The sequence below is a fragment of the Kosakonia sp. S42 genome (genome assembly GCF_016624785.1).
Lineage (GTDB): Bacteria > Pseudomonadota > Gammaproteobacteria > Enterobacterales > Enterobacteriaceae > Kosakonia > Kosakonia cowanii.
Window position 1 is genome coordinate 1 of record NZ_JACVTW010000015.1, and the last position, 92,948, is coordinate 92,948.

General features: G+C 57.1%; 87 protein-coding genes, 2 other RNA genes and 3 pseudogenes. 52 read left to right on the plus strand and 40 right to left on the minus strand.

Features of this window, described 5'->3' with window-relative positions; genetic code table 11:
* Positions 1-147: 147 nt before the first annotated feature.
* The gene (locus IAE50_RS16390) at positions 148-2,541 is read right to left on the minus strand and encodes a phosphoketolase (protein ID WP_200580722.1); all 2,394 of its coding nucleotides are present in this window, start codon (positions 2,539-2,541) and stop codon (positions 148-150) included.
* 106 nt (positions 2,542-2,647) lie between these two features.
* On the opposite strand from IAE50_RS16390, the gene IAE50_RS16395 reads away from it, so the two are divergent.
* Positions 2,648-4,471: a glycoside hydrolase family 15 protein gene (locus tag IAE50_RS16395; protein WP_200135260.1), complete on the plus strand. Its 1,824-nt coding sequence runs from the start codon at positions 2,648-2,650 to the stop codon at positions 4,469-4,471.
* 9 nt (positions 4,472-4,480) lie between these two features.
* Here IAE50_RS16395 and IAE50_RS16400 read toward each other — a convergent pair whose 3' ends face one another.
* Entirely contained in the window at positions 4,481-5,215 is a 735-nt protein-coding gene (locus IAE50_RS16400) for a MerR family transcriptional regulator (protein ID WP_094419713.1), read from the minus strand.
* A 91-nt stretch (positions 5,216-5,306) separates the two neighbouring features.
* Positions 5,307-6,527, minus strand: a complete 1,221-nt coding sequence (locus IAE50_RS16405; protein WP_200580723.1) for a diguanylate phosphodiesterase — start codon at positions 6,525-6,527, stop codon at positions 5,307-5,309.
* Positions 6,528-6,825: 298 nt separating this feature from the next.
* Here IAE50_RS16405 and ycgZ point away from each other — a divergent pair, with 298 nt between their 5' ends.
* The 4 genes from ycgZ to IAE50_RS16425 all read left to right on the plus strand — a co-directional run bounded on the left by ycgZ (position 6,826) and on the right by IAE50_RS16425 (position 8,276).
* Positions 6,826-7,065: a regulatory protein YcgZ gene (gene ycgZ / locus IAE50_RS16410; RefSeq protein WP_023478790.1), complete on the plus strand. Its 240-nt coding sequence runs from the start codon at positions 6,826-6,828 to the stop codon at positions 7,063-7,065.
* Between the two features lie 204 nt (positions 7,066-7,269).
* Positions 7,270-7,533, plus strand: coding sequence for a hypothetical protein (locus tag IAE50_RS16415; protein ID WP_232045435.1), 264 nt, complete (start codon positions 7,270-7,272; stop codon positions 7,531-7,533).
* Positions 7,534-7,570: 37 nt separating this feature from the next.
* Complete coding sequence (locus tag IAE50_RS16420) at positions 7,571-7,846, plus strand: biofilm development regulator YmgB/AriR family protein (protein ID WP_023478767.1); 276 nt, start codon at positions 7,571-7,573, stop codon at positions 7,844-7,846.
* 121 nt (positions 7,847-7,967) lie between these two features.
* Positions 7,968-8,276 carry a monooxygenase gene (locus tag IAE50_RS16425; protein WP_200580724.1) on the plus strand — a complete coding sequence of 103 codons (309 nt, stop codon included), beginning with the start codon at positions 7,968-7,970 and terminating at the stop codon, positions 8,274-8,276.
* Between the two features lie 58 nt (positions 8,277-8,334).
* On the opposite strand, the gene IAE50_RS16430 is transcribed toward IAE50_RS16425, so the two are convergent.
* Positions 8,335-8,856 (minus strand): SMI1/KNR4 family protein, encoded by a 522-nt coding sequence (locus IAE50_RS16430; protein ID WP_200135263.1) that lies wholly within the window; start codon positions 8,854-8,856, stop codon positions 8,335-8,337.
* A gap of 57 nt (positions 8,857-8,913) precedes the next feature.
* Positions 8,914-9,393, minus strand: coding sequence for a hypothetical protein (locus IAE50_RS16435; protein WP_200580725.1), 480 nt, complete (start codon positions 9,391-9,393; stop codon positions 8,914-8,916).
* 257 nt (positions 9,394-9,650) lie between these two features.
* On the opposite strand from IAE50_RS16435, the gene IAE50_RS16440 reads away from it, so the two are divergent.
* The 3 genes from IAE50_RS16440 (at position 9,651) to IAE50_RS16450 (ending at position 14,532) form a co-directional block, all read left to right on the plus strand.
* Complete coding sequence (locus IAE50_RS16440; protein ID WP_200135265.1) at positions 9,651-10,265, plus strand: TetR/AcrR family transcriptional regulator; 615 nt, start codon at positions 9,651-9,653, stop codon at positions 10,263-10,265.
* Between the two features lie 74 nt (positions 10,266-10,339).
* Positions 10,340-11,449: an efflux RND transporter periplasmic adaptor subunit gene (locus IAE50_RS16445; RefSeq protein WP_200580726.1), complete on the plus strand. Its 1,110-nt coding sequence runs from the start codon at positions 10,340-10,342 to the stop codon at positions 11,447-11,449.
* Complete coding sequence (locus IAE50_RS16450; RefSeq protein ID WP_200580727.1) at positions 11,446-14,532, plus strand: efflux RND transporter permease subunit; 3,087 nt, start codon at positions 11,446-11,448, stop codon at positions 14,530-14,532. The genes IAE50_RS16445 and IAE50_RS16450 overlap by 4 nt, the downstream gene beginning before the upstream one ends.
* On the opposite strand, the gene IAE50_RS16455 is transcribed toward IAE50_RS16450, so the two are convergent.
* Positions 14,529-15,536 (minus strand): LacI family DNA-binding transcriptional regulator, encoded by a 1,008-nt coding sequence (locus IAE50_RS16455; protein ID WP_200580728.1) that lies wholly within the window; start codon positions 15,534-15,536, stop codon positions 14,529-14,531. The genes IAE50_RS16450 and IAE50_RS16455 overlap by 4 nt on opposite strands.
* Positions 15,537-15,760: 224 nt before the next feature.
* Here IAE50_RS16455 and IAE50_RS16460 point away from each other — a divergent pair, with 224 nt between their 5' ends.
* The 3 genes from IAE50_RS16460 (at position 15,761) to IAE50_RS16470 (ending at position 19,163) form a co-directional block, all read left to right on the plus strand.
* Positions 15,761-17,002, plus strand: coding sequence for an MFS transporter (locus tag IAE50_RS16460; protein ID WP_200580729.1), 1,242 nt, complete (start codon positions 15,761-15,763; stop codon positions 17,000-17,002).
* 18 nt (positions 17,003-17,020) lie between these two features.
* Positions 17,021-18,454 carry a glycoside hydrolase family 32 protein gene (locus IAE50_RS16465; protein ID WP_200580730.1) on the plus strand — a complete coding sequence of 478 codons (1,434 nt, stop codon included), beginning with the start codon at positions 17,021-17,023 and terminating at the stop codon, positions 18,452-18,454.
* A gap of 211 nt (positions 18,455-18,665) precedes the next feature.
* Positions 18,666-19,163, plus strand: coding sequence for a hypothetical protein (locus IAE50_RS16470; protein ID WP_200580731.1), 498 nt, complete (start codon positions 18,666-18,668; stop codon positions 19,161-19,163).
* Between the two features lie 219 nt (positions 19,164-19,382).
* Here IAE50_RS16470 and IAE50_RS16475 read toward each other — a convergent pair whose 3' ends face one another.
* From IAE50_RS16475 to IAE50_RS16485, 3 genes are all read right to left on the minus strand, one after another.
* Positions 19,383-20,006 (minus strand): glutathione S-transferase family protein, encoded by a 624-nt coding sequence (locus IAE50_RS16475; RefSeq protein ID WP_200580732.1) that lies wholly within the window; start codon positions 20,004-20,006, stop codon positions 19,383-19,385.
* Positions 20,007-20,072: 66 nt separating this feature from the next.
* The gene (locus IAE50_RS16480) at positions 20,073-20,990 is read right to left on the minus strand and encodes a LysR substrate-binding domain-containing protein (RefSeq protein ID WP_200580733.1); all 918 of its coding nucleotides are present in this window, start codon (positions 20,988-20,990) and stop codon (positions 20,073-20,075) included.
* Between the two features lie 91 nt (positions 20,991-21,081).
* The gene (locus IAE50_RS16485) at positions 21,082-21,594 is read right to left on the minus strand and encodes a MarR family winged helix-turn-helix transcriptional regulator (protein ID WP_094419727.1); all 513 of its coding nucleotides are present in this window, start codon (positions 21,592-21,594) and stop codon (positions 21,082-21,084) included.
* Between the two features lie 130 nt (positions 21,595-21,724).
* Here IAE50_RS16485 and IAE50_RS16490 point away from each other — a divergent pair, with 130 nt between their 5' ends.
* The 4 genes from IAE50_RS16490 to IAE50_RS16505 all read left to right on the plus strand — a co-directional run bounded on the left by IAE50_RS16490 (position 21,725) and on the right by IAE50_RS16505 (position 26,997).
* Positions 21,725-22,906, plus strand: coding sequence for an MFS transporter (locus IAE50_RS16490; RefSeq protein ID WP_200580734.1), 1,182 nt, complete (start codon positions 21,725-21,727; stop codon positions 22,904-22,906).
* Positions 22,907-22,943: 37 nt separating this feature from the next.
* Positions 22,944-23,381, plus strand: coding sequence for a VOC family protein (locus tag IAE50_RS16495; RefSeq protein ID WP_200580735.1), 438 nt, complete (start codon positions 22,944-22,946; stop codon positions 23,379-23,381).
* A gap of 322 nt (positions 23,382-23,703) precedes the next feature.
* Positions 23,704-25,779, plus strand: coding sequence for a hypothetical protein (locus tag IAE50_RS16500; protein WP_200580736.1), 2,076 nt, complete (start codon positions 23,704-23,706; stop codon positions 25,777-25,779).
* A gap of 180 nt (positions 25,780-25,959) precedes the next feature.
* Positions 25,960-26,997, plus strand: a complete 1,038-nt coding sequence (locus IAE50_RS16505) for a lytic transglycosylase domain-containing protein (protein WP_200580737.1) — start codon at positions 25,960-25,962, stop codon at positions 26,995-26,997.
* Positions 26,998-27,053: 56 nt separating this feature from the next.
* Here IAE50_RS16505 and IAE50_RS16510 read toward each other — a convergent pair whose 3' ends face one another.
* Together IAE50_RS16510 and IAE50_RS16515 are read right to left on the minus strand one after the other, a co-directional pair.
* Positions 27,054-28,109: a hypothetical protein gene (locus IAE50_RS16510; RefSeq protein ID WP_094419732.1), complete on the minus strand. Its 1,056-nt coding sequence runs from the start codon at positions 28,107-28,109 to the stop codon at positions 27,054-27,056.
* A 15-nt stretch (positions 28,110-28,124) separates the two neighbouring features.
* The gene (locus tag IAE50_RS16515; RefSeq protein ID WP_200580738.1) at positions 28,125-28,820 is read right to left on the minus strand and encodes a hypothetical protein; all 696 of its coding nucleotides are present in this window, start codon (positions 28,818-28,820) and stop codon (positions 28,125-28,127) included.
* A gap of 463 nt (positions 28,821-29,283) precedes the next feature.
* Here IAE50_RS16515 and IAE50_RS16520 point away from each other — a divergent pair, with 463 nt between their 5' ends.
* The 11 genes from IAE50_RS16520 to IAE50_RS16570 all read left to right on the plus strand — a co-directional run bounded on the left by IAE50_RS16520 (position 29,284) and on the right by IAE50_RS16570 (position 41,509).
* Positions 29,284-30,276, plus strand: a complete 993-nt coding sequence (locus IAE50_RS16520) for a sigma 54-interacting transcriptional regulator (RefSeq protein ID WP_042711762.1) — start codon at positions 29,284-29,286, stop codon at positions 30,274-30,276.
* A gap of 141 nt (positions 30,277-30,417) precedes the next feature.
* A complete protein-coding gene (locus IAE50_RS16525) occupies positions 30,418-30,657 on the plus strand; it encodes a hypothetical protein (RefSeq protein ID WP_094419734.1) in 240 nt (79 codons plus the stop codon).
* Positions 30,658-30,720: 63 nt separating this feature from the next.
* On the plus strand, positions 30,721-31,089 hold the full coding sequence (locus tag IAE50_RS16530; protein WP_200580739.1) for an EscI/YscI/HrpB family type III secretion system inner rod protein: 369 nt from the start codon (positions 30,721-30,723) through the stop codon (positions 31,087-31,089).
* 5 nt (positions 31,090-31,094) lie between these two features.
* Entirely contained in the window at positions 31,095-31,859 is a 765-nt protein-coding gene (sctJ, locus tag IAE50_RS16535; RefSeq protein ID WP_200580740.1) for a type III secretion system inner membrane ring lipoprotein SctJ, read from the plus strand.
* 5 nt (positions 31,860-31,864) lie between these two features.
* A complete protein-coding gene (locus IAE50_RS16540) occupies positions 31,865-32,446 on the plus strand; it encodes a serine kinase (protein ID WP_200580768.1) in 582 nt (193 codons plus the stop codon).
* Positions 32,433-33,029, plus strand: coding sequence for a type III secretion system stator protein SctL (gene sctL / locus IAE50_RS16545; RefSeq protein ID WP_200580741.1), 597 nt, complete (start codon positions 32,433-32,435; stop codon positions 33,027-33,029). The genes IAE50_RS16540 and sctL overlap by 14 nt, the downstream gene beginning before the upstream one ends.
* Positions 33,030-33,104: 75 nt before the next feature.
* Positions 33,105-33,332 (plus strand): HrpF protein, encoded by a 228-nt coding sequence (locus IAE50_RS16550; protein ID WP_042711770.1) that lies wholly within the window; start codon positions 33,105-33,107, stop codon positions 33,330-33,332.
* A gap of 24 nt (positions 33,333-33,356) precedes the next feature.
* On the plus strand, positions 33,357-35,405 hold the full coding sequence (gene sctC / locus IAE50_RS16555) for a type III secretion system outer membrane ring subunit SctC (RefSeq protein WP_200580742.1): 2,049 nt from the start codon (positions 33,357-33,359) through the stop codon (positions 35,403-35,405).
* A gap of 17 nt (positions 35,406-35,422) precedes the next feature.
* Positions 35,423-35,608, plus strand: coding sequence for an HrpT family type III secretion system protein (gene hrpT, locus IAE50_RS16560; RefSeq protein WP_200580743.1), 186 nt, complete (start codon positions 35,423-35,425; stop codon positions 35,606-35,608).
* 62 nt (positions 35,609-35,670) lie between these two features.
* Positions 35,671-41,064, plus strand: coding sequence for an AvrE-family type 3 secretion system effector (locus IAE50_RS16565; RefSeq protein WP_200580744.1), 5,394 nt, complete (start codon positions 35,671-35,673; stop codon positions 41,062-41,064).
* 31 nt (positions 41,065-41,095) lie between these two features.
* Positions 41,096-41,509: a type III secretion system chaperone gene (locus IAE50_RS16570; RefSeq protein ID WP_200580745.1), complete on the plus strand. Its 414-nt coding sequence runs from the start codon at positions 41,096-41,098 to the stop codon at positions 41,507-41,509.
* Between the two features lie 18 nt (positions 41,510-41,527).
* Here IAE50_RS16570 and sctU read toward each other — a convergent pair whose 3' ends face one another.
* The 11 genes from sctU to sctW are packed head-to-tail and all read right to left on the minus strand — an operon-like array spanning position 41,528 to position 51,873.
* Complete coding sequence (gene sctU / locus IAE50_RS16575) at positions 41,528-42,613, minus strand: type III secretion system export apparatus subunit SctU (protein WP_200580746.1); 1,086 nt, start codon at positions 42,611-42,613, stop codon at positions 41,528-41,530.
* Entirely contained in the window at positions 42,610-43,425 is an 816-nt protein-coding gene (sctT, locus tag IAE50_RS16580; RefSeq protein ID WP_200580747.1) for a type III secretion system export apparatus subunit SctT, read from the minus strand. The genes sctU and sctT overlap by 4 nt, the downstream gene beginning before the upstream one ends.
* A complete protein-coding gene (gene sctS, locus IAE50_RS16585; protein ID WP_200580748.1) occupies positions 43,425-43,685 on the minus strand; it encodes a type III secretion system export apparatus subunit SctS in 261 nt (86 codons plus the stop codon). The genes sctT and sctS overlap by 1 nt, the downstream gene beginning before the upstream one ends.
* Before the next feature lie 7 nt (positions 43,686-43,692).
* Positions 43,693-44,346 (minus strand): type III secretion system export apparatus subunit SctR, encoded by a 654-nt coding sequence (gene sctR, locus IAE50_RS16590; protein WP_023478788.1) that lies wholly within the window; start codon positions 44,344-44,346, stop codon positions 43,693-43,695.
* A 5-nt stretch (positions 44,347-44,351) separates the two neighbouring features.
* Complete coding sequence (locus IAE50_RS16595) at positions 44,352-45,395, minus strand: FliM/FliN family flagellar motor switch protein (RefSeq protein ID WP_200580749.1); 1,044 nt, start codon at positions 45,393-45,395, stop codon at positions 44,352-44,354.
* Complete coding sequence (locus IAE50_RS16600; RefSeq protein ID WP_200580750.1) at positions 45,392-45,931, minus strand: type III secretion system HrpP C-terminal domain-containing protein; 540 nt, start codon at positions 45,929-45,931, stop codon at positions 45,392-45,394. Before IAE50_RS16600 ends, IAE50_RS16595 begins: the two co-directional genes overlap by 4 nt.
* The gene (locus tag IAE50_RS16605) at positions 45,928-46,392 is read right to left on the minus strand and encodes a type III secretion protein (RefSeq protein WP_200580751.1); all 465 of its coding nucleotides are present in this window, start codon (positions 46,390-46,392) and stop codon (positions 45,928-45,930) included. Before IAE50_RS16605 ends, IAE50_RS16600 begins: the two co-directional genes overlap by 4 nt.
* A complete protein-coding gene (sctN, locus tag IAE50_RS16610; protein ID WP_200580752.1) occupies positions 46,370-47,728 on the minus strand; it encodes a type III secretion system ATPase SctN in 1,359 nt (452 codons plus the stop codon). The genes IAE50_RS16605 and sctN overlap by 23 nt, the downstream gene beginning before the upstream one ends.
* Positions 47,728-48,594, minus strand: coding sequence for an FHA domain-containing protein (locus IAE50_RS16615; protein WP_200580753.1), 867 nt, complete (start codon positions 48,592-48,594; stop codon positions 47,728-47,730). The genes sctN and IAE50_RS16615 overlap by 1 nt, the downstream gene beginning before the upstream one ends.
* 2 nt (positions 48,595-48,596) lie before the next feature.
* Positions 48,597-50,720: a type III secretion system export apparatus subunit SctV gene (sctV, locus tag IAE50_RS16620; RefSeq protein ID WP_200135293.1), complete on the minus strand. Its 2,124-nt coding sequence runs from the start codon at positions 50,718-50,720 to the stop codon at positions 48,597-48,599.
* A 10-nt stretch (positions 50,721-50,730) separates the two neighbouring features.
* The gene (gene sctW, locus IAE50_RS16625; protein WP_200580754.1) at positions 50,731-51,873 is read right to left on the minus strand and encodes a type III secretion system gatekeeper subunit SctW; all 1,143 of its coding nucleotides are present in this window, start codon (positions 51,871-51,873) and stop codon (positions 50,731-50,733) included.
* 278 nt (positions 51,874-52,151) lie between these two features.
* Here sctW and IAE50_RS16630 point away from each other — a divergent pair, with 278 nt between their 5' ends.
* The 3 genes from IAE50_RS16630 to IAE50_RS16640 all read left to right on the plus strand — a co-directional run bounded on the left by IAE50_RS16630 (position 52,152) and on the right by IAE50_RS16640 (position 54,937).
* Positions 52,152-52,697, plus strand: coding sequence for an RNA polymerase sigma factor (locus IAE50_RS16630; RefSeq protein ID WP_042713537.1), 546 nt, complete (start codon positions 52,152-52,154; stop codon positions 52,695-52,697).
* A 123-nt stretch (positions 52,698-52,820) separates the two neighbouring features.
* Complete coding sequence (locus IAE50_RS16635; RefSeq protein ID WP_232045438.1) at positions 52,821-54,299, plus strand: PAS domain S-box protein; 1,479 nt, start codon at positions 52,821-52,823, stop codon at positions 54,297-54,299.
* Positions 54,296-54,937, plus strand: a complete 642-nt coding sequence (locus IAE50_RS16640; RefSeq protein WP_076769950.1) for a response regulator transcription factor — start codon at positions 54,296-54,298, stop codon at positions 54,935-54,937. Before IAE50_RS16635 ends, IAE50_RS16640 begins: the two co-directional genes overlap by 4 nt.
* Positions 54,938-55,117: 180 nt before the next feature.
* Here the strand turns inward: IAE50_RS16640 and IAE50_RS16645 are convergent, their stop codons facing one another.
* Complete coding sequence (locus IAE50_RS16645; RefSeq protein WP_232045439.1) at positions 55,118-56,326, minus strand: hypothetical protein; 1,209 nt, start codon at positions 56,324-56,326, stop codon at positions 55,118-55,120.
* A gap of 158 nt (positions 56,327-56,484) precedes the next feature.
* On the opposite strand from IAE50_RS16645, the pseudogene IAE50_RS26640 reads away from it, so the two are divergent.
* The 7 genes and pseudogenes from IAE50_RS26640 to IAE50_RS16680 form a co-directional block, all read left to right on the plus strand.
* Positions 56,485-56,765 (plus strand): annotated as a pseudogene (locus IAE50_RS26640) (RHS repeat-associated core domain-containing protein); the annotation flags it as partial.
* A complete protein-coding gene (locus IAE50_RS26045; protein ID WP_309228092.1) occupies positions 56,745-57,017 on the plus strand; it encodes an HNH/ENDO VII family nuclease in 273 nt (90 codons plus the stop codon). The pseudogene IAE50_RS26640 and the gene IAE50_RS26045, both read left to right, overlap by 21 nt.
* 133 nt (positions 57,018-57,150) lie before the next feature.
* Positions 57,151-57,621, plus strand: a complete 471-nt coding sequence (locus IAE50_RS16660) for an SMI1/KNR4 family protein (protein ID WP_200580755.1) — start codon at positions 57,151-57,153, stop codon at positions 57,619-57,621.
* Between the two features lie 133 nt (positions 57,622-57,754).
* Positions 57,755-58,228, plus strand: a complete 474-nt coding sequence (locus IAE50_RS16665) for a hypothetical protein (RefSeq protein WP_200580756.1) — start codon at positions 57,755-57,757, stop codon at positions 58,226-58,228.
* Between the two features lie 16 nt (positions 58,229-58,244).
* Positions 58,245-58,519, plus strand: a pseudogene (locus tag IAE50_RS16670) (Rhs-family protein); the annotation flags it as partial.
* 83 nt (positions 58,520-58,602) lie between these two features.
* On the plus strand, positions 58,603-58,878 hold the full coding sequence (locus tag IAE50_RS16675; RefSeq protein ID WP_200580757.1) for a hypothetical protein: 276 nt from the start codon (positions 58,603-58,605) through the stop codon (positions 58,876-58,878).
* A gap of 82 nt (positions 58,879-58,960) precedes the next feature.
* The gene (locus tag IAE50_RS16680) at positions 58,961-59,503 is read left to right on the plus strand and encodes a HEAT repeat domain-containing protein (protein ID WP_200580758.1); all 543 of its coding nucleotides are present in this window, start codon (positions 58,961-58,963) and stop codon (positions 59,501-59,503) included.
* A gap of 11 nt (positions 59,504-59,514) precedes the next feature.
* On the opposite strand, the pseudogene IAE50_RS26745 reads toward IAE50_RS16680, so the two are convergent.
* The 4 genes and pseudogenes from IAE50_RS26745 to pth form a co-directional block, all read right to left on the minus strand.
* A pseudogene (locus IAE50_RS26745) lies at positions 59,515-59,661 on the minus strand (hypothetical protein); the annotation flags it as partial.
* Between the two features lie 141 nt (positions 59,662-59,802).
* Entirely contained in the window at positions 59,803-60,267 is a 465-nt protein-coding gene (locus IAE50_RS16690) for a tyrosine-type recombinase/integrase (RefSeq protein WP_200580759.1), read from the minus strand.
* A 74-nt stretch (positions 60,268-60,341) separates the two neighbouring features.
* Positions 60,342-61,433, minus strand: coding sequence for a redox-regulated ATPase YchF (gene ychF / locus IAE50_RS16695; RefSeq protein WP_042711685.1), 1,092 nt, complete (start codon positions 61,431-61,433; stop codon positions 60,342-60,344).
* A gap of 125 nt (positions 61,434-61,558) precedes the next feature.
* Positions 61,559-62,143, minus strand: a complete 585-nt coding sequence (gene pth / locus IAE50_RS16700) for an aminoacyl-tRNA hydrolase (RefSeq protein WP_023478596.1) — start codon at positions 62,141-62,143, stop codon at positions 61,559-61,561.
* 271 nt (positions 62,144-62,414) lie between these two features.
* Here pth and ychH point away from each other — a divergent pair, with 271 nt between their 5' ends.
* Together ychH and IAE50_RS16710 are read left to right on the plus strand one after the other, a co-directional pair.
* A complete protein-coding gene (gene ychH / locus IAE50_RS16705; protein ID WP_042711688.1) occupies positions 62,415-62,690 on the plus strand; it encodes a stress-induced protein YchH in 276 nt (91 codons plus the stop codon).
* Positions 62,691-62,805: 115 nt separating this feature from the next.
* The gene (locus IAE50_RS16710) at positions 62,806-63,861 is read left to right on the plus strand and encodes a MerR family transcriptional regulator (protein ID WP_200580760.1); all 1,056 of its coding nucleotides are present in this window, start codon (positions 62,806-62,808) and stop codon (positions 63,859-63,861) included.
* Here the strand turns inward: IAE50_RS16710 and dauA are convergent.
* The 4 genes from dauA to lolB form a co-directional block, all read right to left on the minus strand.
* Positions 63,847-65,499 (minus strand): C4-dicarboxylic acid transporter DauA, encoded by a 1,653-nt coding sequence (gene dauA, locus IAE50_RS16715; RefSeq protein ID WP_200580769.1) that lies wholly within the window; start codon positions 65,497-65,499, stop codon positions 63,847-63,849. The two genes, IAE50_RS16710 and dauA, sit on opposite strands and share 15 nt — an antisense overlap.
* Before the next feature lie 132 nt (positions 65,500-65,631).
* On the minus strand, positions 65,632-66,579 hold the full coding sequence (prs, locus tag IAE50_RS16720; protein ID WP_007371855.1) for a ribose-phosphate diphosphokinase: 948 nt from the start codon (positions 66,577-66,579) through the stop codon (positions 65,632-65,634).
* A 123-nt stretch (positions 66,580-66,702) separates the two neighbouring features.
* Complete coding sequence (gene ispE, locus IAE50_RS16725; protein ID WP_200580761.1) at positions 66,703-67,569, minus strand: 4-(cytidine 5'-diphospho)-2-C-methyl-D-erythritol kinase; 867 nt, start codon at positions 67,567-67,569, stop codon at positions 66,703-66,705.
* Positions 67,566-68,189, minus strand: coding sequence for a lipoprotein insertase outer membrane protein LolB (gene lolB / locus IAE50_RS16730; RefSeq protein WP_023478783.1), 624 nt, complete (start codon positions 68,187-68,189; stop codon positions 67,566-67,568). The genes ispE and lolB overlap by 4 nt, the downstream gene beginning before the upstream one ends.
* Positions 68,190-68,389: 200 nt before the next feature.
* Between lolB and hemA the strand changes: the two genes are divergently transcribed.
* From hemA to kdsA, 6 genes are read left to right on the plus strand one after another with little or no spacing between them, the layout of a single operon-like run.
* Positions 68,390-69,646, plus strand: a complete 1,257-nt coding sequence (gene hemA, locus IAE50_RS16735; protein ID WP_200580762.1) for a glutamyl-tRNA reductase — start codon at positions 68,390-68,392, stop codon at positions 69,644-69,646.
* A gap of 43 nt (positions 69,647-69,689) precedes the next feature.
* Positions 69,690-70,772: a peptide chain release factor 1 gene (gene prfA, locus IAE50_RS16740; RefSeq protein WP_076769944.1), complete on the plus strand. Its 1,083-nt coding sequence runs from the start codon at positions 69,690-69,692 to the stop codon at positions 70,770-70,772.
* Positions 70,772-71,602: a peptide chain release factor N(5)-glutamine methyltransferase gene (prmC, locus tag IAE50_RS16745; RefSeq protein ID WP_200580763.1), complete on the plus strand. Its 831-nt coding sequence runs from the start codon at positions 70,772-70,774 to the stop codon at positions 71,600-71,602. The genes prfA and prmC overlap by 1 nt, the downstream gene beginning before the upstream one ends.
* Before the next feature lie 15 nt (positions 71,603-71,617).
* Positions 71,618-72,010, plus strand: a complete 393-nt coding sequence (gene sirB2 / locus IAE50_RS16750) for an invasion regulator SirB2 (RefSeq protein WP_023478628.1) — start codon at positions 71,618-71,620, stop codon at positions 72,008-72,010.
* A gap of 3 nt (positions 72,011-72,013) precedes the next feature.
* A complete protein-coding gene (sirB1, locus tag IAE50_RS16755) occupies positions 72,014-72,823 on the plus strand; it encodes an invasion regulator SirB1 (RefSeq protein WP_023478892.1) in 810 nt (269 codons plus the stop codon).
* A 26-nt stretch (positions 72,824-72,849) separates the two neighbouring features.
* Complete coding sequence (gene kdsA, locus IAE50_RS16760) at positions 72,850-73,704, plus strand: 3-deoxy-8-phosphooctulonate synthase (RefSeq protein ID WP_076769943.1); 855 nt, start codon at positions 72,850-72,852, stop codon at positions 73,702-73,704.
* A gap of 43 nt (positions 73,705-73,747) precedes the next feature.
* Here kdsA and chaA read toward each other — a convergent pair whose 3' ends face one another.
* Entirely contained in the window at positions 73,748-74,842 is a 1,095-nt protein-coding gene (chaA, locus tag IAE50_RS16765) for a sodium-potassium/proton antiporter ChaA (protein WP_054803465.1), read from the minus strand.
* A gap of 275 nt (positions 74,843-75,117) precedes the next feature.
* On the opposite strand from chaA, the gene chaB reads away from it, so the two are divergent.
* Positions 75,118-75,348 (plus strand): putative cation transport regulator ChaB, encoded by a 231-nt coding sequence (chaB, locus tag IAE50_RS16770; protein ID WP_023478915.1) that lies wholly within the window; start codon positions 75,118-75,120, stop codon positions 75,346-75,348.
* Between the two features lie 171 nt (positions 75,349-75,519).
* Positions 75,520-76,218 (plus strand): gamma-glutamylcyclotransferase, encoded by a 699-nt coding sequence (locus IAE50_RS16775; RefSeq protein WP_200135304.1) that lies wholly within the window; start codon positions 75,520-75,522, stop codon positions 76,216-76,218.
* A gap of 9 nt (positions 76,219-76,227) precedes the next feature.
* Here the strand turns inward: IAE50_RS16775 and IAE50_RS16780 are convergent, their stop codons facing one another.
* From IAE50_RS16780 to IAE50_RS16795, 4 genes are all read right to left on the minus strand, one after another.
* A complete protein-coding gene (locus IAE50_RS16780; protein WP_023478761.1) occupies positions 76,228-76,473 on the minus strand; it encodes a DUF1883 domain-containing protein in 246 nt (81 codons plus the stop codon).
* Positions 76,474-76,672: 199 nt separating this feature from the next.
* Positions 76,673-78,457, minus strand: a complete 1,785-nt coding sequence (locus IAE50_RS16785) for a methyl-accepting chemotaxis protein (RefSeq protein ID WP_200580764.1) — start codon at positions 78,455-78,457, stop codon at positions 76,673-76,675.
* Positions 78,458-78,565: 108 nt separating this feature from the next.
* Positions 78,566-78,919 (minus strand): DsrE/DsrF/TusD sulfur relay family protein, encoded by a 354-nt coding sequence (locus IAE50_RS16790; RefSeq protein WP_128482854.1) that lies wholly within the window; start codon positions 78,917-78,919, stop codon positions 78,566-78,568.
* Between the two features lie 71 nt (positions 78,920-78,990).
* Positions 78,991-79,506, minus strand: a complete 516-nt coding sequence (locus tag IAE50_RS16795; protein WP_232045494.1) for a YbhB/YbcL family Raf kinase inhibitor-like protein — start codon at positions 79,504-79,506, stop codon at positions 78,991-78,993.
* 195 nt (positions 79,507-79,701) lie between these two features.
* Here IAE50_RS16795 and IAE50_RS16800 point away from each other — a divergent pair, with 195 nt between their 5' ends.
* Entirely contained in the window at positions 79,702-81,114 is a 1,413-nt protein-coding gene (locus IAE50_RS16800) for a YchO/YchP family invasin (RefSeq protein ID WP_200580770.1), read from the plus strand.
* Here the strand turns inward: IAE50_RS16800 and narL are convergent, their stop codons facing one another.
* Both narL and narX read right to left on the minus strand, forming a co-directional pair.
* Positions 81,115-81,765, minus strand: a complete 651-nt coding sequence (gene narL / locus IAE50_RS16805) for a two-component system response regulator NarL (protein ID WP_200135307.1) — start codon at positions 81,763-81,765, stop codon at positions 81,115-81,117.
* A complete protein-coding gene (narX, locus tag IAE50_RS16810; RefSeq protein ID WP_200135308.1) occupies positions 81,758-83,560 on the minus strand; it encodes a nitrate/nitrite two-component system sensor histidine kinase NarX in 1,803 nt (600 codons plus the stop codon). Before narX ends, narL begins: the two co-directional genes overlap by 8 nt.
* Positions 83,561-83,868: 308 nt before the next feature.
* On the opposite strand from narX, the gene IAE50_RS16815 reads away from it, so the two are divergent.
* The 5 genes from IAE50_RS16815 (at position 83,869) to narI (ending at position 92,314) form a co-directional block, all read left to right on the plus strand.
* Entirely contained in the window at positions 83,869-85,260 is a 1,392-nt protein-coding gene (locus IAE50_RS16815) for a NarK family nitrate/nitrite MFS transporter (protein WP_200580766.1), read from the plus strand.
* 394 nt (positions 85,261-85,654) lie between these two features.
* On the plus strand, positions 85,655-89,398 hold the full coding sequence (locus tag IAE50_RS16820; RefSeq protein WP_200580767.1) for a nitrate reductase subunit alpha: 3,744 nt from the start codon (positions 85,655-85,657) through the stop codon (positions 89,396-89,398).
* Positions 89,395-90,930: a nitrate reductase subunit beta gene (narH, locus tag IAE50_RS16825; protein ID WP_054803460.1), complete on the plus strand. Its 1,536-nt coding sequence runs from the start codon at positions 89,395-89,397 to the stop codon at positions 90,928-90,930. Before IAE50_RS16820 ends, narH begins: the two co-directional genes overlap by 4 nt.
* Entirely contained in the window at positions 90,927-91,637 is a 711-nt protein-coding gene (gene narJ, locus IAE50_RS16830) for a nitrate reductase molybdenum cofactor assembly chaperone (protein WP_200135311.1), read from the plus strand. Before narH ends, narJ begins: the two co-directional genes overlap by 4 nt.
* A complete protein-coding gene (gene narI, locus IAE50_RS16835) occupies positions 91,637-92,314 on the plus strand; it encodes a respiratory nitrate reductase subunit gamma (protein WP_094419766.1) in 678 nt (225 codons plus the stop codon). Before narJ ends, narI begins: the two co-directional genes overlap by 1 nt.
* Positions 92,315-92,552: 238 nt before the next feature.
* Here narI and IAE50_RS16840 read toward each other — a convergent pair.
* Positions 92,553-92,683: non-coding RNA, RtT sRNA (locus IAE50_RS16840), on the minus strand.
* Between the two features lie 42 nt (positions 92,684-92,725).
* A non-coding RNA gene (locus IAE50_RS16845) (RtT sRNA) lies at positions 92,726-92,856 on the minus strand.
* Between the last annotated feature and the right edge of the window lie 92 nt (positions 92,857-92,948).

A 92,948-nucleotide genomic window follows, 5' to 3' on the forward strand; every position in this document is an offset into this window, starting at 1 on the left:
GCGGCCGCTTCCCTTGTCCCGTTCACCGCATAAGGGGTTAATGAAACTCCCGAACGCCTGGTGAACGGAACAATGCCACCAAAGCCATATGCAACACCATCGCCGGATGGCGCGTAAACGCTTATCCGGCAAGGGCGGTTGCAGAGGTTACTCGGGGGCACCGCCGTCGCCCTGCGCGGAGGGCCATTTCCAGCCGCGGACTTCGGGTAAATCTTCCCCGTGTTCGCGCACGTAGCGGTGATGCTCGGCGATCTTCTCCGCCAGCTCATCCAGCACGGCGTCCGCTTTGCCTTGCAGGGAGGGGGTGCGCACAATCGCCTCTTGCGCCAGGTGGAAGCGGTCCAGCTCATTCATCACTGTCATATCGAACGGGGTGGTGGTGGTGCCTTCCTCCATAAACCCGCGCACGTGGAAATTGCCATGGTTATTGCGTGGGTAGGTGAGGCGATGGATCAGGCTCGGGTAGCCGTGGAAAGCAAAAATCACCGGTTTATCCGCCGTGAAGATGGCGTCAAACGCTTCATCGCTCAGGCCGTGCGGGTGCTGTTCTGCCGTTTGCAGCGCCATCAAATCGACAACGTTCACCACCTGAATGCGCAGATCCGGGAAGGAGTCGCGCAGCAGATCGACCGCCGCCAGCGTCTCCATCGTTGGCACATCACCGGCGCAGGCCATTACCACATCCGGGTCTTCACCTTCATCAACGGTGCCCGCCCAGTGCCAGATCCCCATACCCGCCGCACAGTGTTTCTGCGCCGCTTCAAGATTCAGCCACTGCGGCGCAGGCTGCTTACCGGCGACAATCACGTTAATGCGATCCCAGGTCTTCAGGCAGTGATCCGCCACGCAGAGCAGGGTGTTGGCATCGGGCGGCAGATAGACGCGCACAATATCGGCTTTCTTATTCACCACGTGGTCAATAAAACCGGGGTCCTGGTGGCTGTAACCGTTGTGATCCTGACGCCAGACGTGAGAAGAAAGCAGGTAGTTAAGGGATGAGATCGGCTCACGCCACGGCAATTTGCGCGTCACCTTCAGCCACTTGGCGTGCTGGTTAAACATCGAATCGACAATATGGATAAAGGCTTCATAGCAGTTAAATAGGCCGTGACGCCCGGTGAGCAGATAGCCTTCAAGCCAGCCCTGGCACTGATGTTCGCTGAGGATCTCCATCACCCGTCCATCGGCGGCAAGCTGCTCATCGTAGGGTTTGACCGGCTCCTGCCAGGTGCGGCTGGTGACATCAAACACTTTGCTTAAGCGGTTCGAGGCGGTCTCATCCGGGCCAAACAGACGGAAGTTATCGCGGTTGCGCTGGAAGATGCCAGCGAGATAAGCCCCGAGCGCGGCGGTCGATTCCGCCTGCGTCTCGCCGGGCGAGGTGACATCAACGGCGTAATCGGCAATCGCTGGCGTGTTCAGCTCGCGGCGCAGACGGCCGCCGTTGGCCCACGGGGTAGCGCCCATACGTTTGTCACCCTCCGGTGCCAGCGCGGCCAGCTCCGGGCGCAGCCGCCCCTGCTCATCAAACAGATCCTCAGGCTGATAGCTGCGCATCCACTCTTCGAGGATCTGCCGGTGGCCGTCATCTTCCCGGCAGGAGGAGACCGGCACCTGGTGCGCGCGCCAGAAGTCCTCCACTTTTTTACCATCCACCGTTTGCGGCCCGGTCCACCCTTTCGGGCTGCGCATAATAATCATCGGCCAGCGCGGTAAATCTTTAGCGGCTTCACCGCTCCGTGCCTGCTGCTGATAGTGGCGAATACGCTCCAGCGCCTGCTCAAGGGTCTGCGCCATCTGGCGATGCATCTTCTCTGGCTCATGACCGCTGACAATCAGCGGCTCGTAGCCGTAGCCGCGAAACAGATGCAGCAGATCCTCATCGCTGCTGCGTCCGAGAATGGTCGGGTTAGCGATTTTATAACCGTTGAGATGGAGGATCGGCAGCACCGCGCCATCGCGTGCGGCGTTGAGGAATTTAATACCGAACCAGCTCGACGCCAGCGGCCCGGTCTCCGCTTCGCCGTCGCCAATCACGCAGGCGGCAATCAGCGACGGGTTATCAAATACTGCGCCAAAGGCGTGGGAGAGAGAGTAACCCAGCTCGCCGCCTTCGTTAATCGACCCCGGCGTTTCCGGGGCGGCGTGGCTTGGAATGCCGCCCGGAAAGGAGAACTGGCGAAAGAGGGTTTTCATCCCCTGCGCGTCCTGGCTCACCTGCGGGTAGATCTCGCTGTAGCTCCCCTCAAGCCAGGTGTTCGCCACCATGCCCGGCCCGCCGTGCCCGGGGCCGCAGATGTAGATCATATCGAGATCGTGCTGGCGGATCGCCCGGTTGAGATGGGCATAGATAAAGTTCAGCCCCGGTGTGGTGCCCCAGTGGCCGAGCAGGCGCGGTTTGATATGTTCAGGCTTGAGCGGCTCGCGCAGCAGCGGGTTATCCATCAGGTAGATCTGCCCGACAGAGAGGTAGTTGGCCGCGCGCCAGTAGCGGTCGATTAGCTGTAGTTGATCATCGGGAAGTGAGGCGTATTGCGTCATGCGTTTCTCCGCGTCAGTGAAGTGAGTTCCTGTTAAGCCTGGCACAGATGCGGGAACCCTTTGCGTCACCTACGCTTAAAGCGTAACCGCACGCATAAGGATCCGAATGAAAACCGACACTCAGACTACCGCCGTGATTGATAAGCACGGCATTATCGGCAACCTGCGGACCTGCGCGCTGGTGACCGTTGAAGGGGCGATTGATTTTCTCTGCTGGCCCAATCTCGACAGCCCCTCCGTTTTTAGCTCGCTGCTTGATGCTAAACGGGGCGGCTACTTCTCCGTTGCGCCGTTGGGCGAGGGCTGGCGCGCCATTCAGCACTATTTGCCGGATACCAACGTGCTGCAAACCCGCTGGCTCTCGAATGAGACGATGGTGGAGCTGACGGACTTTATCGCCATCAACGAGGATGACGAAGCCAACCCGCTGATCGTGCGGCAAATCACCCTTGTGTATGGCGAGGCGACGATCAAGTTGCACTGCTCGCCGCGCTTCAATTACGCCAGCGACGTGCCGGAGGTGAAGGAGGATAAACGGGTTTATCACTTTAAGGGCAAGAAAGGCGCGGCGCTGACGCTGGCCTCATCCGAAACGTTGCAGGTGAAAAAAGGGCTCGTCGAAGGGGAGTTCAACCTGCGCGAGGGCGAAACGGCGACCTTTGTGCTCGGCGATAACAACCTGAAGCATGCGACGCTAAAACAGGTGGCGGCCCTGCGCCAGCGCACGCTCGCCTACTGGCAAAACTGGGTGGCGCAGAGCAAATACAGCGGCCGCTGGCGCGAAGCGGTAACCCGCTCTTCGCTGGTGCTGAAGCTGCTCACCTCTCAGCGCTACGGCTCGATTGCCGCGGCGGCGACCTTTGGCCTGCCGGAGCTGCCCGGCGGTGAGCGTAACTGGGATTACCGCGCCACCTGGCTGCGCGACGCCTCTTTCAGCTGCTATGCCTTGATCCGCTTAGGTTATGTCGAGGAGGCAAAGGCCTTCGGCGCATGGATTGGCAGCTGTATGGAGAACAGTAAGTTCGACCCGAAAAAGTTGCAGGTGATGTACCGGCTCGACAGTGGAACCGATCTCACCGAAGAGGAGCTACCGCACCTGGCTGGCTACCTCAACTCCCGGCCGGTGCGCAAAGGCAACGAAGCCTATAAACAGCTGCAACTCGATATCTACGGCGAACTGATGGACGCCGTCTATCTGACGACCAAATATGGTGACAACATCTCCCACCGCGCGTGGGGGCATGTTATGCGGTTGGTGGATTATGTCTGCGAAATCTGGGATTCACCCGATGCCGGTATCTGGGAGATGCGCGGCGAGCCGGAGAACTTTCTCTACTCGCGCCTGATGTGTTGGGTGGCGCTCGACCGCGCCCTGCGCCTGGGCGCCAAGCGGTCGCTCTCAATGCCGTTTGCCCGCTGGGAGGCGACGCGGCAGAAGATCCGCGACGATATCTGGAATAATTTCTGGAATGAGAAGCTCGGCCACTTCACCTCAACGCGCAACGGCAGCGATGTCGATGGCTCAATGCTGCTGATGCCGCTGTTTCGCTTTATCGGTGCCAAAGATCCGGACTGGCTGGCAACGCTCGACGCTATCCGCACAAAGTTAATGCGCGATGGCATGGTGCGGCGTTATTTGCAGGAGGAGACCCCGGCGGATTCATTGCAGGGGGAGGAGGGCTATTTTGCGCCATGCTCCTTCTGGTACGTCGAGTGCCTGGCGCGGGCAGATTTTGTCGATGAGGCGCGCATTGAGTTTGAGAAACTGCTGCACTACGCCAACCACCTTGGGCTGTACGCCGAGGAGTTTGATGAGCGCGGCTTCCCGCTCGGCAACTTCCCGCAGGCGTTGACGCATCTGGCGCTGATCAGCGCCGCGTTCTATTTGGATAAAAAGATGTCCGGGAATCAGCAAACCTGGCAGCCGTAAGGCTGCGGTTTACTGCGGGCCGTGAAAGGTGAGGGCGAAGCCCTGCTCCTGCCAGTGGGTAAACTGCTGCGACTGGCGCTGGGTCAGCGCTTTGCCCGTCCAGACCACCAACTGCTTTCCCGGGAAAAACTCCGGGTGCGGGGAGTCAAGTGGGTCGGCAAGCACATCCAGCGCCCAGCCCTGTTGCGACAGCCGCCAGGCTTCGAGCCACAGGCGCGTACGATCGTCATTGTTCCAGGCAATAAACAGCGCCTCTCTGCTTCCCTGCGGGCGACTAAGCGCCAGCTGGGTGACGGCAAAGTCGATCAGCACGCCGTCAAGCAGGCTTAAGATCACCCGCGCGGTATTCTGATCCCGCGCCAGCAGCAGGCGCACCGGCATAATCACCTCATCGATAAATTGATCGACGCTGTATTTACGCCCCATATCCAGCACCATGGCGCGTAGCCTGGCCGGGTTGACCTGGCGCAGGGTTGCCAGCAGATCCTCCTGCACCTTCGCCCAGCCTTGCTCATCGGCGGCGGGCGACTCATCCAGTAAGGCTTTTACTTTACTGACCGAGACGCCGCTTTCGATAAAGCGCTTGATCGCCTCAATGCGCAGAATGTCCGCCTCATCAAACTGACGATGGCCGCCCTCGCTGCGCTGGGGCTTTAGCAAACCGTAACGACGTTGCCATGCGCGAAGTGTGACGGGGTTAATTCCGCACCGTTCAGCCACTTCGCCAATACTGTAAAACGCCATGACTTCCTCGTAACCCCGATATACACCCGCAAAGCCTAGTTAAGCCTTGCAGGCTGTACAAGCACTTTGTACAGCTTTACTTAAGGAGCGATTAAGCATCGTCCTGTTTTTCTGGCCAGCAGACCGCTGGAATACCGTTGATATCCGGGCGCGCGAAGAGGTAGCCCTGGAACTGGGAGATACCCGCCGACTCCAGCCACATCCACTCTTCAGCTTTCTCGACACCGACGGCGGAGATCTGAATTTCAAGGGATGTACAACATTTGATGATCGCCTGCACAATCGCCTGGCGTGAGCCGCTCTTATGCACATCCTGAATCAGATCGCGGTTGATTTTGATGCGGTCCGGCTGGAACTGCGCCAGCAGCAGCAGGCCCGCAAAACCGGCGCCAAAGTGGTCAATCGCCACGCGGATCCCGGCACCTTTCAGCAACTTCACCGCTTTGGTGAACTCTTCCAGGCGCGAGATAATTTCGCTCTCGGTGAACTCAACGATAATCTGCTCCGGCACCAGGCCGTTAGACTCAATCTCGCGCAGGATAAACTCGACCGCGCCGGGCACTTCAACCAGCGTCATCGGCAGCAGGTTAACCGAAAGAGTCTGCGCGCCAATATCCAGCGCGGTGGCCATCGCGAACGCCACTTTCTTACTCTCAAGATCGGCTTTATAGAGCGCATCCCCCGTCAGGCCGTCAAAGTAGGCCTGCGGTGCATCGCCAGAAGGGGTACGCAGCAGGGCTTCAATCGCTACCACTTTGCGGGCGAAGGGATCGATCAGCGGCTGAAAGGCAAAGCGGCAGTCGGTGCTGGTGGCGGCAACGGACGCGGGCAGGGTGACGGCGCTACCGTCGGGCACGAACTCCCACTCGTCACCGACCGGGATCTCAAAGTAGTTCTCTTTCTCGCCCTCTTCGACAAAGGTCTGGAAGAACTGCAGCGCGCGGTCGTCATAAATAAGCTGGTATTTCGAGGTGCCTTTATCCAGCACCGTTTGCAGCACCTCTTCACGGTCGTAGGCGCGCAGATCAAACAGCTCCATCCCGGCTTTACCAAAGCGTCGTGACGGCGCGTAGTCGCGCAGCAGCTCCACAACGTTAAAGTGGCGCTCATCATTGCAGATGGCGTCGTAAATCGGATCCAGCGTCTCTTCCGGCCCTTCAAGCAGCTGGAAGAAGTGGGTGCCATTAAACAGCAGAATGCCGGTGACGTTGGCCTGGCTGTTTTTTTGATTGGCTGCTTCAACCATCCCTTCAAGCATCGAAAACGATACGTTGTCGCGAAAATGGCTGCGGTAAATAAGGGTGGTGAGCATAAGCGTTCCGAAAGGGATGAATGAGCGCTCACACTACCAGATGCAATCTGCCTCGTCTTCTTTGATTTAGCAGAGAATTATGCTTTTTATGCCGCTTGTACACGCGGCTTTTCAGCTTGTACAAGCTTGGTCAACGGCGTAAAAATTTTGCTGGTTATAATCACCTGATAAATATAAAGATTGTGAAATATTCATTAGATGGCTAACAAACTTGTACAATTACTATGTACAAAACGCCGTTTTTTGTATAACTTTAACGTTACTTTAACAAGTTAATGGATTATTTGAGGAGTGACATATGCAGCAGAACGGTTATTTTCCGAACACAGCTAATGCCATTACCCGCTATTTCAACAAGGCATCACTCCCGACTCAGCAGCAGACGCTGGGACAGATCGCTGTTGAAATCCTGAGTGAAGGACGCAACCTGAACCGCAAGGCAATTTGTACTAAATTGCTGAGCCGTCTGGAGCAGGCTTCTGGTCCGGAAGAGGAGAGCCACTATCACACGCTGATTGGCCTGCTTTTCGATCGCTAACAGAGTTTGACCAACGGCAATACTTTTGGCTTTTGAGTCAATTCTCGCGGGGTGATGAAGCGCTTCATGCGCGTGCAGAAAAGTTAATCGTCCCCAAGGGAGAATTGGCTTCATGCCGCAATTGCAGTTCGGCAAGTAGCGGCAACCCGAGATGCAGTTATGAATAGTAGTGAAATAGAGCAACTTACAGATGAACTTATCGGAGTGGCAGTATTGTCACTTCTGAAAGATAACTCACCCATCAGCACACGTGCGCTGATTAACCGGCTGCGGTCGATGGAGACCAGCGAGCAGGACGTTCAGCGGCGGCAGATGCTGGGGCGGATTATTGCTGAAATCAGCAACAATAATTTTGCCTCATTGAAGCGCGACAAAGGAAGCGATCGCGATGAGTGGGATGAGCAGAGCAGGGATAACGTTTTCCAGCTGTTTGGCGACAACACCGCCGGCAGTTCGAAAAAACATTAACAGACACGGTTATTATCACTAAAAAATGGGGTAAACGATGAGCCAGGTTTTGCTGGATTCACACGAATATGAAAATTTGCCTGATCTCTCGCTTGCTGAGTATTTTCGCAGCGGCGGCGAGACGCTCGCAGAGGAGTCTGTGGTACTGGGCGCGGCGATTCGTGGTGTTATGGCAGCCGGTGAACGTATTACCCACAAGGCCTTGATCCTGGAGTTGATCAAGATGATCGAGACCACAGAGGATGTGGTGAAAAGCGATATTGTACGCCACACCCTGGAAATCGTTGTACACCATACAACGGACGATATTTAACCGTACTGGCATCACCTGCTCTGACACAAAATCCACGCTCCGGCGTGGATTTTTTTTTGCTATTTCACTATCGATGAAATAGTGTCGACAGGCTTATTAACATGCCATCACGGAGGATAGTATGGCCAAAAAATTAGTGCAGATTCACTTCGATTTTAACGGCCCATTTGGCGATGAGATGTCGCAGCAGCTGGTGGAACTTGCCGAATCAATCAATCAGGAGCCGGGCTTTTTATGGAAAGTGTGGACCGAGAATGCGCTCGCTCAGGAAGCGGGAGGGATCTATCTCTTCGACAGCGAAGCGAATGCGCAGCGCTATATGGATAAACATATGGAGCGGTTAAAACAGTTTGGCGCCACCAACATCACCGTCAAACTGTTTGACGTTAATGAACCCCTGACACGGCTGAATCACGGCCAACTGGGGTAACGCTTTTCGCGCGCAGGCAGGCTTGTTGCCCGCGCGCTGTTTTAGCCTCTGCCAGCATTCAAAGGTCATCGAGGCAGATTTCGCCCTGTGTGCAGGTATGCTGGAGGATCATCTGGTAGAAGATGGTGAAATCAGGTGCCACTTTGTAGAGGTTGCCGCACTCTTGCTGTTCAGCAATATCAAATTGCTGGATATCATCTTCACAATGCAGATGCGTTCTGTCCCAGTAGTAAACGCCTTCACGACCCGCTCCATTCATCAACACGAAGTAGTTACCGCCTGGATCGTCGCCAATCAACAACGCGTCCGACAGATAGTCGAGCTCCTCCAGAAACTCATCATTGTTATACTTCAGGTCGTAGTACTTATTGCGCGTATCTATGCCAAACAGCGCTGAAAACGCCACTTCTCCTCGATCAACGCCGTGATAAGGCAGATTGCAGTAGTCGGGACTCTTTACTACCAGTCCGTTTTTCTGTTGCAGAAAATCCAGATAATCTTCGGGCGCGCTAAAGTTGAAGGTCGTCAGCAGTGGCAAGATGGCATTTTTTGCTGCCGGTTTTCCATATGAGAGAGGCATTGTTGCTCCTGGTATAGGTTTGCAATGTTTTATATGAGAGTAGATTCAGACTGCCGGTTAGCGACTGCCATCCATACGTGCTGGTGGTGGATCGGCGGAGACAAGAATGTAGTGTTTACGCGCAACCGGCCGCCAGATGCCGCGCGGATCGCCGACAAAGGGAAACCTGAAAAAGGGCCGCTCGGCGATTTCAACCCGCCATGTGGTATCGCCAATAAAGCTGAATTCAACCGCCTGCGCAAACAGTGTTAAATCTTCAAAGCTACCGGTGGTATACGCCCCGCCGAGCGTCAGGATCTCCTTCACGCCCTGCTGACGATCGATTAAGACAATCAGCAGCGCCTCTTCAAACGGGGCATCATCGGTAAGAAGCAGTAACAGCCGGGATTCATCTACCCCGATAGCCGCTTCAATCCACTGCGCAGGCACTGTAAAGCCGGTTGCGCGACCATCAATCACCACCTCATGGGCGGCAGGCCTCGAGGTGGTTGCCGGGTGAATCAGATGCAGAGTGACGTTATGCAGCGGTTTAAACATAGTGGCCCTGAATGTGATTTATCCTGTTATATGCCAGTAAGATGCAAAGCCTGCGTCGGGCGCGGTTTCTTATGCGCAACCGTAACGATTATAATCGAGCATCAAATTGTGAGCTCAGGCTGGTGGCAGCACGCTGCCGGGCGAGAGTACTCCACTCTAACGGAAAAGAGATCGCCGTTGTGCCGAAAGAAATCGTGACTTAATTGTGTTTTGGTCACATTTTGTTGGTCAGGGTGAAATAAGGTGAGCGGAAAAAAATGCCAAAAGAGATGAACATCAATGCAGTACGCGGCCCGTCGGATCACTCGGTTCGCGATCAGGTTGTTGAGGCAGCCACCGAGCACTTCGGCCACTTTGGTTACGAAAAAACCACCGTTTCCGATCTCGCGAAAGCGATTGGTTTTTCCAAAGCCTATATCTATAAATTTTTCGATTCCAAGCAGGCGATAGGCGAAGTGATATGCGCGAACCGCCTGGCGATGATGATGGATATCGTCAACGCCGCTATTGCGGATGCGCCGAGCGCGTCGGAACAACTTCGCCGGCTGTTCAACGCCGTGGTGCAAGCAGGCAGCGATCTCTTCTTTCACGATCGCAAACTGTATGACATTGCTGCCGTTGCCGCGCGTGACAAATGGCCCTCCGCGCAGGCGCACGAGCAGCGTCTGCGCCAGCTCATTGAGCAGATCGTCAAAGCGGGACGCGAGGCAGGAGAGTTTGAGCGTAAAACACCTCTTGATGAAGCCGCGGATGCCATCTACCTGGTGATGCGTCCCTATATCAGCCCCGTTCAGTTGCAGTACAACCTGGAGACGGCACCGGCTGCCGCTGTTTTCCTCTCTTCGCTGATCCTGAGAAGCCTTGCGCCTTGAGTTGTGACTATTGACAAAATTGGTCACTAGTTTAAAAATGCGGTTCCACTCCTCTTCATTGTTTAAGGGAACCCATGCTCAGGCCCAATCCTGCCACCTTAGCTATTTGCCTCTTGCCGCTGGCGATTGTCGCCTGCGGTGACAATGGCAACAGCGACGATCCCCGAACCCAGCCGCCGCTGGTGAGAACTGCCCCTGTCATGAGTGCGGTCGATAACGCCCGCGCGTTTACGGGTACCGTCGTGGCGAGAATTCAAAGCGACCTTGGTTTTCGTGTGCCGGGCAAAGTTCTTGAGCGCCTTGTCGATACCGGCCAGACGGTCACGCGCGGCCAGCCGTTAATGCGTCTCGACCCCGCCGACTTAAGCCTGCAGGCGGTCAGCGCTGCCCAGGCGGTAAGTGCAGCTCAGGCCAGGGTCAGACAGGCGGCGAGTGATGAAGCGCGCTACCGCAGCCTGGTTACCACGGGCGCGGTGTCGGCCTCTGCCTACGATCAGGTCAAAGCGGCCGCAGAGACGGCGCGGGCCGATCTGAAAGCGGCGCAGGCGCAGGCCAGCGTGGCGCAAAATGCGATGCATTATGCCGTGCTGCTGGCGGATGGCGATGGGGTGGTGATGGCGACGCTGGCGGAGCCGGGCCAGGTGGTCAGCGCCGGGCAGGCGGTGGTCAGGCTGGCCCGTTCCGGGCAGCGTGAAGCGATTGTCCAGCTCCCGGAAACCCTACGCCCGTCGCTCGGCAGCCGGGCGCAGGCCACGCTGTATGGGCGTGCTGGTCAGGCTGTCCCGGCGACGTTGCGACTGCTGTCGGATGCGGCGGATCCGCTGACGCGCACCTTCGAGGCAAGGTATGTGCTGCAGGGCGCGCTGGCAAGCGCACCGCTTGGAGCCACCGTCACGCTCAACATTACCGAAGGTTTGTCAGCCAAGCCGTTACTGCAGGTGCCGCTGGCTGCCGTTTATGACGCGGGAAAAGGGCCGGGTGTCTGGGAAGTGTCAGGCAAACCCGCCCGGGTGAGCTGGCAGCCGGTAGAGGTGGTGAATATCACCGATGATGCCGCACGGGTGATGGGAAATTTGCAACCCGGCGAGCCTGTGGTCGCGCTGGGTGCGCATTTGCTGCATGAGGGTGAGGCGGTGCGACAGGCGAAGCAGAGCGACAGCGAAATCGCAGGGAGTCGCCCATGAGCGGCGGCAGTTTTAATCTCTCCGCGATTGCCGTGCGCGAGCGCGCTATTACGCTGTTTCTGATTATCCTCATTACTATCGCCGGGAGTGTCTCCTTCTTAAAACTGGGGCGGGCCGAGGATCCGCCGTTTACCGTCAAGCAGATGACCATTATCTCTGCCTGGCCCGGTGCGACAGCGCAGGAGATGCAGGATCAGGTAGCGGAACCGCTGGAAAAACGGCTGCAGGAGTTGCAATGGTATGACCGGACTGAGACCTATACGCGTCCCGGTCTTGCTTTCACCATGCTCTCCCTTCAGGACAGTACGCCACCTTCCCTGGTTCAGGAGGAGTTCTACCAGGCGCGTAAAAAAGTGGGCGATGAAGCTAAAAACCTGCCTGCCGGGGTAATCGGCCCGCTGGTCAATGATGAGTTCTCGGATGTCACGTTTGCGCTGTTTGCGCTGAAGGCCAAAGGCGAGCCGCAGCGCCTGCTGGTGCGGGATGCCGAGTCGCTGCGCCAGCGGTTGCTCCACGTTCCCGGCATTAAAAAGGTCAATATCATCGGCGAGCAGGCGGAACGCATCTTTATCTCCTTCTCTCACGACCGGCTGGCGACGCTCGGCATCTCCGCGCAGGATATTTTCGCCGCGCTCAACGACCAGAATGTGCTGACGCCGGCTGGCTCCATCGATACCCGCGGGCCGCAGGTCTTTATTCGCCTCGACGGCGCGTTTGATACGCTGGAGAAAATCCGGCAAACGCCGCTGGTGGCGCAGGGACGAACGCTGAAGCTTGCCGATGTCGCCACGGTTGAACGCGGTTATGAGGATCCGGCAACCTTTCTGGTGCGCAATCAGGGGGAACCCGCGCTGCTGCTGGGTGTGGTCATGCGCGAGGGCTGGAACGGCCTGGCGCTGGGCGAGGCGCTTGATAAAGAAGCCGCCAGCATTAATGCCGGGATGCCGCTTGGAATGTCATTGACCAAAGTAACCGATCAGTCAGTGAACATCAGTTCCGCCGTGGATGAGTTCATGATCAAGTTCTTTGTGGCGCTGCTGGTGGTGATGGTGGTCTGCTTCCTTAGCATGGGCTGGCGCGTGGGCGTCGTGGTGGCCGCCGCGGTGCCGCTGACGCTGGCCGTTGTCTTTGTGATCATGGAAGCGACGGGCAAGAACTTCGATCGCATTACGCTCGGCTCGCTGATTCTGGCCCTCGGTTTGCTGGTAGATGACGCCATTATCGCCATCGAGATGATGGTGGTGAAAATGGAGGAGGGCTACGACCGCATCAAGGCTTCCGCCTATGCCTGGAGCCATACCGCCGCGCCCATGCTGGCGGGCACGCTGGTAACGGCTATCGGCTTTATGCCCAACGGTTTCGCCCACTCCACCGCCGGGGAATATACCAGCAATATGTTCTGGATCGTCGGCATTGCGTTGATTGCCTCGTGGGTAGTGGCGGTGGTCTTTACGCCCTACCTGGGCGTCAAAATGTTGCCCGCGATAAAACCGATTGAAGGGGGGCATGCGGCGATCTACAACACCCGTCGCTATAACCAGTTCCGTGGGCTGCTGGCACGTGTGATTGCTGCGAAATGGCTGGTGGCAGGCTCGGTGGTTGTACTGTTTACCGTTGCCATTCTGGGGATGGGGCTGGTGAAGAAACAGTTTTTCCCCACCTCCGATCGCCCGGAAGTGCTGGTGGAAGTGCAGATGCCTTACGCCACTTCCATTGCGCAAACCAGCGCCACAACGGCGAAAATCGAGGCGTGGCTCAGGCAGCAGAAAGAGGCGGAAATTGTCACTTCCTATATTGGCCAGGGCTCACCGCGCTTTTATCTGGCGATGGCGCCGGAGCTGCCCGATCCTTCGTTTGCCAAAATTGTGGTTCGCACCGGCAGCCAACAGGCGCGCGAAGCGCTTAAGTTTCGGCTTCGTCACGCCGTGGCGGATGGTCTGGCGCCGGAGGCGCGCGTTCGAGTCACCCAACTAGTGTTTGGACCCTATTCACCCTATCCGGTGGCCTTTCGCGTGATGGGACCGGATCCCCAGGTATTACGTGACATTGCCGATAAAGTGAAAACGGTGATGCAGGCCAGCCCGATGATGAGAACGGTTAATACGGACTGGGGCGCACGGGTGCCGACGCTACACTTCACGCTTGATCAGGATCGCCTGCAAGCGGTGGGGCTGACCTCCAGCGCCGCGGCCCGCCAGCTTCAGTTTCTGCTTACCGGCGTGCCGATTACTTCGGTGCGGGAGAATATCCGTGCCGTGGAGGTCATTGGCCGTGCGGCCGGGGATATTCGGCTTGATCCGGGTAAGATCGCCGGTTTCACGCTGGTCGGCTCGGCCGGTCAGCGCATTCCGCTGTCGCAGGTCGGGGAGGCTGAGGTGCGCATGGAAGAGCCGCTGCTGCGCCGCCGCGATCGGGTGCCGACCATTACCGTGCGGGGTGATATTGCTGAATCCCTGCAGCCGCCGGATGTCTCCACCGCCATGATGCAGCAACTGCAGCCAGTGATTGCCGCGCTGCCGGACGGGTATCAGATTGAACAGGCGGGCTCGATTGAGGAGTCCGGCAAAGCCACCAAAGCGATGGCACCGCTCTTTCCGATTATGATCGCCATGACGCTGCTGATCATCATTTTGCAGGTACGTTCACTCTCTGCGATGGTGATGGTGTTTATGACCGCGCCGCTGGGGCTGGTCGGCGTGGTACCGACGCTGCTGCTCTTCCATCAACCCTTTGGTATCAATGCGCTGGTGGGGCTGATTGCCTTGTCCGGGATTTTGATGCGTAACACGCTGATTCTGATTGGGCAAATTCACCACAACGAGCGGGAGGGGCTGGCACCGTTCGACGCGGTGATTGAAGCGACGGTACAGCGTGCAAGGCCGGTGCTGCTCACGGCGCTGGCGGCGATCCTCGCCTTTATCCCGCTGACGCATTCGGTCTTCTGGGGAACTCTGGCCTACACGCTGATCGGTGGAACACTCGGGGGCACCATTATCACGCTGGTGTTCCTGCCAGCGATGTATGCCATCTGGTATCGCATTAACCGCCCCGATTCGCATGAAGAGAAGAGGGCAGTGGGTTAACGCCGTTCCAGCATGGAATCACGCAGCAAAAACGGGCTGGCAACCCGCGTGGTCTGCTTATGTTCACTACCGTTAATAATATGCAGGGCGCTCAGGCGCCCGATCTCATAATGCGGGAGCTGCACCGTTGCAAGGGAGGGCAGGAACAGCTCGCCGATGCCCACCATATTGTCGTAGCCAACCACTGCCACATCCTGCGGAATGCGCAGCCCCTGCGCGAGTAACGTTTGATACACCATGAACGCAATGCGGTCGTTGCCGCATATCACCGAATCGAACTGCGGCTTTTGCGCGTGGATATGCGCCAGCACCTGCGCCGGAATGTCACGGTAATGCTCGTCACCCTGCGCCATATAGAGATGAGTCAGGCCGTCCGGGTTAACCCCGGCTTCACGGCAGGCACGCTCCAGCCCTTTACGCCGACGCGCGGTGGCAAGCAGCGGTTCGGGCAGATGCAGACAAAGGGGCTGGCGATAACCCGCCTCCAGCAGGGCTTTTACCGCGCTGTACTGGCCCTGCTCATCGTCGGGAATATAGCTGGCGACCGGATGGTGCAGGCTTTCGCAGTTGGCGAGCACGCAGGGCAGGGTAAGCAGCTTGGCGGGCAGCGGCACCTGGCGCAGCCCCATGGTGGTGTAGATAATGCCGTCCGGCCGGTGGGAGAGCAGCAGATCAACAATCGCATCCGGGTTGTCGTCGGTGAACATATTCATTACGAAGCTGTTCCAGCCGTGTGCGCGTGCGGTCTCTTCAATCGATAAGGTAATTTCCACCGAGAAGGGCGTGGTGACGGTATCCAGCGCCAGCACGCCGATAGTTTTCGGCGAGGCGTGTGCACCGCGGATCTTTTTCGCTGAGAGATCCGGGACATAATTGGTCTGCTCAATCGCCGCCTGCACCCGCGCCAGCGTCTCCGGCTTGAGGCGTTGCGGGCTGTTGAGCGCGCGCGAGACCGTCATCAGCGAAACATTCGCCAGCTTTGCTACATCCTTCAGAGACGCCATATCTGTTACTCCATGCGGGCTTACTCGCGCAATCACTGCGGCCAGAGAGGGCGCTATCGTAACGTATTTATGGTGCCGTCACAGGCGCGGAGTTTGATCTCCCTCTCACTCCTGCTATGTTAACGTTAACTCTTGTGATTAACATCATGAATCTCAGCAGAACTGCAGGAGTGATACTGGATGTTAACGTTATCATCGTTGCATAACTCCAACATGAGACTGTCATGATGAAAACCCATCACGCTCACAGCTACCCACTGCTCAGTGCCTTACTGTTCTTCTTTTTCGTCACCTGGTCCGCTTCCGGCTCGCTGCTCTCCATCTGGCTTCATCAGGAGGTGGGGCTGAAAGCGGGGGATACCGGGATCATCTATGCCGTGCTCTCCGTCTCCGCGCTGTTTGCGCAGATCTGTTATGGCTTTATTCAGGACAAGCTGGGCCTGCGCAAAAACCTGCTCTGGTATCTGACCGCCATGCTGGCGCTCTCCGGCCCGGCCTTCTTACTGTTTGGCTATCTGTTACAGATCAACATCCTGCTCGGCAGCGTGTTTGGCGGCATCTATATCGGCTTAACCTTTAACGGCGGCATCGGGGTGCTGGAGTCCTATACCGAGCGCGTCGCTCGCCAGAGCCAGTTTGAGTTTGGTAAAGCACGGATGTGGGGATCTCTCGGCTGGGCGGTAGCGACCTTTTTTGCCGGTCTGCTGTTTAATATCAACCCGAAACTCAACTTCGCGGTGGCAAGCGTATCCGGGCTGGTCTTCTTTGTGCTGCTGGCGCGCTTAAAAGTCTCCTCTGCGCCTCACGCGATGCAGGAGGCGGTGAGCGGCGGGAAGGTAACACTCGCCGATGCGCTCGGTTTACTGACGCTGCCGCGTTTCTGGGCACTGGTGCTGTTTGTGATTGGCACCTGTATTTATGGCGTCTACGACCAGCAGTTCCCGGTCTATTTCTCGTCGCAGTTCCCGACGTTGCAGGAAGGCAACGCCATGTATGGCTACCTCAATTCGTTCCAGGTGTTTCTTGAAGCGGCGGGCATGTTCTGCGCGCCGTGGCTGGTGAACAGGATTGGCGCAAAGAACGGCCTGATTTTCGCGGGCATGGTGATGGCAATGCGCATGGTCGCCTCCGGGCTGGTGGAGGGGCCGCTGCTTATCTCCATCACCAAACTGCTGCACGCCGTCGAGTTGCCGATCCTGCTGGTGGCGATCTTTAAGTACAACAGCCTGCACTTCGATAAACGCCTCTCCTCAACCCTCTACCTGGTGGGCTTCGCCTGTACCAGCTCGGTGATCGCCTCGGTGCTGTCGCCGCTGGCGGGCTACAGCTATGAGAAATATGGCTTTGCCCAGTCCTATCTGATCATGGGGCTGCTGGTCTTCGCCACCACCTTTATCTCTATCTTCCTGTTGCGTTCCGGTAAGTCATCTTCTGACCCGCTGATGCCGCAACCCTCCGCCATTTAACCGAAAAGAGTAGCGACTATGACATATTCACTCGCCGGCGCTGAACAGGCGCTGCTGGCTAAACGAGACACCCTGAACCTGCGCTGGTATCCGCGCTACCACCTCGCGGCGCGCGCAGGCTGGATGAACGACCCGAACGGGCTGGTGTGGTTCGATGGCTGGTACCACGCCTTTTATCAGCATCACCCCTATTCAACACAGTGGGGGCCGATGCACTGGGGGCATGCGCGCAGTAAAGATCTGCTGCACTGGGAGCATCTGCCGGTGGCGCTGGCGCCTGAAGGCCCGGCTGATAAAGATGGCTGCTTTTCCGGCTCGGCGGTGGTCGATGGCGACACGCTGGCGCTGATCTACACCGGGCATAAATTTCACGGCGATGCCACGGATGAGGCCAATCTCTATCAGGTGCAGTGCCTGGCCACCAGCCGCGACGGCATCCATTTTGAACGTCATGGAATGGTGCTGGATACGCCGCCCGGGCTGCACCACTTTCGCGATCCAAAAGTGTGGCGGGAAGGGGACGAGTGGTACATGGTCGTCGGCGCACGCGACGGCGAAACGGGCCATGTTCGTCTTTACCGCTCCGGCGATCTGCGCGAGTGGCAGGACGCTGGCGTGCTGGATGAGGCGGAAAAAGCGCTCGGCTTTATGTGGGAGTGCCCGGACTTCTTCACCCTCGGCGACAAACGGGTACTGATGTTCTCGCCGCAAGGCATCGCGGCGCAGGGCTACAACAACCGTAATCTCTTCCAGAGCGGCTATATTCTCGGCCAGTGGCAACCGGGCCAGCCTTTTGTGCGCGAAAGCGAGTTTATCGAGCTGGATCACGGCCATGACTTCTATGCGCCGCAAAGCCTGCTGACGCCTGATGGGCGGCGGATTGTTATTGGCTGGCTGGATATGTGGGAATCGCCGCTGCCAGAGCAGAAGGATGGCTGGGCCGGAATGCTGTCGCTGCCGCGCGAAGTGAGCCTGAGCGCCGATAACCGCGTGCAGATGCGCCCGGCAAGAGAGGTGGAAACCCTGCGCGGCGCGTGGATGCCGTGGCCGGTTACGCTGCTTGAGGATCAGCAAATCACGCTGCCGGAGAACGGCGAGGCGCTGGAGGTGCTCCTGCGCTGGGAGTGCGCTGACAGCAGCGCGGAGCAGTATGGCGTCAGCCTCGGTGAGGGGCTGCGCATTTATGTTGATGCGCAAATGCAGCGCCTGGTGCTGGCGCGCCACTATCCGCAGTATGGGCTGTGCGGTATGCGCAGCGTGCCGGTTGATATCAACGCATCGCTGGAACTGCGCCTCTTCTTCGACAGCTCGTCAGTTGAGGTGTTTGTTAATGACGGTGAGGCGTGTCTTAGCAGCCGCATCTATCCTGATGCTGATAAGCGCGCGCTCGCGCTGTTTGCGTGGAGCGGTTCGGCACGCGTGACAGAAGCCGGGGCCTGGACGCTGGCGTAACAGACGTTAAAGAGTCCACGGCCGCGTGGGCTCTTTAAGCACGGGCAGTATCGCGTCGTTGTCGCTTTTAAGTGTGAGTAAAACTCACACTAACCGTCACTATTTATCGTTTTATAAACAGACCCGCAGTGAAATACCCTCATCTCAGCCCCGTTATCTCCCGGGCACACACTTTTAATGACACGCAAAAATGAGAATGAAGGGGGCGCAGGTGACGTTGGATCTTTTATTGCAGTTGGTAGATCTTTTATCAGAGCGGAAAAATAACGCTGCTGGCCGGGCGCAGCGTAAACCGCTAAACGGCGCGCATTTACACGATCTTATTAGCATGCTTTCAGCGGAGAATAGCCGCGCTGAAACGGTATCGGCATTAATACTGCGCCTGCATATTCTTGCCGCAGCCCACAGCGACCCCACCAAAGCCGAGGCGTTGCTGATGGCGAATCTGGATAATGAGGAGAACAACTTTCCGCTGCTCGATTTATCCCGCTGGCCGCAGGTGCGTTACGCTGTTTCAGGGGAGTTGCAGACCCCGGAGTCTGAAGCCTATTTTCACTCCGTGACCTCTGCCGTGACGGTGTTACGCACGGCGATAATTGAGGCCGAGCGCGCAAAGGGTGTGCCCGCGTTTTATATCCTCGATAACGTGCTCAACCTTAATAGCGCGCTGCCGGAGAGATATAAAAAGATGGCTAATATCCTTTACTGATAAACCACCCATAGCGTCCCGGCTGCCGCACTATTTCTGCCGCGTGTTATTTGCTCACTTATTTACTACCCGCCGGGCATACCGTGGTTACAGGTTATTCCGGCAGGTAGGCATAATTTTCGGGTGACATAAGGTAGAGGAAGAAATTAATTACCCAAAAGTCGTGGGGCGCTTATCTTCGTCTCGACACGGTTTATGAAGAGACGTAGATCGGCGGAGTTAAACCATACCGTTATTGCCATGGCGCAAAAAGGCCGGGCGACGGTTCAGCCTTGCGAACCATGCATCGATCGCTGGTACCTCCGGATGGGGCAGCGGCGTCATCTTCCAGCGGTTTACCGAGAGGCCGAGCACGATATCCGCCAGGCTAAAGCTTTCGCCCGCCGCCCATGCGCCGGTGCGTTCAAGCTGCTGTTCAACGATTTCAATGCAGCGATTCCACTCGATAATCCCCCGGGCAATGGCATTTTCATCGTTATAGGCGGGGTTTTTGCGGGCAAGGGCAGGGAAGGCGTAGCGCCAGGCGTTGTTGAACTCCGTCGCCTGCCAGTCCATCCACTGCTCAACGCGGGCGGCGGCCTGCGCTTCACCGGGCAGCAGATCGTCTCGTCCGGCTTTGCGCGCCAGGTAGCGACAAATCGAATTCGACTCCCATAATACGAACCCTTCATCAATCACCACCGGCACCAGCGCGTTGGGGTTCATGGCTCTGAACGCCGCCGTCTCCGTTGAGGCAAAGCCGCTTCCGTACTCTTCCAGCAGATAGTCGATACCGGCCTCTTCGCATGTCCAGAGCACCTTACGCACATTGATGGATGACTTTTTACCAAGGATCTTCAACATACCTATTTTTTCCTTCAGGAGAGGTTAACGGGGACTATCATCACGCTGTTAATGGTGTCATTGAGGTCACTCTTTCTCGCTATCGAGATAGGCGATCTCCAGTGGCGGCAACAGAGGCGTGTGCGCACTTAACCAGTGCAGAAGGCGCTCAACACTCTGGTATCTGCATGAGTTTTTCGGCCAGACAAGGTAGTAGCCATCTCCTGTAGCAACCGCTTCCTTAAAAGGAAGGGCGAGAAGCCCGCTGTTAAGTGCTTCAGCAGTAAGGCTAAGGTCGGATACCGCGACGCCATGGCCGTTGATGGCGGCGATGCACCCCTGTTCAAGGGTGTCGAAGACTTTGCCGAAACTCATATCCAGCCCCGGGGAAAAGCCGGTTCTTTTTAACCACCGTCGCCAGTCTCGTCTGTCCGGTGAGGGATGGATAAGATCGCCCGGTTCAAGCTTCTGCCGCACGGATTCGACCATCGAGGGGTGACAGACCGGAATGAGCCACTCCTGAAAAAGCAGCCTGCTCTCAGTGGAGTCGCCAAAGTAGCCATTGCCAAGCAGAATGGCGCAGTCGTACGGCTCGCGCATAAAATCAACGTTGTCGATGTCCATCCAGACGCTGGCGATATCAACTTTGAATTTCCCATGGTTCTCATGAAAGCTCTTCAGCACGTCAAGCAGCCAGCGGATGGTAAGCGTGCTGGGGGCTTTAAGGCGCAGAAGATGGCTGGCACTTTTGAAGGCGCGGCAGGCCCATTCAATGCTGTTAAAACTTTCATTAAGTTGCCCGGCCAGAACGCGACCGGCTTCACTTACCTCCACCCGCGGGCCCTGCCTGATGAAAAGCTCACATTCGAACCAGAGCTCAAGAGTGCGGACATGCCGGCTGACAGCACCCGGCGTGATATTCAATAGCGCCGCTGCTTTACTGAATGAGTTAAATCGTGCCGCAGCTTCGAACGCGCGCAGGGCATACAGCGGAGGTAAGGACATAATTTCCCTTAATAAAAGGTGCGATCACCCGGCTAGCAGCCTGAATCGATAATGCTAAAAAGCACCGTATAAATCAAAAACGTACTGTCGGTTATGGCGTATCTGTCGCTATCTCTTCTGCAGGGAAGGTGAGCAGCACTTGCCTGAGCAGGGAACCAAGCTGTTCACGTTGAGCGAGGGAAAGATTCTCCAGCAGCCTGTTTTGCGTTGCGGTATGCACCACCAGCGCCTGCTCGATAAGGCGTCGCCCATGCGGCGTCAGGCTGACCCGTGTGCTGCGCTTATCATCAGGATCGCTGATGCGCGCTATAAGCCCCTGTTGTTCGAGATGATTGAGGCGGTTAGTCATTGCGCCGGAGGTGATCAGCAGCGATTTATAGAGCTGTGTTGGCGAAAGTGAGTAGGGCTCACCTGCACGGCGCAGGGTGGCGAGCACATCAAACTCACCCTCGCGAAAGCCGAACGGTGCCATCGCCTGTGCCCGTACTTTTGCCAGATGTTTAAGCAGCCGCAGCATGCGACCAAAAACTTCCATCGATGAGGCATCCAGCTCAGGCATGGCCTTGCCCCACTGACCGACGACAAAATCCACATGGTCCTGCATATATCCCCCCGTGACAGGCAAATTTATCGTGTTGTGCACTGCCTCTTACACCGGTCGCTATTTTATCTTAACGTTAAGATAAATGCTCGCGACGTTTTGTCCGGGTTGCTAACTTCTTAAAGGAACCCTTGTGAAACAGATTACCCCTTCGCCGTTTATCTTCGCGATTATCGCGTTTATTGTCGGGCTGAATCTGCGCCCGATCCTGGCTTCCACAGGACCGCTTTTTAGCGTATTGCAGCGCGAAGCAGGGCTATCGGCCACGCAGTTCAGCCTGCTTACCACTCTGCCGGTTGTGATGATGGGGCTGGCTGCCTTATGTGGTCCCTGGCTTTTAGCCAGACCCGGGGCAGTGCGCGGGATCATGGCAGCCCTGTTCATCCTGCTGCTGGCCTGTTTGCTGCGCGGAGTGAGCACCTCAATGAGCGGCCTGATGGGCACCGCGTTAGTCGGCGGAGCGAGTATCGGCATGATTCAGGCATTGATGCCCGCGCTGATTAAAAAGGCGTATGCGCAGTCGGCCAGTACGGTGATGTCGCTGTTCAGCACCGGGATTATGGCGGGTGCCGCGATGGCTGCCGCCAGCGCTGAGCCGCTGTTTTCATGGCTTGAACTCAAGCCTACGCTTGCCATGCCGGGGGTAGTCGCACTTGTTGCCCTGTTGCTCTGGATGACGGTCGCCAGGCATCTTCACGGCGAAAAAGCGGTGTATGAAAAGGTGGCGCTCAACCCCTCACGCAGCACACTGTTGTTACTCTTTTTTGGTATCGGAACGGGTGCCTACACGCTGGTATTAGCCTGGCTGCCGCCGCTCTATATTCAGGCAGGGTGGAGCGCGCGCAGCAGTGGATATATGCTGGCCTGGCTGACATTAACCGAAGTGGTCGCCGGTTTTGCGGTTTCAGCGTTGATTCATAAATTCCCCGATCGCCGGGTGCCGCTGATTGCGGTGCTGTTGCTGCTGCTGGCGGGGCTGATGTCTCTTATCTTTGCTCCCGGCTCGATGCCGGTTATCTCGACACTGCTGCTTGGCGTGGGTATCGGCGCGCTGTTCCCGCTCTCGCTGATTGTTACCTTCGATCACGCCCGTACGCCCGCTGAGGCGGGGACGTTACTGTCGCGAGTGCAGGGTGGAGGTTATATGATTGCCGCACTGATGCCTTTGCTTGCCGGTATCGTTCGTGACAGCACTGTTTCACTGACGAGCGCGTGGCTGGTGATGAGCGCGGGCGTCGTGGTAATGATTTTCATCGCCATCAACTTTAAGCCGGTCGTGGCGAAGCCGCAGGGGGCACTCGATGCAGAGTGCTGAGGCTGTTTTAACATCAAAACCATCTGAAGGAGTCAGTATGTTGCACGCTATGTCCGATCTGGACGTGCTGTTTGTCGCAGGGTTTGGCCCCATCTCACAACATCCAGCGGTAAGCGCTGGCTTTTATCAACAGGCGCTCGGGCTGCCGCTCAAGCCTATGGCGGGCAATAGCGACTATTTATCCTCAGAAGAGGGGGCGCTAAAAGGGGTGATGCACTTTGCCGTCTGGCCGCTTTCACAGGCGGCACTATCTTGTTTTGGCGCAGACCAGTGGCCAGCCGACCTGCCGATACCGCAGGGGTGGATTGAGTATGAGGTCAGGGATCTTGAGTCAGCGACCCGCAAAATGCGCGATATGGGTTACCGCCTGTTAGTGGAAAATCACACCGAAGCATGGGGGCAAACCGTGACCCGCCTGCTTAGCCCTGAAGGGCTGCTTACCGGGCTGACAGTCACCCCCTGGCTTCGTGATTAACACGATGTGAGCAGATTCAGAAGAACAGGCCAGCAACTGCGGGCCTGTTTTAGTGCATATGGCACACTTTTCTCCTTAACCATTATTAGCGGGTAATTTTAATGCTCATCGACAAGAGGCCGCAAAGCCCGTTGCTGATGGCAGAGTGCATCTGGCTGTTTTTTATTAACTGCGTCACAAAACATTAAGAAATCTCCGCAAAGTTGAAACCGGGCCCGCTCGCGCACCACTCAACCCTATCGTTGCGGGGTGAGCTGCTCATTTCGCAAGTCATCAACTGACCGGTTGCTGATAACCGGCACAACCTGGCGGAGTGAGAATAATGGAGATAAACAGAAGTCACGGGCGCACACCTACACCTGGGCATGAGGATATTGCCCTGCGTTCACGTACTGCCGCGTCGACCAGCGCCGCTGCGGTCGTAGATCCTACACAAGCAGCCCGGCTACAGGAGATCGCGCGTATTGAGCGCACCCTGGAAACTGAATCTGTCGGTGGAGCAGAGGTCCGCGAACACATGCATGGTGTTGCGGTAAGGCTGGCTGAGATGGGAGAGACTGCAGATGATGTTGCAACAGTTATTCAAAACGCTCGCAAGAATGATAAAGGAACATCCGCATTAGCCGAGGCCGCCATGGGGTTAGCCTATGGGCTTTCTGGCATGCCCGGCGACCTGGCGGGCAAGGCGCTGGCGCAAAAACTGAATCTGGAACCCGGTACGCCGGGACACGATTTTGTTACTGGCCTGACCGGGGGGCTCACGGCGGTCGCTTTTAAGGCCGTCGTCTCCAAACTTGTCGATAACAGCCTCAAAGACGGGAAATGGATGCAGGCTGATAAAGAGGCACTCGAGCCATTTATGCAGGAGGTGATGAAAAGGCACGGATCCACAGGGCATAAAGTGAAAAATGCGGCACTGGGAGGGTCAGGGTATAACATGCGCAACCCGGTGACCGCAGCGATTTCAGCCGGTACGCAGAAACTCGCGGAAAACGCGCCGAGCACGAAACCGGTGGAGATACTCAAAGGGATTGGTAAACCAGGGTATCTCATCAATCAGGGGGCGGGTCTGCTCTTAACAACCGGGGCCGGAGCGGCGAGCGGCGTGGTGCAGAATCAGTTCGACCATTTGCACGGTGCGGAGTATCTGTTTGGCCGCCATGACTGGCAGGAGCGTTACATGGCATTAGCCAGCGGGCGTAAGCATAGCGCTGAAGGTGGCCGGTTTGATGCCCTGAAGAATAACCTCACCACGCCAAAAAATTGGGGTAAAGCCGTGCTCAATCTTGTCGCGCTCTCTCAGCTCGTGGAAGGCTTTGCGTTGGGAGGTGGGCTGGGGCTGGCAAATATGTCAAAAAGCGCAGCGAGTAAGGCTATGGCGTCGTCTATGTCTAAAGGACTGGGCAGTGTTAACGATGTCATGAAAAATTCGACTAACCGCGCCATTCGCGAACTCGCAGGCCAGGGCGCTTACCTTCCGGTGGCGGCGGTGGCCTATTTTTCACAAGGGGCGGCGGCAATCGCCTATGACGCGATGAAAAAAGCGACGAAAAACGCACTTGGGCTAGGTGACGGAAGCAGCACAAGTTCATCATCATCTACCAACACGGATACAACCGACGGCAGCGCCCATTTAACTTCAGGGGAAAGAACTCCGGAAGGCACCTCAGCGTCAGTCTCTGGCACCGAGGCAAGAGCTTCTACAGCATCGCCAGCGCCAGAGGCTGGCACCGAGGCAAGGGCTTCTACAGAATCGCCAGCGACAGAAGCTGGCACCGAGGCAAGAGCCTCTACAGCATCGCCAGCGTCAGAGCCTGGCACTGAGGCAAGGGCTTCTACAGCATCGCCAGCGCCAGAGGCTGGCACTGAGGCAAGAGCCTCTACAGAATCGCCAGCACCAGAGGTTAGCACCGGGGCAAGAGCTTCTACAGAAACGCCAGCGGCAATTGCTGGTACCCGGACGAAAACGCCGTCAGAAGCAAGCAAGCCGGACAGCGCCAGCGTGCATTCCAAAGCCTCTGGCGCGCTGCCTAAGACCCCGTCTGAGTATTTACATGCGTTGCTTGAGGAGATGGATCCCCAGGAATTGTTGCGCGCCTTCCCGGAGCGGGAGGACATCCTGACCCCACGTCCTGAGAGAATAACCCCGGCTATGTTTGCAGCCATTATTGAACACCTTGAGGCTGAAGCAGAGAAGATGAGCGAGCGTATCGCCGAGATGATCCCGCTGCCGGACTCCTTACCGACATCATCTGCGTCATCAGTGGCATCCGGGCCATCAGCGTCATCAGAAGCCGCAGCGCCAGCGGGATCGCCAGAGCCTGAAGCAGCGAAATCGCCAGAAGCCGCAGGGCCAGCAGGATCGCCAGAGCCTGAAGAGCCGAAAAAAGCTTCCTGATACCCCCCCTCTTAAAAGCCGCAGCGATGCGGCTTTTTTTTCGCCTTAATTTTCGCTGTAGCACGCTCTGCCCGGAACCCGCGCCGCGCGCTGTCCACTCAATCATACCCCGGTAAAACCGGTAGGGATGCGTCAGCGTGACTGGCGCTAATGATTACGCTTAGTTGAGAGGACAGAAGGATGAATATCTCGTCAGGTTCGATTTTTGGGCCGATACAGCCGCAAATGCCTGATTTCAGCGCGCTCGATGAAAAAAACGTAGCCTCGTTCAGCCCGACAGATTTTGCTGGCGGCAGCCAGGCAATTAATTTTGGCAATGATGCCATGAGCGGCACGGATTTCAGCAGCCTCACCGCCACGCCCGGCAGTGAGAGCAGTATGGATCCGATGCAGATGCAGGGGCTAATGCAGCAGTTGGGCCCGCAAATACAAGCACTACTGCAACTGCTGATGATGCTGCAGCAGCTCTTTTCCGGTCAGCAGCAAAATAACAGCGCAGGTGCTGGAGCGGGTAGCGGCGGCGGGGCAGGGATGCCGGGCGGCTCAGCAGAAGAGGGGGCTGCGCCCGCCGCACCGGGGAACGCCGCTGTGCAGCAGCCTGTTAATCAGCCTGCCGCCGCCTCTGCGCAACAGCCGGGCAGTGCGGCACAACCGGGTTCCCCCTCCAGTGCTGCACTGAACACGCCTGCCCAGCAGACACCGGCATCCGGCGGCGTTCCGCTGATAAAAGGCGAGTCGGGGCTGCATTTACCTGCGCCGCTACTCGATCATGAGAAGGCGATAATGCATGCCGCCAGAGAGACCGACCAACCGCCTGAAGTGCTGGCGGGGCAAATCTGGCAGGAGTCACGCGGGAAAATCGATGCGACCACCGTTAACGGCGGCAATGGGCTTTCCGACAGCGGCCTGATGCAGGTCAATTCGAACACCTTCGCCGATCTGCAAAGCAGATACCCGCATCTGCTGGGAGCGGATGCCAGCCCCTCCAACCCTAAAGATAGCATTATGGCCGGCGCGCTCTATTTGAAAGAGCAGCGGCAGGCGTTTGGCGGCGATCTCGGTGCCGGGCTGCGGGCCTATAACTCAGGGCCGGGGAATGTGAATGTCAACGATCTGACGGATATCTCGAAAACCGGTACCGGCGATGCAACCTATGTCGGGAAAGTGCTCAATTTTGCCGACATTATCTCCAGCGGCAAAGGTACGTTACCTGCATAGCAGGCAAAAAAAGTCCCTGTACCGGGTACAGGGACTCACAACAGTAAGGTAATAAATCAGGCAAACGGCGGCGGTTCGTTCTTCCCTTTTCCTCCGGCATTCTCCACCGCAATCTGCACGGTGTCGGTAGCGGCCGTAATGCCCCAGCCAATCGGCCCACGCGCCACGCTCATTCCACCCTCAGCCAGACCTTTCAGGCCACCGGTGAAGACTTCGCCCAGATTACGGGCCTCGCCAATGTTGTTAAAGAAAGGCGCAGCAACAGATTTGAGAATCGGGATATTCGACAATATCTTGCCGAACTCGCCCATCCCCCACTGGAAGTTGTCTTTATTGGTCCCATCCTTTCTTACGTGCGTATCATTGGTTTGCGGCAGCTGTTTATTCTCCGGCAGCATTTTCAGCCCCTGTTCGGCGATATCCTTCAGTACACCCGCCTCGGTACCGTGGCGGGCGTCGCCATCCTTGGTGATGCCCTCTATTTTATCGTTAGCAGAGATCTCCGTTCGCTCGCTGCCATCGCGCGCATTGAGGCCTTTTATGCTGTTTAACACGCAGGCCATGTTATACGCCGCATCAGCACGACTCTTCGGATCTTTATTGGCATCCGTCCAGTCACCAAAGCGCTCTTTTAGCTGCTCGCGCTTGATATCTTTCTGATTGCCGAGGTTTTTCAGCACCGGGTTTTCATCAATGATCTGCTCAGCGCTGCGGTTATCACCCGGCGGACGGCCCTTCAGGTTATCTTCCGTTGGCCTGACGCTGAGGTCCTTCTCACTGGTCCGCACGCCATCGCCCGTTGCCTGCGGCGTCTCTTCACCTGTGGTTTCGCTGGCAAATAACGCCGCGGGCATCGTTTCCTCATTAGCGGCGGGATCAACAAGCGCACCCAGTCCAACCTGCTTTAACAGCTGATCGAACTGTTGGGTCGGATCGCCCAGTCCTGCCAGCGGCGTTCCGCTAGTGCCGGAGTAGCAGATCGGCAGATCGTTACCCAGACCCGGCAAAGAAGATCCGGGCAGGGGAGTGGTTAATGGCAGGTTACCCGGCAGTTGCCCGCCGGGTGAAAAAGCGGGGGTGATCCCCCCCGCGCCAGGTACTTGCATAACCATATAAGCCCCCCTGAATTAGAGCTGCGTATTTTTCTGGGAAGATTGCCCCTGACCGCCGCTCAACAGACCCTGCAACAGTGACGTCAGCCCCAACAGCGACAGCAGGTTTTGCATCATCCCACCCTGTTGACCGCCACCGTCAGCCGCTCCCTGAGCAGGAGCCTGCGGTGCATTCCCGCTCTGTTCGCCGCTGTCTGCCCCCTTGCCTTTGTCGAGACCCATCATCTGCTGCAGCAGTTGCTGGAGCATCTGCATCAGCTGCTCAAGCGGGTTACCGCTCTTATTCGCACCCTGGGACGGTGCCGGGGTCGTTGGCTGTTCCGGCTGCTGCGCCTTATTACCGCCGCCCAACAGCTGCTGCAGGCCTAACAGCATCATAAGCTGCTGCATTAAGCCGCCGCCCGGCAGTGAGTTGCTGCCGCTCGCCGGCGCGTTTGCACCGTTTGACTGGCCGTTGCTTTGGCTTCCGCCAAGGCCGCCAAGCCCGGTTAATGAAGCGAGCGTGCTCAGGCCGCCAAAGGCGTTACTGGCAAAAGAGAGCGGGCCCATTTTCGAATTATTGAGGAAAGATAACGGCGAGGACTTGCCTGGCTGATCGGGCAGGTCTGGTTTGCCTGACGGCGTGCCCCCCGGTTTGCCTGGCATATTCGCCGGCGGGAAATCGGCTCGGTTTGCGTTTGTTGCTCCACCACCAAATCCTGGAATCTTCATAAATGTGTTCCTCAGAGTTAATAAGTCAGCGATCGGTTGGGCAGCAGCCGCAGCGGTAACATTTTGCAAACCTAATTCATGCCGTTTGCACAATTTTACCTTTCGGGCTGATGCTGCCTCGCACTGTGAGTGGCGATTGTTCCAGGGTAGTTCCGCTTAAAAATCTCTGTTTGTGATGCGCATTCCGAGTTTTAAAACTTATCGCCGCAGCCGTTTTGTACTCAATCAATTGTTTTCAAATCTCTTTTTTTAAAGCAGGTAAGGAAATCCTTACCTGCTGAGCGGCTATCCCTACGAAATAATAATCCTGGACTGATAGCGGGGATTTCCTGATTGAGTGAGAGTGAGGCCGCTGTAAATTTGTAATTCTTTACATCAGGCTCAACTTCCAAAAAATCCACAAGCGCTGAATTACCCGCGCGTCCCGTGCAAGGCGCGCTTACGTGAAGCTAATGGAGAATGTATGGTTCGTCTTACCAGGACAGAGTTAATCCAGGGGACTGCAGATGAGGGGAGTGAGGATAACGTTTTACGCCAGGTTGACTCCCGCCCACGCGCGGCGGCGGGTTATCCGGAACCTGTGACCGATATCCATACCCATCTGTATAAGATTTTAAATACGATTGCACCGTTAAAAATTGATGTCCTCATCGAGGGGGAAACGGGTACCGGGAAAGATGCACTGGCCCGGCGGTTGTACCAGCTTTCCGGCTGTCGCGGCCCGATGGTGCCGGTTAACTGTGCGGCCATCCCGGAGACACTGGCCGAAAGCGAGCTGTTCGGGGTGATGGCCGGGGCGTTTACCGGCGCGAGCACCTCCCGCGCGGGCTATATTGAGAGCGCCAATCATGGCGTGCTGTTTCTGGATGAAATAGACAGTATGCCGCTCACGGTGCAGGCCAAGCTGCTGCGGGTACTGGAAAACCGGGCGGTGGAGCGACTCGGCAGCACCAAAAGTATTGAACTCGATCTGCGCGTGGTCGCCGCCTCGCAAATTCCACTCTCGCAGCTGGTGGCGCAGGGGCGTTTTCGCCGCGATCTCTTCTTTCGCCTCGACACGATTAAACTTGCCACGCCAACCGTGCGGTCGCGGCCGGAGCTGATCCTGCCGATGTTTCGCCGCTTCACCCAGGAAGCGGCGATGCGCCTGAATCAGCCGCTGCCGCCGGGGTCGCCCGTGCTGGATGAAACCCTGCTGCTGCATAGCTGGCCGGGGAATATCCGCGAGCTGAAAGCGGCGGCGGAACGCTTTGTGCTGGGCTTACCGCCGCTGTGCTGTGAGATAAAACAGGAGGGGCGCGGGCTACTGAAAGAGCGGCTGCGGCGCATTGAGCGCAGCCTGATCCACGACTGCCTGAAACGGCACGGTAATCGTATTGATGACGTTATTCTTGAGTTAGGTATTCCCAGGCGCACCCTCTATCACCGCCTGAAGCTGTTAAAACTTACCGCCTGACATGTCGCCCGCCCCTCTCGCGGTGGGCCAGAAGGCCTCTTCTGCATAAATTTTTTCTTTGCGATGGAACCAGGTGGCTTCGTTTATCACTTAATGAACGCAACACCCAAATACAACCCATCATTAACGCGAGGAATTACTATGTCAGGTGCTAGCTTACTTGCCAACGGGATCACCAACGCCGCCTCTGCTTACACTCAGGTTGCCGGTGCCTATAGTGGTGCGAAATATATGGTCCGTTCGCAGCAGGCGATGGACAAAATGCAGGAAAACCAGGCCGATAAAATGGATCGCGATGTAGAGTTCCAGCGCATTAACGGCATCGCCGAAAGTAATGCGCAGGCCGCATCCGCCGCAGCCCAGGTCAAAATTCAGTACTAATCGACTCCGGCAGGGAGACGTTATCCACGACTCCCTGCTCACTCACCTACAGGAGTTTTGCTGATGAAAGTCTCTCAATCTCCCTCGCTTACCTCCGAACCGGTACCGTCAGTCGACATCTACGATGAAGCACCGTCGGTGGAAGATATTCAGTGGTTTAATGCAAAGCTTAATGGCGCCGCGCCTGAAAGCAGCAAGGCGGCCTCTTCGGAGCCGGGCGTGGTCGGCAATGTTCTGCAATCCCTTAGCGGCAACCAGCGTGCGCAAAAAGATGCCTTTCACGATCTCAGGGTCGCGTCGCGATCCTCCAGTGCGGAAGATTTCTCCCGCGCTAATGCGCAGCTGTCCAATTACTACATTGAGAGCCTGATGAACGCCAAAGTGATCGCCAAAACCGTTCAGTCAGTCGACAAACTCAGCAACCTGCAGTGAAGCTTATGAATGGCCCTGTCATTAAATGCCTCTGCGCCCTGTGGCTGGCGCTGCTGCTTACCGGCTGCGGTGACCAGACCCAGTTGCACAGCGGGCTTTCGGAAAACGACGCCAACGATGTGGTGGCAGAACTGAGCCGCTTTAAGATCGAAGCGGAAAAACAGGTCTCCAAAGAGGGCGTGAGCGTCAGCGTCGCGCGCGGTGATATCGAGCGGGCGGTGAATATCCTCAATGCCGCCGGGCTACCGCATCAGGCGCGGACCAACCTCGGCGCGGTGTTTCAGAAAAGCGGCGTTATCTCCAGCCCGCTGGAGGAGCGCGCCCGCTATATCTATGCCCTGTCGCAGGAGGTAGAAGCGACACTGTCACAAATTGATGGCGTAGTGGTGGCGCGGGTGCATGTGGTGCTGCCGGAGCGTATAGCCCCCGGCGAGCCGGTACAGCCCGCTTCCGCCTCGGTCTTTATCAAGTATCACGAAAACCTGGATCCGGACAGTATCGAGCCGCGCATTCGCCGGCTGGTGGCAACCAGTATTCCGGGGCTCGGCGGGCGTGATGACCGCGACCTGGCGATTGTCTTTGTCCCGGCGAAAGCCTGGCAAGACAGAGTTGTAATGGTGCAACTGGGGCCGTTTCAGCTGACCCCCGAGCGTTACGGCATGGTCAAAATAGTGGCAACCTGCTTTGGGGTGCTGCTGCTATTACTGGTGGCGAACGCCTTTATTCGTCAGGCACTGAATCGTAAGCGCCAGGCGGCAGAGGCGAAGTGACGGATATGCAGAGCGCTGCGCCCGACGAGCAACTCGCCCTGCGCTGGCTGCGCTGGTGGCACGCTGACTTTTGGTTGCAGGCGGATGAAAGCTGGCGTACCCAGCCGCTGGCCCGCCTATCTGCACCTTTGCAGAGACACTATCTGCGCCAGCATGCCGCGTGCTGGCAGCGCACGCTGGGGGTGCCCGGCGAACTGGTGGAACCCGAGCCGATGGTGCTGGCGATCGGCGACTTAAGCTGCGAGCAGCGCGCGCAACTGCTGGTGTTAGTGGCAGAAATTTGCGCCGGGGGCATGCCGCTACCCGCTGAGTTAAAGATCTGGTTAAGGCGTGTGGCGAAAGGGATGCGCACCGAGTGCTGGCTGCCCGCCGGGCTGTTCACCGCCGGCGGCAGCGCCGACAGCCTCTGCCTGCTGCAAGCGTTATTCCCGGCCATCTGGCCGCGCCTGCGGCTGCTCTTTCCTGCAAGCGATGCGCCTCTCAAACCGGCGCTCTCACTGCCTCTCCATCGTCTGCGTCCTTTATGGGAAGCGGCGCTCTGGCAGGTGCAACAACATTCGGAAGCGACGCGCGATGTGGAAACTTAAAAGCCTGCACCTGCCGGACGGTAGCGCGCCAGCAGGTAATTTGCTACGCCGCGAGGAGATTGCGCTCGGGCTTGAAGCGGCCGCCATTATTGCGTTGGCTCATAAAGAGGCGCAGACGATCCGCGAGCAGGCATGCGCCGAGGCGCAAGCTGAAAGGGAGGCCTGCCAGCGCGAATGGGAAGCCGCGTTCTGGCAGCAGGCGCAGACACTGCTTACTGACTGGCAGCAACAGCGCGCAGCCGAAGAGGCGCATCTGGTGGTGCTTGCCGGGAAGATTGTCAACGAGGCGCTGCAACACCTGCTTGATGAGGTGGACGATGAGCGCCGTTTTCACGCGCTGCTCAAACAGCTGTTGCGTCACCATCCGCGCCAGCAGCAGGCGACGCTCTATTGCGCAAGCCTACAGGAGCAGGAGATCCACAGCTGGCTCGCCGCGCAGCCGCAACTTAGCTGGACACTGTGCGCCGACCCGATGCTTGCGCCAGACCATTTGCGGCTGATCACCGACGCGGGCGAACTGATGGTGGACTGGCAAACGCTGCGCCAGCAGCTCGCGCCCGCACGTGCAGAAGAGGAGGCATAAAAAAAGCAAAATATGTGGAACTGCTTCGCTTGCCGCACCACTTAAAAGTGGTGCCTAACAAGAGGAGTGAACAACATGAGTTCAAACGATCTGTTCCAGCGTCAGTTATCTACCAACTCCGCCCGCAAACATCATGAAGCCTATCAGTTTGCCCGCGACATCTCGGGCGAATCCTTCAGTCTTGCGGATATGTATGCCTTCCAGAACCGGCTGCAGGATATGTCCAACGCCAGCTGGGCAAGCTCGCAATATACCCAGTTTAAGTTTGGTATCCGTAAAGCGATTATCGACGCTATTAACTAAGCCCCTGTCAGCAAGGAGTCAGGCGTGTTTACGTTTTCTTTTCCGGGCCGCCTGCTGGCGGCCATTACCCTGCTGGTGCTGAGTATGGGCATCACTAACGCCCGTATGCCCGATGAGTGGAAAAACGGTGCGTATGCCTATTCGGCAGATAACACCCCGCTCAGCATTATTCTTGAAGATTTTGCCACCAGCTTTGGTGTCGAGATCAATCTTGGCACGCTGGGCGACAGCAATGTCACCGGTAAACTGCGCGCAGAGAGCCCGGAAGCGTTTCTTAATCGCCTGGCGCTTGAGTATCGCTTTCAGTGGTTTGTCTACAACAACACGCTCTACGTCAGCCCGCAGGCTGCGCAAACCTCCCAACGTATTGAGATTTCGCCGGAAGCGGCGCCGGATCTGAAAGAGGCGCTGCGCGGCGTCGGCCTGCTGGAGCCACGCTTCGGCTGGGGCGAACTGCCGGATGAGGGCGTGGTGCTGGTGACCGGGCCGCCGGAGTATGTACGCCAGATAACTGAATTTGCCCGCAAATCGGAGAGCAAACCGCAAGCCGAGGAGAGTAAAGATATGATGGCTTTCCCGCTGCGCTATGCGGCCGTGGCGGATCGCACCATTCGCTATCGCGATCAGGAGCTGCTGGTGCCGGGGGTAGCCACCATTCTGAATGAACTGCTGGGCCAGGCCAGCAGCGCCTCTGCCGGGGGCAGCTCATCAGGCCAGGGGGATGATGAGCAGGTATCCCGTGAACAGTCGCAAACGATTTTAAATGAGCTGATTAATCGCAATATGCCGGTCTCCGGGCGTAAAAAAGCGCCGGTCAGCAAGCTGGCGGGGAAAGTGTCGGCGGATGTGCGTAACAACCTGCTGCTGGTGCGGGACGATCCGAAAACCCGTAGCTCCTACCAGGCGTTAATTAACTCCATTGATGTTCCGCAAAAGCTGATTGAGATCGATGCGGTGATTGTCGATATCGACCGCAGCGCGCTGAAGCGCTTCTCCAGCAGCCTGGGCGGTCAGTTCGGCAGTGTCGCCAGCGGCGCTAATATGCTCTCCGGTGCCAGCACGCTGTTTGTCACCGATTTCCAGCGCTTCTTTGCCAGTATCGAAGCGATGGAGGGGGAAGGGACGGCAACGATTATCGCCAACCCAACCATCCTGACGCTGGAGAATCAGCCTGCGGTGATTGATTTCAGCGATACCGCTTTTATTCGCGCCATTGGCGAGCGGGTGGCAGATATTCAGTCTGTTACCGCCGGGACCAGCCTGCGGGTAACGCCACGCGCCATCAGCACCTCACAAAAATCGGCTATCCAGCTCATTGTTGATGTGGAAGATGGCAAGCTCAATAAAGATGACGATGGCGACGCACAAGGCACCCATAACGCCGCGGTCAGTACCCAGGCGCTGGTGGAAGCGCGGCGCTCACTGGTTCTGGGCGGTTTTCACTCCAAAGAGACGGGCGATCGCGAGCGACGCATCCCGATCCTTGGCAGCATTCCGCTGATTGGCAAGCTCTTTACCTCCACGCGCTACGAAACCTCCCAGCGTGAGCGGCTGTTTATTATTACGCCGCATTTGATTGGCGACCAGGTCGATCCCTCGCGCTATATCGCTGCCGAGTCGCGCGAGCAGCTTAATAATGCGATGGATGAGGTGACCAACCGCCATAAATACACCGACATTCGCGGGATGGTGGAAGGTGCGATGCGCGACCTGGCCCTGAACCGGGTGCCGACGGGGATGACCAGCGGCGGCACCGGCCAGACACTCTCCGCGTTGTGCCGTATTCCGGGCGCGTTCCAGAGCGATTTCCGCCGCCATCAGTGGTACGGCAACAGCAGCGTACAGATAACCGTTGGGGTGATCACCAATAACACCCGTCAGACGCAGCGGTTTGATGAGAGCGTCTGCCGCAGCGATCGCACGCTGGCGGTGGCAGTCTGGCCGCGCGCTGAACTGCCGCCGGGAGGATCGGCGGAGGTGTTTGTTGCCTTTGACAGCAATGCCCCGGCACGCCCGTCGCGCGCTTCGCTGCTCTCGGCATCAGGCGGCGCACCGGCACAAAACTTCAACTGAGCTGATAAGGAAAAAGCATGTTACTGCGAATGATGTTGCTTGCCGCCGCCGCGCTAATGCTGAGCGCCTGTGCGCGGCCGCAGGCCGGGTGTAACGACGTAAGCTGCCGCCCGTCGTCCGATCTGCATAAGCTCACCATCTGGTGGCAACCGCAACTGCGTAATGGCCTGAACGACTACACGCAGATAGCGGTGGATAACTAACCCCGTTTCGGCAGTCTCAGACCCCGGGCGATCGCCGGGGCCGTATTTGAGCGAGGATCATCATGGCTATTCACCTCCCTTTTCTGGGAAGCCTGCGTGCGGCGCAATCTGTGTCGCACGCCAGCACAGGTAACGCGATTCCGTTACGTCAGTTTTCCCGCCGCCCGCAGCAGACCGCAGGCGGCTCGCTGGATCAGGAGGTGGCCAGCCAGGCCGCGCCAACCCTGCGCCAGCAGGCAGCCGAAGCCCGCCAGCGTATGGGAAGCCTGCGCCAGAGCCTCAGCCGCCTGCGGGAAACGCGCCACCCTCAACCCATACCCGGCGCGTCGAACAGCACCCGCCCGCCGGAGGTTAACAACAGCGCACCGGTGGCCGCGAGCAGGCGCCACAGTGAAGCCGCACCCGACGAACCGCCGTTACGCCCGATGCGCGAGCCGGAACCCTGGCCGTCCCGCCGCCGCCATCTGCTTTCCCCCATTGAAGAGGAGCGCTACGCCGCGCTGCAAGAGAGCCAGCGCAACACCCAGCAACAGCGGGCATACCGCGCGGGGGAAGAAAATGCAGCCACGCGGCGAGGTGGCCTGCAACCGCAGTTTGCCCGGCTTGCGCTTGCGGATAACGGCAGCTTAAGCGTTATTGAGAGCGCGTCGGAGCCGCTCACCGCGCTGCTCAACGAAACCCTCGCTCACCCCCGGCATCGCTGGCTGGCGCATCAGGCCAGCGACGATAATTGCCAGCATCTCCTGCTGGACCCTGGTGGCAGGCTCTTTACGCTGCAAGGTTCACCGGTGGCGTTTATCGGCCTGACCAGCAGCCGTCCGCTGCCCGGCTGGCAGCATCTGAAACCGCAGCAGCGTCTTGCGGCGCTACCGGATGAGGCGACCCAGGCGCTGATGACCGGCATCTTTCGCCACCAGCGCAAAATCACCGGCGGTGATGAAGCAGGCGGTAGCCCGGCAGGTGAGGCTGTTTCAGAGCAACTGCGCGAGCACAACGGGCGGCTCTACCGGCTAAACGAAGCCGCCATGCGCTGGGAACAGGTCGATAAAGATGAAGAGAAAAGCTACAGCAAGTTAAGCAAGCAGCCCGACGGCATGATGTATGCCATTTACGATAAGAAGACCCTGCATAATCTCTCCAGCGGCGAGAAATCGGCAAAAACTGGCAAAATCACCGCCTATTGTGTCAGCGCGCAGGGTTCTGCACTGCTGCTCCTCAGCGATGAGAAAACTGCCGAACAGTCGGTGATGTTGCTCAACACCCTCAGCGCGAAAAAAGAGCAGCAGCAGAAAATCACCCTCAAAACTCTGAACGCGGAAGGCGATAAGCAGACTTTTCACGCCACCGGCGCCGCGCTGCATAACGATCATCTCTATGCGCTGGACAGCGAAGGGGGGCTGTGGAGCGCTGCATTACCACAGGCGCAGGAGGACAGCGAGATTGTTATGCAGCCTGATATGAAGCAGGCGGCGCTGTCGGAGCAACTGGGCGCAGGGGTGATGTTCAGCAGCCTGCTCTCCCATCAGGATGGAGAGCTGATGGCGGTGGTGAAAAGCGGTGCTGACCAGAAACATCTCTGTGCGCGCAATGCGCAAGGGCAGTTTGCGGCGCGCTGGAATCTCAGCGAGAGCCTGGTGCTGGATCATCATGAAGGTCTGTTTCAGCCGCGCCCCTTAGCTCATGAGAGCATCGACCTTGGCCGCGCCGGGCAACTGCTGGTGCATGAAGGCAAACTCTATGCCTGGGATAAAAACGCCGGGCGCTGGGAGGCGAGCCAGGAGAAGGCGGATAGCATCAAGCGGGCGCAGGATGGCAGCGGCTGGGTGATCCGTGACGGGCTGCCTTCGCGCGTTAAGATAAGCCAGAAGAGCGACAAAATTGACGGGGCGCATCATCGTTTCGCCCTGCGGCAGTTAAAAGCCAGCCTGAGCGTGGAACTGCCGCTGCCGGGGTTTGATGAGAGTAATAAAGCGCGCGCCATTGCGCCGCTGGATGGCGAGCACTGTGCGGCGATAAGCGAAACCAACACCCTGCAATATCACCGCACCCAGGCCGGAACCCGGCAGGCGCATAAGATGATGCAAACCCTGACCAAAGCGGGGATCGCCAACTGGCTGCCGCACACCCGGGCGACGCTGCCTGCTAACGGCGAGGGCAACACCCTTACGGATATCACCACCGATCAGAAGCGTAACCTCTATGTTCTCGACTCACAGGGCAGACTGTGGACGATGCCGGAAGCGGAGTGGCGCGCATCCCCCGGGAGCCGCCCGGATGCGCGCTGGCAGTCGGTGACGCTGCCCCCCGACCTGGGGCCAGTAGAGCGACTGCATAACAGTTCCAGCGGCGCGCTGATGGTGGCGGACAGAGGCGGGCGCAGCGCGATTTTGCAACTGGCCGGTATGCCGCAGGAAAGGAGGGATGAACAGCAAGAGGGCGCAAATCAGCCGCCAATCGCGCTGGAGGCGAGCTGGCGGGTAGAGGGGGAGTTTGACCCGACGGCACTGCCCGTCAGCACGCCCCGGCAGGAGCCGCTAAAAGCGATGGAGCGGCTGGATGAAGCCTCGAAAAGTGTCAACCTTCGCGGCATGACGCTCAAGTATGAAACCAGCATCGCCGGAATGACCGGACGTGACGGTAACCATGTCAACAGCCGCCTGCGCGACCGGCTTGGCGCGCACTTGATCAATACCCGGTTAACCACGCCAAGACCCCTGAAAACCGCCTGGTACGCCACGCGCCATAACTGGCAGGGGCGTGACGGGCTGCGTCCGCTCTATGCGCAACAGGCGCAGCTCTATCAGCGGCTTAAAACCTTACAGGCAGCGCCTGGCGCGACGCCGCAGGAGAGTTTAGCGGCGCGGCTCGCCGCGCTCGATACCCGCCATTTTGATCGGCAGTTTATCGGCCACCTGCAAAACCTTATCGACACGGTTGCCGACAGCGTGCAGCACCACGGCACGCTGCTCGGGCAGCATATGGGCGCGTTACGCGGGGACGGGCGTGAAAAAGAGGAGTTCAGCCCCTCGCGGATCAAGGCGGCCACCCAGGCGCTCAACCCCTACAGTGATGATGAGAACCTGCTGAAACAGCTGGATGCGGTCTACCGACGCTATCCGCTGCGCGAGGGCAGCAGCACACCGGTAAGCCACTTGCAGGCAAGCGGCGTGGTGGCCCGGCACCAGAAAGCGCAGCCGCCGCTGGGGCGCATGCGCGATCCCCATGATGAGATGGGGCTGGTGAAATCCCGCCTGATCCTTGATGGATTAATGATGTCCGCGCTGCACGAGGTGGTGGATCAGATGGCTGACTGTAACGCTAACCCGCAGGCCAGCCTGGCGCAGGTTGCGGCGATTAAAGAGCGGGTGCGTTTTTTGCGTGACGAGGAGTATGGCGAAAACCTGGTGCAGAAGGCCACCAGTCAGGGTTTTTTAAATAATAGCCAGCTGGAGGCCTGCTACGACGCCATCAAATCCTTTATTAATGCGCTGAGTAAGCCGCACCATGGCCTGAATATGACCACCCGCACGGTGCTGAAAACCCCCGACCAGCAGCAGATGGCAGCGCAACTTCTCAACACGCTCAAAGCGCTGGAGCCGGGGGAGAACTTCGCTTTTGGTCGTAACTATGGCGGTATGGTGACCCTGTCGGTGATCCCCGGCGGGGAGGTGATCGGTATTCCGGGCGTGCGCGGCAACCTCGATCGCGCCTACAGCGCCAGCTTCTCCCGGAATGATGGGGGGATTAACGTCACCTTTAGCCGTAACGGCGGCGGCACCGGTACGGTGTTTGGTGCCGTAGGCTGGAACCCGTTAAGCCAGCTTACCGACAGCAGCAAAAAGGAGCCTGGCGGCAACCGCAGTATCGCCCCTTCGGTGCGGCTGGGGGGGCTGGTGGCCATCGCCATGCAGCGCCAGTTACAAAACAGCGTCAGCTTTACCCTGAGCGAAGCGGAGTTGCAGCCTTTTATCGCGCAGCTTACCGGCGGAGAACTTAATCCCGGCGAGCTGCTGGAGAGGGGCGTCAGCCATAAAGTGAAGCAGGGCACTACCCTTAACTTTACTGTTGATGCCACGGCAATGGCGATGGCTGGCGGCGGTCTGCGCTTTCCCGTCGCTGGCGGTGACGGCAAGAAAAACAGCGCCACGGCGCGCGCCGGGGGTATGGCGCAACTGGGGGCGAATATCCTCAATGCGCAACGTGAGCGCTCTACCACTCACAGCGCGACGGGCAGCACGCTCGGCCGCAGCGATAACCGCCTGCGGATGTTTAACACCGCCAGCGCCGGGGTCGGCCTGAATGGCGGGGTGGGCATCACCGCCAGGCCGGCGTCGAACCTGCGCATCCCGCTGTTTGGCGTCAACAGCACCACCATTCAGGCCAGCATTGATAACCGCACCAAACACAGTATGAGTATCGATATCGCCCGGGCTGAGCCCGTTCACCCGCGCCAGCTGGAGAAGCTGATAGAGCAGGCAGGCAGCAACTTTGACAATCCGCAAACCAATAAGCTGTTGCAGGAGATAAAGGATGCCGACAAACCGCCAGAAAAAGCGAAAAGCGAGCTTTCGGCCGGGCTAAACGCGCTGCAAAAAGCGAGCCTGAGCGCGCGCAAGGCGCACGCAGGCACCTTACGTCCGCTTTCGAAAAGCGAACGCAACACGCTTGAGGCGTTGGATAAAGCGAACGGTGCGGCAAAGGCAAAAGAGAATAGCGCTCCGTTCAGCACCTTTTTGCAGGATGAACCGCAGGCAACGGCCAATAAGCTCGATAAACTGCTGACGCATCTGCTGGCGCTGACGCCTGCCAACAATGGTCAGTACGGTGTGATTAACAGCGCCCGGGCGCTGGATCTACAACGCCAGGCGCATGGGCTGCACTGCCATCAGCTCAACAGCGCCGAGTATCAGAGCACTTATAACAATCTGCGCAAAGTCGACAGCAATAACCTGATGCATGTGGTGCACAGCCTGTTTGCCAGCGAACTGCCGGAGAGCGCCGCCGAGGCGATTAGCCGTTTTATGGAGGAGAAGCCGCTGCTTAAAGAGGCGATCCGCGAGCTGCAAAAAAACCGCAACACCCAGGCGGTAGTGACCCTTGAGCTACACGATGATCGGCGCTATGCGCTTCAGCAAATGTGGCTGCGCCATGAAACCCAGCCGGAGGAGGTCGCAGCGCTGCTGCGCGATCGGCACAGCCTGCGGGTCAAATCGATTGCTTTTAGCGAAACCGACAGCAAACAAGAGGGCATCTCCGTCCCGCTGTTTGTCGCCGGAAGCAGTAGCGCCGCCAGCGTCAGCGTCACTCGTAATCTCGGAAAAATTAACTTTAACTATGGTGCAAACCAACTGTCACCTCTCGCCTTTACCCTTGAGGGCGAAATCGCCCACGCCAGCCAGGCGCTGGTGGATGCGTTGACGAATGCCGAAATTCAGGAGAAGCGTGGGCGGCTGTAACCCGCGTTAAATCTCACTTTTACAGGAGTTTATGATGACGCAGCAACGACAGCTACAAGGGCTTCTAAATGATTTTGGTCGCCGCCAGGGCCTCTCTCTGACGCTGGTCAACGGCGTGTGCGCATTGCAGGATGAGCAGGGCCAGGAGGCGGTAGTGCTGGAGCTGCCGCCGGGAAGCGATACGCTACTGCTCCATTGCCAGCTCTTTGCCGCCACCCAGCTTGCAGAGCAACTCACCACCTGGCGGCTGTTAATGAAGCTCAACTTCGAGATGCATGCGATGCGCGGCTGCTGGCTGGCGCTGGATGAAGAGGAGCAGGTGCGGCTCTGCTACCAGCAGCCGCTGGCCGCTTTAACCCCGGCTACCTTTAGCGCGTTAATGCTCGCCTTTATGCAGCAAGCCCGGGAGGCGCGGGCGTTACTGCCGGAGATTGTGGCTGCCTGATAAGCTCAGATCCGCGCACTACTCTTCGCGGATCTCTATCACCTCATCCAGGTAGTGATCTTCCAGCTCGCGCAGCAGACGATAGACGTGGGCCACGGCATTTAACGTTTCGCGTGGGATATAGGCACCTTCGCGGGTGGTGCGCCAGAGGGTTCGGGTGAGCCAGATAAAGCGGATCACCGGTCTCTTTTTACGCTGCGCCTCTTCAATCAACGCCCGCGCCTCTTCATCACACGCCTTAAATAGCAGACGCGGCAGCGGCGTTTCATCCGGGCGGTAGTAGAGGCCGACGGCGAAATGGGTCGGGTTAACCAGCAGTACATCCGCCTCTTCGACGTTGATCTCGCGCGCAGGAACCGGCTCTTCATTCAGGATCTCCTGCGCCACCTGGCGGCGGTGGCCTTTCATATGCGGATCGCCTTCGCTCTGCTTGAACTCGTTTTTCAGATCTTCATGGCTCATACGCTGCTGTTTCAGGAAGAAGTAGCGCTGAATACCAAAATCGAACAGGCTTATCACCAGCATGACCATCAGCACCCGGCGCGACACCTTCATAAACAGCGCCATAACGCCTTGCCAGAAACCATTGAGATCGCCAAGCGCCAGTTGAGCAAGGCCGCCGAGGTCCGGCAGGATCGCTTGCCATACCACCAGGCCTATCACCACTGCTTTAACGATGCTGGTCAGAAGCTGGGTAAACTGACGGGCGGAAAACATATTCTTCAGGTGATTAACCGGGTTAAGCGCATCCAGTTTCGGTGCCAGCGCTTCGCTGGAGAAGAGCGGGCCGAACTGCACCCAGCCGCCCACTACGCGCAGTAGCATGGCAATGGCGCAGGCGAGGCCGACTAGCACCAGCATTACGGTGACGCTGTCACTTATTACCTCTTCCAGCGCGTGATCAAACGGGTCGCGCAGGCGGGATAATGGCAGCAGCATCATCGCCTGCAACCGCTGCATACCGGAGTCGACCATCGCAAAAATGGTCTCAAGGATGCCGATAGAGATAAGCAGCTTGGGGATATCCTGGCTCTGGCTGACCTGGCCTTTTTTGCGCGACTCTTTCAGTTTTTGCGGTGTGGCGTCTTCGGTTTTTTCGCTCATGGCGCGCTCCCGGCGGAAGGGGTGAAGATCTGCGGCAGGATATGGATAAGATCGCGCAGCTCATACAGCCGCGCATTTCCCAGATGGTCCAGCAGCGGCAGATAGAGGATAAAAAAGAGCATGCCGAGCAGGCATTTCAGCGGGATCGTCAGGGCCGTTGCCTGAAGCTGAGGGCTATAGAGGCTCATGATCCCGATGGCAAAATCGAGCAGCAGCATCAGCGCCACCGGCGGCCCGGCGTAGAGCACCATATCGCTGAAGACTTTCCCCACCAGCGTCAGCCAGACGTGAAAACCGGCCTCTTGGGGAAAGGGCATCCACTGGGTGGCGGACCACAGATGGTAGCTGTCCCAGATCACCTGGGTGATGGTGGATAATCCCAGCCCGGTTACCAGCAGCAATATCAGCACCTGCTGCATTAACTTGCCGAGCGGCGTCACATCCGGCCCCAGTTGGGGGTTGATCTGCCCACCCATTAAGGCGCCGCGCTGGTTATCGAATAACGCACCGACAGACTCATAGAGCCAGAAAGGCAGCGCCAGCAGCAACCCGAGCATCGTGCCTATCAACAACTCTTTCAGCACCAGCCCTGCCAGCGTCATCATCGTCGGCTCAAGCAAATCAATCTGCTCTTTAATACCCGGCGCGATAAACAGCGCCAGCGCCACGGCAATCGCGGTGCGCAGCATCCCTTTGATGACGCTAAAGGAGAAGATTGGCGTCAGTAGCAGGCAGGGGAAGATGCGCGCCATACCAAGGGATAGCGCGAGGATCCCATTGAAGGTATCGGTAAGCGGGTAACCTATCAGCATCAGGAGCCGACCGTTGCCATCATGGCAAAGGCCGCCTGCGCCAGCTCCATCAGCTCAACGCCGACCCAGCGCCCGGTGAGCGCCAGCGTCAGGCCGACCGCCATCAGCTTGATGCAAAACGGCAGGGTTTGATCCTGCAACTGCATCGCGGCCTGCACCAGCGAAATGATCACCCCGGAGATCACCGCCACCAGCAGCGGCGGCGCGGAGAGAATAACCACCAGCAGTAACCCCTGGCGAAACAGCGTCAGAATATCCATGCGGGCCTCATAAATAGCTGTAGAACAGACCGTCGAGCAGCCGCGTCCAGCCGCTGATGAGCACAAACAGCAGGATTTTCAGCGGCAGCGACACGGTCATTGGCGAGACCATCTGCATCCCGAGCGCCAGCAGGATATTGGAGACGATCAGGTCCACGACAATAAAAGGAATAAAGATCAGAAAGCCGATTTTGAAGCCGTTTTGCAGCTCCGACAGCACGAATGCCGGGATGATAAGCAGCATATTCTCCGGGGTGACCGACTCGGCCATGCGCTTTGGCCACATACGCTGGGCATTTTCCTGCAGATGGATAACGATGTCCGGGTCGGTATTTTTGCGCATAAACGTTTTCAGCGGTTCGATCCCGTTAGCGGTGGTGTATTCCAGCCGCTCCATACTGCTGAAATCGACCGGGATCGCTTTCAGCCGGTCGGTCATATCGCTAAACACCGGCGCCATAATAAAGAGCGTCGCCGCCAGCGCGATGCCGTTAAGCGCCATGGTTGGCGGTACCTGCTGCACGCCCATCGCGTTGCGCGTCAATTGCAGCACCATGGTGATTTTCAAAAAGCTGGTGCAGATAATGAGCATCATCGGCAGCAGCGCCAGCGCACCGAGAAACAGCGCCAGCATAATTGGGTTTAGCGGCCCCATCTCCATCGGAATCACCTGTTCACATCCACGACGTTCGCCACGCCCGGCAGCATATGGGTAATTTGCAGCCCCAGACGCCCTTCGACATCGACCAGCTCGCCTTTCGCCAGCGGAAACTCGCCGTGGCAGAGCAGTGCTTCACCCGGCACCACGTTATCGACGGTGACCGTCGAGCCGACATCGAGGCGATTTAACTCACCGAGCGTCAGCCTGAGATGGCCGCAGCGCACGGTTAACGCCAGCGGCAACGCATCAAAAGGCGAAGCCGCAGGCGTCGTGGTTTCAGTCAGGTTTTCATCCGGGTGTGGGGTGTCGGCAGGCAGATTATCTTCGGGGGTCACATTCACGTAAGTATTCTCCAGACGGGTAATAAGAAAACGGGCAGGATGCCCCTCCTCGAACAGCAATTCGCCCTCAAGGTGTAATTGCGCAAGGCGAAGCTCGCCGCGACCGGTCGGGGAAAAATACGAGGTAGCAGGGAAAACCACATCATCGGGGCGAAGTGTGCGTAACTGCGCGGGGGCAAACGACACCACGCCCAGATCTATCGGCAGCGATAACGGCAGGTCGCTGCAAAGCGGCGCAGGCAGCGAAAGCCAGCCAGGCTGGTTTAACAACGCCGCAAGGGTGGCAGGCGCAAGGTATAACTCACTTTGCGCCTGCGACTCGCCGAGCGTGACGCGTATCGCAAGCCAGATACCGTCATGGGGCGCGCAGGAGGCCTCTTGCGGCGTGAGATCGCCAAACAGCGCGCGCAGCGCCGGGCTGAGGTGCTGGTTAAAGAGCGGCCAGTACCACTCAGCGCACGCGCCAGGCTCCGGCAGCAGCGGGCAGGCGGAAAAGAGGCTCAGCAGCGCTTCGCTACCTGCCAGAGATAACAGCCCGGCCTTGCAGGAGAAGTGCTGCGTCGGTGGTCGATCGCCGGGGGGAGTAAGCCGGAGCTGAAGCTCACCCGCTTCCCCCTCAAGGGTAAAGGGATAGCCAACACCGTGGCCGATACGCCGGCGCAGGCTGGCCTCCTCGCGCGGCAGAGTGCGCAGGGTTAAGGGTTTCATTCCCGCCCTCCGCGCTGCTCAAAGCGCAGGCGCACGGCACAGGCCATGCGGCGGCGCAGCGACTCCCGGCAGCGCTCCTGATGGGCGGCCATCATATTCATCGCCGCTGGCGCAAAACGCAGGCTGATATCCCAGCCCGCGGCAAAAGGGCTCAGGCGGGCATCCACTTCGCCTAACAGGGGCAGCAGCAGCGTCATCGAGACCGGCCCGGCAGGCTGCTTCTCCACCATGGCGCACAGCGGAGGCTCCAGCTGTTGCCAGGCTCTGGCCGGCGAGGCGGGAGGCTCATGCTCATGGCCCAACTGTGGCCCAAAAGAGGCGCTGCCTTCCCACGGTGTGATAAGCGGTTGCGGCACGTCGCTGGTGGGAAACAACAGCGCGTCAAACAGCGAACTCTCTTCGCGAAACGGCTCGGCGCGGGATTTACGCTCGGGGTTAGCGGCGTCTGACGATGCGGTTTGCGGCGAACGGCGCTGCACCTCCGGTCGGGCAGGTGGCGCGGGGTTATTTTGCTGGGTGTGGGGTAAAGCTGTCATCGTAATGCCTCGCTATGCTCCATCAGGTATTCCAGTTTTTCCACATCACGCAGGCGCGCCTGGGTTTGCTGCTGCGCGTGCTGCACCTGCTGCTGTTGCGTGACATGCTGTGTGCGGCACTGTTGCAACTGATTACGCTGCCCGCTCACTGCGTCGCTGGCCTGGCGCTCCTCCGTCAATCCTTCGACCAGACGCTCCTGTTTTTGCAGCCCCGACTGGTGGTGTTCGGCAAAGCTCTCGCGCAGCTGTTGATAGTGCTGTTGTGCGGCTGCGAGCTGTTGTTCCGCTTCGGCTGACTGACGCTGCGATTCGCGCAAAGCCTGCTCCGCTTGCCGTTGCAGGCGTTCACTGCGGCGTAAGCGCTGGCGGCGAATCGGCAGCAGCAGCGAGAAGGCCTGCTGCAATTCAGCGTTGCCATCGTCAGTCACAATGTCGTTATCAGGCAGCGGATGACGGCGCATGCTGGCTCACCTCCGATAAGTGGTGCAGGGTGTTGTCATACTCTGTGGGGGCGTGCATTGCCTGTTGCAGATAGCCGTTAATCGCCTCCTGAGCCGCTACCGCCGCATCGGTCATCGCATCGTGGCCCGGCTGGTACTCCCCAAGGCGAATTAACATCTCAACCTGCTGCCAGGCGGACATCATGCGCCGCAGCTGCGTGGCGTCGCGGATATGCTCGCGCGTGGCGACGTTACTCATGGTGCGGCTGAGGCTTGCCAGCACATCGATAGCCGGATAATGCCCGCGCTCCGCCAGGCGGCGGGTCAGCACAATGTGGCCATCAATCAGGGATCGCACTTCATCGGCGACCGGGTCGTTCATGGAGTCGGCTTCAATCAACACCGAGTAGAGGGCGGTGATGGCCCCGCGCGAGGTTTGCCCGGCGCGCTCCAGCAGGGTCGGTAACAGGGTGTAAACCGAAGGGGGGAGACCGCCGCGCCCCGGTGGCTCGCCAAGGGCAAGGCCGATTTCACGCTGGGCGCGGGCAAAGCGCGTCAGGGAGTCGAGGATCAACAGCACGCTTTTGCCCTTATCGCGCCAGGCTTCGGCAATGGCGGTGGCGGTAAATGCGGCTCTGGCGCGCTCCATACTGCTGCGATCGGAGGTGGCGCAAATAAGAACGGTACGGCTGCGCAGCGCCTCGTCCAGTTCGTGGTCGAGAAACTCCCGCAATTCGCGCCCGCGCTCGCCAATCAACCCAAAGACGATGACATCGCAGGGGGTGTTCCGGGCGATCTCCGCCAGCAGGGTGGTTTTCCCGCAGCCCGCACCGGCAAAGATCCCGACCCGCTGGCCGACGCCGAGGGTCAGCGGGCCGTCAATCGCGCGAATACCGGTTGGCAGCGGCGTATCGATGCGCGGACGATCGGTGGGTGCCGGGGCATCGCCCAGCACGCCAACCGCATTCTCCACCGTACCGGGCAGGGCGAAGGCGCCGGGCTGGCCTGCATCGAGCGGGCGGCCAAAGCCATCCAGCACACAGCCGAGCAGGGCGTCAGAGACCACAATAGAGTGCGGCAGGCGCAGCGGCACCACGCGCGCGCCCCGGGCGATGCCGTCGAGCTGACCGAGGGCGGAGAGCAGCGTGTGCTGCGGGTTGAAGCCAACGACTTCAGCCAGCACGCTCTGCCCGTCATCCCGGGCGATCTGGCAGAGATCGCCAATCCGCGCCTGGGGCAGGCTGCTTTCAAGCAATATGCCGTTAATCCCGGTGATGCGGCCAAAACTTTCGACCGGCGAAAAGCTTGCCAGCCGCCGCCGCTGCTGTTGATACCACTCCTCCAGCGCCACCGTCATTACCAGTTCACCTTGATGTTGTCGCGACCGTTAAACTCAATCTGATCGCTGGTGATCGATACCAGCCGCAGGTGGTCCACTTCATCGCCGACAAACAGGCGCTGCCCGTCGTCGGTGACGATATTGGCGCGGCTACCGGTGGTGATTTGCACAATCCGGAAGGGCAGGCTGACCTTCAGCAGTTTGACCTGGTTATCCAGCGGGGTAGCGCTGGTGTAGGTGGCGTTAAAGCGCTCCAGCATTCGGTTAAAAACCTGCATCTGCGACTTACTGAGGCGGCCCGTCAGACGCAGCCGCTGGTTATGCATATCCAGCTTCACCACCTTTGCCAGATCGCGCTCGCGCAACATTTTCTGTAACGGTGCCTGTAACTCTGCGGGCGTGCTCTGTGGTGTCGGGGAGGCAACCTGGGTCTGGGCAACGGTGGGCTGTAAAACCCAACTGGTCACCGTCAGGGTGAGCAGCAACATCAGGCTCCATGCCAGCGTGCGGATGCCGCGGGTGAAGAACCCTTTACTGGCGGCGACGGGGGGCGCGGCCTGTGGCGGTGCTTCGGTGGATCCTTCGGGCGCAGGCGGTGTGGCAGGGGGCAGGCAGGCGGCCCACGGCGTGTCGATCCGCGCCACGCACAGCCAGACGTCGGCGACCTGGAAAGGCGCTTCAATATTGACAGTAAAAGCGTCGCCGCTCTCAGGCTGTGCCAGCCACTGGCTCTCTTCCCGGCGCAGCTCGCAGGCGCGGGCAGCAACGCGCGCATCGCTAAGCATCAGATCGGCCTCGTCGGCCTGGCCAATCAGCCATTTATCGCCGAAGAGGGGTAACGCGGCGCCCAAATGCAGGCCAGACAGCACGCGCAGTTCGAACATGATCAACTCTCCCACGTGGTAAGCGAGTAAGCGGCCGGATCAAGCTCTATACGCCCCAGCACATTTACTGCGAGATTAGGTTGTAGCTCTGCAAACGAGAGCACCGGCACATAGTGAAACTCTTCCTGGATAAGCCCGCGCATCGGGCTGCGCAGATCCTGGGCCACCAGCAGCACGGCGCTTTCCGGCGTGTCGACCGGGAAGGCGTTAGCGACGACCGAGAGAATGGCGGTGATCTGCTCATGGGTGAGGGCAAAGAAGAGGTCGTTTTGCGTCTGGCGCAGCGAGTCGCGCAACTGCTCTTCCAGCTCCGGTGTCAGCAGCCAGACATGTAGACCGTCCGGGCGGGCATACTGATAACAGAGATGATTTTTTAGTGAGATGCGCACCTGGTCAGTCAGCAGACAGATGTCGCGCTCATGCTGCCCATGCTCAATCAGCGCTTCGGCAATGGCCCGCACCGAACGCAGCGGAATACGCTCGGAAACCAGTTTTTGCAGGACGCTGGAGAAGCGAGAAATGGGCATCACGCGCTGTAACTCCTGCGATAGCTCCGGCTGCTCCGCTTCCAGCCAGCTCACCAGCGCGCGGGTCTCCTGTAGCCCGATAAAGTGCGGGCTGCTGGCGTGGATCGCGTTCTCCATGCGCTTTACCAGCATTTCCCGCGCCGTCCAGCGCTCGACCTCTTCGTTTTGCAGCAGCGGATGATCTGCCGCCAGCCAGATAAGATCGCCCTCCTGACGCCGCTCATCGCCCTCAACCACGCTCTCCCTGTCGGCTGATGGGATCTCATCCAGCCAGCGGCGTTTCACGGCCCGGTGGGTCACGTTAAATGTGCCGATCACTTTCGGGATCTCATACACCGAGAAGCGAAACTCATCCTCCGTCTGCTGGTCGAGAAATTCGATATCGAAGGCGGGCAGGGTAAAGCCGAAGTGGTAAACGATGCGGTTACGCAGGCGGCGAATATCCTGCACCAGCTCCAGCATCTCCGGATGGCCGCGCCATGATGAGGGGAAATTGATCAGGTAAGGGCGCGTAGGGTTGAACTGGCGCAAATCCTCCTTGCCGTTCAGCTCCGGCGGGATGACCTCATTCTCCATTTGTGGCTGCGCCAGGCGCAGGGTCTTCCGGACGCGCCAGATCTGAAAGCTGCCGCTAATCATCGTCAGCGCCGCCAGCAGCAGAAAAATCGCCGTTGGCATACCGGGCAGCAGGGCAAAACCCACCATCCCCATTGAGGAGAGCAGCCAGGCTTTCGGCTGGCTGGTTAACTGCTCGGCAATCTCGCGGCCAATATTGTTATCGACCGTCTGTTCATTGTCTGATGAGACGCGGGTGATCAGCATCCCGGCGGTGAGCGAGATCAGCAGCGCCGGGATCTGCGCAATCAGCCCGTCACCGATGGTCAAAATCGAGTAGATATGCATCGCTTCACCGGCAGGCATACCCAGTTGCAGCACGCCAATACTGATGCCGCCAATCAGGTTGATCACCACAATCACCAGCCCGGCGATGGCGTCGCCTTTGACAAACTTCATTGCGCCATCCATCGCCCCGAACAACTGGCTCTCTTTTGCCAGCTCATTACGGCGATTTTTGGCCTGCACCACATCAATCAAACCGGCGCGCAGATCGCTGTCGATGGACATCTGCTTACCGGGCATCGCATCAAGGGTAAAGCGCGCCGCCACTTCGGCTACCCTTTCGGAACCTTTGGTAATCACCAGGAAGTTCACCACGGTGAGGATCAGGAACATCACCATCCCGACCGCAAGGTTGCCGCCCACCACGAAGTTACCGAAAGCCGCCACCACATGGCCCGCGTCCTGCTGAATCAAGATCTGCCGGGTGGTGGAGATGGAGAGCGCCAGGCGAAACATAGTGGTCAGCAGCAGCACGGCGGGAAAGGTGGAGAACGCCAGCGGCTTCGGCAGATACATCGCCAGCACCACCAGCAGAGAGGAGAGGCAGATATTTAATGCAATCAGCGCATCAATTAATGGCAGCGGTAAGGGAATGATCAGCATAAACACCAGCGCCATAGCAAAAGCGGCCCCAACCACTTCGGAGCGTTGCATGGCGCTGATGGCGATTCGATTTAAGATCTGAAACAGGGTATTCATCTTGGGTGCCTCACGACGCGGCGTTCCGGTTGCGGCGCTGCTGTTGCTGTTCAGTTTTAGTGACGTCCGTAATCATGCCGCGCAGCAATTTCAACGCGTTGTTACGGTTCTCCTGGGCGGGCCACAGCGAGGCAGGCACGCCGTGCAGCAGCGGGAAAAGCGAACTAAAAAAGAGCGGCAGATGCTGCTTGCTCTGGCCGACAATCTCCTCCGCCAGACCGGTGAAATCACTGTGGTAGGCGCCGTTGTGGCTGATTTGTAGCATCCGGCGCGCCAGCGTCAGGCTGTTCATGGCAACCGCGGGCAGTTTGCTGCGCATGCGCTGCAAAAAGGTAGTGCTGTCGCTCAGGGTCTGGCTTATCCCGGCGGCATCGCGCAGCCCGCGGTGAATTCGGCCGAGGGTGATCACGCTAATCGAGGGAGCAAGGGCGGCGATATCATCCGCCAGCGCGCGCTGCAGGGTACGCAGCGTCGGTAACAGATGGCGTGAGCCGATAAGCTCCAGCAGCATATCCAGCATCATGGGGGCGGACTGCTGGTGGACGATGCCGTCGTAATAGAGGTTGCGCAGGGACTGTTTACGCTGCGGGTCGCTGGTATACCCGGCGATGGCTGACGCCGTATTGTTGCCTGCGCGGATGGTCTGGCCGTGGGTCTGCTCAAGCTTTTCCAGCTGCGCTGCGGCCCGAGTGCCCAGTTCTCCGTCGCCTTCCTCCGCTGCCTGCTCGCCGAGCATCCGCAGCAGCAGGGCGGTGCGCGCCGGATCGCCGCCGGTCTTCTCCAGCAGCGTGTCGCTCTCCGGCGGCGGGTTCTGGCGCAGGGCGTTACGCAGCCACTCCATCTGCTCGAGGGCTTGTTGTTCATCGCCGCCATCGAGCAGGGAAAAGAGTTCGTTCAGCTCGCCAACTTTGCTGAGCGCATGCTTGCCACGCAGCTGGTTACGTAACGCATTACGGCGCTCCTGCGCCTTTTGCTTACGCTCCATCTTTTCACTGAACGCCGCGCCAATCTCTTCCATCGCGTCATTTAATGACTCTGCCCGCACGCGGACATTGTCCGGCACGTTGGTTTTGCCTGCCGCTTGTGGCGTGTTTTTATGCAGGGCTTTTAGCGAGTGCGCCAGCGCCGGTATCGCATGTTGTATCTTGAGCATCGCCAGCCATCCTCAGTGGTCATTACCCTCTTTCTGTGTCAAAGCGCGCCTGTCGGTTCCCTGAAAAGCAGGAAAAAAAAATGTGAATAATTTCATTGGGTAACCAATGCAATTTTTTGCATAACGCAGCGGTCTGGGGAGGTAAAAACTGGCTCGGAAAACTCTGTATTAGAAATTAATTTCTTTTATAAACAGTCGGTTATTTCTTGAATGGCGGGTGGCATATCTCTTGCTAAGTAGCAGCGCACTCATTTGCTACCTATCAGAGAGACAAGAAAATGATCAATTCAACGCTCGTGTCCACTGTCGTAGAGTCACCGTTCGCGATGAACGTGAACTGGGATGAGATCTTCGTTACGCATAATAAGAAGCTCTTAAACTTCATTCGTAAACGTATCGCCAGCCAGGAGGATGCTGATGACATCTTGCAAATGACCTGTCTGGAAGTGTTGTGTAACCGGCATAAGTTCCGTGGCGCGTCCCGGCCGGAGACCTGGGTGTTTGGTATTGCCGTTAATTTGATCCGTAACTACTACAAATCGAAACAGAGCCACTATCTGTTCGACAGGCTGGATGATGAGATTACCGCCGATCTGCTGCTGGATGACGATCCCAGCGATTTAACAGAAAACAGGCAGCTCCTTAGCCATACGCTGGCATCCATCGAAATATTATCGAAAGACGTTAAGGTTATGCTCTCAATCCTGGTGGAGGAGGAGGGTAGCTATCAGGATATTGCGCAGCAGTTAGCTATCCCGGTCGGGACCGTGCGCTCGCGGCTTTCACGGGCGCGAGAGACGCTAAAAGGGAGAATTTACGCCTGAATCCTGGTTTGCTGAAAACGACAAATTAGCTGCTAAGATTATTAGCTCATTAATATTTAGCGGGTTATGACTGTCATGCCGTCGGGACGCTATTCTCTGCGGCATGATATATCCGTGGAGGGAATGATGCTTTTACAGGGTGTAACCGGGCAGGTTGATAATCATGAGGTTAATATCAGCGGCTTATCCAACATTGCCTTAGACAAAATCCATGATGCGATTTATTTGATAGACAGCCAGCTGCGTATCAAATATGTCAACGAAAAAGCCTGCCAGTTGACGGGATATTCCCGCGAGGCATTTTCGCAACTCAGCTTTGATATTATTGATAAAGAACTGCGTGACAGTGATGTGTTTGCCCTGTGGTGGAAACTCAGTACCCGTCCTGAAGGGATAACATTTACGTCGCAGCATACCGGGCGGAATAATGTTTTTCCCGTCGAGGCGAGCTGTAGCGGATATAACCAGGAGGGTGAGCTACATATATTATGTATTGTTCGCGATATGCATGAAATTCGCCGGCAGAAAGAGCAGCAGCTACTGCGGGAAAAACAGCTGCACCGGGTGGTGGAAAATTCTCCCGACCTCATTTTACGGTTTGATTTGCAGACCCGCTGTGTTTACGCCAACCTGGCGGTGCGTAACTGGTTTAACCTGAGCGAAAACGATATCAGCCGCGTGCCGCTGACCGAAAGCGTGCCGCGCGGGGGCGTCGGGCTGAGCCTGTTTAAGCTGGTTTCGCGCACCATGGTGGATGAAAACAGTGCCGAAGATGAGCTGGTGGTAAAGCGCAACGGGGAGAAACGTACCCTGCATGTGCGCTGCGTCCCGGAATATGATCTGCGCGGCGAGATAATGAGCGTGCTGGCGGTGGGGCGAGATATTACCGCTATCCGTAAGACCGAAGAGGAGCTGCGGCAGCTAACGCATAATCTGGAGCGGGCGCGGGAAGCGGAAAAAAAACAGTTGGCGCGTGATATTCATGACGAGCTGGGCCAGCATTTAACCGCGTTGCGTACCGGGTTGTCGCTGCTGGCGATGCGTAAAGATCAGTCTGCCGACGAACAGCAGGCGGAGATCGGGCAGTTGATGGGGCGTCTGGACAGCACTATTCAGGTGGTTCGGGATGTCTCAACCCGTTTGCGGCCCAACGTGCTCAATCTCGGGTTGATTCCGGCACTGGAGTGGTTGCGCGATCAGTTTATAAAAAACAACGGTATCCGCTGCATTTTGCTAGCGCCCGACGAGCATACCGTGGTGCTGGATGATGCGACGCTGACGGCGGCATTTCGCGTGGTTCAGGAGTCCCTTACCAATGTCGCCCGCCATGCCAGCGCCAGCAATGTCTATATCTTTGTCAAACTCCAGCCGGATGCGCTGCTTATCGAAGTTGTCGATAACGGCAAAGGCTTTCATCTGCAACGTGTGAAGAGAGGAACCTGCGGGCTGCACGGGATCGAGGAGCGCGGACGCATGCTAAACGGCGAGGCGACCATCAATAGCACACCCGGTAAAGGAACACGGGTTAAACTGAAGTTCCCTCTCTCTGTGAGCGTTAAATCAGCACCATCCTGTTCGAAAACCAGGAGGATAGATCGATGAGTGAACGCATACGTCTGATGATTGCCGACGATCATGCCATCATGCGCGAGGGCCTGAAGCAAATTTTTGCACTCGATGACACTATCGAAGTGGTATGTGAAGCGCCGGATAGCGGCCAGGTACTGGAGCGCTTGCGCCAGCACGACGTCGATCTGCTGCTGCTGGATATTTCGATGCCGGGCATGAGCGGGGAAGATCTGATCACCCGCCTGATACCGCTCTATCCCCAATTGCGTATTCTGGTATTGAGTATGTTTAACGAACCGCAAATTGCCCGGCGGGTGTTAAATAATGGCGCGCTGGGCTATATCACCAAAGATAAGTCGCCAGAGATTTTACTCAAAGCGATCCGCACCGTGGCGCAGGGATCACGCTATATCGATCACGATCTGGCGCAGGAAATTATCTTTTCCGACTACCAGAGTAATAATCGTGCGCCGCATGAGAGCCTGACGATGCGCGAACGGCAAATAATGATTATGCTGGCCCACGGCGAGTCGATTAATGCGATAGCCGATGCGCTCTCCATCAGTAATAAAACCGTCAGCACCTATAAATCACGCATGATGAAGCGGATGAAATTCACCAATAACGCCCATATCGTCAAATATTCCCTGCGGCATAACCTGGTGCAATAAGATCTTTCGCCAACGCCTGACGGGGGGCAATTATATTGCTACATGCCCGACCTCATTTTTAGCGGTGCAGTAGTGAGATTGAAGATAGGGTATGAAAACAAAAATCCACGCAGTTGCGTGGATTTTATCGTTTTGTGATGCGTATGAGCTTCAGCAAAACCTCATAAGACAACATAATCGTCAAGCGTTATCGTTTTTTAAATTTTCCTTTTTGTCCCGAGATAATTTCTCAAGCGTTAATAATTCCTGGCTTTTGACTTTGCGGCAAAGAGAAACTGCGTCCTGAAGCTTCCCTCGAACTTTGTCATCAAACTCGGTATCAAGCACCTGATATCGGAGGCTGTTTTTGTATGACGCGATGACGTTAACTGGGCAGATGAGCTGTATATCACCAAGAGCATAAATTTTCACTGCCTTCAGCAAATAGTATTTGTCATCAGAGGATCTTTCCTCTTGCCATGTAGGGTCTCTGAAATACTCTGCGGGATAAGAAGCTGTGGGTACACCATATACATGGGGGCGCAGATCCATGATGCCTGATGTATTAAGAAACATTGTCAATATGATAGCAGGTACCATATGAACTAATGTACAGATTACAAACATTATCGCGGCCATAACCCCACTCACCACGCCCATCTGACGTAACAAACTTGTGCGGGTTCTTAGCCTGAGGTAAACAGTACCAGGAATCAGTGAAAAGATAATCAGAAATATGGATAAGACGATAACAGTCACCGCCTGTCTGACCTGGCCTGTACCTTCCGGAAATTCGAGAGTTCTGAGAAAGAGCTCCAGAGGGAAAACATACAGGCATGCAGTCACCGCACACAGGGCAGGTTGCAGGATATGCGCGAAAATGACTGTGCCTGCTTTTTTCCTGTTACGCTCGCCGGCAATTTTCCTGCGAGTCATCCCGAGATTGAACCATAAAGAAAGTAAAATGCTGATCAGCCAGATAATACCCATCTGAACGTAATTGTTCTGTGTGACATCCTTTCCTGTGTAAAGCGAAAGAAAAATATAGCCGTAAAATATCAGCACGGAAAATAACGAAGTGAGCAGTATAATTCTGATATTGTTCTCGGTTTGTTCTTCCGCCAGACTACTGTCGACCTGATTATATGAAAAAAAAAGCCCAGTCAGCATCGAAGGCAGAAAGAACACCACACAAAAGAGGATTAAACTGATACAGGCAAAGACCATCAGATAACTGAATAATGAAGAAAAAGAGAGGCTCTCAAAAAAAAGGCCTGGCTGCCCTATCCGCGCTAAATGCGCCCATATGAAAAGTGCCGCAATAAACGTTGAGACTAACGCCGGGGTAAGGAATGATAAAAGCCAGATCCGCAGTTTTCGCAGTGTCTTTTTATAGTCTTCATTGTCCATGTTTTTACTCCTGATTATTTTTTTGAACTCACCTGACGTCCGGTTTCCTGAAGTCAGAGCGAACAGCCACACCTAGTTCTACCAGATGTAGCGAGCAGGTCTTTCTCTGCTGTCAGACCCGCATATATCTGCATGTGTTACAGAAACAATGTTATTCCATAACGGACGCTGACGACCAGACCGTTCGGCGCGGGCAGTTCAGCATAAGGGGCAAAACGGAGCTCGAACTCAGCGTACCATAGTGGTAGGTGCCGCAGAACCTGTGTTTCCGTGGCAGTATCTCGACCGCGAAAGCGGGCTGCACTACAACCTGTTCCGCTACTACGACCCGGTGACCGGGCGTTATACGCAGGTGGATCCGATTGGGTTAGCGGGCGGGCTGAATATCTACAGCTATGTGGGTGATCCGCTGGTGTGGGTGGATCCGTTGGGGTTAAGTTGCTGGAAACCAAAAAAGGTAGAAGGAAGAAAAGTTTACCAGAGGGATAATTTATTTGATCCTAATTACGTTGATGCTGATGGTTTGACTAATATTCAGAGGATGCATGCTGGAAACGCGCCTATAGGCCATGATGGTTTAGAATTGAACTTACACCATCTCGCCCAAGACGAACTCGGGGCTATGGTTGAAATATTAAGCAGTCATCGCAGCAAGAATGACACCGTGTTGCATATGTATTCTAACCAGTGAGATAAAACTTGGGTTGGTCCTGGTGGTATCCTTCGAACCTATAGTAGTGCACCGCCTTCTATGAATAGACGGCCATTTAATCGCTGGAAGAAAAAATATTGGAAAGCTGAGTGCTGGACTTTTAGGGGGCTAAATGATTGATTTTTATAAAGAACTTGATGATTTAATTAGTGCAAGTGGTGAGGAGGCGCAAGGAAGTGGTCCCGCCCCTGAGGATGTAATTGAGCTTTATGAGAAAGAGCTTAAGGTTAAATTCCCTCCCACATATAAGTTTTTTTTAGAGAAATATGGGACGCTTTCATTTAATGGAGAGTCATTTTATGGCATCTCAAAGTTAGGCTTGGCCGCACAATCTGCACCTGATGTCAGGTATACAACACTTAAGGCCAGAGAACTTGGCGATATTGATAACAATATGATTTTGATAAAATCCTCTGGTTATGGCCCACTATTTTCTATTGACGTATCTGTTCAAAGTGGTGGCGAGGCAGCAGTAGTGGAAACAGACTTATCATTCAAGAGAGATGGCAGTAAAAAAATCGTGGCTAAGACTTTTGCAGATTTTTTGGTTTGTGAAACTAAAAAGTCTTTGGAAGATTTATAATATCTTTGAAGAGCTTACATGCGCGCCGTGTTAACCATGCTTTAAGGTATGGTATCCAGAGCAGGATTCAGTATGACGCTCTCGGTGGCATGAGTGTCCCAGGAATTCCAGGCATAATAAATCAGATGAAATTATGAATATAAACCAGGCATCGATCGAAAAGTTATTAAGAATCAATTGGCTTTCAAACGCAGGAAAATATAGCTCTATTCCTGACACTATACGCGTTAAAAATATAAATGCTTTTCAAATTAATCTGGAAAGTGAAGAGTGGGAAAATGTTACTTTAGAAGCCCGAAATAATATCACAGGTTGGTTGGCGAAAAAACATGTCAATGCTTTTCTTGAATGGAACAAGCTCGCAGATGCTGCTGCTATTATCATTGAAAGTAAAATAGTTCCACAAATCCCTCTTATAGGAGGGAATCAAAAGGCTTTGCTTAGTAATATAAAGTGGGATTTATTAAATTATCTATTAGAGGATGCTTATAGTCCCCTTTTAAATAAGTCACTTTTTTTTATGAATCTTATTTCTATTTATGAGCAAGGTCATATGCCCTGTGGCTGGGCCGGTCAGTGGCCCCAGGGCGAGCTAATAATTTACTAGCCCTACTGGCGGAATGCGCCGCGAACTGCTTTTCGAGCGCCGCTACCGCTGGGACCGCACCGATCAGAGAGTCCAGCAGATACACACCGACGCGACGCCCGCCATGCCGGGCGAGAAGTACAGCCAGTACCTGTGGTCTACGACGCGGCGGGGCAGGTGACAAAGGCCGTCGAACCGCAGAAAAAAGAGCGCTTCTTCTGGGACCCGGCAGGCAACCGCACCGAAGAACACCGTAACCCGGTGTGGCACAACCTGCTGCTGCGCCTGGGCGGGCTGAAACTCGATCGGGATTAATACCTACAGCTATGTGGGTGGATCCGTTGGGGTTAGTTGCATGTTATAAGCCACCGCATGAGAATGTTTTTTACAGGACCATGTCAAAAGAAGATTTTGCTGTTTTACAAAAAACAGGACGTATGCCTGCTACAACCGAAACAACAATATCTCCAACCCGTGAATTTTCAGAAGACTATGACGGGATATTGGTACAATTCAATCTAAAACCAGGTACGCGAGCACAGTTAGAAGGTATTGGCATTAGAGATAATTCTGATCTGTCTGCTGTAACACATCCTGATATACCAAGCCCAGTAAAATCAAAAGGTTGGGGGTTGAAAATGCTTGATTTAAAGGCGATGATGACCAGATAAATATTCGTCCTCGAAGGGAAGGGGGCGCTGCTTTAAAAATCTTTAACGATGGTATCGATTCTTTTAATGTGTTGAGGCAATAATGAATTCAGAGCAAAAGAACTTAGTGCTTTCCGTGGTTAATAATAAGCCGCTTAGATCTGGAAAAATAACAGATGAAGAATTTCTAAAACTTTTCCCATGTACTCACGGAAATGTTGAGTGTTTTATAGATGACATTTTAAAAAATGCGCACTCTTCTACAGACCTGAAAGAAGTTGAATACGCTTTATATATTGGCTTTCATTTTGGATTTACAAGCAAGCATGAAGATATCTTGATACATCTTTTGGGTGATGATTTTCATTATAAACATGATGATGTTGTGCGGGCTTTAGTTGAAATAAAGGCTAAAAGCGATGATGCAGTAAATGCCCTATATAACTGTGCTTTATCTGAATATGATTATTTGGCTGATGACAGAGAGGACGATAATTACATGTTGACATGGAACTGTATATACGCTTTAGCGAAAATAGGTTCTAAATACGCTGTTGAGAAATTAAAAGCATTGTCAAGAAATCCCATTCCTGAAATAAATAGTAAAGCAGTACAGGTTGGAAAGTCTTACGGTGTTTTAGATTAGAAAATAAATTTTTATTTAAGCCGGTTTCCGGCTTGAATTTTATAAGGCCGTTCTTGAGGGAGAAGCGAAATTGCTAAATGTATGTCCCCAGTATCTATGCATCCTTTTATCTTTTTGACAAGGCTGGTTACATCTGAAATGTTGGCAATCCATTTTTTGCAATATTCGGGTGTCGCGCAGCATCAGCTTTGAAAATGAGGCAGCGCGAGGTGAAGGCGGGCTTAACAACGTCCGCTCCTGGCACAAAGTGGCTCTTGAGGAATGAGTTCTATCTTGTGGTTCACTAAGTGCATTAAGTTCTAATTGGATCCTGCTACCCATTTGTCCAACATATCCTCCCATTCCCGAATCATCACTTTACGCTCATCAAGATAGGTTGCATGGTTGTATGTGCGACGAACATTATTGGTATCAGCGTGCGCAAGTTTGGCCTCAATAGCATCAGTTCGATAGCCCCTATCGTCTAAACGGGTACTTTCTGTGGTTCGGCTTGCATGAGGGCTATAAGAACCACTCCAGCCCAGGCTTTTCACTAGCTGACGAAGAGAGTGCGATGTCATTGGACCTGGTGGATTTTCCCTTCCCGGAAAAAGGTGCTGCCATGCCTGGTTAATCCTTGTAATGTTTTGAGCATGTTGAGGGCCTGGGATGGGAATAATATTTTCCCTAACAGCTTTCATGCGCGTTGCTGGGATGGTCCACAGTCCGTTATCAAGATGATGATCTCTCTGATAGGGAGCATACCGATAAAAATAAAAATCCACGCAGTTGCGTGGATTTTATCGTTTTGGTGATGCGTATGAGATTCAGCAAAACCCCATAAGACCACACATCATATTTAGACGTTAAACAGGAAGTTCATCACATCGCCATCTTTAACGATGTACTCTTTCCCTTCTGAACGCATCTTGCCGGCTTCTTTCGCGCCTTGTTCGCCTTTATAAGCGATGAAATCTTCATAGGCGATGGTCTGGGCGCGGATAAAGCCTTTCTCGAAGTCGGTGTGGATTTTACCGGCCGCCTGCGGAGCGGTTGCGCCGACAGGAATGGTCCATGCGCGTACCTCTTTCACGCCAGCGGTGAAGTAGGTTTGCAGGTTCAGCAGCTCATACCCGGCGCGGATGACGCGGTTCAGGCCCGGCTCTTCCAGACCCAGCTCAGCCATAAACTCATCGCGGTCAGCATCGTCCAGCTCGGCGATGTCAGACTCAACGGCGGCGCAAACGGCAACCACCACGGAACCCTCTTTCGCGGCGATATCGCGCACGGTGTCGAGGTACGGGTTGTTCTCGAAGCCATCTTCATTGACGTTAGCAATGTACATGGTCGGTTTCAGGGTCAGGAAGCTCAGGTAGCGAATAGCCGCTTTCTCTTCAGCAGAGAGATCCAGCGAGCGCAGCATACCGGCGTTTTCCAGCTGCGGCAGGCATTTTTCCAGTGCAGACAGCTCAGCTTTTGCATCTTTGTCGCCGCCTTTGGCTTTCTTCTGCACGCGGTGGATTGCGCGTTCGCAGGTATCCAGATCCGCCAGCGCCAGCTCGGTATTGATAACGTCAATATCGTCAGCCGGATCGACCTTGTTATTGACGTGAATGATGTTGTCATTCTCAAAGCAGCGCACAACGTGGCCGATGGCTTCGGTTTCACGGATGTTGGTCAGGAACTGGTTGCCGAGGCCTTCACCTTTGGAGGCGCCTTTTACCAGACCGGCGATATCAACGAACTCCATGGTGGTCGGCAGAACGCGCTGCGGTTTAACAATTTCCGCCAGCTTATCGAGACGCGGATCGGGCATCGGTACGACACCGGTGTTCGGCTCAATGGTACAGAACGGGAAGTTCGCCGCTTCGATACCCGCTTTGGTGAGCGCGTTGAACAGGGTGGATTTACCTACGTTAGGCAGACCAACGATACCGCATTTGAATCCCATGATGTAATTACCTTAATCTCTTGATAATCAACCCGTTATTAAAAACGGATTGTCGAAAAGTGAAAAACTGCGCCTAGTATACACATAACCAATGTTATGCGCGGCAAAAAAGGCGCTGGGCGCGCTTACTGCGCTTTAAAAGCGTGCAGGCGATTGGTGGCTTTGGTCAGCCCCTCTTTCAGCCACACTTCGGTACAACGCGCCGCTTCGTCTACCGCATCGTCGATTAGCGTCTGTTCTGACACCGGCGGTTTACCCAGCACAAAACCGACAACTTTGTTTTTATCGCCCGGATGGCCAATTCCGATGCGTAAGCGGTGAAAATTGGGGTTATTGCCCAGTTTGCTGATGATATCTTTCAGGCCATTATGCCCACCGTGGCCGCCGCCAAGCTTAAATTTTGCCACCCCGGGCGGCAGATCGAGTTCATCGTGCGCCACGAGGATCTCGTCGGGATTGATACGGTAAAAGGTCGCCATCGCCGCCACGGCTTTACCGCTCAGGTTCATAAATGTCGTGGGCACCAGCAGGCGCACATCTTCGCCCGCCAGCTGAATGCGCGAGGTGAAACCAAAGAACTTCGGCTCGTCGCGTAACGGCGCGCGGGCGCGCTCCGCCAGTAAATCCACATACCATGCGCCAGCGTTATGGCGTGTCGCGGCATACTCCGCGCCGGGGTTTGCCAGCCCGACAATCAGTTTAATCGTCACTTTCTCTTCCTGACCAGGTCAATGTCCGGCGCGTAGTTTACGTCGAGAGGCGCGCGATGACAAAATTCTCACATCCGATGAGCCGTGAAGGGGAATGATTACTCACCTCAACCATTCGAATTTCAACGAGTTCATGGTGTTATGTGTAAATTTATGTTAGGCGGATATGTGTAATTGTGATCCTGCCCGCAACCGCCAAAAAGTGCGCTGTCTATACTTTGCACACAAGGATTGGGGATATCCCATCCAACCCACTGTTCGGAGGTGACACATGAAACGTAGAAACGCGTCGTTACTCGGCAATGCGCTCATGGGGTTGGGGTTAATTGTGATGGTTGTCGGCGTCGGGTATTCGGTTCTCAACCAGCTTCCGCAGATTAACCTGCCACAGTTTTTCGCCCACGGCGCGGTGCTCAGCATCTTCCTTGGCGCGGTGCTCTGGCTGGCAGGCGCGCGCGTCAGCGGCCATGAAGAGGTGTGCGACAAATACTGGTGGGTGCGTCACTATGACAAACGCTGCCGTCGCGACCGGCAAAACCACGGCTAACCAGCACTGATTTCGATAACGGCTCCTGCGGGAGCCGTTTTTTTTGGTCTTTTGCTTTACCCTCACGTAACGTGAGGCGCGAAAGTGGCGTCTGTGGAGCACGAAAGGAGCAGTTATGTTAATTCAGGTAGGTGAGCTGGCGCGGCGCGCAGGCATTAGCGTTCGCACCCTTCATCATTATGAGCATATTGGCCTGCTGCTGCCTTCTGCCCGAAGCGCCGCCGGTTACCGGCTCTATAACCTCGCTGATGTGAAGCGCCTGCAGCTGATTCAGGCGCTGGCAAAATCGGGGATGGAACTGGCGGCAATTGGCGACTACCTGGCGCGGGAAACGCGCCCGCTGGCTGAACTGTTAAATGACCAGATTACCCGGCTCGACAGGCAGGTGCGCGATATCGTGACCCTGCGCGATCGCCTTGTCGATCTCCGGGATGGTCTTGCCCGCGGCGCGGAGTCCGACCTCGAGTCATGGCTACAGACACTGGAGTTGATGAAAATGTACGATCGTTGGTTTACGCCGCAGGAGTTAGACGAGTTACCGTTTGCCGCCCGGGATGAAGCGCGTGACCGCGTCTGGGCGACGCTGGTTAGCGAAGCGCAAACACTGATGGACAACAACGTGGCAGCGGATGATGCGCAGGCGATGGATCTGGCGACCCGCTGGATGACGCGTCTTGAGCAGGATACGGCCAAGAAGCCGGAGTTTTTAACGCGGCTTAATGAGATGCACAGCGCTGAACCGCAGATGCGCGAGCAGACCGGCATTACCCCTGCGATGACCGAGTACATCACCCGCAGTTTTGCCGAGAGCAAGCTGGCTATCTGGCAGCGCTACTTAACGCCGCAGGAGATGGCCTTCACCCGCGCACACTACTTCGACCGCATGATGGAGTGGCCTGCGCTGGTGGCAAAACTGCACGATGCCAGCCGCCGCGCGCTTGATCCGCAAAGCGATGAGGCGCAGGCGCTGGCGGCAAACTGGCTGGAGCTATTTCAGTCCTATGCCGGGCGCGATCCGCAGACGCAGCAGAAGTTTCGCACGGCGATGGAGCAGGAGCCGCATCTGATGAAGGGCACCTGGATGACGCCCGCGGTGTTGCAGTGGCTCCAGCGGGCAATTGAAGTGATGATGCGCGCCCGTTACGGCGCGCCGGGATCAGAGATCGGCTAACGCCGCGTCGCGGTTCGGGAAGAAGGCCAGCCTGCCGGGGATGGGTTGAATACCGGCGCGGGCAAAGGTGCGCAGCGGCTGGAACTCCAGGTTGCTGACACGAAGCTCCACGCCCTCCGGCAGGCGGCTGACAAAACGGCGGAAGGCATCGAGCCCACCGGCGTCCAGCACCGGCACCGCGTCCCACTTCAGCACCACGATGCGTTTTCCGGCGATACGCGTCTCCAGATCGCTGAACAGCCCCTCTGCCGCCGCGAAAAAGAGCGGGCCGATGACTCTCAGCACCAGCACATCATCCGGCACGCTGACATTCACCGCCGCAAGACGCGTCATGCGCGCGATGCGGCGCATAAACAGCAGCGAGGCGAGGACAATGCCAACGCTGATAGCAATCACCATATCGAACAGCACCGTCAGCGACATGCAGATCAGCATCACCACAATGTCATCGGCCGGCGCGCGGCGCAGCAGATCAACCACCTTATGCGCTTCGCTCATATTCCACGCCACCATCAGCAGCAGCGCGGCCATCGCCGAGAGCGGCAGCCAGGAGAGCAGGGGAGCCAGCACCAGCAGCGCCATGATCACCAGCAGGGAGTGGATCACCGCCGAAATGGGTGAGGTGGCACCGGCGCGCACGTTTGCCGCCGAGCGGGCAATCGCCGCAGTAGCCGTAATGCCGCCAAAGAAGGGCGCGACGATATTGCCCAGCCCCTGGCCAATCAGCTCACTGTTGGCTTTGTGCTTGGTGCCGGTCATGCCGTCGAGCACTACCGCGCAGAGCAGGGATTCAATCGCGCCAAGCATGGCCATGGAAAACGCCGCGGGCAACAGGGCGCGCAGGGAGTCCCAGCTTAAGGTAAAGGTCGAGCCAGGCAGATCCCACGGCAGCACCAGCTGCGGCGGCAGTTGCGGAATACCGTTGCCCTGGCTGCCGTCAGCCAGCAGATAGTGAAACTGCGAACCGATAGTTGCGACATGGCCGCCAAGCAGGTTGACCACCCCCATCACCGCACAACCGGCCAGCAGCGCCGGCAGATGCCCCGGCACGCGCAAACGCAGGCGCGGCCAGAGGATCAGCGTGCCGAGCGTCACCACGCCGATGGCGGCATCGCCCGGATTAATGGTCGGCAGCGCCATCACCAGTGCGCCCACTTTTTGCAGGTAATGCTCCGGCACATGGGCCATTTGCAGACCGAGAAAATCTTTGATCTGCATGGTGCCGATGGTAATGCCGATCCCGGAGGTAAACCCGAGGGTCACGGAGAGCGGGATGTACTCAATCAGGCGGCCAAAACGCGCCAGACCGAAAAGGATCAGGAATACCCCGGACATCAGCGTCGCCACCAGCAGGCCGCCGAGGCCAAACTGTTGCGAAACCGGGTAGAGGATCACTACAAACGCTGCTGTCGGGCCAGAGACGCTATAGCGCGACCCGCCGCTCAGGGCAATCACAATGCCCGCGACGGCGGCGGTGTATAAACCGTATTGCGGCGCGACGCCGCTGCCAATCGCCAACGCCATCGCCAGCGGAATGGCGATAATGCCTACCGTGATCCCGGCGATCAGGTCGCGGGTAAAGCGGGCGGCGGTATATTTTTCTTTCCAGCAGGCATCAATCAGCGCGCGGAAAGGCATGATGTGGGGAGAAAGTAACGTTTTCACAGGAGTCACTCTTTTGCGAAGCGTAGTCTAACTAATTAATAAATCATACAAATAAAAAAGAGGGTTAAAAAAACCCGCCGGAGCGGGTTTGATATGCAGTATCGATTAATGTTCGAACATCGCAGAGATCGATTCTTCATTGCTGATACGACGGATAGCTTCGGCCAGCATGCCAGAGAGCGTCAGCGTACGTACGTTCGGCAGCGCTTTGATCTCTTCGCTCAGCGGAATGGTGTCGCAGACCACCACTTCGTCAATCACGGAGTTGCGCAGGTTATTCACCGCATTACCGGAGAAAATCGGGTGCGTGGCGTAAGCGAAGACGCGTTTCGCGCCGCGCTCTTTCAGGGCTTCTGCTGCTTTGCACAGCGTACCGCCGGTGTCGATCATATCGTCAACCAGCACGCAGTCGCGGTTCGCCACGTCGCCGATGATGTGCATCACCTGCGAAACGTTGGCGCGCGGGCGGCGCTTATCGATGATCGCCATGTCGGTATCGTTCAGCAGTTTGGCAATCGCACGTGCGCGAACCACACCGCCGATATCCGGCGAAACCACAATCGGGTTGTCGAGGTTCAGCTGCAGCATATCTTCGAGCAGAATCGGGCTGCCGAACACGTTATCAACCGGTACATCAAAGAAGCCCTGAATCTGTTCAGCATGCAGGTCTACGGTGAGGACGCGGTCAACGCCAACGCTTGAGAGGAAATCGGCAACCACTTTTGCGGTAATCGGTACGCGAGCGGAGCGGACGCGGCGATCCTGACGGGCGTAACCAAAGTAGGGGATAACGGCGGTGATACGGCCTGCGGAAGCACGGCGCAGGGCATCGACCATCACAACCAATTCCATCAGGTTGTCGTTAGTAGGAGCACAAGTGGACTGGATGATGAAAATATCACCACCGCGTACGTTTTCGTTGATTTGTACGCTGACTTCGCCGTCGCTAAAGCGACCTACGGCGGCGTCGCCGAGAGAAGTGTACAGGCGGTTGGCAATACGTTGTGCTAGTTCCGGGGTGGCGTTACCAGCAAAAAGCTTCATATCAGGCACGAGAAGAACCTCAGGCATGCGTCCAGTGGTGGATAGGATACGCCAAAATGTGCGGTCAGGGCGAAAAACTATCCATGCGGTGTATTAAAGAGCGCGATGCAACGTCTGGAACAAGTGACGTTGTCACCGTGACTCAGCTTGCCCGGCGATGGTTTGTGCTAGCGGCGAGAGGTTAACGCCTCGCGCGACAAAACCGTTCAGCCATTCCGGGGCTTGCTCAAGCACCTGACGAGCGGAGGATTCGGTGTCAAATTCGGCAAAGACACAGGCTCCTGTGCCAGTCAGGCGCGACGGCGCGTATTCTAACAGCCAGGAAAGCGCCGCATCAACCTCACGAAAACGTTTTCTTGCGATAACCTCGCAATCGTTGCCGAATTCACAATTCAGTAACGTATTGATTGACCTGACGGGCGTGTTGCGCGGGAGTTCAGGATCGCCAAAGATAAGCGGCGTCGGAATGCTGACGCCCGGGTGGGCTACCAGGTACCATTTTTCCGGCGGATCGACCGGCGTGAGCAGCTCACCGACCCCTTCGGCAAACGCCGCATGGCCGCGCACAAACACCGGTACATCGGCACCAAGCGTTAAGCCCAGCTGCGCCAGTTCATCGACGCTCAGCCCGCACTGCCAGAGATGGTTAAGCGCCACCAGCACCGTCGCCGCATTCGACGAGCCGCCGCCAAGCCCGCCGCCCATCGGCAGACGCTTTTCAATGGCGATATCCGCGCCGCAGCCTGCGGCCAGCCGTTCGGTCGCGGCGGCGCGCTTCATCAGCAAACGCGCCGCGCGCACGATCAGGTTCTCCTCATCGGGCACGCCCTCGACCGGCGTCAGCAGGCAGATTTTGCCATCTTTGCGCGGTTCGATGGTCAACGTGTCGCCATAATCAAGAAACTGAAACAGCGTTTGCAGCGTGTGGTAACCATCCTCACGCTGGCCGGTGATGTATAAAAAGAGGTTAAGTTTTGCCGGAGCAGGCCAGGTCATCATTTAACGATCCAGTTATCCATCTTTAACTTGATGCGCTGCTTGCCGTCGCTCAGCTCCATATTGGAAGGCAGGGCTGGCTGGGTTTTGCTGTCATAGCCGCCATATACCACTTTCCAGCTCTTGCCGTCCTGGCTGTAGTTGACCTGGCTCAGGCGATACTGGTCGTCGAGTTTGTAATCGGTGGCGTCGCCCGGCAGGCCGAGGATCCACTGGCGCAGGCTGTTAAGCGGAATCGGCATGCCGGTCAGCTTGCCAATCATCTCTTCCGCGTCGTCGGCGGTGTAGTGCTTACCTTTATTATCCACCAGTTCAACATTGCCCGGCTGCGCCTTCAGCTCAAGCTCTGTGCTACCCAACGGGTTGGTAAGCAGTAAGCGGTAGCGATCCTGGCCGGTTTGCTGCCAGAAGAAGCGGGCATAGACTTTTTGCTCATCCGAGAGATAAGCAAACGCGCCGCGCGTCTGGTACTGGTGTAAATCGCGCACCTGCTGCTGATGCTGACGCCACTGCGGCGCATCGGGGCTTTTTCCCGGCCCTTTCGGCGCGGTCAGGGTACAGGCGGTGAGCACGAGGCTTGCCAGCGGTAGCAGGCGAATGAGGCGGAAATCCGACAGAATCATAACGATGACAAATCCTTGTAACAGTTTACAGACAGAAGCTTAATGCTAGCGCCGCACAGAAAGAGCGTCTACGTTCACGTTGTCTTAAATCATAAAAAGACCAATTACTCCGAAAGGATAGTCTCCCTTTTATTGACTGGGCTCATCCTGTATGATGCGTGCAGTCTAACCTTATCAACGTTGGTACTATTCCCGCGCCCATGACCCTTTTAGCACTCGGCATCAACCATAAAACAGCACCTGTTGCGTTGCGAGAACGTATTGCGTTTTCGCCGGAAACGCTTGATCAGGCGCTGGAAAGCCTGTTGGCGCAGCCGATGGTGCAGGGGGGCGTGGTGCTCTCAACCTGTAACCGCACCGAGCTCTATCTGAGCGTCGAAGAGCGGGAGAACTTACAGGAAGCGCTGGTGCGCTGGCTCTGCGATTATCACCATTTACGTGAAGATGAGGTTCGTCAGAGCCTCTACTGGCACGAAGATAACGACGCCGTCAGCCATTTAATGCGCGTGGCGAGCGGGCTCGATTCGCTGGTGCTCGGCGAGCCGCAGATCCTCGGCCAGGTGAAAAAAGCCTATGCCGACTCCCATCGCGGACACGGGAATGCCAGCGAGCTGGAGCGCATGTTCCAGAAATCCTTCTCTGTTGCCAAGCGCGTGCGCACGGAAACCGATATCGGTGCCAGCGCCGTGTCGGTCGCTTTTGCTGCCTGTACCCTGGCGCGTCAGATCTTTGAATCCCTGTCGACGGTTACCGTGCTGCTGGTCGGCGCGGGCGAGACCATTGAACTGGTGGCGCGCCATCTGCGCGAGCACAAAGTACAAAATATGATCATCGCCAACCGCACCCGCGAGCGCGCGGAGCTGCTGGCGACTGAGGTCGGGGCGGAAGTGATCGACCTGAGCGAAATCGATGAGCGCCTGAAAGATGCCGATATCGTCATCAGTTCGACCGCCAGCCCGCTGCCGATTATTGGCAAAGGGATGGTCGAGCGGGCGATGAAGGCGCGCCGCAATAAACCGATGCTGCTGGTGGATATCGCCGTTCCGCGCGACGTTGAGCCGGAAGTGGGTGAAATTGCCAACGCCTATCTCTACAGCGTCGACGATCTGCAAAGCATCATTCAGCACAACCTGGCGCAGCGCAAAGCCGCGGCGGTGCAGGCGGAAACTATCGTCGCCCAGGAGACCAGCGAGTTTATGGCCTGGCTGCGCGCGCAAAGCGCCAGCGAGACGATTCGCGACTACCGCAGCCAGTCAGAACAGGTTCGCGATGAGCTGACGGCAAAAGCGCTCGCTGCGCTGGAGCAGGGCGGCGATCCGCAGACCATTATGCAGGACCTGGCGTGGAAACTGACCAACCGTTTGATCCACGCCCCAACCAAATCTCTTCAGCAGGCCGCCCGTGACGGGGATGACGATCGCCTGCATATTCTGCGCAACAGCCTCGGGCTGGATTAGCACACCACACTCCTGATAATTACTAAAAGGTGCCTTTACGCCTATGAAGCCTTCTATCGTTGCCAAACTGGAAGCCCTGCATGAACGCCATGAAGAAGTTCAGGCGCTGCTGGGCGACGCGCAAACCATCGCCGATCAGGATCGCTTCCGCGCCCTGTCGCGCGAATATGCGCAGCTGAGCGACGTTTCCCGCTGTTTTACCGACTGGCGACAGACGCAGGACGATATCGAGACCGCGCAGATGATGCTCGAGGACCCCGAAATGCGCGAAATGGCGCAGGAGGAGTTACGCGACGCAAAAGAGAAAAGCGAGCAGCTTGAGCAGCATTTACAGGTGCTGCTGCTGCCGCAAGATCCCGATGATGAGCGCAACGCGTTTGTCGAAGTCCGCGCCGGGACCGGCGGGGATGAAGCCGCGCTGTTTGCCGGCGATCTGTTCCGCATGTACAGCCGTTATGCCGAGGCCCGCCGCTGGCGCGTTGAAATCATGAGCGCCAACGAAGGCGAGCATGGCGGCTATAAAGAGGTGATTGCCAAAATCAGCGGCGACGGCGTCTATGGCCGTCTGAAGTTTGAATCGGGCGGGCACCGCGTGCAGCGCGTTCCGGCCACCGAATCGCAGGGGCGCATTCACACTTCCGCCTGTACCGTTGCGGTGATGCCGGAGCTGCCGGAAGCGGAACTGCCGGATATCAACCCGGCGGATCTGCGGATCGACACCTTCCGCTCCTCCGGCGCGGGCGGCCAGCACGTTAACACCACCGACTCGGCGATCCGTATTACCCACTTGCCGACCGGCATTGTGGTGGAGTGCCAGGATGAGCGTTCGCAGCATAAAAACAAAGCCAAAGCGCTTTCGGTGCTCGGCGCGCGCATTCGCGCGGCTGAAGTGGCGAAACGCCAGCAGACGGAGGCCTCCACGCGCCGTAACCTGCTTGGCAGCGGCGATCGCAGCGACCGCAACCGCACCTATAACTTCCCGCAGGGTCGTGTCACCGACCACCGCATCAACCTGACGCTCTACCGTCTGGACGAGGTAATGGAAGGCAAGCTTGATGCACTGATCGAACCGATCGTGCAGGAGTACCAGGCCGACCAGCTGGCGGCGCTCTCCGAGCAGGATTGATGGAGTATCAACAGTGGTTGCGCGAGGCAGTCAGCCAGCTGCAGGCCAGTGAAAGCCCGCGGCGCGATGCCGAGATCCTGCTCGGCTTTGTCACCGGCAAAGCGCGCACCTTTATTCTCGCCTTCGGTGAAACGCCTCTTACGGGCGAGCAGCAGGAGCAGCTTGCCGCGTTACTGGCCCGGCGCGTGCGCGGCGAGCCGGTCGCGCATCTGATTGGTGAGCGCGAATTCTGGTCGCTGCCGTTGTTCGTCTCGCCCGCGACGCTGATCCCGCGCCCCGATACCGAGTGTCTGGTCGAGCAGGCGCTCGCCCGGCTTCCCGCCGCGCCGTGCCGCATCCTTGATTTGGGTACCGGCACCGGTGCGATTGCGTTGGCGCTGGCCTGCGAGCGGCCAGATTGCCAGGTCACCGCTGTCGATCTCATCCCTGACGCGGTCGCGCTGGCGCAGCGTAATGCCGATCATCTTGGCATCCGCAATATCGAGATTGTGCAGAGCCGCTGGTTTAGCGCCCTTGAGGGGCAGCAATTTTCGCTTATCGTCAGCAACCCCCCCTATATCGATGCGCAGGATCCCCATCTGGCGCAGGGCGATGTGCGCTTTGAACCGCTCAGCGCATTGGTGGCGGCGGATAATGGCCTTGCGGATCTGCACACGCTGATTAAAGAGGCACCGCGCTACTTACTGCCGCAGGGCTGGCTGTTGCTTGAGCATGGCTGGCAGCAAGGGGCGGCGGTGCGTGAGATTTTTGCCCGCTACGGCTGGCAGCAGGTAGAAACCTGCCGGGATTATGGTGATAACGAACGCCTGACGCTGGGACGGCGGCCGTAACGGGAGCAACAGGGAATGTGCCTCTTTAACATCCTGATTACGTTACATTTGACGTCGGTGGCGCTGACCATTAGCCTGTTCACCCTGCGTTACTGGTGGCGCTGGAGCAACAATCCCCGCTTTCAGGCGCGTTGGGTGCGGGTGTTACCGCATATTGTCGATAGCGTTTTGCTGCTCAGCGGCGTGGGGTTGATAGCTCTGACCGGCTATTTGCCTTTTACTGTTAAAGGCGCATGGCTGACTGAAAAGCTGTTTGGCGTTATCATCTATATCGTTTTGGGTTTTATTGCGCTCGGGCGACATCGTCCGCGCGGCCAGCAGGCAGGTTTTATCGCCTTTATGCTGGGGCTGGTGGTGCTGTACATCATCATTAAACTCGCCGCCACAAAAGTACCGATACTGGGGTAAGACATGAGGTCGTTAGCTGATTTCGAATTTAACAAAGCGCCATTATGCGACGGGATGATCCTTGTTTCCGAGCTGATACGCGATGATTTTCCTTCACAATACGTACAAGACGAACTGGAGCATCTGCTCGCGCTTGCCCGTGAAGAGATCAGTCAGGCAAAGCCTCAGGAGCATCAACTGGAGGAGCTCCTCGCGCTGTTTTACGGCGAATGGGGCTTCAAAGATACCCGCGGCGTCTACCGTCTCTCCGATGCGCTGTGGCTGGATAAAGTGTTGCAGAACCGCCAGGGCAGCGCCGTGTCGCTGGGGGCGATTCTGCTGTGGGTCGCCGGGCGGCTCAATATTCCGCTGACTCCGGTTATTTTCCCGACGCAGCTGATTCTGCGCGGTGAGTGGCTGGATGGCGAAATGTGGCTGATTAACCCGTTTAATGGCGACACGCTGGACGAACATACGCTCGAAGTTTGGCTGAAGGGCAATATCAGCCCGGTGGCCGAGCTGTTTAACGAAGACCTTGATGAGGCAGACAACGCTGAAGTGATCCGCAAACTGCTGGATACCCTGAAGTCGGCGTTGATGGAAGAGCAGCAGATGGAGCTGGCCCTGCGCGCCAGCGAAGCGTTACTGCAGTTCAATCCGGAAGATCCGTATGAGATCCGCGATCGCGGGCTGATTTATGCGCAGCTGGACTGCGACCACGTGGCGCTGCATGACTTAAGCTATTTTGTCGAGCAGTGCCCGGAGGATCCAATCAGCGAAATGATCCGCGCGCAGATCAACACGATTTCCCATAAACAGATTACCCTGCATTAAGCATTCACACTCGATAAGGCGATTTTATGAAACAAAAAGTGGTCAGCATTGGCGACATCAACGTGGCGAACGACCTGCCGTTCGTGCTGTTCGGCGGCATGAACGTGCTGGAATCCCGCGATTTAGCCATGCGCATTTGTGAGCACTACGTCACCGTGACCCAGAAGCTGGGCATCCCGTACGTGTTCAAAGCCTCTTTCGATAAAGCCAACCGCTCTTCCATCAAGTCCTACCGTGGGCCGGGTCTGGAAGAGGGGATGAAGATTTTCCAGGAGCTGAAGCAGACCTTCGGCGTCAAACTGATCACCGACGTTCACGAAGCAAGCCAGGCCCAGCCGGTCTCCGAAGTGGTGGATGTGATCCAGCTTCCGGCCTTCCTTGCCCGCCAGACCGATCTGGTGGAAGCGATGGCGAAAACCGGCGCGGTGATTAACGTCAAAAAACCGCAGTTCGTAAGCCCGGGCCAGATGGGCAATATCGTCGACAAATTTATCGAGGGTGGTAACGACAAAGTTATCCTCTGCGATCGCGGCGCGAACTTCGGTTACGACAACCTGGTGGTCGACATGCTCGGCTTCAGCGTGATGAAAAAAGTCTCCAACAACTCACCGGTGATCTTTGATGTCACCCACGCGCTGCAGTGCCGCGACCCGTTTGGCGCCGCGTCCGGCGGCCGTCGTGGTCAGGTCGCCGAGCTGGCGCGCGCGGGCATGGCAACCGGTCTTGCCGGTCTGTTTATTGAAGCGCATCCGGACCCGGATAACGCCAAGTGCGACGGCCCGTCGGCGCTGCCGCTGGCGAAGCTGGAGCCGTTCCTGCAGCAGATCAAAGCGATTGACGATCTGGTGAAGAACTTCGACGAGCTCAACACCGAAGCGTAAAAGAAAAACCCCGCGAAAGCGGGGTTTTTTGTATCCGAATAACTCAGGCGAAGATGGTCATCAGGTAGGCGGCAAACAGCGCCAGATGCGCCGCGCCGTTAAGCACATTGGTGCGCCCGGTCGAGAAGGAGATCTGGCACAGCATCAGTGATGCCACCATCACAATCATCTCCGGCGCATCGAGGCCGAACACCAGATCGTTGCCAGTGAACCAGGCAATCAGCGTGACCACCGGTACGGTCAGCGAAATAGTCGCCAGCACCGAACCGAAGAAGAGATTCATCGCGCGCTGCACCTGGTTGTTCAGCACTGCTTTTAACGCCCCCAGCCCTTCCGGCGAGAGGATCAGCAGCGCAACGAGGAAGCCGGTAAAGGCCACCGGAGCGTTCACTTCCGTCAGCAGCGCTTCCAGCGGCTGCGCGTTCATCTTGGTCACCGCAATCACCGCAATTAGATGCACAATCAGCCACGCGGTGTGCCAGAAATTGCCGTGCGCCGACGGCTTACCGTGGTGCGGATCGTCGCCGTCATCTTCATGCTCATAGACAAACAGGCTCTGATGGGTTTTGGTCTGGATCAGCAGAAACACGCCATACATCGCCGCCGAGATAAGCGCCACCAGCAGCGCCTGGCCGGTGGTGAAGTTCGCTTCCGGCAGCGCCATCGGGAAGACCAGCACGATAATCGCCAGCGGAAAGAGGGCGATCAGATACTGCTTGATGCCAAACAGATTGACGTACTGCGTGGCAAATTTACGCCCGCCCAGCAGCAGCGAGAAACCCACCAGCCCGCCGGTAACAATCATAATGATGGAGTAGAGTGTATCGCGCATCAGCGTCGGCGCGGCATCGCCGGTTGCCATCAGCGCCGAGATGAGGCTCACTTCGAGGATAACGACGGAGAGGCTCAGAATTAACGAGCCGAAAGGTTCGCCCAGACGATGGGCAAGAACGTCAGCGTGGCGCACCACGCTAAAGGCACTGGCTAAAATCCCGACCAGCGCCAGCACATTGATTCCGACTATCGCCGGCAGTGACTGCGAGCTTCCCCAGAAGAGCAGCACGGCCAGCGCCAGCACCGGGAAAATGAGCGTGGTCTCCTTGTGGCGGGTTTTAACCGCCTCGTGGGTTGTTGTCATTATGATTCTCCTCAGAGGGCAGTGTTGTTGAAGTATAGATAAAGAACGCAAGGTGATTAAAATAGCAAAAAAGTCGCATTTACGTGGTCATTTTTACCTATTTTTACGGCAGTAAATTTTTTTCTGTTGTAAAGCCGAGAAAATTGCTCTTTTCTGGAAATAATTAAATATAAACATAGCGATAGTTAAATTAAAAAGTCATTTATCTTCCATGCCTGGCGCTGAGGCGGGTTGTCGACCAGACTTAACCTTTTAGCCCAACAAGGAGCAGAAAAGTGCCATATAAAGCAAAATCCGAACTGCCCGACAGCGTGCAACACGTTCTTCCAGCCCATGCGCAGGAGATCTATAAAGAGGCATTTAACAGCGCCTGGGATCAATACAAAGATAAAGATGACCGCCGCGGCGATGCCAGCCGGGAAGAGACGGCGCACCGCGTCGCCTGGGCGGCGGTCAAAAATGAGTATGAGAAGGGGGATGACGACAAGTGGCATAAGAAGAAATAGCGCGTAGCAGCGCCACCTCCGCCATTTATAGCTTTATTCGATGGATTGATGCTGTTGCATGCGGCGCGTGAATTGCATATCGTCATATGGCGCTGCGTTGAAACGACGGCGTATGTCGGGAAGGCAGCAGTAAAGCAGTCGCAAGGACGCAGGCAGTGGCGGAGGTAAAAGATGTTAACGCGTGATTTCTTGCGAACGGCCGATTGCAAAACGGCGTTTGGCGACATAGAAGAGTCGTTGTTGTGGTCGGCTGAGCAGCGGGCGTCCTCGCTGGCGGCGACGCTGGCCTGTCGGCCGGATGATGGCCCGGTGTGGATTTTTGGCTACGGTTCGCTGATGTGGAACCCGGCGATGGAGTTCGATGAATCCTGCCCGGGTACGCTGGTCGGCTGGCATCGCGCCTTCTGTTTGCGCCTGACTGCCGGGCGCGGTACCGCGTGTCAGCCAGGGCGCATGCTTGCACTGAAAGAGGGCGGGCGCACCACCGGCGTGGCTTACCGGTTGTCGGAAGAGAGCCTGCACGACGACCTGACGCTGCTGTGGAAACGGGAGATGATCACCGGCTGCTATCTGCCGAGCTGGTACAAACTTTCGCTCGACGATGGCCGCGTGGTTAATGCGCTGGTGTTTATTATGGATCCGCGCCACCCGCTCTATGAGTCAGATACCCGCGCGCAAACCATCGCGCCGCTGATCGCTGCCGCCAGCGGACCGCTTGGCACCAATGCCCAGTACCTCTTCTCCCTTGAGCAGGAGCTGATTAAGCTCGGCATGCACGATGACTGCCTGAATGAACTGGTGGGAAGAGTGCGTATGCTGCTGGAGGGGGACAAACCAGGCCCGGAAATGGTGCCTGGTTTTGCCTGCTAAGAATGGTGTTTACGCCGCAACGTAGCTGATCGAGTGCTCCAGCGACTGGCTGTGGCTATCGATCAGTACGCTCCAGATGCCGCTGTATGGCACCGAAAGATAGGCGCTGGCGCGGTTCTGGACACTCAGAATATCCGCCTGCGCATTCGGCCTGCGGCTCTTCTCACACATCAGATGGATATGGCAATTTTCAGAACAGCGAACCACTACCGTATCCCCGCCAAACAGTTTCAAACTTGCTTTTACTACCGCCATTTTTTTAACCCCGTCATTTGAATAACGCCATCCCTGCGTGATGTTGTTCACAAAACACTCCGTGCATCACACCAAACGACCGTTAGCCAGATGCTGATTTTGATCAACAAATGACGTAAGGATTAAACAAAAATAACAATCTGCGGTGAGAGGGGAGATCCGGCGCGAAAAACCGTGGTCTTCACGCGCCGGTAAAAGATTAAATGCGGAAATGTCCGGCAGTGTCGGCAAGTTCACCCGCTTGGGCGCGCAGCGCCCCGGCAGCGGCGGTTGATTCGACGACCAGCTCGGCGTTCTGCTGCACCATACGGTCAAGATTTATCACCGCATGATTGATCTCCTGAATACCTTTCATCTGCTCGCTGGTGGCGACGGTGATTTCGCGCATGATCACCGATACGCTGTCGATGCTGGTGACGATATCGGTCATGCTGTCGCCCGCCAGCCGCACATAGCGCGAGCCGGTGGCAACGCTGTCGGTGGTGGAGTCAATCAGCGTTTTAATCTCCTTTGCCGCCTGCGCGCTGCGGCTGGCGAGATTGCGTACTTCCCCCGCGACCACCGCAAAGCCACGACCCTGTTCACCGGCGCGCGCCGCTTCTACCGAGGCGTTAAGCGCGAGGATATTGGTCTGGAAGGCGATGGCATCAATAACGCTGGTAATATCGCCAATTTTTGCCGAGGCGACTTCAATGGACTGCATGGTGTTAATGGCCTGCGTCACCACCTGACCGCCGCGCGAAGCGGCTTCTGATGCGACATGCGCCTGGGTATTCGCCTGCGCTGCGGCATCGGTGGATTGCGCGACCGACGCGGTGATCTGCTCTACGGCGCTGGCGGTTTCACGCAGGCTGGAGGCCGCCTGCTCCGTGCGCCCGGAGAGATCCTGGTTCCCGGCGGCAATCTCCTGCGCCGCCAGCTGCACCGAGTGGGTGGAGTCGCGCAGCTTCACCATCACCACCGCCAGCTTGTCGCTGAAGGCGTTAAAGGCGTGGGCGATTTGCGCCACCTCATCGTTACCGCTCTCCGGCAGGCGCTGGGAGAGGTCGTTGGTGCCGCTGCTGATGGCGTTCATCGCATCGCGGATCACCACCAGGCGTTTAAGCAGCGCTGCGACCATCCACTGCATCAATGCCCCGGCAATAATCACCAGCACAATCAGCGACACGGCGGAGGCTTTTAACTGCGCGCGCAGACCGGCGGTGGCGTCATCCCCATCGAGGGCGACCACCAGCAGCCAGTCGGTTCCTTTCACCCGGCTGGCTAACAGCGACTTCTCATTCCCGGCATACTCGCCAGAGACGGTTTTCCCGCTGCTCAGCTCGGCAAAGGAGACGCCATGAATGGCGTCAGAGAAGGGTTTCATCGTCAGCTTTTCGTCGGCGGCGGCAATCACTGCGCCATCGCTGGCAAGCAGCATACCGCTGCTGTGCGGCGTCGGGCTGATGCCGCGCACGTTAGCCACCACGCTGGTCATCGTAACATCCCCGGCGACCACGCCCTTCAGCGTGCCGTCCTCTTTTACCGGCACGGCAAAGGTAACCACCAGTTGACCGGTACTGGCATCAACATAGGGAGCGGTGACGACCGGCGCATCGGCTTTCACCGCCTGCTGATACCACGGGCGAATGGTCGGATCGTAATCCGCCGGGACGCCGCCGGGATCGGAGAACTTGGCGGTTTTGCTGGCGTAGCCAACGTAGACGTTGATAAACCCGCCGGCGCGGGCAATTTGGGCAAATACCGGTACTGGATCGTCCGTTAACGCCACGCTTTGCAGGGAGGCGATCATTGCGGTTTTGCTGGCGACCCAGTCGGCAATGGCAATGCCATGGCTGTCGCGGGTGCTGGAGAGAATATCCTGTTGGGTTTGCTGGTTGTGCTGGCGTGTAACCTGGTAGTTGATGATGGTGTTAAGCAGCAAGGCGACAGTAAGACAACCTGCCGTCGCCGCCATAATCCGGGCCTTGATCGATGTGAACATTTTTATTGTACCTGCTGTGTTTGTCTTAAGTGGCTATCGGCAACACAGCAGGCAAACTTGATGACGCAAAGCCATCCATAAGAAAATTGTATTAAACTCGCCGTTCCATTAGAAAGTTAATACTTTGTCTGCCGCCAGCGTCCACTGCGCCAGCTCGACAAGAGTACCGATCTCCACGCCTTCGACCAGCGGCAGGGCGCTGACGCCGCGTCCGTCGGCGCAGGTCTTGCACAGCTTCACCGGCACGCCCTGGGCGGTAAGGATCTCCAGCATCTGCTGAATGTTATAGCCCTCAGCGGGCTTCTGGCCGCGCAGCCCGGCGGTCACCGCATCGGACATTAAAAACAGCTTCAGCGCGACAGGCTCCTCCTGTTCGCGCAGCGCAATTGCCAGCCGCAGGCTGTTAAACAGCGATTCACTTCCGTAGGCCGCACCATTGGCGATGATCACAACGTTTTGCATTGTCACTCCTTCGATTAACCGTAGCGAAAAGGGCTATGCTACTGCGCCGCGCGGGCGGCGCAAAGGTAAAATCACTGCCCGAAGCGGCCAATCAGCCCGGCTGCGGCAAGGGTGTTGCCCTTAAGCTTGCTGAAAAGTTCCTCGCGGGTCAGCCCCTCCTGTAAGGTCGGTGGCAGCGAGGTGGCAATAAGGGTGAAAGTGTAGTGATGCGCGCCGCTGCCCGGCGGTGGGCAGGGGCCATGCCAGCGGAAATTGCCCGGCGTGTTTTTCCCGCCGGTAAAGCCTTTGCCATCGCGCAGCGCGTTTTGCGCAAAGCCGGCGCTGGAGGGCGAGATGTTATAGGCCACAAGATGCGTCACGCCCAGCCCGCGTGCGCCCTCCGGGTCGTGCACGATCAGCGCAAAACTCTGCGTGTTGGTCGGGGCGTTACTCCACACCAGCGCTGGCGAGAGGTTTTCGCCGGTGCAGTTGGGGTTGTTGCTGGCGTTACCGGCGAATTTTTTCTCCATCATCGCGTTATCGGCAAAGGCCGGGGATTGCAGCGTGAAGAGGGGAGTGGCGCTGGCCTGCGCGCCGCAGAGCAGCATCCAGCCGCAGAGCAGAGTTATTTTTGTTTTCATGACGCGTCTCTCGTGACAAGGATGCATTAACTGTAGCCGTAGCGAGGCGCGTCGATTAGGGATTTTCCTGATATATCGCCAGCGGCTGTAATCGCCCGCTAAAACCGCTAGACTAAGTGACTTACTTCACAAATTTAGCCCAGGAACCCCGTTAACGTCGTGATGCGCTGCTCCTTTACCTCTCCACTTCTCTCCCTTCTTGCCTTTTTAGTGGCGGGAGGCGATGCCCATGCGCTGCAGAGCAAATATGTGCAGCAGGCGGAAAACCCGTTCGATAACAACGGCGACGGCCTGCCGGATCTCAGCATGGCACCGGAGACGGATGCGCAGGAGAAACACTTTGCCGAAGTGGCGAAAGCGTTTGGTGAAGCGAGCATGACCGACAGCGATCTCAGCGCCGGTCAGCAGGCGCGCCAGTTCGCCTTTGGGCAGCTGCGCGATGTGGTGAGCGGGGAGGTCAATCATCAGGTGGAGTCCTGGCTTTCGCCGTGGGGCAATGCCACCGTCGATCTGAAAGTGGATAACGAAGGGCAGTTCAACGGTAGCCACGGCGACTGGTTTGTACCGTTACAGGACAATAACCGCTATCTGAGCTGGAGCCAGCTGGGCCTTACGCAGCAGGATAGCGGGCTAACCGGGAACGTAGGTCTCGGGCAGCGCTGGGTGGCAGGCGACTGGCTGCTCGGTTACAACACCTTTTACGACACCCAACTGGAAGAGAATACCGGCCGCGCCGGGTTTGGTGCGGAAGCGTGGGGCGAATACCTGCGTCTTTCGGCCAACTACTACCAGCCGGTGAGCCACTGGCGCTATGACACGGCGACGCAGCAGCAGCGCATGGCGCGCGGCTATGATGTCACCGCACAGGCGCGGCTGCCGTTCTACCAGTACGTCAACACCAGCGTCAGCGTTGAGCAGTACTTTGGCGACAATGTTGATCTGTTTGACAGCGGCACTGGCTATCACAACCCGGTCGCCGTCAAACTGGGGGTCAATTACACCCCGGTGCCGCTGGTGACCATCACCGCTGAGCATCGACAGGGGGAGAGCGGGGTAAGCCAGAACGATCTGGGATTAAAACTCAACTACCGCTTTGGCGTGCCGCTGCATAAGCAACTCTCTCCCTCTGAAGTTGCCGTTAGCCGCTCCCTGCGCGGTAGCCGCTACGATAGCCCGACGCGCAACAATCTGCCGGTGTTTGAGTATCGCCAGCGTAAAACCCTCTCCGTCTTTCTGGCGACGCCGCCCTGGGATCTACAGCCGGGGGAAACGGTGGCGCTTAAGCTGCAAATCCACAGCACGCACGGTATTCGCAGCCTGACCTGGCAGGGTGATACCCAGGCGCTGAGCCTGACGCCGCCGGTGAATGCGCGCAGCGGCGATGGCTGGACGTTGATTATGCCGCGCTGGGACAGCAGCGAAGGGGCGAGCAACAGCTGGACGCTGTCGGTGCTGGTGGAGGATGAGAAGGGGCAGAAAGTGGAGTCCAACACCATTGTGCTGAAACTGACCGAGCCGGTGATCCCACCGGCAACGGAAGGCGGTACGGACTGGTCGCTGCCAGCCGCGCCGTGATCAGAAAACCCGCTCCTGGTGTACCCAGACAGCCGCTTCGACGCGGGATTTCAGCTTCATCTTTTTCAGCATATGTTTGACGTGCACTTTCACCGTGCTCTCGGTGATATCCAGGCGGCGGGCAATCATCTTGTTCGGCAGCCCCTGGGCGATCAGTTTCAGAATGTCGCGCTCGCGCGGTGTTAGCTGGGAGATATCGCGATCGGTGGTCGCGCGGTTAGCGCGCAGGCTGGCCGCCAGCACCGGGGTCAGCGCTTCGCTCAGCACCATTTCCCCAGCCGCCGCCTGCTGCAACGCCTTCAGCAAATCTTCCGGCTCCATATCTTTCAGCAGGTAGCCATCGGCGCCGCGCTTCAGAGCGGTGACCACATCCTCTTCATGATTGGAGACGCTGAACACCACAATCCGCCCGGAAAGGGTTTTCTCCCGCAGCTTGTCGAGGGTTTCCAGCCCGTTCATGCCCGGCATATTGAGATCGAGCAGGATCAGATCCGGGTCCAGCGACTCCGCCAGTTCAATGCCTTGCTCGCCATTGCTGGCCTCGCCAACGACGCTGATGTCATGGGCCATGCTAATTAACTGCTTCACACCGGTACGCAGCATCGGATGGTCGTCGATCAGCAGGATAGTTGCCGGATCCTGATTACTCATGGTTATCTCCTTGCATGGATGAGAGAAACGTTTCGGGTATAAACGTCACGACAACGTCAGTCCCCCCGGAGGCTCCGGGACGCACCTGGCAGTCGCCGCGCAGGCTTTGCGCGCGGTCACGCATAATAATTAATCCGTAGTGGTTGGTCCGTTCCGCATTGTCCGGGATCCCGCACCCGTTATCGCTGATGCGTAATACCACCCGGTTTTCCTGTTGCTGCACAGCGACGCTGACCGCGGTAGCGCCGGAGTGTTTTAGTGCATTGCTCAGCGCCTCGCGGGCGATCTGCAACAGATGAATGGCCTGATGCGCCGGGACAACGCGCGGTGGAAGCTGGTAATCAAGCCGCACGTCGAAGCCAAAATGGGCGCTGTACTCCTGACAGCTGGACTCCAGCGCCGGGCGCAAACCCGGCTCGGTGAGCTGTAAGCGGAAAGTGGTCAGCAGCTCGCGCAGCTGCGCCCATGAGGTATTGAGCTCGTTGCGGATCTGGCTCAGCAACTGGCGGCTGCTCTCGGGGATTTCGTCGCCCTGCATCTGTAAACAGCTGACCTGCATCTTCATACAGGAGAGGGACTGGGCGATGGAGTCATGCAGTTCGCGGGCAATGGTCGCGCGCTCCTCCATCACCATTAATTGCTGCTGGCGATCCTGATGGCGATCGAGCGCCAGCGTGGCGGTAAGCTGTTCAACCAGGGTATCAACCAGCTGCTGCTGGTCATGGCTTAAATGGCGGCCCGGCGGCAGCTTCGCCAGCAGCAGGCCGTACTGCATATGGGCATCCGCCAGCCGCCATTTGAGCGTTGAGCCAATGCCGGTTGATTCAATCAGCTTACCGTCGCGCGGGCAGAGGTGGCAGCCTTTGATATCGCAGCTGGCCGTTGACTGGCAGGTAAACTCCTGGTGATTCTCTTCATCTTCCAGGTCGTAAACACGCAGTTCAATATCGTGCAGCAGGGTCAGATTCTGTAAGCCGTTGAGCACCGGCGAGAGGCGCTCGCACATCGGAATGCGTGAGTGCAGGCGGTGGTTGGCCTGCCATAAGAAGGAGAGGATTTCGTTTTTCTGCTCAAGCCCGGCGGTTTTCTCCTGTACGCGCCGCTCGAGCACCGCGTAGCTTTCGCCCAACTCCGCAGACATATTGTTCAGCGCCTCGCCAAGCGTCGCCATTTCGTTGCCACCGCTAATATGGGCGCGCTGAGTAAAATCACGCTGGCTGACGGCGCGCGCCATATGCAGCAGCTGCTGCCACGGACGCAGCAGACGTGCCCGCAGCCACACCAGCGCAATCAGGATCAGCAAGCCCATCAGGATCGCCATCACCCGGTGCAGCACGACAACTTCGGCGATGCGGTGCTCGGTATTGCTGTCAAAAGCGGAGACCAGTTTATCGATGCGCCCAACGAAGACGGCGATGATCTCCGCGACCTGCGCCGGCTGCCGGGCATCTTTGATCGCCGGGATCACCACGTTGTGCCAGTAGGTTTGCAAATCAGCAAGCTGTGCCTGCTGGCCATCGCGTTTCGCCGCCAGCGCCAGTTCCGGGCTGAAAGCGGTGTGCTCCATCTCATCCAACAGATATTGCTCATCTTCCTGCAGCGGGATGGCCGACATCAGCCGGTAGCTCTGCATACGCAGCGAGCCCGCTTTGTTGATGGCGTGCGCGCTGCCCTGAACGCCCTGCACCAGCCAGCCGGAGACCGCCATACCGGTCACGCCAATCAGCGTGGATAACAGCATCAGTACGGCCAGTTGACTGACCAGCGACATCGGTGAAAAGAGGCGTTTAAGCATGGGGAAATGAGACTCCTTGGCCGCGAAAGGTGCGGGTGGCGTTATTGTCAGCTATCGCCTGGAGTATACCCATACCCACAAAGAGTTACTCCTTTATTGCCAGCGGGGTGACATTCGGAGGGGCAAACGACCCGGCAGCGGTCAGCGCTGTGAAAAACCACACCTTTTTTGAAGGTAAATGCTACTCATAAATGAGCATGATGTTTTTTTGCGCTTTATAACGCCAGCTTTTCCTTTGATTTATATCAACTTAACGCGCGCCACAGAAATTAATGTGGCAGGCATCAAACTGCACATCAGAGGTGTCTATGCATCAAACATCCGTTCCGGATTCGCGTTCGTCATCACGGGTTATTACCGAGTGGCGTCCCGAAGATCCGGCTTTCTGGCAGCAGCAGGGGCAGCAGATTGCCAGCCGCAATCTGTGGATCTCCGTGCCCTGCCTGCTTTTAGCGTTCTGCGTCTGGATGCTGTTTAGCGCAGTGGCGGTGAATCTCCCCAAAGTGGGCTTTCAGTTCACCACAGACCAGCTCTTTATGCTGACGGCGCTGCCATCGGTCTCCGGCGCGCTGCTGCGCGTACCGTACTCCTTTATGGTACCGGTCTTTGGCGGTCGTCGCTGGACGGCATTCAGCACCGGCATTCTGATTATTCCCTGCGTCTGGCTCGGTTTTGCGGTGCAGGATACCTCCACGCCATTCAGCACATTTATCATTATCTCCCTGCTGTGCGGTTTTGCCGGGGCGAACTTTGCCTCCAGCATGGCGAACATCAGCTTCTTCTTCCCGAAAGAGAAGCAGGGCGGGGCGCTTGGCATCAATGGCGGCTTCGGCAACCTTGGCGTCAGCGTGATGCAGCTAATTGCGCCGCTGGCGGTCTCGTTCTCCATCTTTGCTGCCTTTGGCGGCGGTGGCGTAACCCAGCCTGATGGCACCATGCTCTACCTGCAAAACGCAGCGTGGATCTGGGTACCGTTCCTGGCGGTGTTTACCCTCGCGGCATGGTTCGGCATGAACGAACTGGCGACCTCAAAAGCCTCCCTCAGCGCGCAATTGCCGGTGCTTAAGCGCTCGCATTTGTGGATCATGAGCTTCCTCTACCTGGCGACCTTCGGCTCGTTTATCGGCTTCTCCGCCGGCTTTGCGATGCTGTCAAAAACCCAGTTCCCGGAGGTGCAGATCCTGCACTTTGCCTTCTTCGGGCCGCTGGTTGGCGCGCTGGCACGTTCCGCAGGCGGCGCGATTTCCGACCGTCTTGGCGGCACGCGCGTGACGCTGGTTAACTTTGTAGTGATGGCGATCTTCAGCGCCTTGTTGTTCCTGACGCTGCCGTCGAACGGCGAGGGCGGCAACTTCACTGCCTTCTTCTGCGTCTTCCTGGTGCTGTTCCTCACTGCCGGGCTGGGCAGCGGCTCCACCTTCCAGATGATCTCCGTTATCTTCCGTAAGATGACCATGGAGCGGGTGAAAAAAGCGGGCGGTAGCGAGAGCGACGCAATGCGTGAAGCGGCGACAGAAACGGCGGCCGCGTTGGGCTTTATCTCGGCGATTGGCGCGATTGGTGGCTTCTTTATCCCGAAAGCGTTTGGTACCTCGCTGGCGCTGACCGGCTCACCGGCGGGTGCGATGAAAGTGTTCCTTGTGTTCTATATCGCCTGTGTGGTGATCACCTGGGCGATATACGGGCGTAAAAAACAATAATAAATGTAGTGTGTTGATTATCATTGCGCGGCTTCGGTCGCGCATTTTTTTGCCCTCTACATAGTTACAACATACTAATAGGCATACTGCGCCTGCATCGGCCAGCACTGTGACCGCTATCGCATCGCAGCGGCGTCTACCCCTTAATACCTGGATACCGGGATAAATCTGAATAATTCAGTAACTAAATATAATATATTTATGTGAATCAGTTAGTTACGTGAAAATCATCGATAACTCTTTGGGAGTACTCCGTTGTCAGCGCATAAATGGCGCGCTATGGCGGCTTGATCATCATCAATTCTCGTTGTCTTTGCGGGGGTTACCTTCGCGGCAAATGCAGCAATGTCGATTTAGCCAGAGAGCCGTACAGGCTCCAACAGGAGAACCCCCGATGAGTAAATTCCTGGACCGGTTTCGCTACTTTAAACAGAAAGGCGAAACCTTTGCCGATGGGCACGGCCAGCTCGTAAACACCAACCGGGACTGGGAGGATGGATACCGCAGCCGCTGGCAGCACGACAAAATCGTGCGCTCTACCCATGGCGTAAACTGCACCGGCTCGTGCAGCTGGCAGATTTTCGTCAAGAATGGCCTGGTCACCTGGGAAACCCAGCAAACGGACTACCCGCGTACCCGCCCTGATATGCCGAACCACGAACCACGCGGCTGCCCGCGCGGGGCGAGCTACTCCTGGTATCTTTACAGCGCCAACCGCCTGAAATACCCCCTGATGCGTAAGCGCCTGATCAAACTCTGGCGTGAAGCGAAAGCACAGCACAGCGATCCGGTGAATGCCTGGGCTTCTATCATTGAAGACGCTGATAAAGCGAAGAGCTTTAAGCAGGCGCGTGGCCGCGGTGGCTTTGTGCGCTCCTCCTGGCAGGAGGTGAATGAACTGATTGCCGCCTCTAACGTCTACACCGTGAAAACCTACGGCCCGGACCGCGTAGCAGGCTTCTCGCCGATCCCGGCGATGTCGATGGTCTCTTACGCCTCCGGCGCACGCTATCTGTCGCTGATTGGCGGCACCTGCCTGAGCTTCTACGACTGGTACTGCGACTTGCCACCTGCCTCACCGCAGACCTGGGGCGAGCAGACCGACGTGCCGGAATCGGCCGACTGGTACAACTCCAGCTACATCCTCGCCTGGGGCTCTAACGTGCCACAGACCCGTACCCCGGATGCGCACTTCTTTACCGAAGTTCGCTACAAAGGGACCAAAACCGTCGCCATCACTCCGGACTACGCGGAAATCGCTAAGCTGTGCGATTTGTGGCTGGCGCCGAAGCAGGGCACCGATGCGGCAATGGCTCTGGCGATGGGTCACGTGATGCTGCGTGAATTCCACCTCGATAAGCCGAGCCAGTACTTTACCGATTATGTCCGTCGCTACACCGACATGCCGATGCTGGTGATGCTGGAAGAGCGTGATGGCTACTACGCCGCGGGCCGCATGCTGCGCGCCGCCGATCTGGTGGATGCACTGGGCCAGCAGAACAACCCGGAGTGGAAAACCGTCGCGCTGGATAGCGAAGGGAATATGATCGCGCCGAACGGCTCGATTGGTTTCCGCTGGGGCGAAAAAGGGAAGTGGAACCTTGAGCAGCGTGATGGCGGCAACGGCGCGGACGTTGAGCTGACCCTCAGCCTGCTGGGCAAACACGATGACGTTGCACAGGTTGGCTTCCCCTATTTTGGCGGTGACAACACCGAGCACTTCCTGGGTGTCACGCTGGATAACATCCTGCTGCATAAACTGCCGGTCAAACGCCTGCAACTGGCGGATGGCAGCAGCGCGCTGGTAACCACCGTGTATGACCTGAACATGGCCAACTACGGTCTGGATCGCGGCCTGGGTGATGAAAACTGCGCCAGCCGTTATGACGAAATCAAAGCCTATACGCCGGCCTGGGCAGAGAAAGTGACCGGTGTACCGCAGGCGCAGATTATCCGCGTTGCCCGCGAGTTCGCCGAGAACGCCGATAAAACCCACGGTCGTTCGATGATCATCGTCGGTGCCGGGATGAACCACTGGTATCACCTCGATATGAACTATCGTGGGCTGATTAACATGCTGGTCTTCTGCGGCTGCGTTGGTCAGAGCGGCGGCGGCTGGGCGCACTATGTCGGCCAGGAAAAACTGCGTCCGCAGACCGGCTGGCAGCCGCTGGCCTTTGCCCTCGACTGGCAGCGTCCGGCGCGCCATATGAACAGCACCTCCTACTTCTATAACCACTCCAGCCAGTGGCGTTATGAAACGGTGACGGCGCAAGAGTTCCTCTCGCCGATGGCGGACAAATCCCGCTACAGCGGCCATCTGATTGATTTTAACGTCCGCGCCGAGCGTATGGGCTGGCTGCCTTCTGCGCCGCAACTGGGTACGAACCCACTGCGTATTGCTGCCGAAGCGGAAAAAGCGGGCATGTCAGCGGTGGATTACACCGTTAAGTCTCTGAAAGAGGGTTCGCTGCGCTTTGCCGCCGAGCAGCCGGAAAACGGTAAAAACCATCCGCGCAACCTCTTTATCTGGCGCTCCAACCTGCTGGGCTCCTCCGGGAAAGGGCATGAGTACATGCTCAAATATCTGCTCGGCACCGAGCACGGTATTCAGGGCCAGGATCTGGGCAAACAGGGCGGCGTAAAACCGGAAGAGGTGGAGTGGCAGGATAATGGCCTCGACGGAAAACTCGACCTGGTGGTGACGCTCGACTTCCGTCTCTCCAGCACCTGTCTCTACTCTGACATCGTGCTGCCGACCGCGACCTGGTATGAGAAAGACGACATGAATACCTCGGATATGCATCCGTTTATTCATCCGCTCTCTGCCGCCGTCGACCCGGTGTGGGAATCGAAAAGCGATTGGGAAATCTATAAAGGCATCGCCAAATCTTTCTCTGCGCTCTGCGTGGGCCATTTAGGCAAAGAGACCGATGTGGTAACGCTGCCGATCCAGCATGACTCCGCCGCCGAACTGGCGCAGCCGCTGGGCGTGAAGGACTGGAAAAAAGGCGAGTGCGATCTTATTCCGGGTAAAACTGCACCGCACATTATTCCGGTGGAGCGCGATTACCCGGCAACCTACGAGCGCTTTACCTCTATCGGCCCGTTGATGGAGAAAATCGGTAACGGCGGCAAAGGTATCGCGTGGAATACCCAGAGCGAAATGGATCTGCTGCGCAAGCTTAACTACGTGAAAGCAGATGGTCCGGCGAAAGGCCAGCCGATGCTTAATAGCGCCATCGACGCGGCAGAGATGATCCTCACCCTCGCACCGGAAACCAACGGCAACGTGGCGGTGAAAGCCTGGGCGGCGCTGAGTGAATTTACCGGTCGCGACCATACCCATCTGGCGCTGAATAAAGAGGATGAGAAGATCCGCTTCCGCGATATTCAGGCGCAGCCGCGCAAAATCATCTCCAGCCCGACCTGGTCTGGCCTGGAAGATGAGCATGTCTCTTACAACGCCGGTTATACCAACGTTCATGAGCTGATTCCGTGGCGTACGCTCTCTGGTCGTCAGCAGCTCTATCAGGATCACCAGTGGATGCGCGACTTTGGCGAAAGCCTGCTGGTCTACCGTCCGCCAATCAACACCCGTTCGGTAAAAGAGATGCTGGGCGTGAAAGGCAACGGTTACCCGGAAAAAGCGCTCAACTTCCTGACGCCTCACCAGAAGTGGGGGATCCACTCCACTTATAGCGACAACTTGCTGATGCTGACGCTCGGTCGCGGCGGCCCGATTGTCTGGCTGAGTGAAACCGACGCCAAAGAGATGGGCATTGCCGATAATGACTGGATCGAAGTCTTTAACAGCAACGGCGCACTCACCGCCCGTGCGGTGGTCAGCCAGCGCGTACCGTCCGGTATGACGATGATGTACCACGCCCAGGAGCGCATTGTGAACCTGCCAGGCTCGGAGATCACCGGCCAGCGCGGCGGCATTCACAACTCGGTCACGCGTATTACGCCGAAACCGACGCACATGATTGGCGGTTACGCGCAGCTGGCGTACGGCTTTAATTATTACGGCACGGTCGGGTCCAACCGCGATGAATTTGTGGTGGTACGTAAGATGAAAAACATTAACTGGTTGGATGGCGAAGGCAATGACCAGGTACAGGAGAGCGCAAAATGAAAATTCGTTCACAAGTCGGCATGGTGCTGAATCTCGATAAGTGCATCGGCTGTCATACCTGTTCAGTCACCTGTAAAAACGTCTGGACCAGCCGCGAAGGGATGGAGTACGCGTGGTTTAACAACGTCGAAACCAAACCGGGCACCGGTTTCCCGACCGACTGGGAAAACCAGGAGAAGTGGAAGGGTGGCTGGATCCGTAAAATTAACGGCAAGCTGCAGCCGCGCATGGGTGGCCGCGCGATGCTGCTGGGGAAAATCTTCGCTAACCCGCATCTGCCGGGCATCGATGACTACTACGAGCCGTTTGATTTTGACTATCAGAACCTGCATAACGCGCCGGAAAGCAAGCATCAGCCGATTGCGCGTCCGCGCTCGCTGATCACCGGCCAGCGGATGAACAAAATCAGTGCCGGCCCGAACTGGGAAGACGATCTCGGCGGCGAGTTTGAGAAGCTGAGCCGCGATCAGAACTTCGAAAATATGCAGAAGGCGATGTACGGCCAGTTCGAAAACACCTTCATGATGTATCTGCCGCGCCTGTGCGAGCACTGCCTGAACCCGGCCTGCGTCGCCACCTGCCCGAGCGGTGCCATCTATAAACGTGAAGAAGATGGCATTGTGCTGATCGATCAGGATAAATGCCGCGGCTGGCGCATGTGCGTTACCGGCTGCCCGTACAAAAAAATCTACTTCAACTGGAAGAGCGGCAAATCTGAGAAGTGCATCTTCTGCTATCCGCGTATCGAAGCGGGCATGCCGACGGTCTGCTCTGAAACCTGCGTAGGGCGTATTCGTTACCTCGGCGTACTGCTGTATGACGCGGATGCGATTGAGAACGCGGCCAGCACCGAAAATGAGAAAGACCTCTATCAGCGTCAGCTGGATGTCTTCCTCGATCCGCACGATCCGGCGGTGATCGCTCAGGCACTGGAAGATGGCGTACCGCAGAGCGTAATCGACGCGGCGCAGAAATCGCCGGTCTACAAAATGGCGATGGACTGGAAGCTGGCGCTGCCGCTGCACCCAGAATACCGCACGCTGCCGATGGTCTGGTATGTGCCGCCTCTGTCACCGATTCAGTCCGCTGCCGATGCGGGTGAACTGGGCAGCAACGGCATTCTGCCGGACGTCGAGAGCCTGCGTATTCCGGTGCAGTACCTGGCGAACCTGCTGACCGCCGGTGATACCCAGCCGGTGCTGCTGGCGCTGAAACGTATGCTGGCGATGCGTCACTTCAAACGGGCTGAAACCGTCGACGGCGTGATTGATACCCGTGCGCTGGAAGAGGTGGGTCTGACGGAAGCGCAGGCGCAGGAGATGTACCGCTATCTCGCCATCGCCAACTATGAAGACCGTTTTGTGGTGCCGTCCAGCCATCGTGAACTGGCGCGTGAAGCCTTCCCGGAGAAGAGCGGGTGTGGCTTTAGCTTCGGTGATGGGTGTCATGGTTCGGATAACAAATTCAACCTGTTCAACAGCCGCCGCATCGATGCGGTGAATGTGACAGTGAAAACGGAGCCGCACGCATGATTGAACTGCTGGTTATCTCCCGCCTGCTTGAGTACCCGGATGCTGCCCTGTGGCAGCATCAGCAGGAGCTGTTTGATGCGCTGGCCTCCGGCGACAATTTGTCGAAAGCGGATGCCCAGCAGGTAGGCATTTTTTTACGTGACCTGACTTTGCAGGATCTGCTCGATGCCCAGGCTACCTACAGCGAGCTGTTCGATCGTGGTCGCGCCACCTCGCTGCTGCTGTTCGAACATGTGCACGGTGAATCGCGCGATCGTGGCCAGGCGATGGTGGACCTGCTGGCGCAGTATGAGCGCCACGGGCTGCAGCTCGACAGTCGCGAGCTGCCGGACCATCTGCCGCTCTATCTGGAGTATCTGGCGCAGTTACCAGCCGCTGAAGCGATTGGCGGTTTACAGGATATCGCGCCGATCCTGGCGCTGTTACAGGCGCGCTTACAGCAGCGTGAAAGCCACTACGCCTCGCTGTTTGATGCGCTGTTGACGCTGACGAAAACCGCGGTGGATAACGCGCAGGTGGCGGAAAAAATTGCCGGCGAAGCGCGTGACGATACGCCGCAGGCGCTGGACGCGGTGTGGGAAGAGGAGCAGGTGAAGTTCTTTGCTGAACAGGGCTGTGGCGATTCTGACATTACTGCGCACCAGCGTCGTTTTGCCGGTGCCGTCGCGCCGCAATATCTGAATATCTCAACAGGAGGAGAGCGCTAATGCACTTCCTTAATATGTTCTTCTTTGACATCTATCCCTATATGGCGGGCGCAATCTTCCTGATTGGCAGCTGGCTGCGGTATGACTATGGGCAGTACAGCTGGCGCGCGGGCTCGAGCCAGATGCTCGACCGTAAAGGGATGAACATTGCGTCAAACCTGTTCCATTTAGGCATCCTCGGGATTTTCGCCGGTCACTTTCTTGGCATGCTGACGCCGCACTGGATGTACGAATCCTTCCTGCCGATTGAAGTGAAGCAGAAGATGGCGATGATCGGCGGCGGTGCCAGCGGCGTGCTGTGCCTGGTCGGCGGTCTGATGCTGCTCAAACGCCGTCTCTTTAACCCGCGTATTCGTGCCACCTCGACGGCGGCAGATATTCTGATCATGACCCTGCTGATGGTGCAGTGTACGCTCGGTTTGCTTACCATTCCGTTCTCCGCGCAGCATATGGACGGCAGTGAAATGATGAAGCTGGTGGCCTGGGCGCAGTCTGTGGTGACCTTCCATACCGGCGCCTCAGCGCATCTCGATGGCGTTGCTTTTATTTACCGCGTGCATCTGGTGCTCGGCATGACGTTGTTTGTGCTCTTCCCGTTCTCACGCCTGGTGCATATCTGGAGCGCGCCAGTGGAGTATTTAACGCGTAAATACCAGATTGTCCGCGCCCGCCGCTGATAACGCTGGATTGACGATGATAAACCCTGCTGCGGCAGGGTTTTTTGTTTTCGGCGCGGTGCGGTTTGCGTGCCGGATGGCGGCTGCGCCTTATCCGGCCTACGGGTTGGCACGATGCAGAACCGGGCATGTTGCACGATTCAACATTGGGCGCTGGTTTTGTAGGCCTGATAAGCGAAGCGCCATCGGGCAATAGAGCGGTTGCAGAACTGGTAAATATAAAAGAAGGGTAGCGGAATAAGCAGGGGGGAAGGATTACTCGTCGCTGCGCGCCTCGCCCTTCGGGTCGTTGCCTGCGGCAACGCTCTCTCGCGATGCTCGAGTCGAACCCTGGTCGAAGCTTCTCATCCTTCCCCGAATGGAGAATATGGAGGAGTAGAGAGTGTATTGAGTGGGGAGTTATTTAAGAGATGGTGGTGGGGGAAGGATTACTCGTCGCTGCGCTCCTCGCCCTTCGGGTCGTTGCCTGCGGCAACGCTCTCTCGCGATACTCGAGTCGAACCTTAGTCGAAGCTTCTCATCCTTCCCCGAATGGAGAATATGAGTGAACAGAACGCGTATAAAAGTGGGGAGTATCAGAGAGATGGTGGTGGGGGAAGGATTCGAACCTTCGAAGTCTGTGACGGCAGATTTA

Excerpts from the sequence above, each read along its gene's own strand:
- IAE50_RS16480 (WP_200580733.1), bottom strand. The coding sequence starts at position 20,990 with ATGTCCTTACCTCCGCTGTATGCCCTGCGCGCGTTCGAAGCTGCGGCA.
- IAE50_RS16495 (WP_200580735.1), top strand. The coding sequence starts at position 22,944 with ATGTTGCACGCTATGTCCGATCTGGACGTGCTGTTTGTCGCAGGGTTT.
- IAE50_RS16570 (WP_200580745.1), top strand. The coding sequence starts at position 41,096 with ATGATGACGCAGCAACGACAGCTACAAGGGCTTCTAAATGATTTTGGT.
- IAE50_RS16635 (WP_232045438.1), top strand. The coding sequence starts at position 52,821 with ATGATGCTTTTACAGGGTGTAACCGGGCAGGTTGATAATCATGAGGTT.
- ychH (WP_042711688.1), top strand. The coding sequence starts at position 62,415 with ATGAAACGTAGAAACGCGTCGTTACTCGGCAATGCGCTCATGGGGTTG.
- narI (WP_094419766.1), top strand. The coding sequence starts at position 91,637 with ATGCACTTCCTTAATATGTTCTTCTTTGACATCTATCCCTATATGGCG.
- sctU (WP_200580746.1), bottom strand. The coding sequence starts at position 42,613 with ATGAGCGAAAAAACCGAAGACGCCACACCGCAAAAACTGAAAGAGTCG.
- sctW (WP_200580754.1), bottom strand. The coding sequence starts at position 51,873 with ATGCTCAAGATACAACATGCGATACCGGCGCTGGCGCACTCGCTAAAA.
- IAE50_RS16505 (WP_200580737.1), top strand. The coding sequence starts at position 25,960 with ATGAATATCTCGTCAGGTTCGATTTTTGGGCCGATACAGCCGCAAATG.
- IAE50_RS16390 (WP_200580722.1), bottom strand. The coding sequence starts at position 2,541 with ATGACGCAATACGCCTCACTTCCCGATGATCAACTACAGCTAATCGAC.
- sctS (WP_200580748.1), bottom strand. The coding sequence starts at position 43,685 with ATGGATATTCTGACGCTGTTTCGCCAGGGGTTACTGCTGGTGGTTATT.
- IAE50_RS16405 (WP_200580723.1), bottom strand. The coding sequence starts at position 6,527 with ATGCTCACCACCCTTATTTACCGCAGCCATTTTCGCGACAACGTATCG.
- IAE50_RS16395 (WP_200135260.1), top strand. The coding sequence starts at position 2,648 with ATGAAAACCGACACTCAGACTACCGCCGTGATTGATAAGCACGGCATT.
- IAE50_RS16515 (WP_200580738.1), bottom strand. The coding sequence starts at position 28,820 with ATGAAGATTCCAGGATTTGGTGGTGGAGCAACAAACGCAAACCGAGCC.
- IAE50_RS16565 (WP_200580744.1), top strand. The coding sequence starts at position 35,671 with ATGGCTATTCACCTCCCTTTTCTGGGAAGCCTGCGTGCGGCGCAATCT.
- IAE50_RS16660 (WP_200580755.1), top strand. The coding sequence starts at position 57,151 with ATGATTGATTTTTATAAAGAACTTGATGATTTAATTAGTGCAAGTGGT.
- narX (WP_200135308.1), bottom strand. The coding sequence starts at position 83,560 with ATGCTTAAACGCCTCTTTTCACCGATGTCGCTGGTCAGTCAACTGGCC.
- IAE50_RS16455 (WP_200580728.1), bottom strand. The coding sequence starts at position 15,536 with ATGGCGTCTCTGAAGGATGTAGCAAAGCTGGCGAATGTTTCGCTGATG.
- hrpT (WP_200580743.1), top strand. The coding sequence starts at position 35,423 with ATGTTACTGCGAATGATGTTGCTTGCCGCCGCCGCGCTAATGCTGAGC.
- IAE50_RS16420 (WP_023478767.1), top strand. The coding sequence starts at position 7,571 with ATGAGCCAGGTTTTGCTGGATTCACACGAATATGAAAATTTGCCTGAT.
- IAE50_RS16630 (WP_042713537.1), top strand. The coding sequence starts at position 52,152 with ATGATCAATTCAACGCTCGTGTCCACTGTCGTAGAGTCACCGTTCGCG.
- IAE50_RS16520 (WP_042711762.1), top strand. The coding sequence starts at position 29,284 with ATGGTTCGTCTTACCAGGACAGAGTTAATCCAGGGGACTGCAGATGAG.
- IAE50_RS16510 (WP_094419732.1), bottom strand. The coding sequence starts at position 28,109 with ATGGTTATGCAAGTACCTGGCGCGGGGGGGATCACCCCCGCTTTTTCA.
- hemA (WP_200580762.1), top strand. The coding sequence starts at position 68,390 with ATGACCCTTTTAGCACTCGGCATCAACCATAAAACAGCACCTGTTGCG.
- prmC (WP_200580763.1), top strand. The coding sequence starts at position 70,772 with ATGGAGTATCAACAGTGGTTGCGCGAGGCAGTCAGCCAGCTGCAGGCC.
- IAE50_RS16780 (WP_023478761.1), bottom strand. The coding sequence starts at position 76,473 with ATGGCGGTAGTAAAAGCAAGTTTGAAACTGTTTGGCGGGGATACGGTA.
- IAE50_RS16800 (WP_200580770.1), top strand. The coding sequence starts at position 79,702 with ATGCGCTGCTCCTTTACCTCTCCACTTCTCTCCCTTCTTGCCTTTTTA.
- IAE50_RS16450 (WP_200580727.1), top strand. The coding sequence starts at position 11,446 with ATGAGCGGCGGCAGTTTTAATCTCTCCGCGATTGCCGTGCGCGAGCGC.
- narH (WP_054803460.1), top strand. The coding sequence starts at position 89,395 with ATGAAAATTCGTTCACAAGTCGGCATGGTGCTGAATCTCGATAAGTGC.
- IAE50_RS16815 (WP_200580766.1), top strand. The coding sequence starts at position 83,869 with ATGCATCAAACATCCGTTCCGGATTCGCGTTCGTCATCACGGGTTATT.
- sctN (WP_200580752.1), bottom strand. The coding sequence starts at position 47,728 with ATGACGGTGGCGCTGGAGGAGTGGTATCAACAGCAGCGGCGGCGGCTG.
- IAE50_RS16795 (WP_232045494.1), bottom strand. The coding sequence starts at position 79,506 with ATGCTGCTCTGCGGCGCGCAGGCCAGCGCCACTCCCCTCTTCACGCTG.
- IAE50_RS16790 (WP_128482854.1), bottom strand. The coding sequence starts at position 78,919 with ATGCAAAACGTTGTGATCATCGCCAATGGTGCGGCCTACGGAAGTGAA.
- IAE50_RS16425 (WP_200580724.1), top strand. The coding sequence starts at position 7,968 with ATGGCCAAAAAATTAGTGCAGATTCACTTCGATTTTAACGGCCCATTT.
- IAE50_RS16605 (WP_200580751.1), bottom strand. The coding sequence starts at position 46,392 with ATGCGCCGTCATCCGCTGCCTGATAACGACATTGTGACTGACGATGGC.
- IAE50_RS16615 (WP_200580753.1), bottom strand. The coding sequence starts at position 48,594 with ATGTTCGAACTGCGCGTGCTGTCTGGCCTGCATTTGGGCGCCGCGTTA.
- IAE50_RS16460 (WP_200580729.1), top strand. The coding sequence starts at position 15,761 with ATGATGAAAACCCATCACGCTCACAGCTACCCACTGCTCAGTGCCTTA.
- sirB1 (WP_023478892.1), top strand. The coding sequence starts at position 72,014 with ATGAGGTCGTTAGCTGATTTCGAATTTAACAAAGCGCCATTATGCGAC.
- IAE50_RS16645 (WP_232045439.1), bottom strand. The coding sequence starts at position 56,326 with ATGGACAATGAAGACTATAAAAAGACACTGCGAAAACTGCGGATCTGG.
- IAE50_RS16680 (WP_200580758.1), top strand. The coding sequence starts at position 58,961 with ATGAATTCAGAGCAAAAGAACTTAGTGCTTTCCGTGGTTAATAATAAG.
- ycgZ (WP_023478790.1), top strand. The coding sequence starts at position 6,826 with ATGCAGCAGAACGGTTATTTTCCGAACACAGCTAATGCCATTACCCGC.
- IAE50_RS16445 (WP_200580726.1), top strand. The coding sequence starts at position 10,340 with ATGCTCAGGCCCAATCCTGCCACCTTAGCTATTTGCCTCTTGCCGCTG.
- kdsA (WP_076769943.1), top strand. The coding sequence starts at position 72,850 with ATGAAACAAAAAGTGGTCAGCATTGGCGACATCAACGTGGCGAACGAC.
- IAE50_RS16400 (WP_094419713.1), bottom strand. The coding sequence starts at position 5,215 with ATGGCGTTTTACAGTATTGGCGAAGTGGCTGAACGGTGCGGAATTAAC.
- dauA (WP_200580769.1), bottom strand. The coding sequence starts at position 65,499 with ATGCCTTTCCGCGCGCTGATTGATGCCTGCTGGAAAGAAAAATATACC.
- IAE50_RS16540 (WP_200580768.1), top strand. The coding sequence starts at position 31,865 with ATGCAGAGCGCTGCGCCCGACGAGCAACTCGCCCTGCGCTGGCTGCGC.
- IAE50_RS16525 (WP_094419734.1), top strand. The coding sequence starts at position 30,418 with ATGTCAGGTGCTAGCTTACTTGCCAACGGGATCACCAACGCCGCCTCT.
- IAE50_RS16600 (WP_200580750.1), bottom strand. The coding sequence starts at position 45,931 with ATGACAGCTTTACCCCACACCCAGCAAAATAACCCCGCGCCACCTGCC.
- sctJ (WP_200580740.1), top strand. The coding sequence starts at position 31,095 with ATGAATGGCCCTGTCATTAAATGCCTCTGCGCCCTGTGGCTGGCGCTG.
- narL (WP_200135307.1), bottom strand. The coding sequence starts at position 81,765 with ATGAGTAATCAGGATCCGGCAACTATCCTGCTGATCGACGACCATCCG.
- lolB (WP_023478783.1), bottom strand. The coding sequence starts at position 68,189 with ATGATTCTGTCGGATTTCCGCCTCATTCGCCTGCTACCGCTGGCAAGC.
- IAE50_RS16710 (WP_200580760.1), top strand. The coding sequence starts at position 62,806 with ATGTTAATTCAGGTAGGTGAGCTGGCGCGGCGCGCAGGCATTAGCGTT.
- IAE50_RS16820 (WP_200580767.1), top strand. The coding sequence starts at position 85,655 with ATGAGTAAATTCCTGGACCGGTTTCGCTACTTTAAACAGAAAGGCGAA.
- IAE50_RS16775 (WP_200135304.1), top strand. The coding sequence starts at position 75,520 with ATGTTAACGCGTGATTTCTTGCGAACGGCCGATTGCAAAACGGCGTTT.
- IAE50_RS16785 (WP_200580764.1), bottom strand. The coding sequence starts at position 78,457 with ATGTTCACATCGATCAAGGCCCGGATTATGGCGGCGACGGCAGGTTGT.
- sctR (WP_023478788.1), bottom strand. The coding sequence starts at position 44,346 with ATGGAGATGGGGCCGCTAAACCCAATTATGCTGGCGCTGTTTCTCGGT.
- sirB2 (WP_023478628.1), top strand. The coding sequence starts at position 71,618 with ATGTGCCTCTTTAACATCCTGATTACGTTACATTTGACGTCGGTGGCG.
- IAE50_RS16550 (WP_042711770.1), top strand. The coding sequence starts at position 33,105 with ATGAGTTCAAACGATCTGTTCCAGCGTCAGTTATCTACCAACTCCGCC.
- IAE50_RS16500 (WP_200580736.1), top strand. The coding sequence starts at position 23,704 with ATGGAGATAAACAGAAGTCACGGGCGCACACCTACACCTGGGCATGAG.
- IAE50_RS16475 (WP_200580732.1), bottom strand. The coding sequence starts at position 20,006 with ATGTTGAAGATCCTTGGTAAAAAGTCATCCATCAATGTGCGTAAGGTG.
- prfA (WP_076769944.1), top strand. The coding sequence starts at position 69,690 with ATGAAGCCTTCTATCGTTGCCAAACTGGAAGCCCTGCATGAACGCCAT.
- ychF (WP_042711685.1), bottom strand. The coding sequence starts at position 61,433 with ATGGGATTCAAATGCGGTATCGTTGGTCTGCCTAACGTAGGTAAATCC.
- IAE50_RS16675 (WP_200580757.1), top strand. The coding sequence starts at position 58,603 with ATGTCAAAAGAAGATTTTGCTGTTTTACAAAAAACAGGACGTATGCCT.
- chaA (WP_054803465.1), bottom strand. The coding sequence starts at position 74,842 with ATGACAACAACCCACGAGGCGGTTAAAACCCGCCACAAGGAGACCACG.
- IAE50_RS16440 (WP_200135265.1), top strand. The coding sequence starts at position 9,651 with ATGCCAAAAGAGATGAACATCAATGCAGTACGCGGCCCGTCGGATCAC.
- IAE50_RS16430 (WP_200135263.1), bottom strand. The coding sequence starts at position 8,856 with ATGCCTCTCTCATATGGAAAACCGGCAGCAAAAAATGCCATCTTGCCA.
- IAE50_RS16530 (WP_200580739.1), top strand. The coding sequence starts at position 30,721 with ATGAAAGTCTCTCAATCTCCCTCGCTTACCTCCGAACCGGTACCGTCA.
- sctT (WP_200580747.1), bottom strand. The coding sequence starts at position 43,425 with ATGCTGATAGGTTACCCGCTTACCGATACCTTCAATGGGATCCTCGCG.
- narJ (WP_200135311.1), top strand. The coding sequence starts at position 90,927 with ATGATTGAACTGCTGGTTATCTCCCGCCTGCTTGAGTACCCGGATGCT.
- ispE (WP_200580761.1), bottom strand. The coding sequence starts at position 67,569 with ATGATGACCTGGCCTGCTCCGGCAAAACTTAACCTCTTTTTATACATC.
- sctL (WP_200580741.1), top strand. The coding sequence starts at position 32,433 with ATGTGGAAACTTAAAAGCCTGCACCTGCCGGACGGTAGCGCGCCAGCA.
- IAE50_RS16640 (WP_076769950.1), top strand. The coding sequence starts at position 54,296 with ATGAGTGAACGCATACGTCTGATGATTGCCGACGATCATGCCATCATG.
- IAE50_RS16435 (WP_200580725.1), bottom strand. The coding sequence starts at position 9,393 with ATGTTTAAACCGCTGCATAACGTCACTCTGCATCTGATTCACCCGGCA.
- IAE50_RS16465 (WP_200580730.1), top strand. The coding sequence starts at position 17,021 with ATGACATATTCACTCGCCGGCGCTGAACAGGCGCTGCTGGCTAAACGA.
- sctV (WP_200135293.1), bottom strand. The coding sequence starts at position 50,720 with ATGAATACCCTGTTTCAGATCTTAAATCGAATCGCCATCAGCGCCATG.
- IAE50_RS16665 (WP_200580756.1), top strand. The coding sequence starts at position 57,755 with ATGAATATAAACCAGGCATCGATCGAAAAGTTATTAAGAATCAATTGG.
- IAE50_RS16595 (WP_200580749.1), bottom strand. The coding sequence starts at position 45,395 with ATGAAACCCTTAACCCTGCGCACTCTGCCGCGCGAGGAGGCCAGCCTG.
- IAE50_RS16485 (WP_094419727.1), bottom strand. The coding sequence starts at position 21,594 with ATGCAGGACCATGTGGATTTTGTCGTCGGTCAGTGGGGCAAGGCCATG.